The following is an 84,536-nucleotide window of genomic DNA, read 5'->3' as shown; positions in this document are numbered from 1 at the left end:
AGATCGAACCGCACGGCCCCATCGAGACCGAAGCCGCCCGCCGCCTCGCCGACGACCTCAAGAACGAGTGATCACCCAGTTACCCAACACTTTCTCAGAGCCCTCAGAGGCCGATCCGCAGCGGGGTGAGGCGGGTGGCGATCAGGTTGGTGGCGCCGCGGTCGCGTTCGATGTGGCCGTGCACCAGCAGGCCGGCCCGGTCCAGGGCGGTGCGGCGTTGGGACTCCCAGACCGGGCGGTTGCAGATCACGTTGATCAGGCCGGTCTCGTCCTCCAGGCTGAGGAAGAGCACCCCGCCGGCCGTCGGCGGCCGTTGGCGGTGGGTGACCAGGCCGCCGACCACCACCGCCGTTCCCGGTGGTACGTCCGGGAGTTGGGCGGCGCTGAGCGCGCCGCCGCGGTCCAGGTGGGCGCGCAGGTGCTGGAGCGGGTGGCTGGTGGCGGAGGTGCCGGTGGCCCACAGGTCGGCGATGGTCTCCTCGACCGGGCTCATCCCGGGCAGCTCCGGCGCCTCGGTGCCGGGCGTGGTGCCGGGGAGCAGCTCGGCCGAGATCCCGGCGAACGCGCCTGCCGCCCACAGCGCCTGACGTCTCGTCAGTCCGAAGCAGTCGAAGGCGCCGGCCGTCGCCAGCGCCTCCAGGACCGGCGCGGGCAGGCCGGTGCGGCGGGCGAAGTCCTCCAGGTCGGCGTACGGCTGTCCGGCCGCGATCGCCTCGGCCTGCGGGGTGCCGATGCCGCGCACCGTCTCCAGGCCGAGCCGGATGGCCGGTTGGGGGCGGCCGGCGGTCAGCGGCGGCACGGGGGTGGGGCCCCGGTACGGCTCCAGGGTGGGGCGGGGCCCGCTGGCGTTGACGTCCACCCCGCGCACCCGCACGCCGTGCCGCCGGACGTCCGCGACCAGGCTGAGCGGCGAGTAGAAGCCCATCGGCTGGTTGGCCAGCAGGGCGCAGGTGAAGGCCGCCGGGAAGTGGTGCTTGAGCCAGGCGCTGGCGTACACCAGGTAGGCGAAGCTGATCGCATGGCTTTCCGGGAAGCCGTAGTTGGAGAAGGCCTCGATCTTGCCGTAGACGTCCTCGGCGACCTCGGCCGGGATGCCGCGCTCGGCCATCCCGGTGAGCAGCCGGTCGCGCAGCCCGGCGACCCGCTCGTGGGAGCGCTTGGCGCCCATCGCCTGGCGCAGCCGGTCGGCCTCGGCGGGGGTGAACCCGGCGCAGTCGATGGCGAGTTGCATCATCTGCTCCTGGAACAGCGGCACCCCGAGGGTCTTGCCGAGGGCGTTCTCCATCAGCGGGTGCGGGCAGCCGGGCGGCTCCGCCCCGGCGCGCCGGCGCAGGTACGGGTGGACGGAGCCGCCCTGGATCGGGCCGGGGCGGATCAGCGCGACCTCGACCACCAGGTCGTAGAAGTGGTCCGGCTTGAGCCTGGGCAGGGTGGCCATCTGCGCCCGGGACTCGACCTGGAAGACGCCGACGGTGTCGGCCCGGCGCAGCATCGCGTACACGCCCTTGTCGTCGTCCGGGATGCCGGCCAGGTCATAGCGCAGACCGTGGTGCCGCGCGATCAGGTCGCAGGCGTCGTGCAGCGCGGCGAGCATGCCGAGGCCGAGCAGGTCGATCTTCACCAGCCCGGCGCCGGCGGTGGACTCCTTGTCCCACTGCAGGACGGAGCGCCCGGGCATCCGGGCCCACTCGGTCGGACAGATCTCCCCGATCGGCTCCTTGGTGAGCACCATGCCGCCCGAGTGGATGCCCAGGTGGCGTGGCAGGCCGTGGAGTTGGGCGGCGAGCGAGAGCACGTCGGCGGGGATGACGGCGTCCGCGCCGGGGGCGGAGCGGAAGTCGGTCTGCCGACTGAAGGCGTCCACCTGGCCCTGCGGGTAGCCGAGCACCCTGGCCGCGTCGCGGATCGCCAGCCGGGGGCGGTAGGTGATCACGTTGGCGACCTGGGCGGCGTGCTCGCGCCCGTAGCGGCGGTAGACGTACTGGATGACCTCCTCGCGGCGGCGGTTCTCGATGTCCAGGTCGATGTCGGGCGGGCCGTCCCGGGCGGTGGAGAGGAAGCGCTCGAACAGCAGCTTGTAGTGGATCGGGTCGACGGCGGTGATCCCGAGGGCGTAGCAGACCGCCGAGTTGGCGGCCGAGCCGCGGCCCTGGCACCAGATGTCCTGGCTGCGGCAGAAGTCCACGATGTCGTGCACGATCAGGAAGTAGCCGGCCAGCTCGAGGTCCTCGATCACGTCCAGCTCCTTGGCGAGCTGGCGGCGGGCGGCGGCGTTGCCGGGGCCGAATCGGGCCGGGCCGCCGGCCGCGACCAGGGCGCGCAGGTGGCCGATCTCGGTCTCCCCGTCGGGGACGGGGTAGCCGGGCAGTTCCGGGTCCAGCTTGGCGAAGTCGAAGGCACAGGCCCGGCCGAGTTCGGCGGTGGCCCGCCGCACGCCGGGGAAGCGGGCCAGTCGGGCGGCCATCTCCCGGCCCGAGCGCAGGTGCGCGGTGCCGGACGCCCGGGTCCAGCCGGCCGCCTCCTGGAGGGTGCGGCGCTCGTGGAGGGCGGCCAGGCTCTGCGCGAGGCGGCCCTGGGCGGGGCCGGCGTGGTGGGCGTTGGTGGAGGCGACGACGGGCAGCCGCAGTTCTCCGGCGAGCGCGGCGAGGGCGTCGTTGCGCCGGTCGTCGCCGGGCTGCCACTGGTCGATCAGCTCGACGTACACGTTCTCGCGGCCGAACGCCTCGGTGAGGGTGCGGAGTCGGCGCTCCGCCTCGCCGGTGGCGAGGCCGGCCGGGACCCGGCCGAGGCGGCAGCCGGTGAGCACCGCCCAGTGGCCGTCGTGCGCCTCGGCGAGCGCCGCGAAGTCGTACGCCGGGCGCCCCTTGGCGCCGCCGGCCAGTTGGGCGGCGGCGATCGCGGCGGACAGTCGGCGGTAGCCGGCCGGGTCGCGGGCGAGGACCAGCAAGTGCTCGACCTCTTCGGCTTGGTGACGGATTGTCAGTTCGGCGCCGAACGCGGTGGCCACGCCCGTCCCCCGGGCCGCCTCGGCGAGCCGGACGGCGCCGTACAGGCCGTCGTGGTCGGTGATCGCCAGGGTCTCCACGCCCAGCCGGGCCGCCTCGGCGACCAGGTCCTCGGGGTCGCTGGCGCCGTCCAGGAAGCTGAAGGCGGAGTGGACGTGCAGTTCGGCCCAGGGTTCGCCGGGGGTGCCCTTCTCGGTGGGGGCTTCCCCGGCGGGGGCTTTCCCGGTGGGGGCTCTCTCGGTGGGGGCTTCCTCGGTGGAGGCTTCCGAGGCAGGGCGGCGCAGCGGGACGACCGTGCGGTCCGGCGCGGAGCCGGTCAGCCGGCGGTGCAGTTCGCTCCAGGGGAGGGTGGGGTGGCTGGTGAAGCCCATCGGGGGTTGCCTTCGTCGTTCTCGTTCCGGTCCTGCTCCCCCCTTTCCTCCGGGTCCCGGACGGCCGCTAGTCGTAGCCGGCCTCCAGGTACCACGCACCCCCCTCCACGGTGAGCAGCAGCGCCCGACCGCCGTCCACCACCATCTGGAACCGCGCCCGGCGGCGGGCGAGCGACTGGTCCCACCAGTACTCGACCGCCGGCCAGGGCCCGGTCCAGCCCGCCACCCGCTCCTCGCGGCCCCGGACCACGACCAGGGCCGGCCGGCCCGACACCCCCGCCCGGCCGTCCACCGTGACCGGTCGCCCGGCCTCGTCCAGCACCCGCACCGGCGCCGGCTCGCGCAGCACCACGGCCGGCCAGAGGTCCGCCGCCCGCTCCGCCAGCCGCCCCGGCCAGGGCGCGTCCGCCGCGGCCGCCGCCTCGTACGGTTCGCCCCACGGCACCCGGACCTGCTGCTCACCCGGGCCGCGACCGCCCGCCGACTCGATCCGGCGCAGCCCGGCGTGCCCGAGCACCGCCTGCACCCGGGCCACCGCGCGCTCCACCCGGTCGTCCGCGACGGCCTGGCCCCACAGGGCGAGCTGGCGGCCCTGGTCCGGGGAGAGGCCGTCGGGGGCGAGGCGGAGCAGGGCGAAGCCCTCCCGATCGCCTTGAGCGGTGGCGAAGGTGCCCATGCCCTGCCAGGCCTGGAGCTGCCAGCGGACCCGCTCGGCCAGCGCCGTCGCGGACAGCCGGCCCTCGTGCCGCCACAGCCGCGAGACCGTCCGGCCGTCCGCGCAGGCCACCTCGACCGCCACCCGGCGGCAGGTCAGCCCGGCCCCGGACAGCTGCCGGTGCAGCTGCTCGGCCAGCGTGCGGGCGACGAACACCAGTGGCTCGGCCAGCGGCTCCGGCGGGTCGAAGCGCTGCTCGACGGCGAGGTCCGGCTCCTCGTCGCGTGGCACCAGCGGGCGCGGCTGCAGGCCGCGGGCCAGCCGGTGCGCGACCGTGCCGGTCGGGCCGAAGCGGTCCGCGACCGCCTCGGGCGGCAGCGCGGCGAAGGCCCCGACGGTGGGCAGGCCGAGCCGCCCCAGCAGCTCGGCCAGCGCCTCGTCGCCCAGTGCGGTCACCGGGTACGGGGCGAGGAACTCCGCCGTACGACCGGCGGGCACCAGCACCCCGGCTCGGGCGGCGAGCACGGCGGCGAACAGGCCGTCGGCGACGCCGATCCGGGCGTGGGGGGTGGTGGGGGTGGTGGGGGTGGTGGGGGTGGTGGGGGTGGTCGGTTCGGCGGTGGGCTCGGTGGGCGTGGTCGGTGCGGTCGGTGCGGTCGGTGCGACGGTGGGCTCGACGGGCACCGCCACCGCGCCGGGGACGGCGTCCGGGACGGGCGGCCGCCCGAGGGCGTCCGCCACCGCCGCGCCGACCAGGGCCGCGAGCGCCTCCTCGCCGCCGAAGTAGCGGCCCGGGCCCTTCACCGGAATGGCGCACAGGCCCGGGCGGATCACCTCCACCCGGGGCGTGAACGCCTCGACCGCCGCGACCACCGGTTCGAAGCGGCGGGTCTCCGCCTCCGGGTCGCGGTCGCGCAGTTCCAGTTCCGGGCAGAGCCGCTGGGCCAGCTTGAGCCGCTGCCCCTGCCGCACCCCGGCGGCCCGGGCGCCCGCCGAGCAGGCGAGGATCCGGCCCCCCTCGGTCACGGCCACCGGGTCGTCGCCGGTGACGGCCACCACCGGCCAGTCCGGGCACCAGACCACCAGCACCCTGGGGGTCCGGCCGCCGTCGGGCGTCGTCGCCACGTCCACGTCCACGTCACACCACCGCCGCCACGAGCTCCGGGAGCGCCGCGGGGGCCGGCTGTCCCGTCGGCTCCGCCAGGGGCTGCGGCTGCTCCCGGTGCTCCCGCTGTTCCCGGTGCTCCCGGAGCGGGCGCACCGCGCCGTGCTCGTCCGGCAGCCAGAGCCGGGCCGTCCGGCCGCGCACCGCCGAGCCCCGCCCCTCGGCCACCACCTCCACCTGGCGCCCGGCGAGCTGCCCGTAGCCGTCCCCCAGCCCGAACCAGCGCCCGGACCGCACCTCCAGCCGCAGCACCGCCCCCGGCCACGGCCCGGCCACCAGCAGCACGCAGCCGCTGCGCCGCAGCACGGCGGCCAGTCGGGTGGCCAGCTTCGGCGGCACCGGCCCGTCCGGGCGCAGCATGATCAGTTCGACCGCGCCGGCCAGCACCGACACCACCTCGGGCCAGTGCGGCCCCGGGTCGTCGGCGACCAGCAGGCGGCGCAGGTCCAGCCCGTACCCCTCGGCGGCGGCGAGGCCCAGGTCCGGCAGCCCGACCGCGGCCGCCCAGCCGCCCCCGGTCTCCCGGACCCCGGCGGCCAGGGCCAGCAGCAGTCCGGCGTCCCCGCCCGCCACCGACACCGCCGTCCCGCGCCGCAGCCCGCCGTCCGGCAGCACCTCGCGCAGGGCGGGCGCCACCGGTACCAGCCCGCGCCCCGCGGCCGCCCGCCCGCCCTCGGGCGCGGGCACGGCAGCCGGGAGCGCCACCGGCCGCAGCGCGGGGCGGCCGGGCTGCTCGGCGGTGGATTCGAAAGCAGGTTCGAAAACGGGCACAGCCCCAGGATCGAACATCCGTTCGCAAAGATTCAAGTCCACTTCATCGCCCCCACCCGTCACGCTCCGTGGTCCTGCCCCATCCAGCGGGCCCTCATTGATTTATTGATCCCGCGTTTACCGGGCGCCGACAGCATTCGGGCCCATGAACAGACGATCACGCGTCGGCACCTGGCTGGGCCTGCTGGCCCTGGCCGTGTGCGCCACGCTCGCAGCTCCGTCGACCCCCGCGCAGGCCGTCACCACGGTCACCGACCAGGAATCCACGATCACCTTCAGCAACAACAAGTGCCTTGAGGTGGCCGGGAGTTCCACGGCGGATGGCGCGCAGGTCCAGATCTACGACTGCAACGGCTCCGGCGCCCAGAAGTGGATCTCCCGCGAATACCCCGACGGGCGTCCCGGCGTCGCGTTCTACAACGCCGCCTCCGGCAAGTGCCTGGACCTGCAGAACAACAACCACACCGACGGCGCCAGGATCCAGCTGTGGCCGTGCAACAACGGCGACGGACAGCGCTGGATCTTCACGAACGAGACCGTGGGCAGCCCCCTGGAGCTGTCCAGCTACGGCTCCCCCGGCTGCGTGGACGTGCCGAACAGGAACTTCGTCAACGGGCAGGCGGTCCAGTACTACCGCTGCAACAGCAGCCCCGCCCAGAACGTCAGCTTCCAGCAGGCCTCCGTGTCCTCCCGTCCCGTCTACGCCATCGCCCACAACCTCAACGACCCGGGCCAGGTCTACCCGGCACTGGCCGCCGGCTACAACGCGATCGAGGCCGACGCCTGGTGGGGCATGCCCTCGAACAGCGGCGTCGCCTGGTGGGCCCACGACGGCGACGTTCCGGCCTCCGGCTCCGCGCCCCGGTTCCAGGACCTCGCCAGCAGGATCATCGCCGCGAAGAACGACCACAAGAACATCACCTTCGTCTGGATCGACGTCAAGAACGCCTGGAGCGGTGGCAGCTTCGCGGCCAACCAACTGCTCGATCTGGCACACCAGTTCACGAACAACGGCATCGCCGTCGTCTTCGAGATGAGCGGCGACGAGGGCAACGCCCAGTGGACCCAGGTCGCCAACGACGTCGCGGGCAACGGCATGGAGGGCCTGTTCGCCGCCAACGACTCCCTGAGCAGGACCCAGAGCCTGTTCGACGCGACGAACATCCCGCAGCTGCGCCGCTTCACCGACCGGGGTGCGGCGAACCTCGCGCTCGGCTGTGCGACCGGGCCGTTCAGCACCGACACCTCCTACCGCGACCGCGGCGACGGCAGCCACGGCGGCCGGCAACTCGGCGGCGTCATGGCGTTCACCCTCAACGACAGCGGCAACTCCACCAACTGCATGGCGTCCCTGCTGTCGCAGACCGGCGTCGACGGCATCATCCTCGGGCACGACGTGGACGACTACCAGGACGACGGCACGACCCGGGGCGCGCTGGCGCACTACGCCGACTGGATCACCTGGCACCCGGATCAGGTGCGCATGGCCACCGACCGGGACAACATCTTCGGCTGATCGTTTCGGCTGACCGTGAAGCACGGCCGGACGATCCGGTGAGCCGAGCGGCTGAGGGGGCTGCCTCCCCCTCAGCCGCTCATCGCTGTGGCGGCGCCCCGGGTCGGATGCGCCGACCGGGTGACCCCCGGGGCTGACCGGGCGATCCCCGGGGGCCGACCAGGTGACCGACAACCCTTTTTTCCTTGACAAATTTTTTTGTCGGTCGGATGCTGGAACGGTGCTGGACGTCGCTGTGATCGAAGAACCCGCCGCGGCCGAGGCCTCCCTGGACCCGATCCGGTCCCGGATCCTCGCCGCCCTCGCCGAACCCGGCTCGGCCGCCATGCTGGCCACCCGGCTGGACCTGCCCCGACAGAAGGTCAACTACCACCTGAAGGAACTGGAACGGCACGGACTCGTCGAACTCGCCGAGGAACGGCGCAAGGGCAACGTCACCGAGCGGGTGTACCGCGCCACCGCCGCCTCCTACGTGATCTCCCCCAGCGTCCTGGCCGCCGTGAGCCCGGACCCCTCCCGCTCCCCCGACCAGCTCTCCGCCCGCTGGCTGCTCGCCCTGGGCTCCCGGCTGGTGCAGGAGGTCGGGGCCCTGCTCACCGGCGCCTCCCGGGCCAAGCGGCGGGTCGCCACCTTCGGCATCGACGCCCAGGTCCGGTTCGCCTCCGCCGCCGACCGGACGGCCTTCGCCGAGGAGCTGTCCCTGGCCGTGGCCACCCTGGTCAGCCGCTACCACGACGAGTCCGCCCCCGGGGGCCGCAGCCACCGGGTGGTCGTCGGGCTGCACCAGATCCCCTCGGCGCCGCAGCCCGGAGCTCCCGGAGCCACCGGAGCCGGACCGGAACCCACCGCCGGGCCCGAGCCCGATCAGGAGAACGAGAAATGACCCACCCCTTCGAGATCGAACTGGAGACGACCCTCCCGGCGAGCCCGGAACAGGTCTGGGAGGCCATCGCCACCGGCCCGGGCATCGACTCCTGGTTCATGGGCCGCAACGAACTCGACCCGCGCGAGGGCGGGACCGCCACCATGGAGACCGGCGGCCACCGCGCCGAGGCGGTCGTCACCGCCTACGAGCCCGGCAAGCGCCTGGCCACCCGCACGGCCACCGCCGAGGACGGCCGGTTCATGGCCTTCGAGTACCTGATCGAAGGACGGGACGGCGGCAGCACCGTGCTCCGCGTCGTCCACAGCGGCCTGCTCGGCGACGACTGGCAGGACGAGTACGACGCGCTGCGCCGCGGCTGGCCGTTCCACCTGCACACCCTCGGCCAGTACCTCGCCCACTTCCCCGGCCGCACCGGCGCCCCCGTCTTCGCCGCGGCCCCGGCAGCCGGGCGCCCGGACCCGGAGGTCCGCAGCCTCCTCGCCCACGCGCTGTCACTGCCGCTGCCGGTCACCGTAGGTGCCCGGGCCCACGCCGAACCGGCCGGACTGCCGACGCTGGACGGGGAGGTGGTCTGGGCGGACGACGAACGGTTCGAACTCCGCACCGCCGACGGGCTCTACACCTTCCACCACGGCGCGGGAACGGTGCTGATGTTCCACCACCTCTTCGGGCCCGCGACGGACGGGGCCGAGGCCGCCTGGCAGCAGTGGCTGGCCGGGCTCCTCGCCTGACGCGCACGCATCGTCCGTCCCGGCATCCCGGCATCCCGGCCTTCCGATTTCCACAGGCCCACGAGAACCGCAGACCCACAAGAACCGAGGAACCACTCATGCGCACCCTGATCAGCACCGCCTTCGTCTCGCTCGACGGCGTCGTCGAGGCCCCCGGCGGCGAACCCGGCTACCGCAACTCCGGATGGACCTTCAAGGACGTCGAGTTCGTCCCCGAGGCCTACGAGATCAAGGGGCGGGAGCAGGAGGAGGCCACCGCGATGCTGATGGGCCGGGTCAGCTACCAGGCCTTCAGCCCGGTGTGGCCGGACATGCCGGAGTTCGCCCGCTACAAGACGCTGCCGAAGTACGTCGTCTCCACCACCCTCACCGAGGACGACCTGGTCCCGAACTGGGGCGAGACCACCATCCTGCGCACGGTCGACCAGGTCGCCGCCCTGAAGGAGACCGAGGGCGGCCCGATCCTCCTCCACGGCAGCACCGCCCTGAACCACAGCCTCTCGGACGCCGGCCTGATCGACCGCTACCACCTGCTCGTCTACCCGCTGCTGCTCGGCGCGGGCAAGCGCCTGTTCAGCGCCACGGACAAGGACGCCCAGAAGCTGCGGCTGGTCGAGCACGAGGTCTACAGCAACGGCCTGCAGAAGCAGGTCTTCGACGTCGTGCGCTGACCGGCGGCAACACCCGGTGGACCGCCGGGAACCGGGACTCGAACCAGGACGGGAACCAAGGCGGGAGCCAGGACGGGGCCCAAAACCGGTGGACAGGTTCCCGGCGGTCAACAGACTGATCCCATGACGGTGAACGACGACAAGCACGACCTGCGGATCTACGTCCAGGACGCCCGCGACGCCCTGCTGTGGAAGCTGGACGGCCTCTCCGAGTACGACCTCCGGCGCCCGCTCACGCCCACCGGAACCAACCTGCTGGGCCTGGTCAAGCACGTCACCGGGGCCGAGGCGCTGTACCTCGGCGAGACCTTCGGGCGCCCCTTCCCCGAACCGACCCCGCTGTGGATCGTCGGCACCGACGAGCCGAACGGCGACCTGTGGGCCCGGGCCGAGGAGAGCACCGAGGAGGTCCTCGGGCGCTACCGCCGGGTCTGGGCGCACTCGGACGCCACCATCGAGGCGCTGCCGCTGGACGCCGTCGGCCGGCTCCCGTTCGGCGACCGCCCGCAGCAGACCCTGCACCGGGTGCTCGTCCACCTGATCGCCGAGACCCACCGGCACGCCGGCCACGCCGACCTGGTCCGCGAACTCATCGACGGCGCCGTCGGCCAGCGCTCCGACGGCGCCAACACGGCTCCGGGCGACGCGACTTGGTGGCAGGACCACCACGACCGGGTGGAGCGGGCGGCCCGCGAGGCGGGTGGGCTCGCTTGAGTTCGGAGGCGGAACCGGCCCGCCGCCCGGAGATCCGTACGGTGACGGGCACGGATCAAGGGGTCAGGACGGCCGCACGGTGCGTGCCGTGCGGAGGTCCCGCCGTCCGGAACGCCGGCCAGTTCCTGTACCGCGGGCGGGAGTTGTGGTGGGACTCCGACCTCCACTGCCCGTCCTGCGACCTGCACATGTGCGAGCACTCGGGCTCCGAGGATTCGGACGCGATGCCGAGGGACCTCCGGGCGGCGCTGCTGGCCGTGCACGGCCCGGCCCGGCTGCGGCTCGCCGGGCCGCTCGACGATCCGGTGGCGGTGCTGCGGCTGCTGCGTGACGGGGGCCGGACACCGCTCGGATCGGCGCGTGAACTGCTGGACGAGCTGCGGGAGTTCGGACTGAGCGGGACGGCCGTCGAGATGGCGTGGTGGCGGGTTCGGCTGGGCGAACTGGGTGTCGCGGTGGAGGTCGAGGAAGGCTTCGGGCGGGCGTACCGGTACGTGGGGCCGCCGGAGCTGCGGGAGCGAGCGACGGCCTCCGGCGATCCGGGTCCGGACGGCCGGGCGGTACGGACAGCGGTCGGCCGGCCAGTGCGGACGGTGGTCGGGTTCGCCTCCTGGGCGGACGGGCGGGCGGCGGAGGAGTTCGTGGAGCCGTTCACCTTCGTGGTCGACCTCGGCGGCGCGCTGCGACTCGCCCCGCGCCGCAGCGAGCACGTGGCCTGCGCGGGCGGGGAACCGGTGCTGAGCGCCGGGGAGATCGGGTTCCGGCGGTCGGGCGGCGGGGGCTGGGAGGTCGGGACGGTCAGCAACCTCTCCACCGGCTACTGCCCGGACGTCGTCTCCTGGCCCGCCGTCGCCGCCGCCCTCGACCGGCTGGGACTGCCGCATCCGGGCGGCTTCACCCAGGCGGTGGTGTTCCGGCGCTGCACCGGGTGCGGGCAGTGCGGCATCGTCCGGGAGGGGCACTACGTCTGCGTCTTCTGCGACGCGGACCTGCCGGAGCGGTGGAACGTGGACGAGGTGGCGGTGGACGAGGTGGCGGTGTCGTAGGCACCGGTCCGGAGGGGCGACTGCCGTCGGCGGGGGAAACCCCCGTGGCACTGTCGGGTCGGCCCGCTAGGGTCGGGTGGGTCAGGGGGCGGAACGGGGAAGGGCGGGGCAGGTGGGAAGTGTGCGGGAGGCCGGGGTTCCGGGCGGCGTGGTGCACCAGGGGAGCCGGGAGTTCCTGGTGCGGGAGGGGCTGCCGTCGGCCGGGGCGTTCCTGGACTTCCGGGTGCTCGACGAAGGCTCGCTGAAGGCTTTCCCGGCCGCCGGGGCGGAACGGCTCTTCGTCCTCGGGGAGACGGACTACTGCACCCCCTTCGCCGCCCTCGGCGACCTGGTGCTGCTGGACGGCACCACCGGCGAGGTGTTCCTGGGCAACGGCGGCCCCCGGCGGGATCCGCTGGCCTCCGGCCTGCCCGCGCTGGCCGCGCTGGTGCGGGAGGTGGAGGCGGTGGGCGAGGCCGCCCGACGCCCGGAGGCGCTGGACGGACGGCGCGGGCCCACGGTGGTGGCCGAGGTGACGGCCCGGGCCGAGCAGCGGATGCGGGAGATCGACCCCGGGCTGTTCGAGGGCGGCCCCACGCCCGCGCACTGGGGGACGGCCCTGCTGGTCCGGGCCCTGGGCTGGGGCGCGCTGCCCGGCGGCCCGGGCGGCCCCGCGTACCGGGTCGGCACCGAGCTGGTGGCCGAGCTGGCGTCGCTGACCGACGAGGACGGCGGCGCGGGCCGGATCCACCGGTTCCGGCCGGAGGCGCTGCCCGCCGCCCTGACCCACGAGCCGACCCGGCGGCTGCTGACCGAGATCGGACTGCCGCTCGGCGGGGCGATGTTCGGAGTGTGCGAGGAACCGCTGGTCACCATGGCGGAGGCGTACCCCGAGTACTTCGACGGCGAGGAGGAACGCCCGTACCAGCGGGACTACCTCGCGCTCGGCGACTGGCCGACCGACCTCACCATCGCCCTGGACGGCGCCACCGGCCGGCTCGAACTGCCCGACTGGTACGACGACGGCCAGCCCGAGGCCTACCTCAACCGCGACCTGACCGCCCTGCTCTACGCCCTGTGGACGTACGAGCGGCTGCGCGCCGAGTGGGAGCGCTGGGAGCACGGCCGGGGCCGGGACACCTGGGCGGTGTTCGACCCGCAGTCGCTGCTGAGCACCGTGGTGGACCGGCTGGTCGAGGGCGTCGACCCGGAGGCCTTCGCGTCACCCGGCCGCTCCTGGCGGCTGCTCGCCGAGGACGGGCACCTGGGCGGCCTGCTCGGGTGACCGGCGGGGCGGGGCGGGTTGCAGGTGGGGCGGGGCTGACTGCCGGTGGGGCGGGGCCCGCACCCGTTCCGGGGTCGTGTCCGGGGTTCTGTCCGGGGGTCGGGATCCGCCCGCGACCGGGCCGTCGCGCCGGTACGCTGCCCCGGTGACGAACATCCGTACGGCGGCCGGGCGAAGACGGGCGATGCTCCTCGGCATCGGCGCCGGCCTCTCCCTCGCTTCGGCGGGCACGCTGTACGGCCTGCTGTACGTGCGGTCGCTGGACTACGGGGAGCGCTGCGAGCACGGCCTGGTGTCGGGCGGCGGGCGGCTGCTGGAGACGGGCGCGTCCTGGCTCCCGCCGGACGCCTGGTGCCGGTTCGAGGACCGGAGCCTGTCCACCACGCCGTTCTGGGCGCTGCTGCTGTTCTACGCGCTGCTGACCGTGGTGGTCTGGTCGGGCACCGCACTGCTGCACACCGTCCGCCCGCGCCCGAACCCGGGGCTGGACTGGCAGCCGGGCCACACTGCCGGTCGGAGCCGGTAGCGGGCCCGGTAGCGGTCCCAGTAACGAGGGTCGGTGGCCGAAGCGGGTGGCGAGGTCTTGGGCGGCTGGACGTCTGCCGGGCACTGCGCCGGCGCGGGGACGTCCCGATCATCGTGAGCGGTGGCCGGACCTGACCGGTACGGGCCGCGGCTGACCATGGACCGGCGGGCCGCCCGGGTGCGGCTGGACGACGCCGAGCTGCCGCTCACGCCCGAGGAGTACGACCTGCTGGCCTTCCTCACCGAGGAGCCGGGCGCGCTGATGTCGCGCGAGCAGATCATGGAGGGCGGTCTGGGACGCCAACTGGTTCGGGCCGACCAAGACGCTGGACGTGCACGTGGCGGCGCTGCGGCGCAAGCTCGCGGGCGCGGTGGCGATCGAGGCGGTGCGCGGGGTGGGGCTCCGGCTGGTGGTGGCAGCGGACGCGGTCCCGCCGGGCGTGGACGGCGACATCTCGTGAACGGATCATGGACCGCGCCACGGGGAACGCCGACCCGGCAGTTGCGGAACGGGAGGCACGCGGCGGCTCGGCGAGCTACCAGGACCAGGCCGAACGGACGGCCGGGGACGCGGAGTTGCTCGGACCGCTGGACGGGCTACCGGAGAGCTCGGCTCAAGGCGTGGCAGGACGTAAAGTCCGGGCTTGCGGTTGCCGCAGCGGCAGCTTCTACGGTCGTGACCAGGGCCGGAGGAACCGGCCCCGGTCGAGTGAACGTGCACGTCGAGGACGTGGGGCGGGAGCCCCCGAGAGAGGAGCCGACCAGTGGCCTGGCCGATCGCGGACGTCGCCCGGATGTCGGGCGTGACCGCCCGAACCCTGCGGCACTACGACGAGATCGGGCTGCTGCCTCCGGCCTGGATCGGATCCAACGGCCACCGCTACTACGAGGAACGGCAGTTGCTGCAGTTGCAGCAGATCCTCGTGCTGCGGGCGCTGGGCGTGGGGCTGGCCGAGATCTCCCGGATCGTCGATGCCCAAGTCGACGAACTGGAGTCCCTCCGAAGCCACCACCGCCGACTGGTCGCCGAGCGCGACCGGCTCGACGCGCTGGCCACCACCGTCTCGCGCACGATCACCGATCTGGAACGCTCCCGGAAGGACGGCACACCCATGACCAGCATCAACCGACCCGAGAACCTGTTCGAGGGGATCCAGCCCGCCGACATCGACGTCAGCCTCCGTGACTTCCCCGAGCACACCGAGGCGGCCCGGCAGGCCACCGCCGTGATGACCCCGGCCCAGATCGAGGCCGGACAGCGCGAGCGGACCGCGCGGATGGTCCGCCTGGCGGAGCTGATGGCCTCCGGCCACCCGGCCGACGCCGAGCCCACTCAGCACATGATCGACGAGGAGTACCAGCTGCTCAACGGGCTCCGGACCGTTGCCCTGGAGGAGTACCTCGCCATCGCGCGCTCGTGCACGGAGAACGAGCAGTGGAGCGCCGCGTACGAGGCCATCGCATCGGGGCTGGCCGCCTACCAGCGCGCCGCCATGGAGGCGTACGCGGCGGCTCGGCTCTCCTGAGCCGGGCTCTGCGCTCCTGAGCCGGGCTCGGGCCGGAGGCTCCGGACCCGGGGGGGCGGAGCCGCGGGGGCGTCGGGGGTGGAGGTGCGGGAAGGAGCTGAGCCCGTCCCGGGGGCACGGGGGGACTCCGGGGCGCAGCTCCTTCTCCCTCCCCCGTCACTCCGTCCGCAGCGCCGTGACCGTCCGGGTGCGGGCGGCCCAGGTGGCCGGCAGGAGGGCACCGAGCAGTGCCAGCGCCACGCCGCCGAGTATCAGCGGCCCCACCACCGACGGGGCGAACACCGTGAGGTCCTCGTCCGGCACCCCGACCCCGGCGGCGCGGGCCATCGCCGGCATCACCAGGTGGTGCACCCCGATCCCGATCGGGACCCCGATCAGCCCGGCCACCAACCCGCTTCCGCAGACGGAGGTGAGCACCATGCCGACGGTCTGCCGGGGCGACATCCCGAGGGCCTTGAACACCCCCAGGTCGTGCACCCGTTCCCGGGTGTCCAGCAGTACGGTGTTGAGCACCCCGAGCCCCGCGACCACCGAGAGCAGCAGGGTGAGCGTGCCCGCCAGGGTGTTCATCGCCAGCACCACGATGTTGAGGTGGTCCTCACCGGGATCGGCGCTCAGGCCCATCGGCTTCACCACCGCGTCGAGTCCGTCGGCGTAGGACGACACCTCGGTGCCCGAGGTGAGGTCGATGTGGAAGGCGACTGCTTCGGCGTGGATCGCTCCCCCGAGCGGCTCCAGCGAGGCGCGGTCCACGAAGACCACGTCCTGGGTGGTCATGACCTCCCCGGTGATCTTCGCCGGGGTGGTGCGCCCTTGGTCGGTGAGGGTGACGGTGTCTCCGACCTTCTTCTGGTTGGCCTGGAGGAAGGCCGCGCTGACCACCGTCTCGCCGGGGCCGTGGAACCAGTGGCCCGTGACCAGTTGGAAGCCGCTCCAGGAGGCGTCGCCGGCGAAGGCGACCAGTTCGTAGCGATCGGTGGTCCCGGCCACGGTGGCCGTGGCGGGCACGCTGCTGTACCAGGCCCTCGTCCCGGGACGGGACTCGATCGCCTTCACCACGGCCGCCTCGTCCACGTGGTCGACCGGGGCGGAGCCGTCGATCGGGACCTGGACCAGGACCTTGCCCGCGCGGTCGGCCGTCAGGCCGTCCTGGATCGACCCCAGGGAGAGCGTCAGCCCGACGCAGAGAGTGACTCCGGCCGTGCCGAGCACCACCGCGGCGGCGGTGGTGGCCGAGCGGCCCGGCCGGTTCAACGGGGAGGCCAGCCCGAGGCTGAGGGCACGCGGCACCGGCAGCCGGCCGATCAGGTTCTGCGCCGCGGACAGCAGGCCCGCCAGGCCGGGCCGGCCCGCAGTGCCCTCAGCGGCGGCCCGCTTGGCGGTCGGTGCCGTCCGGCCGACCGCGAGCGCCTCGACCGTGCGCAGCCGTCCGGCCTTCAGCGCCGGCACCAGCGCGGTGCCGACCACCGCGCCCAGGGCCGCCGCGGCGACCACCACGTCCACCCAGACGGGGATGCCGAGCAGACCGCCGCGCAGGGCCTTGCGGGCCACTCCCAGCACCGGTACGGACAGCAGGTTGCCACCGAGCACACCGAGCGCGGTGCCAACCCCGGCGGGGATCAGCGCCTGGCCCACGTAGGCGCGCGCCACCTGGGCCGGGGTGAAGCCCAGGGCCTTGAGGATGCCGATCCGCCGGGTGGCGGCGCTCACGGCGCCGCTGACCACGACGCCGATGATCAGCACCGACATGGCCAGGCCGAGCACCCCGAAGGCCGTGACGAACGGGACGAAGGTCGACGCCGTCCGGTTGGCCTCCGCCCGGGCGGGCCGGTAGGTGGTCGCCTTGGTGAGCGCACCGCCCGGTACCGCGGCGGCGATCGCCGCGTGGTCGGCGTCCACCTCGGCGTCACTGCCCGCGTGGGCGAAGCGGTAGAGGTACTGGGCGGCGGGCGTGGTGCCGGGCGCCGTCAGCCCCGCCACCTGCTCGGGGGCGACCCAGCCGTCCGCGCTCCAGGAGACCGAGTCGGCCAGGCCGACCACCTTGAGCGTCGGGTGCCCGGGCAGGTCGGGGAACTGCGCGGTGTCGCCCACCGACAGCGGGGAGTGCCCGTTCAGGAACACCACCTCGCCGGGGCCGGCGATCCAGCGGCCCATGGTGATCCGCAGGTCGTCCATCGGGCCGTCCTGGGCCCGGCCGACCAGCGTCATCGGCGGCAGCAGGCTGCCGGCCGGAGGGATCTTGGTGTCCTGGCCGACCCGCGGCTGGAGGGTGACCGCCGAGTAGGGCCCGGCCGAGGCCGTCACCCCTGGTGCCTGCGCGGCCGCGGCGAGTTGGGCGGGGCTCGCCTTCGTCCGGTCGTACAGCACGTTGAGGTGGGCGCCGTGCTGGTCGGTGAAGGCGCGCTCGTACGGGCCCTGGGCGGCGACCACCAGCCCGAGGGCGAGGATGCACGCCGTCACGGACATCATCGTGGTGAGCACCATCACCAGGGTCTGCACCCGCTTGCGGCCCACCCCCGCCCGGACCACCTTGCCCATCGCACTCATGCGCCCACCTCGCTCCGCTCGGCAGGGGCATTCGCCCACGCGCACCTCTTGACGACGAGCTCGCTGCGCTCACTCATGCACCCACCCCGCTCCGCTCGGCAGGGGCACTCGCCCACGCGCACCTCTTGACGACGAGCTCGCTGCGCTCACTCATGCACCCACCCCGCTCCGCTCGGCAGGGGCATTCGCCCACGCGCACCTCTTGACGATGAGCTCGCTGCGCTCACTCATGCGCCCACCCCGCTCCGGCGACCGGGCAGCGACGCGGCGGCCGTGTCCCGGACCAGGCGGCCGTCGAGCAGCTCGATCGTCCGGTCGGCGCAGGCCTCTGCGAGCGCGGTGTCATGGGTGACCAGCAGGATCGTCTGACCCTCGGCGTTGAGCCCGCGGAGCAGCTCGCGGACGTCGGCGGCGGAGGCGGTGTCCAGCGCCCCGGTCGGTTCGTCGGCCAGCAGCAGCGGCGGACGGTTCATCAGCGCCCTGGCCACCGCGACGCGCTGGCGCTCGCCGCCGGAGAGCCTGCCCGGGAAGGCCTTGGCGTGCCGGGCCACCCCGAGCCGCTCCAGCAGCTCCCCGGCCCGGGCCCGGGCCTCCTCCCGGCGCATCCCGGCGAGCTGGGCCGGGAGCAGCACGTTGTCCTCGACGTTCAGGTCGTCCAGCAGGTTGAAGAACTGGAACACCATGCCGATCCGCGCCCGCCGGTACTCGGCCAGCGCGGCCTCGCCGAGCTCGTGGACGGCCACGCCGTCCACCTCGACGCCGCCCTCGCTCGGGCGGTCGAGGCCGGCGATCAGGTTCAGCAGGGTGGACTTGCCGCTGCCCGAGCGGCCGAGCACGGCCACCGCCTCGCCGGCCCGTACCTCGAGGTCGAGCCCGGCCAGCGCGGGGCGGGCGGCGTCGGATCGGTCGTACGTCTTGCTGACGCCGCGGATCCTGATGATCGGCGCGTTCACGGGCCCTCCACGGTTCGGGGTCCGGCTCCGGAGAGTCCCGGACCGGCTGACGGGACATCACGCTACGAATCCGCGACGGGGCCCGGACAGCCGTCTAGGCGGCGTCCAGGGGGTGTATCCAGATACACCCCGAACTGGGTGTTCAGGCCTAGAGCGTCGGACGATCACCCGGGGCAGACTGACTCCGCGAAAGATCGGGACGGACGCCCTGGGGGGCTCCGAGGCCGAGGCTTAGGGCCCCTTGACGGGGGCTCAGGACGGAGAGGGGGAGCGACATGAGGGCAGAGGAGATCACCGGGGTGGCCCGGAGGATCGGCCGGGCCTGCGCGGACGGCGTGCGCGCGTGGTACGTGGCGACGATGGCCGTGACGGGGCTGATCTCGCTGCTGGCGGGGCCGGTCCTGCTGGGTGCCGCGCTGTTCGGCCCCGAGGAGTCGGGGCACTTCGGGCCGGGCGGGCCGCTGATCCTGACGGTGCCGTTGGGGCCGGTCGCCCTCTGGGCGCTCTGCTGGGCCACCGGCGGCTCCGGCCGGGCGGTGGGGGCCGTGCTGTTCGCCCCGGGCGCGCTCGCGGTGACGGCGACCCACCTGTACGGCGGCGCCGCGCCCGGCGGCCGGTCCGTCTCGCTCTGGCTGGCGCCGTCGCTGGTGGTGCTCGGGCTGTTCGGGGCGCGCTGGATCGCCACCGAGAGCCGGCGGGTCGTCGAGCGGTGGAGCGGGCGGCCGATCCCGGCGCCGTACCGCCGCCCGGCCGAGGGGGCCGGCGTCTGGCAGCGGCTGTCGGCCGGCGGCTGGCTGACCGACCCGGCGACCTGGCGGGACTTCGCCTGGGTGTTCCTCACCGGCTTCGCCGTGCTGTTCACGGCCGCGATCGTGGTGCTGACGCCGATCGCCCTGGAGGTCTTCGGCCGGAACGGGCTGCTGTTCCCGCTGGTGTTCGCCTACGGCATGGGCGTCTGGGTGGCCCCGTTCGCGCTCCTGTGGGCGGCGCCGCCCGTCCTGCGGGTACACGAGCGGGCGGCCAGGTCCCTGCTCGGGCCCTCCCGGCAGACCGAGCTCGCCCGCCAGGTCAGCCATCTGGCGCGCACCAGGGCGGACACCATCGACGCCGGGGCGGCCGAGCTGCGCCGGATCGAGCGGGACCTCCACGACGGGGCACAGGCCCGGCTGGTGGCACTGGGCATGCTGCTGACCGTCGCCGAGCAGGTGAAGCACGACCCGGACGCCCTCGGGCCGCTGCTGGCCGAGGCCCGGACGTCCTCGGTCAAGGCGCTCAGCGAACTGCGGGACTTGGTCCGGGGCATCCACCCGCCGGTGCTGGCCGACCGCGGTCTGGCCGACGCGGTGGAGGCGACCGCACTGGACCTGCCGCTGCCGGTCACCTTCACCGGGGGCCTGCCCGGCCGGGCCCCGGCACCGGTGGAGTCGGCCGCCTACTTCGCGGTCACCGAGCTGCTGGCCAACGTGGTGAAACACGCCGGGGCCTCGCACGTGTGGATCGAGATAGGGCACAGTGACGGGCTGCTGCGGATATCGGTCACCGACGACGGGCGCGGAGGCGCGGACCCGTCCCGGGGCACCGGCCTCAGCGGAACCGAACGCCGACTGGCCGCCTTCGACGGGGTGCTCGCGATCAGCAGTCCGTCCGGTGGGCCGACCATCGTGAACCTGGAGATCCCGTGCGCGTTGTCATCGCCGAAGACCTCTTCCTCCTCCGGGACGGGCTGACCCGGCTGCTGGAGGCCAACGGCATGAAGGTCACCGCAGCGGTCGAGGACGGTGAGCAACTGCTCGCCGCGATCGCCGCGGACCGGCCCGACATCGCCGTGGTCGACGTGCGGCTGCCGCCGAGCTTCACGGACGAGGGGCTGCGCGCGGCGCTCGCGGCCCGGCAGGCCCACCCGGGCCTGCCGGTGCTGGTGCTCTCGCAGTTCGTGGAGCAGCTCTACGCCCGCGAGCTGCTGGCCGGCAGCTCGGGCGGGATCGGCTACCTGCTCAAGGACCGCGTGCTTGACGGCTCCCAGTTCCTCGACGCCGTCCAGCGGGTCGCCCAGGGCGGTACGGCCATGGACCCGGAGGTGATCACCCGGCTGCTCACCCACAACTCCTCGGCCGGCCCGGTCTCCACTCTCTCCCCGCGCGAACGGCAGGTGCTGGCGCTGATGGCCGAGGGCCGCTCGAACGCGGCGATCGCCCAGCAACTGGTGATCACCGAGCGGGCGGTCGCCAAGCACACCGCGTCGATCTTCGTCCGGCTCGACCTCCAGCCCTCCGACGACGACAACCGCCGGGTCCTGGCCGTACTGGCCTACCTCAACAACGACTGAGCACCTCGACAGCCCGGGAGGCGCACAGCTTTGACAGAGGTCGGACAAGTGAGGGGCGGCCCTCCGCGGTAGGGGGCTCGCCCACCGGCGAACGGGTCCTCTACCCTGGTGAGGTGCTCATCCTTGTTCGCCGCCGCCACGTGGACCTGCTCCGCGTGACGAGCATGTCCTGTCGACGCTCCGGCTGAACCTCGCGCTACCCACCCTCACGGCAGCCCCCGAACGGCCGCCACCACCTCCCGGCTACCGGAGCACCCGCCGCACCAGGCGCGGCTCCGGCCACCCCTGGTCGACCACCGGGACCAGCCGGGACGAGACCAGCGGATGTCACACATGCCCCAGCAGCACACCCCCATATCCGGAACCGGCTCCACCTCCGAGGCGCACCCCGAGGCGCTCCCCGAGGCCCTCCCGGTGATCGACCTCTCGCTCGCCGACGGCAGCCCCGAGGACCGCCGTCGGCTGCACGACGAGCTCCGTACCGCCGCCACCGGCGTCGGCTTCTTCCAGCTCGTCGGCCACGGCATCACCCCGGAGGAGACGGCCGCGCTCACCGGAGCCATGCGCGCCTTCTTCTCCCTCCCCGAGGCCGACCGGCTCTCCGTGAGCAACCTCAACTCCCCCCACTACCGCGGCTACACCCGCACCGGCGACGAGCGCACCGGCGGCAGCCAGGACTGGCGCGACCAGCTGGACATCGGCGCCGAGCTGCCCCCGCACACCCCCGGCAGCGGCGAGCCCCCGTACTGGTGGCTGGAGGGCCCCAACCAGTGGCCGACCGCGCTGCCCGAGCTGCGCACCGCCGCGCTCGGCTGGATCGACCACCTCGGCGCGGTCGCCCGCCGCCTGCTGCACGAGCTGCTCGCCGCGATCGGCGCCCGCCCCGACTTCTACGACGAGGCCTTCGCGGGCCACCCCCACCTGCGGCTGAAGCTGGTCCGCTACCCCGGCACCGCACCGGACGGCTCCGGCCAGGGCGTCGGCGCCCACAAGGACTACGGGTTCATCACCCTGCTCCTCCAGGACACCGTCGGCGGTCTCCAGGTCGAGCGCCCGGACGGCACGTTCCTGGACGTCCCGCCGATGGACGGCGCCTTCGTGGTCAACCTCGGCGAGCTGCTGGAGGTGGCCACCGACGGTTACCTCAAGGCGACCAGCCACCGCGTGGTCAGCCCGCCCGGAGCCCGCGAGCGCTACTCCGTCCCGTTCTTCTACAACCCCCGCCTCGACGCCCACGTCGAGCCGCTCGACTTCCCGCTGGCCCACCACGCCCCCGGCGCCACCGAGGACCCGGCCAACCCGCTCTTCGCCGACTTCGGCTTCAACGAGTGGAAGGGCTACACCCGAGCCCACCCCGAAGTCACCCGCCGCCACCACGCCGCCCTCGCCGAGCCCGCCTCCCGCTGACGGCTCACGGCTCACGGCTCACGGCTCACGGCTCACGGCTCACGGCAGACGGCAGACGGCAGACAGCAGACAGCAGACAGCAGACAGCAGACAGCAGACAGCAGACGATCGGAACACGGCCGGCCGAACCGGCACGACCCCGGGCACCGGGGCACGTGCCGGTTCGCGCATTCCCGGGCCCTGCCCTGCGCCGCCCGGCCCGGATCCGATGGACCTGATCGCACCGCACTGTCACACTGCTGCTGTCACAGCAGGAGTGCGCCAGCGCGGGAGGCAGCAGATGGGGGAGCACGGCGCCGGGGTGGGTGAGGTGCGGCTGACGGTGGACGAGTTGGCGGCGCGGGCCGGGGTTACGGTGCGGACGGTGCGGTTCTACGGTACGAAGGGGCTGCTGCCGCCGCCGGAGCTGGGTCCGCGGCGGGTGGGCCTGTACGGGGCGGCGCACCTGGACCGGCTGGGGCTGATCGAGGAGTTGCAGCGGCAGGGGCTGACCCTGGCCGCGATCGAGCGGTACCTGGCCCGGCTGCCGGAGGACAGCACCCCGCTGGGCCTGGCGATCCACCGGGCGCTGGTGGCGTCCTGGACGCCGGAGACGCCCGAGGAGGTGGGCCGGGCGCAGTTGGAGCGGCGGGCCGGCCGGGGGCTGTCGGAGGAGCAGGTGGAACGCCTGGTCGCGATGGGGGCGTTGGAGCGCACCGCCGACCCCGAGGTGTTCCGGGCGGATCCGGGTCTGCTGCCGCTGGGCGTGCGGATCCTGGACGTACCGATCCCGCTGGAGACGCTGCTGGCCGCCCGCGCGGTGGTGGTGGAGCACAGCCGGGCGACGGCACGGGAGTTGCAGCGGTTGTTCCGGGAGACGGTGTGGAAGCCGTACCGGGAGAGCGAGCCGGATCCGGCGGAGCTGGCCCGGATGAAGGAGCTGACCGACCACATCCAGCCGATGGTGGCGCAGGCGCTGGTCACCGCGTTCCAACGGTCCTTGCGCGAGGAGTTGGGCGACGAGCTGGGCGAGGAGTCGGGCGACTAGCAGGTGCCGGGTGGGGCCGTGCCTCGCACGCGCGGCCCCACCCGCCACTTCGCGGGTCAGTCGGTGAAGGTCCGCCCCTCCGCCGCGATCCGCTCCAGCAGGGCCGGCGGCGCGAACCGCTCGCCGTACGCGGCGGCGAGTTCGCGGGCGCGGGCCGCGAAGCCGGCCGGGCCGCCCTCGTAGCCGTTGATGTACTGGAAGACGCCGCCCGTCCAGGCCGGGAAGCCGATGCCCAGGATCGAGCCCACGTTGGCGTCGGCGACCGAGGTCAGCACGCCCTCCTCCAGGCAGCGCACCGAGTCGATGGCCTCGCTGAACAGCATCCGCTCCTGGAGGTCCTCGAACGGAACCTCAGAGGGGTCGTCCGCACCGGAGAAGTGCTCCAGCAGCCCCGGCCAGAGCCGGCCGCGCTTGCCGTCCTCGCCGTACTCGTAGAAGCCCGCGCCGCCGCTGCGCCCGGGGCGGCCGAACTCGTCGACCATCCGGTCCACCACCGCGTCCGCCGGGTGCGGGGTCCAGGTGCCGCCGGCGGCCTCGACCGCGAGCCGGTACTCGTCGCGGATCTTGCGGGGCAGGGTGAGGGTGAGCTCGTCCATCAGGGAGAGCACCTTGGCGGGGTAGCCCGCCTGGGCGGCGGCCTGCTCGACGGAGGCCGGGTGGATGCCCTCGCCGACCATGGCGACGCCCTCGTTGAGGAACTGGCCGATCACCCGCGAGGTGAAGAAGCCGCGGGAGTCGTTGACCACGATCGGGGTCTTGTCGATCTGCCGGACCAGGTCGAAGGCGCGGGCGAGCGCCTCGTCGCCGGTCTGCGGGCCGCGGATGATCTCGACCAGGCGCATCTTGTCGACCGGCGAGAAGAAGTGCAGGCCGATGAAGTCGCCAGTGCGCTGGACGCCTTCGGCGAGCACGCCGATCGGCAGGGTGGAGGTGTTGGAGCAGAGCAGCGCGTCGGGGGCGACCACGCCCTCGATCTCCTGGAACACCTTGTGCTTGAGCTCGGTGTTCTCGAAGACCGCCTCGATCACCGTGTCGCAGCCGGCCAGGTCCGCGGCGTCGGAGGTGGCGGTGATCCGGGCGAGCAGGGCGTCGCGCTTGGCCTCGGTGGAGCGGCCGCGGGCGATGGCCTTGTTCAGCAGGCCTTCGGAGTAGGCCTTTCCGCGCTCGGCGGCCTCGGCGCTGACGTCCTTGAGCACGACCTCGATGCCGGCCTTGGCGCAGGCGTAGGCGATGCCCGCGCCCATCATCCCGGCGCCGAGCACCGCGACCTTGCGGACCGGCCGCTTCTCGATCCCCTTGGGCCGCCCGGCACCGGAGTTGACCGCCTGCATGTCGAAGAACAGCGCCTGGATCATGTTCTTGCTGGTCTGTCCGCAGGCCAGCTCGGTGAAGTAGCGGGCCTCGATCACCATCGCGGTGTCGATGTCGACCTGGCTGCTCTCCACCGCGGTGGCCAGCACGTTGCGCGGGGCCGGGTAGGGCGCGCCGTTGAGCTGCTTGCGCAGGTTGGCCGGGAAGGCGGGCAGGTTGGCGGCGAAGGCGGGGGTGGCCGGGGTGCCGCCGGGGATCTTGTAGCCCTTGACGTCCCAGGGCTGGACGGCGGTCGGGTTGGCCTCGATCCAGGCCTTCGCGCGGGCGGTCAACTCCTCGGGGGTGTCGACCAGTTCGTGCACCAGGCCGTGCTCCAGCGCCTGCCCGGGACGGTACTGGCGGCCCTGCAGCAGGAACTTCAGCAGGGCGTCGGTGATGCCGAACAGCCGCACCGTGCGGACCACGCCGCCGCCGCCCGGGAGCAGGCCGAGGGTGACCTCGGGCAGGCCGATCCGGCTGGCGGGGGTGTCCAGCGCGATCCGGTGGTGGCAGGCGAGGGCGATCTCCAGGCCGCCGCCGAGCGCGCTGCCGTTGACGGCGGCGACGACCGGCTTGCCGAGGGTCTCCAGCTTGCGCAGCGAGCGCTTGATCCGCATGGACTTCTCGAAGACGGCCTCGGCGTCCTCGGGGCGGGCGGCGGAGAGCATGCGCAGGTCTCCCCCGGCGAAGAAGGTCTTCTTGCCGGAGGTGACCACCACGCCGCGCAACGCGTCGCCGAGGCCGGCCAGCCGGTCGACCACGGCCTCGAAGTCGGCCGTGAAGGCCTCGTTCATGGTGTTGACGGACTGGGTGGGGTCGTCGAGGACGAGGGTGACCACGCCGTCCTGGTCCTGCTCCCAGCGGATGGTGGTGGTGTCGCTCATGAGTTCAGGGTCTCCAGGTCTACCGGGGAGAGAGGGAGGGAGTCAGGGAGGGGGTCAGACGCGCTCGACGATGGTGGCGACGCCCATGCCGCCGCCCACGCACAGGGTGATCAGGCCGTAGCGCAGGTCGCGCCGCTCCAGCTCGTCGACGACGGTGCCGAGCAGCATCGCGCCGGTGGCGCCGAGCGGGTGGCCGAGGGCGATCGCACCGCCGTTGACGTTCACCTGGTCGTGCCGGAAGCCGAGTTCGCCGATGAAGCGCAGGGCGACCGCCGCGAAGGCCTCGTTGATCTCGACCAGGTCGATGTCGGCGGCGGCGAGCCCGGCCTTGGCGAGCGCCTTGCGGGTGGCCGGGGCGGGGCCGGTGAGCATGATGGTCGGCTCGGAGCCGGAGACCGCGGCGGAGACGATCCGGGCGCGCGGGCGCAGCCCGTACCGCTCGCCGACCTCGCGGTTGCCGATCGCGACGAGCGCGGCGCCGTCCACGATGCCGGAGGAGTTGCCCGCGTGGTGGACGTGGTCGATGGCCTCCACCCAGTGGTACTTCTGCAGGGCGACGGCGTCGAAGCCGCCGGCCTCGCCGATCGCGGCGAAGGACGGCTTGAGGCCGGCCAGGGTCTCGACGGTGGTGCCGGGGCGGATGAACTCGTCACGCTCCAGCACGACCAGGCCGTTGCGGTCGCGCACCGGGACCACCGAGCGGTCGAACAGGCCGTCCGCCTGGGCCTTGGCGGCGCGCGCCTGGGACTCGGCGGCGAAGGCGTCCACGTCGGTGCGGGAGAAGCCCCCGATGGTGGCGATGAGGTCGGCGCCGATGCCCTGCGGGGCGAAGTTGGTCTCGTACGAGGTCATCGGGTCGGCGAACCAGGCGCCGCCGTCGGAGGCCATCTTGACCCGGGACATCGACTCCACGCCGCCGGCCAGGATCAGGTCCTCCCAGCCCGAACGGACCTTGGCGGCGGCCAGGTTGACGGCCTCCAGGCCCGAGGCGCAGAAGCGGTTCTCCTGGACGCCGGCCACCGTGTCGGGCAGGCCGGCCGCGATGGCGGCGATCCGGGCGATGTCGGAGCCCTGATCGCCGATCGGGCTGACCACGCCGAGCACGATGTCGTCGATCGCGGCCGGGTCCAACTCGGGATAGCGGTTGCGGATCTCGTGGATCAGGCCGACGACCAGGTCGATCGGCTTGGTGCCGTGCAGCGAGCCGGTGGCCTTGCCGCGGCCGCGCGGGGTGCGGATCGCGTCGTAGACGTACGCTTCGGTGGTCACGATGGGGATGCCTTTCGGGGCAGGGGGTTCCTGAGGGTCCTGCGGAGGTCGGAGGGGCTGGGGCCGGAGGGGCCGGGGCCCGGCCGGGAGGAGGGCTCAGCCGAGGATGGAGCGGCCGACGATCTCCTTCATGATCTCGGTGGTGCCGCCGTATATCGTCTGGATGCGTCCGTCGGTGAACGCCCGGGCGACCGGGAACTCGCTCATGTAGCCGTATCCGCCGTGGAGTTGGAGGCAGCGGTCGGCGGTGCGCTTCTGCAGCTCGGTGGCCCACCACTTGGCCATCGAGGCGTCGGCCGGGGTGAGCGCGTAGCGGTTGTGCTCGGTGATGCAGCGGTCGACGAAGGTCCGGGTGATCGCGCACTCGGTGGCCAGTTCGGCGATCTCGAAGCGGACGTGCTGGAGCTTGGCCAGCGGACGGCCGAAGGCCTCGCGCTGCTTGACGTAGTCGGTGGTGATCTCGACCAGGTACTCGGCGCCGGCGATCGCCGCGGCGGCGATGGTGAGCCGCTCCTGGGCCAGGTTCTGCATCAGGTGGACGAAGCCGCCGTTGAGCTCGCCGAGCAGGTTCTCCTTCGGCACCCGGACGTCCTCGAAGAACAACTCCGCGGTGTCCTGGGCCTTCTGGCCGATCTTGTCGAGGTTGCGGCCACGCTCGAAGCCCGGCGTGCCGCGCTCGACGGCGAGCAGGCTCAGCCCGTGCGAGCCGCCCTCGGGCATAGTCCGGGCGACCACGATGACCAGGTCGGCCAGGATGCCGTTGGAGATGAAGGTCTTGGCGCCGTTGAGCAGGAAGTGGTCGCCCCGGTCCACCGCCTGGGTGCGGATGCCCTGGAGGTCGGAGCCGGTCCCGGGCTCGGTCATCGCGATCGCGGTGATCAGTTCGCCGCTGCAGAAGCCCGGCAGCCAGCGCCGCTTCTGCTCCTCGGTGGCGAGCGAGGTGAGGTACGGGCCGATGATGTCGTTGTGCAGCCCGATCGCCAGCCCGGACGCACCGGCCCGGGCGAACTCCTCGGCCAGCACGGCGGCGTAGCGGAAGTCGGGGGCGCCGCCACCGCCGAACTCCTCGGGCACCGCGATGCCCAGCAGGCCCTGTCGGCCCGCCGCCAGCCAGACCGAGCGGTCGACGATGCCCGCCTTCTCCCAGCGGTCGTAGTGCGGCAGCACCTCTTTGGCGAGGAAGGCCTTCACGGTGGCCCGGAAGTCCTCGTGCTGCTCGGTGAAGATCTCGCGCTGCAACGCTACTCCCCTTGTTCGGTCGCGGAGTTGAGAGGTTCGGTGGCACCGGCCGACAGGCCGAGCGCCGGCACGCCCCAGTCCCGGGCCACCTCCGCCGTGTCCGCACCCGGGCGGGCCGGCGGGCGGCGCAGCGCCCCGGGGGTGGCGGAGAAGCGCGGGGCGGGGGCGGGCTGGGTCACGCCGTCCACCTCGACGTACGTGCCGCGCGTCAACAGGTGCTCCTCGCCAGCGGCTTGACGCATCGTCAACACCGGTTCCACGCAGGCGTCGGAGCCCGCGAAGACGGCCTCCCACTCGGCCCTGGCCCGGGTCGCGAACCGGGCGGCGATCAGGGCGCGCAGTTCGGGCCAGCGGGCGAGGTCGTACTGGCCCGGCGCGTCCGGGCCGAGCTCCAGCAGCCGGGCGAACTCGGCGTAGAACCGGGGCTCCAGGGCGCCCACCGCGAGGTGCCCGCCGTCGGCGGCCCGGTAGACCGCGTAGAACGGGGCGCCGCCGTCCAGCAGGTTGACGCCCCGGCGGTCCTGCCAGTGGCCGGCCGCGAGCAGGCCCCACAGCATGCTGCCGAGGTGTGCCGCACCGTCCACGATCGCGGCGTCGACCACCTGGCCGGCGCCGGTGGCGCGGGCGTGGTGCAGCCCGGCGAGCAGGCCGACCACCAGGTAGAGCGAGCCGCCCGCGTAGTCGCCGAGCAGGTTGGCCGGGATCCCGGGCGGCGCGTCGGCCCCGCCCGGCCCGGCGACCAGGCCGAGCACCCCGGCCACCGCCGCGTACCCGAGGTCGTGTCCGGCGGTGGCGGCCCGCGGCCCCTGCTGGCCCCACCCGGTCATCCGCCCGTACACCAGGGCCGGATTGCGCGCGAGGCACGCCTCGGGGCCGACCCCGAGCCGCTCGGCCACGCCCGGCCGGTAGCCCTCGATCAGCAGGTCGGCCCGCTCGACCAGGTCCAGCACCAGGCCGGGCCCCGTGGGCGACTTGAGGTCGACCAGCACCGACCGCTTGTTCCGGTTGGTGAGGTCGTACGCCGGATCCGTCCCGAGCGGCGAGGGTTCCGGGCGGTCCACCCGCACCACGTCGGCCCCGAGGTCGCCCAGGAGCATGGCCGCGAACGGCCCCGGACCGATCCCGGCGAGCTCGACCACCCGCACACCCGCCAACGGGCCAGGACTGCGTCCACCGGCCGTCGGACTGCTCGTGTCACGCACTGGCTGCAGAACCCTTCGGGGTTTGACAGTAAAGCTGTAACACTCGCGATGATAGGGAAGCGACCCGTCGGTAACAAGCCCTCGCCCCTGCGACCGTGTCACCGATCCCCCGCCAACTCCCCCCTGACGAAACCCTGATGGAGCCGATCACTGATCGTGCAACCGGCGGCACGGAGGGTGCGTCGGTGTACTGACGGAGCCGACCTGTACGGTCGTCATGCCGAAGGGGGTGTGCGAACCCCCGCCGACCAGGGGAGGAACACGCAGACATGGGCAGCCCGTACTTCACCACCGGACCGGTCGCCCCGGCCACGGACCCGATGCCGAGCACGACGGCCAAGAAGTCGCCGTACGCCCCGCCGGCGGCACCGGCCGACGGCGGGAACGGCAACAGCGTGCCGCCCCTCCCCTTCATCCCGCCCGGCAAGGCCACAAGCCAGCTGGACACCCCCTACGAGCTCACCGCCTCCGCCGGGGTGGCCCGCCAGATCGCCACCGACCTCGACGGCGCCAACAGCAAGGCCGGGCCCGGCGCGCACAGCCTCACCGAGTACGCGAGCACGGCGTCGACCAAGATCCGCGGCTTCTCCTTCGGCGGCGCCCTCATCGGCGCCACGGAGCGCTGGCTGAACCAGTGCAAGACCCTGCACGACAAGGTCGACAACGCGGCCACCAGCCTCGACCGGACCCGCGAGTACTACCACGGCAACGAGATCACCACCGTCGCCGACCTCCGCGCGGCCCGCTAGAAAGGACAGGGGACCAGAGATGGTGTCCTTCAAGGAACTGCACGAGGCCGACTTCTCCGGGGTCTCAGACGCCGCCGAGGCGTGGGCCGGGGTCGCCAAGGCCCTCACCGCCCTCGACGGCCGGGTCACCAAGGACCTCACCAGCACCCCGCAGCGGGCCGGCTGGAAGGGCGAGGCCGCCGACGAGGCGACCAAGGTGATGCAGGGCATCGACGGCGACTTCAAGCAGGCCTCGGCCGTCGCCACCGCCCTCGCCGCGGTCATGAAGACCGCCGCCGAGGACTTCACCGCCGCCCGCCGCGACCTCGACACGGCCCTCCACGACGCGCAGACGCAGGACCTGAGCGTCTCGGCGGACGGCACGGTCAGCTGGAGTCTGCCGAAGGAGGCGAGGAACGATCCCGACAGTGACGTTCTCGCACGGGACATGGCCGCCAAGTCCAAGGCCATCTCGGAGCGCCTGGCCAAGGCCGTCGAGAAGGCCACCGCCGCCGACCAGCGGGCCACGCTCCACCTCCAGAGCGACATCGGCACCAGCAACACCGCCTTCAACCCCGCCCCCGGCGGCACCGGCCCGATCGCCGACGCCAAGCGCGCCACCGACCTGATGTCGAAGGCCGGCGGCCTGACCGGTGACCAGCTCAAGGAGCTGCAGACCCTGCTGGCCGCCAACGCGGAGAACAAGGACTTCGCCACGGCACTGCTCGGCGGCCTCAACTACGGCGGCAAGAAGGGCCCGGAGGCCTTCCTGGAGTACACCAAGATCTACGGCGACTTCGCCCACGGCAAGCACAACGCCCCGGGCTACCAGGACGTCTACGGCAACCTGTCGGTGCTGCTCGCCACCGCGACCCGCGACGGCGGCATGGGCAAGGACTGGGAGGCCGGCCTCTTCGCAGCCGCCCGCCGCCCCAGCGCCGGGGCCGTCGGGATGAACGACAACTACCCGGCGCTCACCGCCCTCATGGCGGCGAAGGGGACGTTCGACAAGGGCTTCGTCCGCAGGGTCGGAACCGATCTGCTCGACTACGAGGCCTCCACCAAGCTCAAGGGCGACGACCTCTGGGGTCCGCAGTTCTCCTACGACCCCCGCAACGCCGACCCGCTGGCTCCACTCCTGAGGATGATGAAGGGCGACCGGGAGGCCGTCCAGGCGTTCCTCGACCCCAGCGAGAACAAGAACCTCGTCCACCTGCTCAAGGACCGTGACTGGCTCGACCAGGACCAGGAGCGCAAGCTCCCCGCGGACGTCCTGGGCGACACCGCCCACAAGCTGTTCGCCGACATGCTGGAAGACGCCGCCACCAGCCACGGCCCCGACCGGAACCAGCACCCGGCCCCGCACGACCCGGTCAGCCAGCGGATCATGGACGAGACGGTCAAGACCCTCGGCGGCACCACCCCCGACGACCGGACCTCGGTGGCGGCGATCCTCCGCAAGCCGGTGGCCCGGATGTTCGCCGACTACGCCCCGGACATGTACCAGATCCTCGGCAACAACCTGCAGAGCCCGTCCGAGCCGAACGGGCTGACGGCCAAGCCGGAGCAGCTCCTGCGCATGGTCCGCGGCACCCTGGAGGACCCGGACACGTTCCAGATCATGCACAGGGCGCAGACCGAGGAGATCGCCCGCCGCCTCGACGCGTTCCGGCCCGAGGACTTCAAGCCCGATGCCACCGGACGTCCGGACCACGTCCTGTCCGCCTTCTCCGAGCAGTCCGCCAAGGTTCTCGGCGGGCTCGACGCGGCGTTCGTCAACGCGGCCACCGATCACGGGGACGCCGAGAAGGCCGGCATCGACTGGCAACAGCGGATGCTCTACCACGCGATCGGAACACCCGTGAACCTGGCCCCGGACTTCCTGATGCCGGGGGTCTCGAAGGTGATCCCGCTGGGAGACGCGGCACAACGCCTCGTCGACGTCGGGACCGCCGCGTGGGCCGAGCAGGCCAAGGCCCCGATCGACAGCGCCACCTCCGCCAGCGTGAGCGACCGCTACTCGGCGGGGCGCTCCGAGCTGGACGCGATGCTCGTGGGCAAGGCGAGCCAGTACGGCCTCGACCCCAAGGATGCGGCCCGCGCCGGCACGGTGACGAACCATCTGCTGCTCGACGCCGGGCCCTTCTACGACAACGGGATCAACACCGCCTACCACGCTGCCTTCGGCAAGGGGTGACCGTGGCGATCGACGACGACCGGAACACCGACGTCCCCACCACGCCGCGCCCCCGGCGACTGCGGGCCGCCGCCATCGCGACGGTCGCGCTGGCGGCCTTGGCCGGCGGGACGGCATTCCTGACGGACAACCTGACCAACGCCTTCGGCCCGGACAGCGTGTGCGGTGGTGCGGTGAGCGCGGACGCCGTGAACGACGCCCTCGGGTGGGGCAAGGTCAGCGACACCATGTACGGCGACGGAAAGACCTTGAAGGCCGACGGCTCGTCCTGTGTGGCGAAGGTGAGCAGGGGGATCTTCGGAGACGACCGGTTCGTCGCCGTCGACCTCCGCAAGAGCTCGAGCCTCGCCCCGTTCGCGGTCGACGCGGGGTCGCAGTTGTTCGCCGCTTCGGCGAACGGCGGCTCGGCCGGCGCCGTACGCGATTCGTCCTTCGCCTTCGCGCTGTTCCCGGCGGACTGCGACAGCGGGCAGCAGGCGACGGCCAAATCCCGTTCCTCCGACGCCCCGGGGCTCGCCAGGCTCGCCGTCTCGGTGGCCAACCGCGCCGCGGAACAACAGGGTTGTGGCAAGGAGCGGCTCCCCGCGCCGCACGAACTGACCGCGGCGGGCACGGACCGCGCGCTCGACCGCAACGCCGTCTGCGGCCTGCCGGGACTCACCATGCCCGACACGCCCGGTGGCCCCGCCTACCGAGCGACCGTGACTCCCGGAACCGACCCGCTGTGGACCTGCCGCATCCACTCGGACACGGACCCCAGGTCCTCGATCACCTTCACGATCGGCACCGATCCCAGACTCGTGGCGACACCGACCGGCAACCCCGGGCCCACCCTCGGCCGAGCTCAGGAAGTGGGAACGTTCGAGGCGGTGGCAACCTGCCAGGGGCGCCCCACCCGCTTCCGGTTCACACCGGATGGTCTCTGGGACCTCGTCCCGGACGGCACGACGACCTGGAAGCAGTTCCTCGCCGCCGGGGGCAAGGCGATCGGGTGTGAGCCGATCCTGTAGGAAATTGACCGGACGAACGTCGGCGTAATGGTCTATCGTGCCAGCAGACCATTACGCACGACACGGGGGTACCGCCATGACCACCACTGACCTGCCCGCCGCCGCCCGCACGGTCGTCGCCGTGTCGGAGCGGCTGATGCTGAGCCGGCCGCAGGAGGGGGACGCGGAGGCGATGTTCGCGATCCACGGGGATCCGGAGACCAACCGGTACAACCCGGACGGGCCCCAGCGGGACATCGCGGCGGCGCGGGAGCAGTTGGCCGGGTTCGTGGCGGACTGGCCGCGGGACGGGGTGGGGTACTGCATGGTGTCGACCCGGGCGGAGCCGGAGGCGATCATCGGGGTGGCCGGGCTGTTCCTGCACACGCTGGATGGGGAACAGGTGTTCAACCTGTACTACCGGTTCCGGCCGTCCGCCTGGGGCAAGGGGTACGCGGCGGAGGCGTGCCGGGCGGCGATGGCGGAGGCGCTGCCGCGCTTCCCCGGGATTCCGGTGACGGCGCTGATCAGGGCGGACAACCTGCCGTCCCGTCGGCTGGCCGGGCGGCTCGGGCTGGTGGCGGACCCGGACGGGCGGGTGGACCACGAGGACCGGCTGATCCACCGGATGGCCTGAGGCGGGTCCCCCCGCCGCCGGGCGGGACCCGAAGATCCCCCGCCGGGGGGAGCGGGATCGCACCCCGGGCGGAGGCCGGGGGCCGGGCCGCGGCGGCAGCGTAGGGGGCATGAGGCACAAAGAGGACGTGGTGCGGGGGGTGGCGGCCGGAATCGCGATGGCCGCCACGGTGCCCTATCTGACGCTGAAACTGCTGTGGCTGGCCGGCTCCCCCGTGGGCGCGCGCGACGCGAAGGCGCTGGACGGCCTGTGGACGCTCAACCTCCTCACCTTCGGCATGGACGTGATCGCGCTGCTGCTCGCGCTCGCCTTCGTCCGGCCGTGGGGGCGGCGGGCGCCGGCCGGGCTGGTGGCGTTCCCGATGTGGGTGGCGAGCGGGCTGCTCGGGACGATCCTGGTGGTGGTCCCGCTGGACCTACTCGGCTCGCTGGTGCTCGGCGCGGAGCACCGGACAGCGGCGCAGCAGGCCGACGACGGCCTGGCGGGGTGGGTGTACGCCGTGGTCTACGGCGGCTTCGGGGTGCAGGGCACCGCCCTGTTCACCGCGTTCGCGCTGTACGCCCGCCGACGCTGGGCGGGCCTGCTGCGCGGCCGGATCGGCGACCTGCCCGACTCCCCCACCCGCAATGTGCAGCGGGCCTTCGCCGTGGTGGCCGCGCTGGTCGCGCTGGGGGTCGCGGCGGCCCGGGCGTACTGGGCGGCGGGCGGGCGGACGGGGCTGCCGTTGCGGATGGCCGAGGAGTACGACCGGTCGCTGGCCACGATGGACGCGGCGACCGCGGTGACGGCGGTCGCCGCGGCACTGGCCCTGCTGGTGCTGGTCTTCCGGATCGGGCCGCGGCGGCGGCTGCGGGTGCCGCTGCTGGTGGCCTGGACCGGCGCGGGCTCGCTGTTCGGCTGGGGCGGCTTCCTGCTGGTGGCGTTCGGGACCTCGACGACGGTGCCGGACCTGCCGCGGGCCGTGCCGGGGTTCCTGGCCCTGGTGGAGGCCGGGCAGTTCACCGCCGGGGCCCTGATGCTGACCGCGGGCGCGGTGGCCCTGACCGAACGGGGGGCCGGGCCCGGCGGCGCTGACGTAAAGTCACCCGGGTGAGCACGGGGGGCGGGCGGATCCGGCGGGCGGGAGAGGCGTTGTTCGGGCGGCGGGCCCGACTGCGCTGGGTGCATCTGGTGCTGGGCGGCGCGCTGCTCATGCCCTACTACTTGCTGTCGGTGGTCGCGCTCGGGGCGCTCAATCCGAACCAGGGGCATGCGCGCCAAGTCCTGCTGCAACTCCTGGGGTTGTTCACCTCGCTGCCGATGGCCGCGGTCACCGCCCTGGTGCCGACCGTACGGGGGCTGGAGGGCGCGGCCGCCCGGGCGCTGTGCGCGGTGGCCCGGCCGGAGGAGCTGGCGACCGGGCCGTCCCGGTCCTGGGCGGCCCGGTGGCGCACCTCGCTCTTCTTCGTGCTGCACCTGTTCGCCGGCGGGGTGGTCGCCGGGATGACGCTGGCCGGGGCGCCGTTCTCGGTGGTGCTGATGTTCGGCCTCATCGGGTCCGAGGACCTCACCGGCTACTGGACGGATCGTTTCCCCGACTGGGTGTTCACCGGCCCCGCGCTGGGCCTGGCCGTCCTGCTGCTGATCGTCGGCAGCAACGCCGGCTGCGGCGCGCTGCTGGCCCGCTGGGCACCGAAGCTGCTGGGCCCGACCCCGGAGGAGCGGCTGGCCGCCGCCGAACGGCGGGCCACCGTGCTCGCCCAGCGCAACCGGCTGGCCCGCGAGCTGCACGACTCGGTCGGGCACGCGCTCAGCGCGGTCGGCATCCAGGCCTCGGCGGCCGCCCGGGTGCTGCGCACCGACCCGGACTTCGCCGAGGAGGCGCTGCGCGCGATCGAGGAGACCGCGCGCGGGGCCGTCGCCGAACTGGACACCGTGCTGGGGCTGTTGCGCGAGGAGGAGGACGGCGCCGCCGGTCCGGCCGGGCCCACGCTGGCCGGGCTGGACGACCTGCTGCGCCAACTCGCCCGCACCGGCGTGACGGTGGACGCCGAGCTGGCGCCCGGCCTGGGCGCGCTGCCCGCCGAGGTCTCCCGTGAGGCGTACCGGATCGTGCAGGAGGGCCTGACCAATGTGCTGCGGCACGCCGGGCCGGCCCCGGCCGGGCTGCGGGTCGGGCTGGACGCGGGCCGGCTGGAGATCGAACTGACCAACCCGCTGGGCCCGGCCCGCCCGAGCCGCCCCGGCGGCGGGCGCGGGCTGCGCGGGATCGGGGAACGGGCGACGGCCCTGCGTGGCGGGAGCACCGTGGGGCCGGACGAGGACGGAACGACGTGGCGGCTGGCCGTGTGGCTGCCGCTGGGAGGGACCGGGGGATGAACGACGGCAATGACGGCAACGGCGGCAACGGCGGCAACGGCGGCAACGGCTCGGGGAACGAGCCCATCCGCGTGGTGATCGCGGACGACGAGCGGCTGGTCCGGATGGGCCTGCGGGTGGTGATCGACGCCGAACCGGACCTCTCCGTGATCGGCGAGGCCGCCGACGGCGCCGAGGTCGTCCCGCTGGTGCGCGAACTGCGCCCGGACGTGGTGCTGATGGACGTCCGGATGCCCGGCATCGACGGGATCCGGGCCACCGAGCAGCTGGTCGGCGGGATGGCCGAGCCGCCGCGGATCCTGGTGGTCACCACCTTCGAGCACGACGACCACGTGTACGACGCACTGCGCGCGGGCGCGGCCGGATTCCTGCTGAAGCGGGCGCGGGCGGAGGAGATGGTGCAGGCGGTACGGCTGGTCGCGCGCGGGGACTCGCTGCTGTTCCCGGCGGCGGTGCGCGAACTCGCGCTGCGGCACGGCGCGGACGGCCGGCGGGAGGCCGCCGCGGGCCGGGGACCGATCGGGCGGCTCACCGAACGGGAGGGCCAGGTGCTGCGGTTGATGGCCACCGGGCTCAACAACGGGGAGATCGCGCGGCAGTTGGTGGTGAGCCAGGAGACGGTGAAGACCCACGTCGGCAGCGTGCTGGCCAAGCTGGGCGCCCGGGACCGCACCCAGGCGGTGATCGCGGCGTACGAGTCGGGGTTCGTCCTGCCGGGGTGACCGGAGGGGGTTCGCGACGGGTCCGCAGCGGTTCCGGGGCGGTTCCGAGGCGGTTCCGCAGCGGTTCCGAGGCGGAAGTTCGTACACGAGTTCCATCGGTGGGTACCACGGAGTAGAGTGCGACATTCCGCTCATCTGCCCGATACCTCCCGTATCGCCTGGAACGAACTGGTGGCCGTATGACCGTCCGGACCCGTCCCGCACTGTGGTGGCGCGCGGGCATCGTGCTCTCCGCGGGTCTCGGACTGACCCTCGGGGACGCGTCGCTCGTGTACTTCACCGTGCAGAGCAACGTCATCGTGCTCGGCTACTTCATCGGCGCGGTGTACTGGATGCTCCAGCGCGACACCGTGGACGCGCCCGCGCCCCGGCTGCGCGGGGCCGCCACGCTGTACATCCTGATCACCGGACTGGTCTCGCACATCCTGCTCCAGCACGGCGCCAGCCCGCTGCCCGGACTGGTCAGCGGGCCGGACCGGCTGGCGCACTGGTCCTCCTTCTTCCTGCACTACGTCACGCCGGTGATGGTGCTGGCCGACTGGCTGGTGCTCAAGCCGCGCAACGCGTCGGCCTGGAAGGACCTCCCGCTGTGGCTGGCCTTCCCGCTCGGCTACGCGGCGATCGTGCTCGGCCGCAACGCGCTGTTCGCCGACTTCCCGAGGCCCTACCCGTACTTCTTCTTCGACCCGACCACCAAGGGCTACGGCTACGTCTGGGGCCAGATCGCCCAGCTGACGGTCGAGTTCGTCGTGCTCGGCGCCGCCGTCGTCGGGCTGGACCGGCTGGGCACGCTGGTCGCGAACAGGTCGAGGCCGGCCCGGGACGGGGCGGAGACGCAGGAGAAGGCGCAGGAGAAGGCGCAGGAGGAGGCGTAGGCGCAGGCGGTCGGCCTCAGATCCGCCAGGAGCGGATCCGGTCGGCCGCCGCGTACACGTCCGCCCGGCCCTCGGCGACGTCCCGGGCCAGCTCGACCAGCGCACCGTACGGCGGGTCGATGCCCTCCCCGGCCGCGTGCATGTACGCGGCCGTCGTCATGCAGGCGTACAGGTTGTTGCGCACCGGGAGCGGACGCAGCAGCACGATGGTGTGCATGAGGGTGGCCGCGCACCAGGCCGGGTCCGCGTCGTGGCCGAGCTGGGCGGTGTTCACCCGGTGCCGGGCCACGGCGGCCTGCAGCGCCGAGTAGTCCCGCACGCTGAGGTCCTCCGGGGAGGCCCGTTCCTGCACGTCGAGCAGCCAGCGCAGGTCGACGTGCAGCAGCGTCACGTCCTCGCCGCCCGCCGGGCCGTGCCCCTGCGGCCCGGACACCGCACGGGGTTCACGCGCCTCACGTGCCTCACGCCGCGGGGGCGTCCTCCGGGAACGCGGTGTCGAACTCGGCCCGGTGGTCCTTCCAGAACGCCACCGCGTGGTCCACGAACACCCGCCGCTGCTGCTCCCGCACGCTGAGGTCGTGGACGTACGCCTTCACGCTCTTGCCGTCCGCGGCGGCGGCCTCGCGGATCGCGGCGAGTTCGTGTTCCGTGTACTCGATGTTGAGCGCAGGCATGTCGCCGATGGTACTGCAGTGCACGGTAGTTGGCAGGGGCGTGACGGATTTCCACCCGCCGTCAAAGGGTTTGCCGTCCATCCCTCCCGAGGCGGTTCGGCCGGGCGTGCGAGTGGGCCCGGAGGAGGGTACGGGGGCGGCGCGTCGGATGACGCCCGGGCGACCCGGGCCGCCGTAGCGTCGGGGGCACGGCGGCGGAGGGGTTCCGCGGGGGAGGCCGGATTCTCGACGGAGGCCGAGGATGGAACACGGTCGGCGGAGGCCTGACATGAGGCACCGGAGGATCGACAGGACTGCGGCCACCCCGAGGGGGCTGGCGACGACGGTGGCGATCGCGACGGCCCTCGGAACGGTCATCGGGACGGCGGCGGGCACGGCGGCCGCCGAGGGGCGGCCGGGGAGTGCGCTGACGGCCAGTGCCCTGACGGGCAGTCCGCTGACGGGCGTCTGGCGGATGGACGGCTACGGCACGGTGGTCGCCATCGACGGGGGCCGGCTGACCACCTACGACGTGACCGCGCACAGCTGCGTACCCGGCTGGATCACCGCGACGCAGGCCGGCCCGCCCGGGCCGGACGGCACCGTCCGCTACGTCATGGGCACCAACGCGGTGACCCTCACCCCGAGGGGCCGCGACCGGCTGGTCGACCGCGAAGAGGGCGGGGTCGGCACCAAGGACCTGAACCGGATCCCCGCGCTGCCGGCGCTGTGCACCACCCCGGCACCGAACGACCCGCTCGCGGTCTTCGACCGGTTCTGGGAGGACTTCGCGGAGAACTACCCCTTCTTCGCGGCCAAGGGGATCGACTGGCGCACCGTCCGGGACGAGCAGCGGCGACGGATCACCCCGGCGACGACCACCGAGCAGTTGCAGGAGGTCTTCGTCGACATGCTCCGGCCGCTCGGTGACGCCCACACCGGGCTGGCCCGGATCGTCGACGGGCAGCCGACCGGGGTGTTCGGCGGGCGGCGGCCCGGCTCGACGGTCCGCACCAAGGAGCTGACCACCCGGGCCGGAGAGGCCGTCGCCGCCCAGCTCACCGGCCCCGAGCAGCTCTTCGCGGGCGGGAAGCTCGGCGTGGGCCGGCTTCCCGACGACGTCGGCTACCTGCGGGTGGGCAGCTTCGACGGCTACACCGACGGCGACTACCGCAGCCAGGTCGCCGAGCTGGACAAGGCGTTGGACGCCCTGCTCGCCGCCCCGGACGGGCTCACCGGCCTGGTGCTCGACGTCCGGCTGAACGGCGGCGGCTCGGACGCGCTCGGGCTGCACATCGCCGCCCGGCTCACCGACCGCCCGTACCTCGCCTACCGGAAGGTGGCGCGGAACGACCCGGCCGACCCGACGAAGTTCACCCGACCCGTGCCCGTCCCCGTGGAGCCCTCGGACGGCGAGCACTTCACCGGGCCGGTGGCCCTGCTCACCTCCTCGATCTCGGCGAGCGCGGCGGAGACCTTCACCCAGGCGCTGATGGGCCGCTCCCCGCACGTGACCCGGATCGGCGAGAACACCCAGGGCGTCTTCTCGGACGTCCTGATCAAGCCGCTCTCGCCGGACTTCGCGGTGGTCCTGCCGAACGAGGAGTACCTCACCCGCAGCGGCGGCACCTTCGACGGCCCGGGCATCGCGCCGGACCTCCGGACCCCGGTCTACAGCCCCGAGGAGCTGGCCGCGCTCAAGGACTCCGCCCTGAGCACGGCCCGCCGGGTGCTCGCCGAGGACGCCGGGAGTGACCGGCGGCGGTAAGCCCTACATCGGATCCACCGCCCTCAGTTCGCCGTCCAGCTCCAGCCACCTGGTCAGCCCCAGGCCGCGCAGGAACGGCAGGTCGTGGCTGACCACGATCAGCGCGCCCTGGTAGGCGGCCAGCGCCTGGGTGAGCTGGCGGACGCTGGCGAGGTCCAGGTTGTTGGTCGGCTCGTCGAGCAGCAGCAGCTGCGGCGGTGGGTCGGCCAGCAGCAGGGCGGCCAGCGTCGCCCGGAACCGCTCGCCGCCGGACAGCGTGCCGACCGGCTGCTCGGCCCGGGCGCCCCGGAACAGGAAGCGGGCGAGCCGGGCGCGGATCGCGTTGTCCCCGGCGGCGGGGGCGAACCGCTTGACGTTCTCCACGATGGTGAGTCCGTCGTCCAGCAAGTCGAGCCGCTGGGGAAGGTGGCGCAGCCCCTCCGGCGTGGTGATCTGCCCCTCCAGCGGGGAGAGTTCGCCCGCGATGGTGCGCAGCAGCGTGGTCTTGCCGGAGCCGTTGCGCCCGACCAGGGCGATCCGCTCGGGGCCGCGCAGGTCGAGGTCGACGGTGGCGCCGAAGGGCAGCCGGACCTTCTGCAGGGTGAGCACGGTGCGCCCGGCCGGCACCGCGGTGCGCGGCAGGTCGATCCGGATCTCGGCGTCGTCGCGCACCGCCTCCTCGGCGGCGGTCAGCCGCGCCTTGGCCTCCTCCAGGCGCTCGGCGTGCATGCCGGTGAGCCGGCCCGCCGTCTCCTGGCCCTTGCGTTTGAGCATCCCGGCGAAGATGTGCGGGTCGTTGCGGGTGACCGAGCGCTTCTTGCCGTAGCTGGCGCTGCGGTCCAGCCTGGTGCGGGCGTCGACCAAGTCCCGCTTCTGGCGCTGGACGTCGGCCTCGGCGTTGCGCAACAGCCGCTCGGCCGTCTCCTGCTGGGCCGCGAGGGTGCGCTCGTAGGCGTCGAAGTTGCCGCCGTACCAGGTGACCCCGCCGTCCCGGAGGTCGGCGATCTGGTCGACGTGCCGGAGCAGTTCGCGGTCGTGGCTGACGATCACCATGACGCCCTGCCAGCCCGCCACCGTCTCGTAGAGCCGCTCGCGGGCGGCCCGGTCGAGGTTGTTGGTGGGCTCGTCGAGCAGCAGCACGTCGGGGCGGCGCAGCAGCAGGGCGGCCAGCCGCAGCAACACGGCCTCGCCGCCGGAGAGTTCGCCGGTGGTGCGGTCGAGGCCGAGGCGCTGCAGGCCGAGCCGGTCGAGGGTGGCGCGGGCGCGCTCCTCGACGTCCCAGTCGTCGCCGAGGGCGTCGAAGTGCCGCTGGTCGGTGTCGCCCGACTCGATGGCGTGCAGGGCCTCGCGGGCGGCCCGGATGCCGAGCGCCTCGTCGACCCGCAGGTCGGTGTCGAGGGTGAGGCCCTGCGGCAGGTAGCCGAGTTCGCCCGCGACCCGGACGGTGCCGCCGGTGGGGGTGAGTTCGCCGGCGATCAGCCGCAGCAGGGTGGACTTGCCGGCCCCGTTGAGGCCGATCAGTCCGGTGCGGCCGGGGCCGACCGCGAGGTGGAAGCCGTCCAGGACGGTTTTGCCGTCGGGCCACTCGAACGCGAGCTCGGTGCAGAGGACGGCGGTGGTGGGTTGTGCCATGCAAGGCCTCCCGGGTGGTTGCTGAAGGGGTGATGAGCAACACGGGGAGACACCGCGGGTGCGGAACCGGGACGGCCGGAGGACAGGACGGCGCGAGGACGCGCCAGGGGGCCGTGACTGAGGTCGCACACTCGCACGCCACACGGCAGGGACGGCAACTGCGGCAGCAGCCAGGGCTGCGGCAGCGGGGCCTGCGTGGCGGGGGCGGTGTCCCGGGACCTCAGTAGAGCAACGGCCTTCTCCTTGTCTGGCGGATGACGCGAACCACGCTAGGAGCCCCGCCGGACGCGCGCAACCGATTAACGCGGCCACTCGCTCCGCCTGCTCCGGCCGCGGCCGAGCCGGGGACGAGCCGCGGCCGAACCGGGGCCGAGCCGGGGCCGAGCCGGGGCGAATTCGGTTACGGCAAAGGCCCCGTGCCGATCCGGTGCCGATCCGGTGACAGCCTCGTACCGGCCGGGGGCGCGTGTAAGGAGTTCCTTATCCGCATGGCAGACTCCTCACCTGCCATACCTGCGGCCCCTGGTGGCCGTACCCGAGGACCGGGCCGTATGGCGGAAGTCAAACAGGGGGATTTGAACTCATGTCACCGATATCCCGGCCGAGCCGTGCCGTCCTCGGCGCCTCCGTCGCCGCGCTGACCATGGTGGTCGCCACCGGCTGCGGTCCGGACAACAGCGACCCGGCCGGTGCCCAGACCGCCGCGCCGTCGGTCGCGGCCAGCGCCTCCGGGAAGCCGGGCGCGGCCCCGATCAAGCTGCCGACGATCGAAGAGCTGAAGACCTGGAAGCTCGAGGACTGGGACAAGTGGGCCCAGGCCAACGTGATCACCCCGGCGACCAAGGGCTACTGGACCCTGCAGAAGCTGCTCAACGCCAAGCCGAAGCCGCTGCCGCAGGCGCCGTCCCAGCCCACCGCGCAGCCGACCGCCCAGCCGACGAGCGCCGCCCCGGCCCCGGCCCAGCCCACCGCCGCCCAGCCGCCGACCGGCCCGGACCAGCTGCCCTCGGTGGTCGCCGCGAAGCCCGTGGCGCACCCGTTCCCGAAGAACATGCACGTCAACGGCAAGATCTTCTTCAAGGACGGCAACGACGACTACGTGTGCTCCGGCACCGTCGTCTCCGACCCGGCCAACCCGGGCAAGAGCAACCTGGTGTGGACCGCGAGCCACTGCCTGCACGGCGGCAAGGGCAACAAGTACTACACCGACATCACCTTCGCCCCGGCCTTCAACAGCAACGGCGTGCTGAGCAACGGCAACAAGGTGAAGTCCAAGCTCGACGACGCCGAGCCGTACGGCGAGTGGGGCGCGACCGCCGGCATGGTCTCCCCGCAGTGGACCCAGGAGGCCGACCCGGAGAAGGGCGGCCCGTGGAGCCAGTACGACTTCGGCATCATCAAGGTCGCCAACCCCGACCCGAACGGCAAGTCGCTGGAGGAGACCGTCGGCGGCTCCGTGCCGCTGTGGTTCAACGCCCCGCGCGACCAGATCGCCTCCGTCGCCAACTACGGCTTCCCGGAGGCCAAGCCCTTCGACGGTGTCGAGCTGGAGCACTGCGACGGCGGCAAGCCGGCCGCGAAGCCCGGTGACCCGAGCCGCCCGGCGATGCTGATGATCGGCTGCAACATGACCGGCGGCAGCAGCGGCGGCGGCTGGTACACCACCAAGGACGGCAAGCCGGCCCTGGTCAGCGACACCTCCGTCGGCAACGGCGCCAACACCTACGAGGCGGGCCCCTACCTGGAGGACGTCGCGGCGCACATGTTCGACTACTTCTCCAAGAAGGCCAAGTGAGGCGCTGAGGAGTGATCCCGGGGGCCGCGGCTGCGACAGCCGCGGCCCCCGGGCGTTTCCGGCCTGCGGCTCCCGGCGTCTCCGGCTCGGGACGGTCGGGCCTTCCCGGTCCGCGGCCCGCGGGTTTTTCCGGCTCGGGGCCCCCTCCTCCTACAATCGGCTCCATCATGAGCGCCACACTCGTAGTCAAGGACCTCGCCGCCGGCCACGGCGAACGCACCCTCTTCACCGGCCTGGACCTGGTCATCGCCCCCGGTGACGTGATCGGCCTGGTCGGCGTGAACGGCGCCGGCAAGTCGACCCTGCTGCGGCTGCTGGCCGGCCTGGACACCCCCGAGGGCGGGTCGCTGCGGCTCAGCCCGGCGAGCGCCAACGTCGGCCACCTGCCGCAGGAGCCGGAGCGGCGCGAGGGCGAGTCGGTGCGCGACTTCCTGGCCCGGCGCACCGGCGTGGCGGCCGCCCAGGCCGAGCTGGACGAGGCCACCGAGGGCCTGGTCGAGGGCCGCCCGGGCGCCGACGACGCCTACGCGACGAGCCTGGACCGCTGGCTGGACCTCGGCGGCGCCGACCTGGAGGAGCGGGCCGAGGAGGTGGCCGACTCGCTCGGCCTGAAGGTCTCCCTCGACCTGCCGATGACGGCGCTCTCCGGCGGCCAGGCCGCCCGTGCGGGCCTGGCCTCGCTGCTGCTCTCCCGCTACGACGTGTTCCTGCTGGACGAGCCCACCAACGACCTCGACCTGGACGGCCTGGAGCGGCTGGAGGCCTTCGTCAAGGGCCTGCGCACCGGCACCGTGCTGATCAGCCACGACCGCGAGTTCCTGGCCCGCACCGTCACCAAGGTGCTGGAGCTGGACCTGCACCAGCAGCAGGTCAACCTGTACGGCGGCGGCTACGAGGCGTACCTGGAGGAACGGGCGGTGGCCCGTCGGCACGCCCGCGAGGACTACGAGGAGTACGCCGACACCAAGTCCTCGCTGGAAGCCCGGGCCCAGATGCAGCGCAACTGGATGGAGCACGGCGTCCGCAACGCCCGCCGCAAGAGCGGCGACAACGACAAGAACGCCAAGGCGAAGCGCACCGAGTCCACCGAGAAGCAGGCCTCCAAGGCCCGGCAGACCCAGCGGATGATCGAGCGGCTGGACGTGGTCGAGGAGCCGCGCAAGGAGTGGGAGCTGCGGATGGAGATCGCCGCCGCGCCGCGCTCCGGCTCGGTGGTGGCCACCCTGCGCGCGGCCGTCGCCAAGCGCGGCGAGTTCGCCTTCGGCCCGGTGGACCTGCAGATCGACTGGGCGGACCGGGTCGCGATCACGGGAGCCAACGGCGCGGGCAAGTCCACCCTGCTGGCGGCCCTGCTCGGCCGGCTCGCACTCGACTCCGGCAACGCCGTGCTGGGCTCCGGCGTGGTGGTCGGCGAGGTGGACCAGGCGCGCGGGCTCTTCCTCGGCGGAGAGCCGCTGGCGGACGCCTTCGCGGCCGCCGTGCCGGAGCTCACCGAGGAGGAGGTGCGCACCCTGCTGGCCAAGTTCGGCCTCAAGGCGGTGCACGTGCTGCGCCCGGCGGGCACCCTCTCCCCCGGCGAGCGGACCCGGGCCGCGCTGGCGCTGCTGCAGGCGCGCGGGGTCAACCTGCTGGTGCTGGACGAGCCCACCAACCACCTGGACCTGCCGGCGATCGAGCAGCTGGAGGCCGCGCTCGGCTCGTACACCGGCACCCTGCTGCTGGTCACCCACGACCGGCGGATGCTGGACACGGTCTCGGTGAACCGGCGGATCGAGGTCCGGGACGGCCGGGTGCACGAGCTGTAGGCCCCGGCCGCCGGAACACCCACCGGCCCCGCGCGCGATCGGCCCCGCGCGCAATCCGCACCGAGCACGACCGGCACCGCGCACCACCGGCCGCTCCGGGAATTGGTCTCTACCTCTTCCCGGAGCGGCCGTCATGTGCTGTGCTGTCGCCCATGGTTGACAGCGCAGTGGCAGGGACGCCGTACCCGACCGTCCCGCTCACCCCGATGACGGTGCCGGCCCACCAGGCCGAGGCCCGCAGCAAGGCCTTCCACGACGTGATGGCGCAGCGCCGGACCGTCCGCGACTACTCCACCCGGCCGATCCCCGACGGGGTGGTCGAATGGGCCGTCCGCACCGCGAGCACCGCGCCCAGCGGGGCCCACGTCCAGCCCTGGCGCTTCGTGGTGGTCACCGACCCGGAGCGCAAGCGGCTGCTGCGCGAGGCCGCCGAGGCGGAGGAGCGGGAGTTCTACGGCCACCGGGCGTCCGAGGAGTGGCTGGCCGCACTGGCGCCGATCGGCACCGACTGGCACAAGCCGTTCCTGGAGGACGCGCCGGCCGTGATCGTGGTCTTCGAGGTGCACAAGGGCCCCGACTCGCCGCGCCCGTACTACACCAAGGAGTCGGTGGGGATCGCGGTCGGGCTGCTGCTGGCCTCGCTGCACCAGGCCGGGCTGGCCACGCTGACCCACACGCCGAGCCCGATGCGGTTCCTCAACGAGGTGTGCGGGCGCCCGGCGGAGGAGCGCGCCGCCTACGTGATCCCGGTCGGCTACCCGGCCGAGGGCGCGCGCGTGCCGGACCTGCGGCGCAAGGAGCTCGACGAGGTGATGGTCCGGCTCTGACGCGCCGGGGCGCGCCGCTCGCTCCCCCCGCCGACCGGCGGGCCCGGATGCGCCCCCGTCCGGATGTGGCAGGTCCTGGCCAAGGACATAATCGCCGCCATGAGCCCCGCACTGCCGCAGTCCTGCGAGCCCGTCCGGGCCGCACCCGAGGTGACCACCGGGCGGCCGCCCGAGCTGCTGCGGCTGCCCGGCGGCCTCTCGCTGCACCGCCGCCGCAGCGCCCACGCACCGGCGCTGAACCGGGCCGTCCGCGCCAACCTGGAGCACCTGCGGCCCTGGCTGGACTGGGCCGGCGAGGCCCCCACCAGGGCCCGGACCGCCGAGCTGACCCGGGCCGGCACCGCCGCCTGGGAGGCCGGGACGGACTTCATGTACCTCGCCGAGCTGGCCGAGGCCCCCGGCCGGGTGGTCGCCGCCCTCGGGCTGCACGGGCGGATCGGCCCGGGCGCGCTGGAGATCGGCTACTGGGTCGCGGCCCGGCACGTCGGCCGCGGCATCGCCACCGCCGCGGCCGGGGCGCTGACCGAGGCCGCGCTGGCGCTGCCCGGGATCGCCCGGGTGGAGATCCGCTGCGACCAGGCGAACGGCGCCAGCGCGGCCGTCCCGCGCAAGCTCGGCTACCGGCTGGACCGGGTCGCCGAGGCCGCCGTCCGGGCCCCGGGCGAGACCGGGCGGCAGCTGGTCTGGGTCATGGAGCGCTAGGAGCCTCCGGGACCGCTCAGTACCGCCCGCCCGCCGCGGCCGGCAGGGCGTCCAGCTCGGCCAGGTCGGCCGCCGAGAGCTCGAGCGCGGCCGCGCCCACGTTGTCCTCCAGGTAGCGCGGCGTCTTGGTGCCCGGGATCGGGAAGACGTACCGGCCCTGCGCCAGCGTCCAGGCCAGCGCGACCCGCGCGGGGGTGGTGCCGAGCCGCTCGGCGATCTCCCGGACCTTGGCGACCAGCGCCAGGTTCGCCTTCAGCGCGTCCTGCTGGAAGCGCGGCAGGTTGCGGCGGAAGTCGTCCTCGGGCAGCTCGTCGAAGGAGGAGATGCTGCCGGTCAGGAAGCCCCGGCCGAGCGGCGAGAAGGGGAGGAAGGCGATGCCCTGCTCCTCGGTGTACGGCAGCACCTCGGCCAGCACGTCCCGGGTCCACAGCGAGAGCTCGGACTGCACGGAGGCCACCGGGTGCACCGCCTGGGCCCGCCGGATCTCCTCGACGCCGACCTCGGAGAGCCCGATCCGACGGGCCTTGCCGGCCCGGACGACCTCGGCGAGCGCGCCCCAGGTCTCCTCGATCGGGACGGCCGGGTCGACCCGGTGCAGCTGGTAGAGGTCGACGTGGTCGGTGCCGAGCCGGCGCAGGCTGTCGTCGATCGAGCGGCGCACGTGCTCGGGGCTGCCGTCGCGGTCGTGCTGGCCCCCGCCGCCCGGGACGATGCCGACCTTGGTGGCGAGGAAGGCGCGCCCGCGGTGCGGGCCGGCCAGCGCGGCGCCGACCACCTCCTCGTTGCTGAACGGGCCGTAGACGTCGGCGGTGTCGATCAGGGTGACGCCGAGGTCCAGCGCCTGGTGGATCACCCGGACGGACTTCTCGTCGTCCCGGCTCCGAACGTCGTAGGCGTGGGTCATCCCCATGCAGCCGAGGCCGATGACGCCGACCTCGGGGCCGTCGGTGCCGAACGAGGCGCTGCGCATGACGGTGCTCCGATCTCTGGTGGCGGCCTGCCACGTTCCGGCCGGCCGCGTTCCGGCCTGCCGTGGTGCCGTGGTGCCGCAGTGGATCAACGCGTCCAGCTTCCCCCTTGGAGTGCACTCGAGGTCAAGTCTCCGACCCGGTACGGTCATCGGACCGCGGTGCGGCGCGAACGGGGCGCGCGGCTCCGGATTCACCACCGCGCTCCCGCACCCGGCCGTCGGCCCCGTGGTTCGTCCCCGGAGCGGTCCGCCCGGGCCCGGTGGACGTCCCCGCCGCCAAACCGGCGCGCGGGGGCCCGGCGGCGGGCGCACCGCACCACCGGGCGCCGCCGGTCCGGTCTTGGCACGGCTCGCCGCGACGGTCGACGCTCTGTCCGCGGCCGATCAACCCGGCCCGCCACCACGGAGGCGACCGAGGACGTCGCCCACCGTCGCCCACCTCGGGGAGGAACCCATGTCGCTCTCGCGCACCCGCGCCGCCGCGCTCGCCCTGGCCGTCACCGCCGCCACCGCCCTGGCCACCACCAGTCTCGCCGCCCCGGCCCAGGCGGCCGGCGGGAAGCGCACGTTCAGCCACTTCGACGACGGCAGCTTCGAGTCCCCCAAGGTCCCGGCGAACAGCTTCACCGAGCCGGTCGCCGGCCAGAGCATCGGCCCGTGGCAGGTCACCAGCGGCAGCGTCGACCTGATCGGCGCGGGCTTCTGGCAGGCCGCCGAGGGCGACCAGTCGGTGGACCTCAACGGTGCCGACAGCGGCACCATCGCCCAGACCTTCACCACGACCCCCGGCGCCACCTACTCGGTGAGCTACGCGCTGGCCGGCAACCCCGGCGGCGGGCCCGCCCTGCGGACCGGCCGGGTGCTGATCGACGGACAGGACTTCCAGGACTTCTCCTTCGACGTCACCGGCAAGACCCGCGCCGCCATGGGCTACGTCGGACGGCAGTTCAGCTTCGTCGCGTACAACTCCTCGACCACGCTGACCTTCGAGAGCACCGTGCGCGGCCCCTTCGGGCCGGTGCTCGACGACGTCCGGGTGAAGGAGTGCAAGTCCTGCTGCGGCGGCTGACCGACCGACCGCCGGGCCGTCCTTAAACCCTCCCTAAAACTGCCCTCGGAAGGCTTCCGGAAGCCGGGAAGTGCTTGACGTGCACAGCTGGTCTAGTCCAGTTTGATCCTCAGCACCGCGCTCCTCCCGCACCGGACCAGCCCCCATGCTGCCGCCCGCCCGCGTCTCCCCCCTTCGCGGCGCGGGCGGCCCCACGTCCCGAGAGGCACCCCCATGCCCAGCGCGCCCCAGCACGCCCCCACCCACCGCCGTCCCGCCGGCCGGACCAAACTGCTCAGCCTCGCCGCCGCCACCGTGCTCGCGGCCGGCGGCCTCGCCACCCTCGCCGGGAACGCCGGCGCGGCCGACGCCGACCTGCTCGCCAACGGCGGCTTCGAGAGCGGCACGCTCGACCCGTGGAGCTGTTCCGCCGGCACCGGCAGCATCGTCAACTCGGGCGCGCACAGCGGCAGCTACGCGCTCAAGGGCGCGGCGAGCGCGAGCGACACCGCCCAGTGCGGCCAGACCGTGAGCGTCCAGCCCAACACCACCTACACCCTCAGCGCCTGGGTGCAGGGCCAGTACGTCTACCTCGGCGCCACCGGCAGCGGCGTCACCGACCCCGCCGTGTGGACCCCCGGCGGCGCCAACTGGCAGCAGCTGTCGGCCAGTTTCACCACCGGGCCGAGCACCACCAGCGTCAACGTCTACCTGCACGGCTGGTACGGGCAGGGCGCCTACCTCGCCGACGACGTCACGCTCACCGGCCCCGGCGGCGGCGGCCCGACCACCCCGCCGACCGGCAGCCCGACCTCCACCCCCACCGGCGGCCCGACCACCCCGCCGCCGAACGTCGCCCTCCCCGTCGCCCCGTACATCGACATGGGCGCCTGGCCCACCCCGTCCATGCCCGACATGGCCAAGGCCGACGCCGTCAAGGGCTACACCATGGGCTTCGTCACCGGCGTCGGCTGCAAGGCCAGCTGGTTCAACGCCTATGACCCGCGCAGCGGTTGGGCCAAGGACCAGGTCGACGCGCTGCGCGCGGCCGGCGGCGACGTCAAGCTCTCCTTCGGCGGCGCCAGCGGCACCGAACTCGCCGCCGCCTGCACCTCGGTGGACTCGCTGTTCAACGAGTACGACGCGGTGGTCAACGCCTACAACCTGCGCTACGTCGACTACGACGTCGAGGGCGCGGCGATCGCCGACACCGCCTCCAACGACCGCCGCTCCGCCGCGCTCGCCAAGCTCCAGCAGGCCCACCCCGGCCTCAAGGTCTCGCTCACCCTGCCCGTCCTGCCCGAGGGCCTGACCAGCGAGGGCGTCGCCATCGTCAAGTCCGCCCGGGACGCCGGGGTCAACCTCGACCTGGTCAACATCATGGCGATGGACTACTACCGCTCCGGCAGCGACTACGGCAACGCCGCCGTCCAGGCCGCACAGGCGACCTTCGGCCAGCTCAAGTCGCTCTACCCGGCGAAGACCGACGCCCAGCTGTGGGCCATGGTCGGGGTCACCCCGATGATCGGCGAGAACGACGACCACCAGATCTACAACCAGGCCGCCGCCCAGCAGTTGGTGACCTTCGCCCAGCAGAACCACCTCGGCCTGCTCGCCTTCTGGGACGCCACCCGGGACGCCAACGCCTGCACCGGCGGCTCGCTGGCCAAGTGCACCAACATCCCGCAGCAGCCGTACGAGTTCGCGAAGATCTTCGGCCGGTACGCGGGCTGACGGTACGACGGTTCGGGGTGCCGGTGGGCCGGGGGGCCGCCGGCACCCCGAACCGTTCCCCGGTGTCCGAAACCCGCGCGTGGCGCCGACCGTTCGCCCGGGAACCTTCTAACATGCGGTGACGCCGACGACACCGTCGGTCACCGCCTCGTGTTTGGGAGCCCCCGTGCGCCACCGCCTGTTCCGCGTCGCCCTCGCCTCCGCCGCCGCCCTCGGCCTCGCCACCGCGACCGCCCCCGCCGTCCACGCGGACCCGGCCGCCCCCGCGGCCGCCCACTGCGCCAAGGGCCACCTCTGCCTCTTCGAGGGCCCGCACCAGACCGGCCGCATCCTGCTCGACGAGGACGCCCACATCACCAAGAGCGGCTTCCAGCTGCGCGAGCTGGACGACATCGAGCCGCCGATCCACCCGCTCTCCGCCGTCAACCCGCTCCCGGACGACTTCGGTTGCATCATCCGCCTCAACGACGAGCCCCACTTCGGCGGGGACGAGCAGGAGCTCGTCGGCATCGGCAGGCACGAGCTCGACGGCCGCCGGGTCGGCTCGCTCACCTCCGACTGCGGCTGAGGCCCCACGGAATAATTGGCATCTCATCCTCCCGGACCGTCAACTACAGTCCCTCCCACCTGTACGGAACGAGGGGGCGGACATGACGGTCCGGGACGACCACAAACAGCTGACCACCAACACCGCGACCAGCGAAGCCGCGTGCGCGGCAGGCCTCACCCCCGAGGAACTCAGCGCCTTCAGCCGCACCCTGGGCCGGCTGCGCGGCCTCCCCTCTCACGACCGCACCCGGCTGGTCGCCGAGCGCCAGCTCAGCTCCTTCGTGATGGAGAGCCGCAAGCGCCGCCGCCAGGAGACCAAGGACGCCGTCCGGCAGGCCGACGCCGAACTGCTCGCCGCCACCGCGACCGGCGCCCGGCAGCGCCGCGAGGACGCGCCGCTCGCCCCGGCGGGAGGGCCGGTCGGCGAACTGCTCGTCCCGCGCAAGTGCTACGTCTGCAAGCAGGCGTACCGCCGGGTCGACGGCTTCTACCACATGCTGTGCCCGGACTGCGCGGCCGACAACACCGCCCGCCGCGACCTCTCCACCGACCTGCGCGGGCGCCGGGCGCTGCTCACCGGCGGACGGGTGAAGATCGGCTTCCAGCTCGCACTGATGCTGCTCCGGGACGGCGCCGAGTTGATCGTCACCAGCCGCTTCCCGCAGGACACCGTCCGCCGCTTCCGCGCCGCCGAGGGCAGCGGGCAGTGGCTGGAGCGGCTGACCGTGGTCGGCATCGACCTCCGCGACCCGCGCCAAGTCCTCGGCCTGACCGAGCAGTTGCGCGCCGACGGCCGACCGCTGGACATCCTGGTCAACAACGCGGCCCAGACCCTGCGCCGACCGCCGGAGTCCTACGCCCTGCTGGCGGCGGGCGAGTCCACGCCCCTGCCGGGCGCCGACCGCCGGGCGATCACCCACGCCCCCGGGTTCCGGCCGACCGCCATCGCGGGCCAACTCCCGTCCGGGGCCGGGCCCCTGCTGGACCTCACCGACGAGGCCGGGCTGCTGCCCGACCTCGCGCCCGCCAACTCCTGGTCCGCCACGCTCGGTTCGCTCGACCCGGCGGAGCTGCTGGAGACCCAGCTGGTCAACTCCCTGACCCCGGCCCTGCTCTGCGACCGGCTGCTGCCACTGCTGCTCGCCTCGCCGCACCCCGCCCGCTACATCGTCAACGTCACGGCGGTGGAGGGCCGGTTCGCCGTCCGCAACAAGACCGCGCGCCACCCCCACACCAACATGGCCAAGGCCGCGCTCAACATGCTCACCCGCACCAGCGCCGCCGAACTCGCCCCGCAGGGCGTGCACATGTGCGCTGTCGACACCGGCTGGATCACCGACGAGAACCCGGCGCCCAAGAAGACCCGGATCGCCGCCCGGGGCTTCCGCACCCCGCTGGACATCGTGGACGGCGCGGCCCGGGTCTACGACCCGATCGTGCGGGGCGAGGCCGGGCACCCGGTGTCGGGGGTGTTCCTCAAGGACTACCGGGTCGCCGAGTGGTGACGTGGTGAGGTGGTGACGGCTCAGGTGTCGTAACAGCCGTCCCAGGGGGCGTGGAAGCCGAGGCCGTCAGGGCGGAGCTCCACCCAGGGGCCCTCGTCCTCCTCGTCGGCCTCGTCCTCGTCGGCCTCCTCGTCGTCGAGGACGAGGCCGAAGAGCACACCGTCGACCTCCACGGAGAACTGCGCGATCGCGATGTCCCCGTACGCGCGCCCGGGCAGGGCATCCAGCCACTCGTCCAGCAGCCGACGGGCCTCCGCCGCCGTGCCGACGGCCCGGATGCTCGACTCCAGGTGCCGGCCGTCCGGGTCGAAGCGGTGCAGCACGGCGTACGGCCGACCCTCGGCCCACACGGCCGAGGCGAGGAACTGGCCGCCCTGCCAGCGGCCGATGGTGTCCGTGCGCCAGTCCGGCTCGTGCCGGATCGGGATCAGTGCGGGTACGTTCATGTTCGAACCCTAGGCCCGACCTGCGGAGTCGGCCCGGCCGGGGTACTCCCCCGGCCGGGCCGGGCCGTCATGCGGTGATCAGCGGCCGGTCGGCAGGTTGGCCCCGCCGGTGCAGTCGAACACCACGCCGGTGACGAAGGTGTTGGCGGCGAGCATGTGGATCGCCCGGGCGACGTCCTCGGGGCGGCCGACCCGGCCGACCGGGGTGGTGGCGGCCAGTCCGTCGAAGAGGGCGGTGCGCTGCTCGGCGGGGACGCGGTCCCACCACGGGGTGTCGATGACGCCGGGCGAGACGGCGTTGACCCGCAGCGGGGCGAGCTCGACGGCCAGCGGCGGGACCATCGCCTCCAGGGCGCCGTTGATAGCGGCCAGTCCGGCGGTGCCGGGGATGGCGGCGCGGGCCGAGGCGGCGGTGATCAGGGTGATCGAGCCGTCCTCGCGCAGGTGGGGCAGGGCCGCCTGCACGACCTGGACCTGGGGCCAGAACTTGGCGTTGAAACCGGTGGCGAGGTCGGCCAGGTCGAGCTGGGCGAACGGGCCGCTGCCGGCCGCGCCGCTGACCGCGACCACCAGGTGGTCGACGGTGCCGAGTCCGGCGAAGAAGTCCGCGACGGCGGCCGGGTCGGTCGCGTCCACCGGGTGGCCGGTGGTCTTGCCGCCGATCTGGGCGACGGCGGCGTCCAGCCGCTCGCGGTCGCGGCCGGTGACCACGACCTCGGCGCCGTCGGCCGCGAAGGCGGTGGCGCTCGCCTCGCCGATGCCCGAGCTGCCGCCCATCACGACGACGCGCTGTCCGGCGAAGAGGTTCGTTGCAGTGCTCATGGTTCTGGCCCTTCCGGCTCGTTCAGGAACTTATCGAGACCCATGGTTCCGGTAATGATGTTTGTCGAGACTGCTAGTCTTGTCAAGTGGGAGCAGAAAGACCGGGGGCAGGAAGAAAGGGACCTCACCCATGAACGAGACCGACCCCCGGGCCGCCCGGCCGCACACCGGCCGCCGCCGCAACGAGGAGGCCCACCGGGCGATCCTGGACGCGGCACTGCAGCTGCTCGCCGAATCCGACGGCACGCCCGTCACCATCGACGCCATCGCCCGCGCGGCCGGCGTCGGCAAGCAGACCGTCTACCGCTGGTGGCCCTCCAAGGGCGCCGTCCTACTGAACGCCCTCACCGACCGCGCCGACCAGGACGTCGCCGACCACCCGGACACCGGCGCCCTGCGCACCGACCTGCGCGCCTTCATCGGGACCACCTTCGACGCCGCCCAGCAGAGCACCACCGCTTCCGCGCTGCGCACCCTCGTCCGCGAGGCCGCCCGCGACCCGCACCTGGCCGAGCTGATGCAGACCTTCACCGCCACCCGGCGCGGCGCGCTGCACGAGCTCCTCGCCCGCGGCCGCGAGCGCGGCGAACTGGCCGGCGACGCCGACCTGGACCTGATCGTGGACCAGGTCTACGGGGTGTTCTGGTACCGCTTCCTGCTCGGCCACGGCCCACTGGACGCGGCCGCCGCCGACCGCCTCGCCGACACCCTGGTCACCGGCAACGACTGACCGGCAACGACAGTCCGACGGCGACGGACCGGCGACGACGGACCGGGCGCGCCCTACCCGGGTGCGCCCCGGCGCCGGACCAGCGGCAGGTACACCTCGTCGACGATCTCCACCAGCACGTCGTCGGGCGCGCTCGGCACGCCCCGGACGACGAACTCGTTGCGCAGCAGCACCACCGCCACCGTCGCCACCCGGGGGTGCAGCACCTCCGGCGCCGCCTCGCCGCGGGCGACGGCCCGGCCGAGCACGGTGAGCCAGGGCGCGGCCGCGGCGTCGCCGGACTGGTCCTGCAGCTGCGCCAGGACCTCGCCCGCACCGCCCGCGGCGGCCAGCAGGTCGCGCAGCACGCCGCCGAGCGGGGAGCTCCAGTGCCGGTTCGCCTGGCGCAGCAACTCCAGTGCGTCGCCCCGCAGTTCACCGGTGTCGGGGAGCGGCGCGGCCTTGGCGAGCTGCTTGTAGCCGGCGATGCCCAGGGCGAGGCGGTTCGGCCAGCGCCGGTAGATGGCGTTCTTGTTGGTGCCCGCGCGGGCGGCGACCCGGTCCATGGTCAGCCCGGCGTACCCGGACTCGGTGAGCTCCGCGACCGCGGCCGCCAGGATCGCCTCCTCCAGCGCCGCCCCGCGCCGCCGCGTCTGCCCGGCCATGCTCCCGCTCCGCCCTCGCTGCCGCCCGTACCGCCCCCATGCTTACTTGCCATCCCACCCCGAGGGCAACTACGGTACTTGCCGTACCGTAAGTTTCCGATCCTCCACGAAGGCAGGAGACCATGCGCGCCAAGGGAATAAGCTACGACACCGGGTTCATCAGGAACGGATCGTACTCTCGCAAGCTGTTCGACCCGGAGGTCGTCGAGCGCGAGCTGCGGATCATCCGCGACGAGCTGCACTGCACCGCCGTCCGGATCATGGGCGGCGACCCGGACCGGATCGAGCTCGCCGCCGGGTACGCCGCCGCGCTCGGGCTGGAGGTCTGGTTCTCCCCGTACCCGCTGGAGCTGACCACCGAGGAGATGCTGCGGCTGTTCGCCGACTGCGCCGAGCGCGCGGAGCGGCTGCGGCGGAGCGGGGCCGAGGTGGTGTTCGTGGCCGGCGCCGAACTGAGCCTGATGAACCCGGGCTTCCTGCCCGGCGACACCACGGACGAGCGGGTCGCGCTGCTCGCCCGGCCGGAGGAGGTGCGGAAGCACCTCGGGGCGGTCAGCGGCAAGGTCAACGCCTTCCTCGGCGAGGCGGTGGCCACCGTCCGCGCGCGCTTCGACGGGCCGCTCACCTACGCCGCCGTCCCGCTGGAGCGGGTCGACTGGACGCCCTTCGACCGGATCTCCCTGGACCTGTACCGCTCCGCCGAGATCGCCGACCGCTTCGCCGACGGCGTCCGCGACCTGACCACCCAGGGCAAGCCGGTCGCCATCACCGAGTTCGGCTCCGCCACCTACCGGGGCGCGGGCGACCGGGGCGCGCTCGGCCTGGAGATCGTCGAGTACGACGCCGACGGCCCGGTGCGCCTCGACGGCGGGTACGAGCGCGACGAGCCCGCCCAGGCCGGGTACGTCCGCGAGCTGCTGGCGGCCTTCGACGCGGGCGGGATCGACGCCGCCTTCGTGTTCACCTTCGCGCTGTACGACTTCGTCCACCGCCCGGACGGCGATCCGCGCGAGGACCTCGACCTGGCCAGTTACGGCATCGTCAAGGTGTACGAGGACCGCCCGGGCGACGCGTTCCCCGGCCTGCCCTGGGAGCCGAAGGAGGCCTTCAGCACGGTCGGCGAATACTACCGGACGCACTGACGTACCTGACTCATTGACGCGCTGACGCACGCGTGCCTGCGCGGGAAGTCGGCCGGTCCGACTTCCCGCGCGGGCGCTGATGCAGGCGCCGTCAGGGCGTTCAAGCGGTGCGACGGCGGTAGTAGGCGACGCCGAGGGCGATGGTGATCGGCCCCCAGAGCGCGGCCGGGCTGACGCAGACCCGGCACAGCGCCTCCCACCAGCCGTTGCTGAACCCGACCTCGTCGAACACCCCGGCCCAGGCCAGCGGTTGGAGGCCGAAGAGCCCGAACAGCACCAGCCCGCCCAGCACCGTCGCGATGAGCGGCCCGAGCGGCGGCACCCGGCGCCCCCGCAGGAACGGCACCCAGCGCGGGAACACCTCGCCCCAGCCGCTGACCAGGCCCAGGGTGAGCAGCGCCAGCGCCTCGGTGATCAGGCTCAGCCCGAACACGTACGGAGTGGCCCACCAGACGTAGGGGCCGGCGGCCGGATCCACGGTGCCCATCCGGAAGTCGAAGGCGAACGGCAGCCGCCACAGGCAGTGCGGCAGCAGGATCAACGGGAGGGCCCTGGCCAGGCGCAAGGCCCAACGGGGGACGGGGCGTTCGGTGTCACCGACGGGGATGTTCTTCAGCATGGGTCCACCCTCGCCCCGGCCGCCCCGCCGCCACCTCGACCGCGCGGCCGAACCCCCTCCCCCGGCAGGGCGATCTACGCATGCGCCAGAAGGCTGACGTACCCCCGCTCCGGGCGCTCCGGCCGGGCCTGTTCCAGCCGGGTGGTGACGGTGAACCCCGCCCCGCCCAGCAGCGCGACCAGGCGTCCGGCCGGGACGAGGTGGGAGGCCCAGGACACCGGGTGCCCGTACGCCGAACTCGGCCGGGACTCCTCGTCGCCGGTGTGCCCGCCCAGCAGCAGGTGCCCGCCGGGGGCGAGCACCCGGTGGAACTCCGCGAACAGCGCGGGCAGTTCGGACTCCGGGGTGTGGTGGACGGAGTACCAGGCGAGGATGCCGCCGAGGCTGCCGTCGGCGGCGTCCAGGGCGGCCATCGGGCCGACGGCGAAGCGCAGTCGGGGGTACGCCCGGCGGGCGAGGGCGATCATCCCGCCCGACACGTCGACGCCGTGGGCGGAGAGCCCCAGCCCGTTCAGGTACGCGGTCACCCGCCCCGGTCCGCAGCCGAGGTCGGCGACCTCGGCGCCGCCCGCTTCCCGGACCAGCTCGGCGAAGGCGGCGAGCATCGCGCGCGAGAGCGGGTCCATGCCCTCGGGCGGGACGACGCGGCGGAGGTAGTCGGCCGCGACGGTGTCGTAGGACTCGCGGACGGCGGTGAGGTGGGCGGGTTCGGTCATCGCGTCACACTAGCCATCGCGTCACACTATTCGGCCTTCGCGGCCTTGGCGGCCCTGGCGGCGCGCTCGGCGAAGACCTTCTCGCGGCGGTCGGCGGTCTGCTTCATCATCCGCTTGCGGTCGCGGGCGGAGAGCCGGTCGAGGTAGAGGCCCCCGTTCAGGTGGTCGGTCTCGTGCTGGAGGCAGCGGGCGAAGTAGCCGGTGCCCTCGATCGTCACGGGTTCGCCGTGCTGGTCGACGCCGTGCACCACGGCGCGGGCGGGGCGGGCGAGGCGGGTGTTGGCGCCGGGTACGGACAGGCAGCCCTCGACGTCCTCGATCAGCCGGCGGCCGGGCTCCTGGTCCTCGACCACCGGGTTGAGCACGTGTCCGACGTGCCGGACGCCGTCCTCGTCCGTGCAGTCGTAGACGAACAGCCGCAGGTCCACGTCCACCTGGTTGGCGGCGAGGCCGCAGCCGTCGGCGACGTACATGGTGGCGAACATGTCGTCGACGAGCCGGGCCAGTTCCGGGCTGCCGAAGTCCTCCTCGCCGGCCGTGCGGCAGGTGCGGCCGAGGATCGCCTCCCCCACCTCGGTGATCCGCAGGACGGTCGGACGCTCGCGCAGCTCGGACACGGGTGCTCCCCTTCGATGGACTCGTTCATGGACTCGTTCGATGGACTTGCTGTCAGCTTTGCAAAGTAGCAGACTTTGCAAAGTGACCGAAGACCTCGTCAGATCCGGTGCCCTCCCCCAGCACGCCGTGCGCACCGCCCTGCTGGAACTGCTCGCCGAGCTCGGCACCCTCACCTCCACCGAGGCGGCCGCCCGACTCGGCCTCAGCTCCGGTCTGTGCTCCTTCCACCTGCGGCAGCTCGCCCGCTACGGGCTGATCGAGGAGGCCCCGGCCGTCGACGGCCGGGCCCGCCCCTGGTGCCTCCCCCGGACCGGAACCCAGGCCGAACCGCCCGTCCAGGAGGACGAGTTCAGCGAACTGGCCCGGGGCCTGGAGGACGAGAGCCACCGGCGCTGGCTCGCCCACCGCACCCAGGCCCCCGCCGAGTGGCAGCAGGACGAGGCGTTCAGCGCCGTCGTCCACCTGACCCCGGCCGAACTGGCCGCCGTCGGCGCGGAGGTGCGCGGGATCCTCGCCCGCTACCGCGACCGCGAGGCCGACCCGGCCGCCCGGCCCGCCGGGGCCCGCCCGGTCGCCGCCGTCACCCGGCTCTTCCCCCTGCTGGAAGGGCACTGAGACCGCCGGGCCGACACCAGAACCGGACGGACGTTCGGTGCGTCCGTTTGAGGCGTGATCAGTGCGGTACTCGGCGGGATGCCGATGTTCTGGCCCGGACTGCTGCTCTCGCTGGTACCGGCGGCGCTGCTGAACCGGCAGGTGGGGCGGCTGCTCCGGGCCCATTGGGTGGTGGGCTTCCTGCTGCTGCTCGGCCTCGGCGGGGTCGTCGTGGCGACGCTGCTGCCGGAGGCGTTCCGGCTGTCTGCGGACGCCGTGCGGCACTGCACCGTCGAGGGGGCGCGGCCCCGTTCGCCGCACCAGCTCCTGCACGTGCGGCACATCGAGCTCAAGCTGGCGACCTACGCCCCGGTCGGCTTCGCGGCCGCCCTGGCCGGGACCAGGCGGCGGGCGGTGGTGGCGCTGCTGGGCGCGGCGGTGCTGCCGTTCGCGGTGTCGGCGGTGCAGTACGCGGTGCCGTCGATCGGGCGGGCCTGCGACGTGCAGGACGTCTGGGACGGCGTGCAGGGGGTCGTCCTGGGGGCGGCGGTGGGGCTGGCGCTGGGGCCGGTGGTCCGGCGGGTGGCCCGGGCGCGCACCGCGGGCTGAGCGCCGTCACTGGACGACCAGGTACCGCTGCTCGCTCCCCCCGCTGACGCAGCCCCCGCCGGTGGCCGGCCCGCCCGTGCAGTCGCCCGGCCCCGAGGTGAAGACGGTCCAGATGTACACGCCGGGCAGCTTCGGCGTGTACGTGATGCTCTGCGCGGTCTGCCAGGGCCGGTGGTCCCAGTCGGTGGCGCCCGGCGTCAGGATGTTCACCGTGGAGGTGGTGCCGGCGGTCGCCCAGTCGAACTCGACCGGCTTGCCCACCGGGACCACCTGCTGGTCCTTCGGGAAGACCGGGATGGGGGCCGAGGGGGCGGACTTGACCGGGTTGGTGGTCGCCTGGTCCTGCTCCGTCTGCACGTTGAGGTAGCGGGTGGCGCTCCAGCCGCTGCCGATGCTGCCGCTGGAGGCGTTGGCGCCGACCACGGCCCACTGGTACACGCCCGCCTCGGTCGGCTTGAAGGTGCAGTCGGCGGAGGTGAGCCAGCCGGAGGCCTGCCAGGGCTGGGTGCCGTGCCGGGTGAAGACCTTGGTCACCGCGCCGGCCTTGTCCCAGCTGAGCACCAGCGAGCGGCCCAGCGTCAGGGTGTCCCGGTCGGCCGGGGTGAGCAGTCCGGAGGCGTGCGGGGTGCCGTTCGGCACCGCGGCGGGCGGGCCCTGGTTGGCGCTCGCGTCGCCCCCGGGACCGCCCGAACCCCCCGAGCCTCCCGAGCCCCCGGAGGCGCCGCTGGATCCGCCGGTCACGCAGTCCGGCGGGCCGCCGTCGTCCTTGGCGACCACGAAGCCGCCGTTGTCCAGCCCGCTGCCGCCGCCCTTGTCGTGCTGCAGGTACACCGGCACCAGCACCGCGGCCGCGATCAGCGCCAGCGCGCTCGGCAGCACGATCCGCAGCCGCCGCGCCCGGCGCCGCCGGGCCGCCGCCTCCGAGGGCTCGGTGCGCGCCCAGCCGCCGGCGCCGTACGGGTCCGCGCCCAGCAGGGTCGGCACCCGGGTGGACGGCACCCGCCCGGGCGGCGCCGACCCGGGGCCCGGGCCGGGCGCGACCAGCGGCGCCTCCGGGACGGCGGGCCGCACCCGCAGCGCCTCCGGCAGCCAGGAGCCGGTCGGCCCGTCGTACCCGGGCGGCCCGAGCCGCTCCACCAACTGGGCGGGGGTGGGCCGGTCCTCGGGGCGGCGGGACAGACAGGCGGCGACCAGCGGGCGCAGCGCCTCGGGCACCTCGCTGAGGTCGGGCTCGGTGTGCAGGATCCGGTAGAGCAGCACCTGCGGGTCGCCGCCGTGCCCGTACGGGGCGCCGCCGGCGGCGTGGCAGAGCACCCGGCCGAGGCTGAACAGGTCGCAGGCGGGGCTGAGCGGCTCGCCCGCGATCTGTTCGGGGGCCATGTAGCCGGGGGTGCCGATGACGGTCTGGGTACGGGTGATCGAGGCGCCGTCGAGGGCGCGGGCGATGCCGAAGTCGATGACCCGCGGGCCGTCGTCGCTGAGCAGGACGTTGGAGGGCTTGAGGTCGCGGTGGACCAGCCCGACCGCGTGGATCGCCGCCAGGGCCTCGGCCAGCCCGGCGCCGAGCACCCGTAGGACGGGTTCGGGCAGCGGGCCGTGGGCGGCGACGGCCGCCTCCAGGGACGGGCCGGGGATGTAGGCGGTGACCAGCCAGGGCGGGTCGCCGTCCGGGTCGGCGTCGACCACCTGGGCGGTGTGGAAGCCGCCGACCCGCCGGGCGGCCTCCATCTCGTGGGTGAAGCGGAGCCGGAAGCGGGGGTCGGTGGCGAGGTCCCAGTGCACGCACTTGACCGCGACCAGCCGCCCGCCGGGCGAGCGCCCGAGGTACACGACCCCCATCCCACCGCTGCCGAGCCGGGCCAGCAGCCGGTAGCGGCCGCCGACCGTCGTCGGGTCGGTGGGTCTCAACGCCTCCACGTCCACCCCCGGCGTGCGCGTTCCACGTTCCACGGTCCGTGGGGCCGACGGCAGTTGAGTACACGTCAGTTGCTCGGCCCCGCACGGGGAATCATCTCAGCAGCACGCCTGCGGGGCCAGATCACGAAGGCAAAGAGATGGCCCCGCCCCCGCCGCAGGGCCCGCAGAACCCGCGGGACCCGCGGGACCCGCAGGACCTCAGTGCGGGATCGAGGAGATCAGCTCGTGCGCCCCCTGCCGCTTGAGCGCCAGGGCGACGGAGGTGCCGAGGTCCTCCGGGCTGAGCACGCCGGCCCACTCGTGGGCGTCCAGCACCCGCTTGCCGTCCGGGGTGAAGACCCGGCCGCGCAGCGAGAGCCGCCCGTCCGCCTCGGCCCGGGCGAAGCCGGAGATCGGGCTGTTGCAGTGGCCCTGCAGCACGTGCAGGAACATCCGCTCGGCCGCCGCCTCGCGCCAGGTGTCGTGGTGGCCGAGCCCGGTGACCGCCTCGATGGTCGCCGCGTCGTCCTCGCGGCACTGCAGCACGAGGATCCCGGCGCCGATCGGCGGGCACATCTCCTCGATCGGGAGGACCTCGGTGATCCGGGCCCGCTCGCCGATCCGCTCCAGCCCGGAGACGGCGAGCAGCAGCGCGTCGACGTCCCCGGCGGCCAGCTTGGCGAGCCGGCTGTTGGCGTTGCCGCGGATCGGCACGCACTCCAGGTGCGGGTGGGAGGCGGCGAGTTGGGCGATCCGGCGGACGGAGGAGGTGCCGATCCGGGTGCCGGGCGGGAGTTCGGCCAGGGTCAGGCCACCGGGGTGGACGAGCGCGTCGCGGATGTCGTCGCGGCGCAGGTAGGCGGCGAAGACGGTACCGGCGGGCAGCGGGCGGTCGGCGGGCACGTCCTTGAGGCAGTGCACGGCGACGTCGGCCTCCCCGGCGAGCAGCGCGGCGTCCACCTCCTTGGTGAACGCGCCCTTGCCGCCGAGGGCGGCGAGGTCCCCGGTCCAGCGGTCGCCCGAGGTGGTGACCGGCACCACCTCGGTGCGCAACCCCGGGTTCAGTGCGGCGAGTTCGGCGCGGACCCGGTCGACCTGGGCGAGCGCCATGGGCGAGGAGCGGGACACGATGCGGATCAGCTCAGCGGTGGCCATGGCGCGATGATAGGCGCTCGAACACCCTCGGCTGACCTCACGTCAGCTGCTCGGCGTAGCGGCGGAGCGCCACCGTCGGCTGGACGTCCGCCGCGTCCCACCCGGGACTTCACTCGTTGTGCAGCACCTCGGCGATCGGCAGCCGGGCCGCCGAGCGGGCCGGGACGAGCGCGCCGAGGACGGCGATCGCCACGCCCGCGAGGGCGAGGGCGGTGAGCAGCGGGACGCCCCAGACGTCGATCATGCCGTCCGTGAAGTGGATGATCCGGACGTGCTCCACGATCAGCCGGTGCACCAGGATCCCGAGCGGGATGCCGATGATCCCGCTGGCCACGCCCTGCCAGGCCACCGAGGTGACGGTCATCGCGACGACCTGCCGGGGCGTCATCCCGATCGACTTCAGCATCCCGAGGTCGCGGCGGCGCTCCCGGATGGTGAGCAGCAGGGTATTGAAGACGCCGAGCGCGGCGACCACCGACAACAGGACGGTGAAGACCGTGCTGAAGGTCTTGATCGCGACGATCGGTCCCACCGAGCCCGGCGTGACCACCGAGGTGGACAGGCTGGGGTCGGCGGCGTTGACCGCGTCCTGGTAGGCCTTGACGTCGGCGCCGGCGGCGAGCCGTACGTCGTACTCGACCACGTGCGGGTCGGGGGTGAGCAGCGCCCGGGTGGCGGCGTTGGAGGTGATCGCGTTGGCGTTGCCCTCGACCTCCAGGCCGACCAGGGTGACGGTGGCCTGCTTCCCGTCCAGCAGCAGGGTGACCTTGTCGCCGAGCTTGAGGCCGTGCTGGTCCAGGAAGGCCGGCCCGGCCTCGATCTCGCCCAACCCGCTGGCCGGGCGGCCCTCGACCACGTTCAGCCGCCGGTGGTCGACCATGGCGTCGCCGCCGTAGAAGTTGGCGAAGACCAGCTGGGGCTGGCCCACCAGGCCGACCCGGACCAGGCCGCGGACCGAGACCTGGTCGGCGCCGGGGGTGGCGTGCAGCATCGCCTCGGTCTGCTCCTGGGTCAGCCGGGGCGCGATCTTGTTCTCCGAGAAGGCGCTGGTCAGCACGTCGATGTGGGTCTTGCCGTCCGGCGCGGCCATGGACCTGGCCAGGGTGCTGCTCACCCCGGTGGTCACGGTCACGGTGACGACGCCGAGCACGATCGCCGCCATGGTCAACGCGGTGCGGGCCGGGCGGGCGAAGGGCTGGCCGAGGCCGAGGCTGACGGCGCGCGGCAGCCGGGTGCCGCCCAGCCAACGCTGGACCTTGAGGCCGCGCCCGGTGCGCGGCGCGCTGCCGGCCGAGATGGCCTGGGCGGCGGAGAGCCGGTGGGCCCGCGAGGCCGGGACGAGCGCGGCGAGGGCGACCAGCAGCGGGACGCTGACCAGGGTGGCGACGGGCAGCCAGCCGGCCGGCTCGATCACGGCGGTGCCGGTCGCGATGCCGTTGAACGCGGTCTGGAGGATCGGGTACGCGGCCACCCAGCCGGCCGCCGTGCCGAGGACGGTGCCGACGACGGCGGGCACCGAGACCATGGTCAGGTAGACCGTGACCACCTGGCGCGGGGTGAAGCCGATCGACTTGAGCACCCCGATGTGCCGGTAGCCAGCGACCACCGCGCCGCTCACCACGTTGCCGACGATCAGCGCGGCGACGATCAGGCCGAGCACGCCGAAGACCGTCATCAGCGGCAGGAAGGCGTCGGCGCCCGCCGAGAAGGCCTGCTTGAGCACCAGGTAGGACTGCCCGCTGGCGACGGCGTCCTTGGGCAGGCCCTCGGTGGCGCCGGCGAACGAGGCGGTGAGCTGCTGCTCGGTGCCCGCGTCGGTGAAGCGGTAGAGCATCTGCCGCCCGGTGGGGTGCAGGGCGGCCGCCTGCTCGGGGGTGACCCAGCCGCCGGAGGACTGGCTCATGTCGGTGGCGAAGCCGACGATGGTGAGCTTCAGCCCGGTGCTGGTGGTGATCGGCGTGCCGAGGAACTTCGCCGACCCGCCGCCCGGGGTGTCGATGACCACCTCGCCGGGTGCGGTGGCCCAGCGGCCGGTCAGCACCTCCACCCGGTCCACCGGCGCGGCCGCCGGGTCGGGCCGGCCGACCAGGGTCAGCGGGCCCGGCGCGTGGCCGACCCAGTCGGTGGGGATGGTCACCACGGCCTGGTCGAAGGGCCCGGCCGCCGCCTCGACACCCGGCCGGTGGGCGGTGGCGGCCAGTTGCTCCGCCGAGGCCTTGGCCGGGTCGAAGAGGGCGCTGACGTGCGCGCCGCGCTCGCCCTCGAAGGCGGCGTCGAACGGGGCCCGGGCGGCGCTGATCACGGCCAGCGCGAGCAGCACCGTCGCGGTGGAGCAGAAGACGACCAGGCCGATCACGATGGTCTGCACCCGGCGGCGCTTCACGGCCGCCCGGGAGGCCCGCCACACCGCACCACTCATGCGTCCACCTCGCTGCGCTCGGCGGCCGCTTCGCGGAACCCGCACCTCTTGATGATTCGCTCGCTCATGACGAGACTCATGACTGGCTCTCCAGCATCCGCTCGCGCGCCACCTTGCCGTCCGCGACCTCGACCAGCCGACTGGCGCAGCGGGTGGCCAGGTTGGGGTCGTGGGTGACGATCAGCAGGGTCTGCCCGATCTGGTTGAGGTCGATCAGCAGGTCCATCACCTGCTCGCCGGAGCGGCTGTCCAGGGCGCCGGTCGGCTCGTCGGCGAGCAGCAGCGCCGGACGGTTCATCAGGGCGCGGGCCACCGCGACGCGCTGGCGCTCGCCGCCGCTGAGGGTGGCCGGGTAGACGTCCTTGCGGTGCGCGACGCCGAGTTCGTCCAGCAGCTCGAGCGCCCGGCGGCGCGCCTGCTTGGCGCTGGTGCCGGTGAGTTGGGCGGCCAGGGCGACGTTGTCGAGGGCCGGCAGGTCGTCGATCAGGTTGAAGAACTGGAAGATCATGCCGATGTTGCGGCGGCGGAAGAGGGCCAGGCCGTTCTCGTTCAGTCCGCCGAGGTCCTGCCCCTGCACCCGGACGGTGCCGGAGCTGGGCCGGTCCAGCCCGGCCACCATGTTCAGCAGGGTGGACTTGCCGCACCCCGAGGGGCCCATCACGGCGACCGCCTCACCCGCGCGGATCCGCAGGTCGACACCGTCGAGCGCCTTGGCGTCGCCGAACTCCTTGTGCACCCCGGACAGCTCGACGACGAACGGCGCTTCGTCGTGGCGGGTGGTCCCGTCGTGGTCGTTGCTCATGGTCGATGACGGTAGGGGCGGCGGCCCGGGCCGGACGTCCCACCCCGGGTGTAACCGCAGGTGGCCGTAGTACCCGGGATGTACGGGAGCGGCACCCCCGGATGACGTGGATCATGAACCGACCTGGGAGGCTTGCCCTCGTGTGGGGAACGGGGACGGACTGGATAGCGGTCGCGACGGCGGCCACCGCCTGCGCGGTCGCCGGTTGGCTGGGCGTCGCGCTGGTACGGGCGCGCCGGCGCTACCGGGAGGCCATCGGCGAGCGCGGCTGGCTGCTGGAGCGCGAGCGGGAGAGCGCCGCGAGCGCCGCCGTGGACGCCGAACGGGTGCGGATCGCGGCCGAGTTGCACGACATCGTCAGCCACAACGTGAGCCTGATGGTGGTGCAGGCCGGGGCCGCCCGCGAGGTGCTGGCCACCATGCCGGAGGAGGCGGCGGCCGCGATGGGCGCGGTCGAGGCGGCCGGGCGGGACGCGATGACGGAGCTGCGGCACCTGCTGGGCCTGCTCGCCCCGGCCGCGGACGGCAGCGAGGAGCCGTCGCAGCCGGACGGCTTCGCGCCGCAGCCGAGCCTGAGCCGACTGAGCCCGCTGATCGACCGGTTCGCCTTCGCCGGACTGCCGGTGGAGGTGCGGGTCTCCGGCGAGCCGCGGCCGCTGCCCGGCGGCATCGACGTGACGGCCTACCGGATCGTCCAGGAGGCGCTGACCAACGCACTCAAGCACGGGGACGGGGTGACGGCGGAGGTGACGGTGCGGTACGCGGACCACTACCTGCGGGTGGAGGTGCTGAACAGCGGCCCGAGCGTGCTCTCCGGCGCGCCCGCGCCGGCCCCCCGGCAGGCCGACGGCGCCGGGCGCGGGCTGCTCGGCCTGCGCGAGCGGGTCGCGGTGTACGGCGGGGACCTCGACGCCCGGCGCCGGATCGGCGGCGGCTACCGGGTCCGCGCCCGCATCCCGCTGGACCGACCCGTGAACGCCCTGGACCGGCCGTGAACTCCCTGGAGGGGACCGTGGAACCCGATGAGCAGCGCCGCCCCCGGGTGGTGATCGCCGACGACCAGGAGCTGGTCCGCACCGGCTTCCGGATGATCCTCACCGCGCGCGGCATCGACGTGGTCGCCGAGGCCGGCGACGGCGCCGAGGCGGTGGCCGCCGCCACCCTGCACCGGCCCGACGTGGCCCTGCTGGACATCCGGATGCCCACCATGGACGGCCTGGAGGCGGCCCGCCGGATCCTGGCCTCGGTGCCCGGCTGCCGGGTCATCATGCTGACCACCTTCGACCTGGACCACTACGTCTACGCGGCACTGTCCGCGGGGGCCAGCGGCTTCCTGCTCAAGGACGTCACGTCCGCCCATCTCGCCGCCGCCGTACGGCTGGTGGACACCGGCGACGCGCTGCTCGCCCCGTCGATCACCCGTCGGCTGGTGGAGCGCTTCGCGACCGGCGCCCCGCACCCGGCCGCGCGCGGCGCCGGGGCGCCGCGGCTGCACCGCGACCTCGCGCCGCTCACCCCGCGCGAGGTGGAGGTGCTCGGCCTGCTCGGACGCGGGCTGTCCAACGGCGAGTTGGCGGTCGAACTGACCCTCAGCGAGTCGACGGTGAAGACCCATGTGGCCCGGATCTTCGCCAAGTTGAACCTGCGCGACCGGGCCCAGGCCGTGGTGCTCGCCTACGAGACCGGACTGGTCGCACCGGGCGCGAACGACTGACCGTCAATTCACGTCCACCGCACGATAATTCGCATGACAATCAGCTATCTCACTCATTAGGGGGAACGGCTCGAAGGATTCACATTTTTGCCAGTCCATGGGGGAACATCTGCGTATCCGCGCCCGAGCCGAGAGAGAACCGTCCGGGCGGCATCACCCGCAGGGACGAAGACCATTGGACAGGCCCGTGACCACCACCACCCCCGCGTGGGACTGCCCCTTCCACCACACCGACGGCCTGGAGTTCGACCCCCTCCTCAAGCGGCTGCTCACCGAGGCCCCGATCGCCAGGATCCGACTGCCGTACGGCGCGGGCGAGGCCTGGCTGGCCACCCGCTACGAGGACGTCAAGCTGGTCACCACCGACCGCCGGTTCAGCCGCGCCGCGGGCATCGGGCGCGACCTGCCGCGGATGACGCCCGCCACCATCGCCCAGGCCGAGTCGATCAACCTGATGGACCCGCCCGAGCACAACCGGCTGCGCCGCCTGGTCGCCCAGGGCTTCACCAACCGCCAGGTCGAGCGGATGCGCCCCCGGACGCAGGCCATCGTCGACGGCTTCCTCGACGAGATGGAGGAGCACGGCGCCCCCGCCGACCTGGCGCAGTTCCTCTCCGCCCGGCTCCCCCTCCACACCATCTGCGAACTGCTGGAGATCCCCGCGCCGGACCGCGACCGGCTGCGTGCCTGGGCGGTCGCGATGATGCGGATGGGCCCCGGCAGCCGCGAGGGCCAGGAGGAGGCCAAGGCCGGCCTGCGCGCCTACTTCACCGCGCTCACCGCCGAACGCCGGGCCCACCCCGGGGAGGACTTGGTCAGCGCGCTCGCCACCGCCCGCGACGGCGAGGACCTGCTCGACCCGGACGAACTGGCCGTCATGGCGATGGTCCTGCTGGTCACCGGCCACGACACCAGCACCTACCAGCTGAGCAACATCAGCTACACCCTGCTCAGCCACCCCGAACAGCTCGCGAAGCTGCGCGCCCAGCCCGAGGCGCTGCCCCGCGCCCTGGAGGAGCTGCTGCGCTTCATCCCGTTCCGCCAGGGCCCCGGCATCGCCCGGATCGCCACCGAGGACGTCGAGCTCGGCGGCGTGCTGATCCGGGCCGGCGAGCCCGTGCACGTCTCCTACCTCACCGCCAACCGGGACCCAGCGGCCTACGAGCACCCCGACGAGCTGCGCCTCGACCGCACCGACGGGCCCGTCAACATGGCCTTCGGCCACGGCCAGCACCGCTGCCTCGGCTCGCACCTCGCCCTGATGGAGCTGCAGGTCGCCATCGGCACCCTGCTGCGCCGCTTCCCCCGGCTGCGACTGGCCGTCGACCCGGCCGAACTCGACTGGAACTCCGGCTCGATCTGGCGCTTCCCGCAGACCCTGCCGGTCGCCTGGTAGCAACTCCCCCTCGACACACCGTTCCCGCACTGGGGAGACCCACACCACCATGGCCACACTCTGCCGCCCCGCCATCGCCGTGCCCGAGCACGTCATCACCCTCGACGAGACCCTCGACCTGGCCCGCACCCTGCACGCCGGCCACCCCCAACTCGGCCTGGCCCTACGGCTGATCGAGAACACCGGGGTACGGACCAGGCACCTCGTCCAGCCGATCGAGCAGACCCTCACCCACCCCGGCTTCACCCTGCGCAACCAGGTGTACGAGCGGGAGGCCAAGCTCCGCGTCCCCGAGGTGGTCGAACGCGCCCTCGGACACGCCGAGTTGGGCGCCCAGGACATCGACCTGATCATCTACGTGTCCTGCACCGGCTTCATGATGCCGTCGATGACCGCCTGGCTGATCAACAGCATGGGCTTCCGCTCCGACACCCGCCAGGTGCCGATCGCCCAGCTCGGCTGCGCGGCCGGCGGCGCCGCCGTCAACCGCGCCCACGACTTCTGCCGCGCCTACCCGGGCGCCAACGTGCTGATCGTCGCCTGCGAGTTCTGCTCGCTCTGCTACCAGCCCGGCGACCTCGGCGTCGGCTCGCTGCTCTCCAACGGCCTGTTCGGGGACGCCATCGCCGCCGTGGTGATGCGCGGCCAGGGCGGCCGCGGGGTGCACATCGAACGCAACGGCTCCCACCTCGTCCCGGACACCGAGGGCTGGATCTCCTACGGGGTCAAGGACACCGGCTTCCACTTCCAGCTGGACCGGCGGGTGCCCGGCACCATGGAGATGCTCGCCCCCGCGCTGCGCACCCTGGCCGGGCAGCACGGCTGGGACGTCTCCGGGCTCGGCTTCTACATCGTGCACGCCGGCGGCCCGCGCATCCTGGACGACCTCTGCCGCTTCCTCAACCTGGAGCCCGCGACCTTCCGTTACAGCCGGGCCACCCTCACCGAGCGCGGCAACATCGCCAGCGCCGTCGTCTTCGACGCCCTCGCCCGGCTGTTCGCCGACGGCGGGGTCACCGAGGGCACCACCGGCCTGATCGCCGGGTTCGGACCGGGCATCACCGCCGAGATCTCCCTGGGCAGTTGGGTCGACACCCCGATCGAAACGCGCCGCCGCCGGCCGCGCGCCATCTCCACCTCCGACATCGCCCTCGTCCACCAGGGCGTCCCCCGCCGTTTCCCGGCCGGCACTACGATCACCGAATGACCGACACCACGGACCGCACCGACACCGACACCTCTGCCAGAGCCGCCGAACTCGCCGCCCTGTTCCCGGCGTTGCACGCGCCGCAGTACTGGGCCTGGGGCCGCTACGACGCGCAGTTCTCCACCGTGCTGCCGCCGGACGAGCTGGTCACCAACATCCACCTGGTCGGGTTCGCGGACGGCGACGTGGTGCTCTGCCGGGACGACCGGAACCACTGGTTCCTGCCCGGCGGCACCCGGGAGAAGGACGAGTCCGTCGTCGACTGCCTGGCCCGTGAGCTGCGCGAGGAGGCCGGCGCCCGGCTGCTCGGCGAGCCGGCCTGGCTGGGCGCGCACCGCTGCCACACCGAGGACCTGGTGCCGTACCGGCCGTGGCAGCCGCACCCGGACAAGGCCTGGCTGTGGGGCTGGGGCGAGGTCGAGCTGGACTCCACGCCGACCAACCCGGCGGACGGCGAGCAGGTGGTCGAGGTCCGGGCCGTCCCGGTCGCCGAGGCGCAGCGGCTGCTGCTCACCGGGCACGACGCCTGGTGGGGCGAGCTGATCGCCCTGGCGGTGGAGCTGCGGCGACGGGCCGGACGGGGCTGAGGGGCCGGGAGGCGAGGATCACCCGAACAGTCGAACAGGGCGGAGCAGCGTCCGATTTGTAATGATATCTCTCGGCCATGGGCACCTTTCACCTGGCCGCGGACTACCCGCTGCTGAACGTCTTCTGGACGATGCTGGAGCTGTTCCTCTGGATCCTCTGGATCTTCCTGCTGTTCAAGATCATCACCGACATCTTCCGCAGCCACGACCTGAGCGGCTGGGGCAAGGCGGGCTGGCTGGTCCTGGTGATCCTCCTGCCGCTGATCGGCGTGCTCGCCTACCTGATCGCCCGCGGTGACTCGATGCACAAGCGGGACCTCTCCCAGGCCCAGCAGACCGAGGCTGCGGTCAAGGCGTACATCAGGGACGCCGCAGCGCCGGAGGGCGGCGGCGCTCGCAGTCATGTCGACGACCTGGCGGCGCTGGCGGACCTCAAGGGCAAGGGCCTCATCTCCGACGAGGAGTACCAGCGGGCCAAGGAGAAGCTGCTCGCCTGAGGTCGCGCGCGCGGCGGGGCCGGTGGACGCGTCGTCCACCGGCCCCGCCGCCGTCCGGACTCAGCGCCGTCCGGAGCGCCGGTCCTTTCCGCCGCCCTCGCCGCCGCCGCCGGTCAGGCCGGCCCGGCGCAGCGCGTCCGCCATGGCGCTGTTGGCCAGCGGGGCATTGCCGCCGGAGCCGGAGCCGCCACCACGCCGGTCCTGGCCGCCACGGCCGCCCTGAGCGCCCTGACCTGCGCCCCGGTCGCCGCTGCGGTCGCCGCCGCGGCGCTCCTGGCGCGGCGGACGGGCCTGCCGCTCGCCCCGGTCACCGCCCCGGTCGCCGCCCCGGTCACCGCGGTCGCCGCCCCGCTCCCGGCCGACCTCGTCGTCCAGCCGCAGGGTCAGCCCGATCCGCTTGCGCGGCACGTCCACCGTGAGCACCCGGACCTTGACGATGTCGCCCGGCTTGACCACCTCGCGCGGGTCCTTGACGAAGTTCCTGGACAGCGCCGAGACGTGCACCAGGCCGTCCTGGTGGACGCCCACGTCGACGAAGGCGCCGAAGGCGGCCACATTGGTGACCACGCCCTCCAGCACCATGCCGACCTCCAGGTCGCCGATCTTGTCGACGCCCTCCTTGAACACCGCGGTACGGAAGGCCGGGCGCGGGTCACGGCCCGGCTTGTCCAGCTCGCCGAGGATGTCGGTGACGGTCGGGACGCCGAAGGTCTCGTCGGCGAAGTCGGCCGGGCGCAGGGCCCGCAGCCGCTCCCCGTTGCCGATCAGCTCGCGCAGCTCCCCGCCGGTGGAGGCGAGGATGCGGCGGACCACCGGGTAGGCCTCGGGGTGCACGCTGGAGGCGTCCAGCGGGTCCTCGCCGCCGGGGATGCGCAGGAAGCCCGCGCACTGCTCGAAGGCCTTGGGGCCGAGCCGGGAGACGTCCTTGAGCTGCCGGCGGGTGCGGAACGGGCCGTTGGCGTCGCGGTGCGCCACGATGTTGTCGGCCAGCGTGGCGGTGATGCCGGAGACCCGGGTGAGCAGCGGCGCCGAGGCGGTGTTGACGTCCACGCCGACGGCGTTGACGCAGTCCTCGACCACGGCGTCCAGCGAGCGCGAGAGCTTCACCTCGCTCAGGTCGTGCTGGTACTGGCCGACGCCGATCGACTTGGGGTCGATCTTGACCAGCTCGGCCAGCGGGTCCTGGAGGCGGCGGGCGATCGACACCGCGCCGCGGATCGACACGTCCAGCTCCGGCAGCTCCTGCGAGGCGAAGGCGGAGGCCGAGTACACGGAGGCGCCGGCCTCGCTGACCATCGCCTTGGTGAGCCCCAGCTCGGGGTGGCGCTTGAGCAGGTCCTCGGCGAGCTTGTCGGTCTCCCGGGAGGCGGTGCCGTTGCCGATCGCCACCAGGTCGACGTCGTGCTTCTTCGCCAGCGCGGCCAGGGTGTTCAGCGCCGCGTCCCACTTGTTGGCGGGCTGGTGCGGGTAGATGGTCTCGTACGCGACCACCTTGCCGGTGGCGTCCACCACGGCGACCTTCACGCCGGTGCGGAAGCCCGGGTCCAGGCCCATGGTGGCGCGGGTGCCGGCCGGGGCGGCCAGCAGCAGGTCGCGCAGGTTGGCGGCGAAGACCCGGACCGCCTCGTCCTCGGCCTCGGCGCGCAGCCGGGACCGCAGGTCGATGCCGAGCCGCACCAGGACCCGGGTGCGCCAGGCCCAACGGACCGTGTCGCCGAGCCACTTGTCGGCCGGGCGGCCGCGGTCGGCGATGCCGAAGCGGGCGGCGATGCGCTGCTCGTAGTCGCTCTCGCCGGGCAGGTCGCCCGCGGACTCGCCGTCGTAGGGGGAGAGTTCGAGGTCCAGCACCTCCTCCTTCTCGCCGCGCAGCATCGCCAGGATGCGGTGCGAGGGGAGCTTGGTGTACGGCTCGGAGAAGTCGAAGTAGTCGGCGAACTTGGCGCCGTCGCCCTCCTTGCCGTCCCGGACCTTGGCGACCACCCGGCCGCGGGTCCACATCCGCTCGCGCAGCGAGCCGACCAGGTCGGCGTCCTCGCCGAAGCGCTCGACCAGGATCGCCCTGGCCCCCTCCAGCGCGGCGGCGCCGTCCGCCACCGAGTCGTTCAGGTACTGCGCGGCGAGCGCGGCCGGGTCCTGCGCCGGGTCGGCGAGCAGGGTGTCGGCCAGCGGCTCCAGCCCGGCCTCCCGGGCGATCTGCGCCTTGGTGCGCCGCTTGGGCTTGAACGGCAGGTAGATGTCCTCCAGCCGCGCCTTGGAGTCGGCGGCCAGCACCTGGGCGCGCAGCGCGTCGTCCAGCTTGCCCTGGGAGTCGATCGACTCCAGGACGGCCGCCCGGCGCTCCTCCAGTTCCCGCAGGTAGCGCAGCCGCTCCTCCAGGGTGCGCAGCTGGGCGTCGTCCAGCGAGCCGGTGACCTCCTTGCGGTAGCGGGCCACGAACGGCACGGTCGCGCCGCCGTCGAGCAACTCGACCGCGGACGTCACCTGCCCCTCGCGAACGCCCAGTTCCTCGGCGATCTTGCGCTCGATCGCCTGCTGGGCCTGCCGGGCCACCTGTTCGACTGGCGTGGTCACGAAGCCGGTCACCTTCTCCTTCAGTGCTTTCGCCGTACGCCCTGCATTCTGGCAGGTGCCGGTGACGGCGCACGGCCGCACCCGGGGCGGCGGGCGTGGCGTGCGCCCCGCCCCGGCCCCAAGCGGACTCCAGCGGGGCCCAGTTGCGGGTTCCTAGGCTGGCGGGCATGGACACCCTGGACTCCGCGGCCGGGCTGGAGCGGCTGGCCGCCGCCAAGTACCTGCTGGTCACCACCCACCGGAGGAACGGCACCCCGGTGGCCACCCCGGTCTGGGCCGCCCGGGACGGCGACGCGCTGGTCTTCACCACCGTGACGCGCACCGGCAAGGTCAAGCGGCTGCGCCACCGCCCGGACGTGCTGGTCGGGCCGAGCGACATCCGCGGCAACCCGCTGGGGCCGCAGGTGGCGGCCACCGCCGTGCTCGACCCGGAGCGGACCGCCCGCTACCGCAAGCTGCTGCGCCGCAAGTACGGGCTGCTGTGCGCGGTGGCGCTGGCCGGGAACGTGCTGCGGTACGGCCGGGGCGGCACCATCGGGGTGCGGGTCACCCCGCTCTGAGGCCGTCCCCGTCCCGCCGGTCCCGCCGGTCCCGCCGGTCCCGCCGGTCCCGCTGGTCCCGCGCATCCTGCGAGTCCCGCTCGTCCCGCCGGAACGGGCAGTTCGCCGATCCGGCTGAAGGGCGGCGATCTGCGCTGTACGCTGCCGGGCATGTGCGCTGCCGCCCGGATGCACCCCGCTGAACCGGTCGTCGACGCGGCCCTGGTACGGCGGTTGATCTCCGCCCAGTTCCCGCAGTGGGTGGGCCTTCCGGTCACGCCCGTCGGGTCCGCCGGGACGGACAACGCCATGTTCCGGCTCGGGCCCGAACTCGCCGTCCGGCTGCCCCGGGTGGAGTGGGCGGCCGGGGACGTCCGGCGCGAGCACCAGTGGCTGCCCCGGCTGGCACCGCAGTTGCCGCTGCCCGTCCCCGCCCCGCTGGCCGTGGGCCGCCCGGCCGCAGGCTACCCCTGGCAGTGGTCGGTGCTGCGCTGGCAGGACGGCGTCCATCCGCCGGTCGGCGTGCTCGCCGCCCCCGAGGTCCTCGCCCGCGACCTGGCCGGCTTCGTCAACGCCCTGCGGGCCCTCAACCCGGCCGGCGCCCCGGCGGGCCACCGCAGCGTGCCGCTCGCCTCCCGGGACGGCTCCACCCGCGCGGCCATCGCCCAACTGACCGGCGCGATCGACACCGCGGCCGCGACCGCCCTGTGGGACAAGGCGCTGCGCCTGCCCGAGTACGCCGGGCCGCCGCTCTGGATGCACGGCGACCTCACCCCCGGCAATCTGCTGCTCGACAGATCCGGCCGGCTCACCGCCGTCATCGACTTCGCCCTGATGGGCGTCGGCGACCCCACCGCCGACCTGCTGCCCGCCTGGACCCTGCTGCCCGCCTCCGCCCGCCCCGCCTTCCGCACCGCCCTGGGCGCCGACGACGCCATGTGGGCGCGCGGCCGCGCCTGGGCCTTCTCCATCGCCCTGGTGACGATCCCGTACTACCGCCACACCGACCCGGCCCGCACCGCCAACGCCCGCCACGTCCTCCGCGAGGTGCTCGCCGACCGCAGCGTCTAGGACCCGTCCGGCCCGACGATCGCCAGCAGGTGGTGCACCAGCGGGCTCCGGTCGTCGGCGCGCCAGGCGGCGGCGACCAGGGTGCGGGCGGTGCCGGGGTCGAGCCGGCGGAAGGCGACGCCGCGCAGCCGGATCCGCCGGATGCCCGCCGGGGCCAGTGAGACGCCCAGGCCCGCCCCGACCAGGGCGCACACCGTCTGCCACTCCACCGCGTGCTGCCCGATCCTCGGGGTGAAGCCCGCGTCGGTGCACAGGCCGGTGATCCGGTCGTACAGCTGCGGCCCCTCCTCCCGGGGCAGCAGCACGAACGGCTCCTGCGCCAACTGCCCCAGCCGGATGGCCCGTTCGGCGGCAAGCGGATGACCGGCCGGGAGCACGGCGACGAACGGCTCGCTGCACACCGTACGGAACCGCAGCCCCGGTTCGTCCGCGGGCGGCTCGCGCAGCAGGCCGACGTCGATGCCGCGGTCGCGCAGGGCGGCGAGCTGGGGTGCGCTGGTCATCTCCCGGACGTCCAGCCGCACGCCCGGGTGGCGCCCCCGGAAGGTGCGCAGCAGGCCCGGCAGGACGGTCAGGGCGAGCGAGGCGGAGAAGCCGATCCGCAGCCGGCCCGCCTCGCCACTGCCGACGGCGCGGGCGGCGGCCAGCCCGTCCGCCAGGTCGGCCAGCACCCGGCGGGCGGCGGGCAGCAGCTCCCGCCCGGCCGGGGTGAGGGTGACGCCGCCGGGCTCGCGCCGGAACAGCGGGTGGCCGACCTTCTCCTCCAGCCGGCGGATCTGCTGGCTCAGCGGCGGCTGGGCGATGCCGAGGCGGGCGGCGGCCCGGCCGAAGTGCAGCTCCTCGGCGAGCACGGCGAAGGCGTGCAGCTGCGGGAGGGGGAGTTCGGGGCGGGGCTCCATACCTCCAGGGATATCAGATCGGCACCGTACGGGTATTGGACGTATCCCCGCAGGCCACCTAGCGTTCGGCGGGTGACAGAGCGACGCGCGATCCTCAGCGGTTCCACCTTCGAGGAACAGATCGGCTACGCCCGCGCCGTGGTGGACGGCGACTGGGTGCACGTCTCCGGGACGACCGGCTTCGACTACACCACGATGACCATCTCCCCGGGCGTGGTGGAGCAGGCCGAGCAGTGCCTGCGCAACATCGCGGCCGCGCTGGCCGAGGCGGGCTCCGGCTTCGCCGACGTGGTGCGGGTGCGCTACCTGCTGCCGGAGCGCGCGGACTTCGAGCCCTGCTGGCCGGTGCTGCGCCGCCGCTTCGGCGAGGTCCGACCGGCCGCGACGATGCAGGTGTGCGGCCTGGCCGACCCGCGGATGCGGATCGAGATCGAGGTGACCGCCCGCCGTCCGGCCGGGTGACGGACACCTGATCCACCACCGGGGCCTCGACTGATCCACCACCAGGACCCCGGCCGTCCGCCACCGTTGCTATGGTTCTCCCCGCACGAGCGGCAGGGGGAGCGGACTTGGCACGGAACGTGATCGACGTCAGCGTGAGCCGGCGGGTGCTGTGGATCGGCGGGGACGCGTACCCGCTGCAGCACATCGCCCGGGCACGGCAGTTGGTGTGGTGGCCGCCCAAGCGTTCGCGGACGATCATCAGGTTCGTCCGGCAGGCGGTCGGGCTGCTGTTCGCGGTCAGCTTCCTCAGCGCGGTCACCCGCAACGGGGCCGACGCGACGCAGGCCGCCCTTCCGAGCGTGCTGCTGTTGGCCGGCCTGGCGTTCTTCGGCTACCGGCTCGTCGTCAAGCTGCGGCAGAAGCCGGTGTACAAGCTGGTCATCGAGACCTCGAACGCCGCGACCACCGCCGTGACGAGCCACAACTCCCGGCAGATCAGCGACCTGATCCAGATGATCATGGAGGCGATCGACAACCCCCAGGCGGAGTTCGCCTTCCAAGTCGAGAACCTCCACATCGGCGACAAGATCACCCAGTACGGCGACCACAACACCGGAAAGCGGGTCGGACTGTGAGCAACTCCTTCCACTTCGGCGACTCGGTCACCCAGCACGGTGACCACAACATCGGCATCGTCAAGAACCAGGGCCCGGTCGACCCGCAGGCCGCGCTGCGCGAACTCGTCACCGCCGTCCAGCGGCTGCGCGACCAGGTGCCCGCCGAGGACCGCGAGGTGCTGGACGAGTCGCTGGAGGCCATCGGCGACGGCTCCGAGGCCTCGCCGTCCGCCCTGCGGCGGGCGCTGCGCAACATCTCGGGGGTGGCCTCGCTGGTGCGGGCGGGCGCGCCGGTGGTGGAGTCGGTCCGCCGGATCCTGGACTCGCTCAGCAGCTGATATTCGTACCGGGTCAGAAAACTGCCCCGGTCAACCCGGACTGCTAGCCTGGCCTGCATGACAGGACTGCGGGAGCGCAAGAAGGAACGGACGCGGCGGGCCATCTCCGAGGCGGCCATCGCGCTCTTCCTGGAGCGCGGCTTCGACCAGGTCTCGGTGGCGGAGGTCGCCGCCGCCGCCGAGGTCTCCAAGCCCACCCTGTTCAGCTACTTCGCGAGCAAGGAGGACCTGGTCGTCCACCGCTTCGCGGACCACCAGGAGCAGGCGGCGGACGTGGTCCGGGGCCGATCCGGGGACGAGAGCGCGCTCGACGCCCTGCGCCGGGACTTCCTGGACGGCCTCGACCGGCGCGACCCGGTCACCGGCCTCAACGACCACCCCCAGGTGCTGGCCTTCACCGGCCTCGTCCAGGGCACCCCCAGCCTGGCCGCCCGGGTCGGCGCGTACGTGGCCCGGGCCGAGCGGTCCCTCGCCGAGGCGCTGCGCGAGGACCCCGACCTCGCCCCGCCGCACGAGCTCACCGCCCCGCTGCTCGCCGCCCAGGTCACCGCCACCCTGCGGGTCCTCGCCCTGCACAACTGGCGCCGCCTCCGGGAGGGCGCCCGCACCGCCGACGAGCTCCACCCCGAGGCCGTCGCCGACGCCGACCGCGCCTTCGACCTGCTCTCCCGGGGGTACGCAGGCGCCTGACGCCGTGCTTGGATTGCCGCCCATGACGACCCGCCACATCGCGTTCGACGCCCTGCGCAACTTCCGTGACCTGGGCGGCTATCCGGCCGCCGACGGACGGACCGTCCGGTGCGGCCTGCTCTACCGCTCCGACTCGCTCGGCAAGCTCTCCTCCGCCGCCGACCTGGAGCGGCTCGAGGCCCTCGGCGTCCGGACCGTGATCGACCTGCGCTACGACTGGGAGATCGCCGCCAAGGGCCGGGTGCCCGACTTCGCCGGCCTCGACTTCCGCAACCACTCGATCGAGCACCGCCCGTACGACCAGGCCGCGATCGACCCGGACCTCGACCCCTGGCGCTACCTGGCCGACCGCTTCGCCGAGGTCGCCGAGGACGGGGTGAAGGAGATCCGCCAGACCCTGGACGCGATCACCGACGCCGAGGCCCCGGTGGTCTTCCACTGCATGTCCGGCAAGGACCGCACCGGCCTGATCGCCGCCCTGGTGCTCACCCTGCTCGGCGTCTCCGTGGACGACATCGCCGCCGACTTCGCCCTCACCGAGCTCGCCACCCCGCACCTGGTCGCCGACTGGCACGCCGCCCACCCCGGCGAGACGCTCCGCTGGCCCGGCTACGGCCGCGCCCCGGAGACCGTCATCCGGCTCACCCTCGCCGACCTCGCCGCCCGCTACGGCTCCGTCGAGGCCTACCTCGCCGGCACCCTGGGCATCGAGCGCGCCCGGATCGACGCCCTGCGCGAGCGGCTGCTCACCGACTGACGCATCGTCAGATCGGATATCCCTGACGGTTCGTCAACGGACTGGAGCAGCGGGGAAGTTCACCCCATTTGAGATTGACGCAATCATGCCATGCGCGATTGCCCCGGCTATTCCGCGGTGCCAGGATCGGCCCACTGTCCATACGAACCAACAGGAGAATCCCATGCGGATGCGCAGCATTCTGCCCGTCGCCCTGCTGACCGCGGCCGGCCTGTTCGCCGGCGTCAACACCGCCTCGGCGGCCGGGGGTTACCCCGGCTTCCAGTGCTTCAAGACCGCCGACCGGGACGTGTACTGCAGCGACGCCAAGGTCAAGAACCACGACGCGGGCTCCGCCTGGATCAAGACCTGCCCGGCCGACGTCACCGCGCACATCTCGGGCAAGCCGTACATCGCGGCCAGCCGCCCCAACGGCGCGCACAGCTGTTAACACACGACACCGAGCCCGCCCGGCAGCCGACTGCCGGGCGGGCTTCGTCGTCGTGGTCGCTGGGGCGCCGGGGCGGGGGACGGCGGGACTACCGTCGCCGGGGCCGGCCCGAACCGCCACCACCGCGAGGCCGACCCGAACCGCCGCCGCCACCGCCACGCGGCTTGCGCGCGGCCGCCGCAGCCGCGACCGGGGCCGTCTCGGGCCAGTGGCCGGGGCGGCTGAGGGCGGCCGGGAGGCGGGTGGTGGCGTCACCGCGGGCGGCGTTGAGCTGGGCCTGGGTGAGGAACAGGGCGGTGCTGAGGTCGGCGCCGGCCAGGTTGGCGTCCCGCAGGTCCGCGCCGATGAGGTCGGCGAGGCGCAGGTCGGCGCCGGAGAGGTCGGCGGCGACCAGGAGGGCGCCGCGCAGGTTGGCGCCCTGGAGGTCGGCGCCGCGCAGCCGGGCGCCGAAGAGGTCGGCACCGCGGTGTTCGCGGCGGCGCGGGACGGCGGCGCGGACGAGCTCGCCGGCCCGCAGCAGGAGGTCGCTGATCCGTCGGCGGTGGGCGGCGACGTCGACGGCGAGGATCTCCTCGGGGGTGCCGCCGGCGAGCCGGTCGGTCTCCTCCAGGGCCTCCCGCAGTTCGGCGTGGACGGGGCGGGCGGGGGCGAAGGTGAGCGCCTCGGTGAGGTACCAGAGCAGTTCGTGGAGCTGCCGGACGATCGGGAAGACGTCGAACATCGGCTTGGCGCTCGCGGGCTCCTCCCGCCAGCCGACCCCGCCGAAGGTGACCTGGGAGACCCGCTGGCCGGCGCCGAAGCAGTCGTAGACGGTGCAGCCCTGGAAGCCGCTGTCGCGGAGCCGGGCGTGGATGCCGCAGGTGAAGTCCGTCTGCAGGTTGCGGCAGGGGGTGCCGGCGGGCTTGTCCACGGCGAAGTCGGCGCCGGCCGCGAAGGGCAGGGCGGCGCAGCAGAGCCCGAAGCAGCTGCCGCAGTCGGAGTGGAGCGGGGTCGGCGCGGCCGCCGTGGGGTCCTGCGGCGACTCGGTCTCGCTCACGTCCGGGGTCCTTCCAGCAGCTGGGCGCCGGTCGGGCGCATTGAACCCCGAAATCCTACTGGGCAGACCCACCCTCACGCTTGTAAGGTACCAATCGACCTAGGGACTATTACTCACGGGGGATCCGCGCATGTCAGAGCCGAACATCACCGAGCTGGTCCGGATGTGGATCAGCGGCTGGACCGTCTCCCGGGGCGCCGCCGATCCGGTGGAGCAGCCCTGGGGCTGGAGCATCGACGTCGGCTCGCCGACCGGGGAGGTGGGGCGGCACGTGCTGCCCGAGCCGACCGAGGCCGAGGTCCGCAAGGTCGCCGAGGCGACCAGCGCGCCGACCACCTGGCTGAAGCTGTTCGCCGAGGACGCCACCGTGCGGCCCTGGCTGGGCCCGCGGTGGCGGCTGGACCGGCCGGGCTACCTGATGACCGCCCCGCTCGCCCCCGAGCCGCCCGCCCTCCCGGCCGGCTACACCCTGACCACCTGGACCAGGGGCGGCGTGCTGCGCGCCCTGGTGCGCACCACCGACGGGCACCTCGCCGCCCGCGGCCAGGCGGGCCTGGCCGGTGCGGTGGCCGTGCCGGACCAGATCGCCACCGCCCCCGAGCACCGCCGCCGGGGCCTGGGCTCGGTGGTGATGCGGGCCCTGCAGTCCGGCGCGTACGAGAGCGGCGCCCGCACCGGCGTGCTGGTCGGCACGGCGGACGGCCAGGCGCTCTACCGGGCCCTCGGCTGGACCACCCACGCCCCGATGGCGAGCCTGGTCCTGGAGCCGGAGCAGCCCGGGCCGGACCGGGTCGGCTGACCGTGGTCGGGCTGCTCGGGCTCAGCGGTACGGCAGCAGTTCCGGCCGCTTCGGCGGCCGGCCGTCGCCGGAGGAGCGGCCGGTGAGGCGGCGGCCGATCCAGGGGCCGAGGTGGGTGCCCAGCCAGCGGGCGTCGGAGCGCAGCTTCTCGGCGCGGCCGGGCGGGGCGGCGGCGGGCAGCGGGGCGCGCCAGTCGAAGGCGGCGGGGCGGCCGAGCGCCTCCAGTACGCCTTCGGCGACCCGCCGGTGGCCCTCGGGCGAGAGGTGCAGCCGGTCCTCGGCCCAGAGCCGGCGGTCGTCGAAGCAGGGCGCGGAGAAGAGGTCGACGACGGCGAAGCCGTCCTGCTGCCCGAGTTCCTGGACGAAGCCCTTCATCCGCAGGATGGCGGGCAGCAGCCGGGCACTGCCGGCCATCCGCCGGGTGGGGTCGGTGCTGGTGAACAGGACGACGGTGGCGCCGGTGGCGCGCAGGTCGGCGGCGCAGCGGCCGAGCAGCCGCTCGACCCGGTCGATGTCGCAGCCGGGGCGCAGCACGTCGTTGAGGCCGCCGGCCAGGGTGACGAGGTCGGCGCCCATCGCGGCGGCGGCGGGGAGCTGCTCGTCGTGGATCTGGCCGATGAGCTTGCCCCTGATGGCGAGGTTCGCGTACCGGAAGTCCCCGTCCGGAGCGGCCTCGGCGGCCAGGGCGGAGGCGACCCGGTCGGCCCAGCCCCGGTAGTGGCCGTCGGGATGGAGCTCGTCGCACATGCCCTCGGTGAAGGAGTCCCCGACGGCGACGTAGCTGGTGTAGCTGCGGCTGGTGGTGGGCACGGACTGCCTCCGCTCTCCTGGCTCTCCTGAGATGACTCCGCTGAGATGGCTCCGCGATCCGACGATCGTACGTGTGTGCTTACCAACCAGTTCCGCGGGGGCCCGGCCGCTCATTCGGCGTCCAGTGTTCGTTTATCGCCCCGCGCCATCCTGGGTCCACGGGGCGGCGGCCGGCGACGGGGGCCTTGCCGCCGCCCCTTCCCCCTGCTGCACCCGGCCCGCGCGACGTTCAGCCCGCGAGGCGGTCAGCCCGCGGCGGTCGCGCTCGGAGCCGCCGACGCCACCGTTGCCGGCGTGAACCAGTGCTCGCGCACCGCGTCGGTGGGCCGCTGTTCGCCCAGGGCGCCCAGCCCCCACTCCCCCAGGGCCTCGATCACCGGCCGCAGTCCGCGGCCCCGCTCGGTCAGCTCGTAGACCGTCGCGTTGGCCGGCCGTTCCAGCCGGCGCCGTTCCGCGAGCCCTTCGCCCTCCAGCTGCTTGAGCCGGGCGGCCAGGATGTCGGTGGAGACGCCGGGCAGGTCGGCGTGGAGGTCGGTGTACCGGCGCGGGCCGCGCAGGAGTTCACGGACGATCAGGAGGCTCCAGCGCTCCCCCACCGCGTCCAGGGCGCGGGCGACGGCGCAGTACTGGTCGTAGCTTCGGCGTGACATGTGGATCAGCATAGCCAAAAGGTTGGACTTTCCAAGTGCCAGCTTGGTAGAACAAAGCGGTAGCAGCGGAGCGGTGGTGACGGTCGGGAGGCCACAGATGGAGTTTCGGCAGTCGAGCAAGCTGAACGACGTGTGCTACGAGATCCGGGGCCCGGTGGTCGACCAGGCCAACGCCCTGGAGGAGGCCGGGCACAGCGTGCTGCGGCTGAACACCGGCAACCCGGCGCCGTTCGGCTTCGAGGCGCCCGAGGAGATCATCCAGGACATCATCCGCAACCTGCCCTCGGCGCACGGCTACAGCGACTCGCGCGGCATCCTGCCGGCCCGCCGCGCCGTGGTGCAGTACTACCAGCAGCGCGGGGTCCAGGGCGTCGGCGTCAACGACGTCTACCTCGGCAACGGCGTCTCCGAGCTGATCCAGATGGCGATCACCGCGCTGGTCGACGACGGCGACGAGGTGCTCGTCCCGATGCCGGACTACCCGCTGTGGACGGCGTCCGTCCGGCTGGCCGGCGGCAAGGCCGTGCACTACCTGTGCGACGAACAGGCCGAGTGGTACCCGGACCTGGACGACATCGCCGCCAAGATCACCGCCCGCACCAAGGCGATCGTCGTGATCAACCCCAACAACCCCACCGGCGCGGTCTACCCGAAGGAGCTGCTGGAGGGCATCCTCGACCTGGCCCGCCGCCACCAGCTGATGGTCCTGGCCGACGAGATCTACGACAAGATCCTCTACGACGGCACCGAGCACCACTGCCTGGCCGCGCTCGCCGACGACGTGCTCACCCTCACCTTCAACGGCCTCTCCAAGGCCTACCGGGTGGCCGGCTTCCGCAGCGGCTGGCTGGTCGTCTCCGGCCCCAAGCAGCACGCCACCGACTACCTGGAGGGCCTGACCATGCTCTCCGGCATGCGGCTGTGCCCCAACGTGCCCGCGCAGTTCGCCGTCCAGGCCGCGCTCGGCGGCCACCAGTCCATCAACGACCTCGTCCTGCCCGGCGGCCGGCTCACCGAGCAGCGCGACATCGCGGTCAAGGCGCTCAACGAGATCCCCGGGGTCAGCTGCGTCAAGCCCAAGGGCGCGCTGTACGCCTTCGCCCGGCTCGACCCAGCCGTGCACCGGATCGTCGACGACGAGCGGTTCGTGCTGGACCTGCTGCTGCGCGAGAAGATCCACGTCGTCCAGGGCACCGGCTTCAACTGGCCCCGCCCGGACCACTTCCGCTTCGTCACCCTGCCGCGCGCCGACGACCTGGAGACGGCGATCAACCGGATCGGGCGCTTCCTGGCCACGTACAAGCAGGTCTGAGCGCCTACGATCCGGATCCATGACCGTCCTGCGCTCCATCGCCCTGTTCGCCCTCGCCGCGCTCGCCGAGATCGGCGGCTGCTGGCTGGTCTGGCAGAGCGTGCGGGAGCAACGGCCGTGGTGGCTGGCCGGGGTCGGCGTGGTGGTGCTCGGCGCGTACGGCTTCGTCGCGGCGCTGCAGCCGGACAGCAACTTCGGCCGGGTGCTGGCCGCCTACGGCGGGGTGTTCGTGGCCGGCTCGCTGCTGTGGGGCGTGGTCGTGGACGGCTTCCGGCCGACCCGCTACGACGTGCTGGGCGCGCTGATCTGCCTGGCCGGGGTCGGCGTGATCATGTACGGGCCCCGGCGCTGAGACCGCACGGGCCCCGGCGCCGAGGCCTTCGCTCCTCAACGCCGGGGCCCGACAAGGCGGTTCGGGGACTACCAGCTTCGGGGCC

General features: G+C 73.5%; 79 protein-coding genes and 2 pseudogenes (1 of these 81 running past the window's edge). 52 read left to right on the top strand and 29 right to left on the bottom strand.

Annotation, left to right across the window (positions count from 1 at the left end; all coding sequences use genetic code 11):
* Window positions 1-103 precede the first annotated feature (103 nt).
* The 3 genes from ACFVXG_RS29750 to ACFVXG_RS29740 all read right to left on the bottom strand — a co-directional run bounded on the left by ACFVXG_RS29750 (window position 104) and on the right by ACFVXG_RS29740 (window position 5,967).
* Window positions 104-3,376, bottom strand: a complete 3,273-nt coding sequence (locus tag ACFVXG_RS29750; protein WP_387931681.1) for an error-prone DNA polymerase — start codon at window positions 3,374-3,376, stop codon at window positions 104-106.
* 67 nt (window positions 3,377-3,443) lie between these two features.
* Window positions 3,444-5,168 (bottom strand): DNA polymerase Y family protein, encoded by a 1,725-nt coding sequence (locus ACFVXG_RS29745; RefSeq protein WP_387931679.1) that lies wholly within the window; start codon window positions 5,166-5,168, stop codon window positions 3,444-3,446.
* A 1-nt stretch (window position 5,169) separates the two neighbouring features.
* On the bottom strand, window positions 5,170-5,967 hold the full coding sequence (locus ACFVXG_RS29740; RefSeq protein WP_387931677.1) for a hypothetical protein: 798 nt from the start codon (window positions 5,965-5,967) through the stop codon (window positions 5,170-5,172).
* A gap of 145 nt (window positions 5,968-6,112) precedes the next feature.
* On the opposite strand from ACFVXG_RS29740, the gene ACFVXG_RS29735 reads away from it, so the two are divergent.
* The 10 genes and pseudogenes from ACFVXG_RS29735 (at window position 6,113) to ACFVXG_RS29690 (ending at window position 14,846) form a co-directional block, all read left to right on the top strand.
* Window positions 6,113-7,483, top strand: coding sequence for an RICIN domain-containing protein (locus ACFVXG_RS29735; protein WP_387931675.1), 1,371 nt, complete (start codon window positions 6,113-6,115; stop codon window positions 7,481-7,483).
* 220 nt (window positions 7,484-7,703) lie between these two features.
* The gene (locus ACFVXG_RS29730; protein WP_387931674.1) at window positions 7,704-8,366 is read left to right on the top strand and encodes an ArsR/SmtB family transcription factor; all 663 of its coding nucleotides are present in this window, start codon (window positions 7,704-7,706) and stop codon (window positions 8,364-8,366) included.
* The gene (locus ACFVXG_RS29725) at window positions 8,363-9,100 is read left to right on the top strand and encodes an SRPBCC domain-containing protein (RefSeq protein ID WP_387931672.1); all 738 of its coding nucleotides are present in this window, start codon (window positions 8,363-8,365) and stop codon (window positions 9,098-9,100) included. The genes ACFVXG_RS29730 and ACFVXG_RS29725 overlap by 4 nt, the downstream gene beginning before the upstream one ends.
* Before the next feature lie 98 nt (window positions 9,101-9,198).
* On the top strand, window positions 9,199-9,771 hold the full coding sequence (locus tag ACFVXG_RS29720) for a dihydrofolate reductase family protein (protein WP_387931671.1): 573 nt from the start codon (window positions 9,199-9,201) through the stop codon (window positions 9,769-9,771).
* A 123-nt stretch (window positions 9,772-9,894) separates the two neighbouring features.
* Window positions 9,895-10,485: a DinB family protein gene (locus ACFVXG_RS29715; protein WP_387931669.1), complete on the top strand. Its 591-nt coding sequence runs from the start codon at window positions 9,895-9,897 to the stop codon at window positions 10,483-10,485.
* 224 nt (window positions 10,486-10,709) lie between these two features.
* Window positions 10,710-11,531, top strand: a complete 822-nt coding sequence (locus tag ACFVXG_RS29710; RefSeq protein WP_387931668.1) for a hypothetical protein — start codon at window positions 10,710-10,712, stop codon at window positions 11,529-11,531.
* Window positions 11,532-11,643: 112 nt separating this feature from the next.
* Window positions 11,644-12,795: an SUKH-4 family immunity protein gene (locus ACFVXG_RS29705; protein WP_387931666.1), complete on the top strand. Its 1,152-nt coding sequence runs from the start codon at window positions 11,644-11,646 to the stop codon at window positions 12,793-12,795.
* Between the two features lie 145 nt (window positions 12,796-12,940).
* Window positions 12,941-13,321 carry a hypothetical protein gene (locus ACFVXG_RS29700; RefSeq protein WP_387931665.1) on the top strand — a complete coding sequence of 127 codons (381 nt, stop codon included), beginning with the start codon at window positions 12,941-12,943 and terminating at the stop codon, window positions 13,319-13,321.
* Between the two features lie 117 nt (window positions 13,322-13,438).
* A pseudogene (locus ACFVXG_RS29695) lies at window positions 13,439-13,781 on the top strand (winged helix-turn-helix domain-containing protein); the annotation flags it as partial.
* Between the two features lie 303 nt (window positions 13,782-14,084).
* A complete protein-coding gene (locus ACFVXG_RS29690) occupies window positions 14,085-14,846 on the top strand; it encodes a MerR family transcriptional regulator (RefSeq protein ID WP_387931663.1) in 762 nt (253 codons plus the stop codon).
* Window positions 14,847-15,002: 156 nt separating this feature from the next.
* On the opposite strand, the gene ACFVXG_RS29685 is transcribed toward ACFVXG_RS29690, so the two are convergent.
* Window positions 15,003-17,393, bottom strand: a complete 2,391-nt coding sequence (locus ACFVXG_RS29685) for an FtsX-like permease family protein (protein WP_387931661.1) — start codon at window positions 17,391-17,393, stop codon at window positions 15,003-15,005.
* Window positions 17,394-17,620: 227 nt separating this feature from the next.
* Window positions 17,621-18,346 carry an ABC transporter ATP-binding protein gene (locus ACFVXG_RS29680; RefSeq protein WP_387931659.1) on the bottom strand — a complete coding sequence of 242 codons (726 nt, stop codon included), beginning with the start codon at window positions 18,344-18,346 and terminating at the stop codon, window positions 17,621-17,623.
* Window positions 18,347-18,621: 275 nt separating this feature from the next.
* Here ACFVXG_RS29680 and ACFVXG_RS29675 point away from each other — a divergent pair, with 275 nt between their 5' ends.
* From ACFVXG_RS29675 to ACFVXG_RS29660, 4 genes are all read left to right on the top strand, one after another.
* Window positions 18,622-20,073: a histidine kinase gene (locus tag ACFVXG_RS29675; protein WP_387931657.1), complete on the top strand. Its 1,452-nt coding sequence runs from the start codon at window positions 18,622-18,624 to the stop codon at window positions 20,071-20,073.
* Window positions 20,025-20,672: a response regulator transcription factor gene (locus ACFVXG_RS29670; RefSeq protein ID WP_350508189.1), complete on the top strand. Its 648-nt coding sequence runs from the start codon at window positions 20,025-20,027 to the stop codon at window positions 20,670-20,672. Before ACFVXG_RS29675 ends, ACFVXG_RS29670 begins: the two co-directional genes overlap by 49 nt.
* Window positions 20,673-21,005: 333 nt before the next feature.
* Entirely contained in the window at window positions 21,006-22,079 is a 1,074-nt protein-coding gene (locus ACFVXG_RS29665) for an isopenicillin N synthase family dioxygenase (RefSeq protein WP_387931655.1), read from the top strand.
* A 280-nt stretch (window positions 22,080-22,359) separates the two neighbouring features.
* Window positions 22,360-23,106 (top strand): MerR family transcriptional regulator, encoded by a 747-nt coding sequence (locus tag ACFVXG_RS29660; RefSeq protein WP_387931653.1) that lies wholly within the window; start codon window positions 22,360-22,362, stop codon window positions 23,104-23,106.
* A 56-nt stretch (window positions 23,107-23,162) separates the two neighbouring features.
* Here the strand turns inward: ACFVXG_RS29660 and ACFVXG_RS29655 are convergent, their stop codons facing one another.
* The 4 genes from ACFVXG_RS29655 to ACFVXG_RS29640 all read right to left on the bottom strand — a co-directional run bounded on the left by ACFVXG_RS29655 (window position 23,163) and on the right by ACFVXG_RS29640 (window position 28,993).
* Entirely contained in the window at window positions 23,163-25,340 is a 2,178-nt protein-coding gene (locus ACFVXG_RS29655) for a 3-hydroxyacyl-CoA dehydrogenase NAD-binding domain-containing protein (protein ID WP_387931652.1), read from the bottom strand.
* Between the two features lie 54 nt (window positions 25,341-25,394).
* A complete protein-coding gene (locus ACFVXG_RS29650; protein ID WP_387931650.1) occupies window positions 25,395-26,609 on the bottom strand; it encodes an acetyl-CoA C-acetyltransferase in 1,215 nt (404 codons plus the stop codon).
* A gap of 96 nt (window positions 26,610-26,705) precedes the next feature.
* A complete protein-coding gene (locus tag ACFVXG_RS29645) occupies window positions 26,706-27,848 on the bottom strand; it encodes an acyl-CoA dehydrogenase family protein (protein WP_387931648.1) in 1,143 nt (380 codons plus the stop codon).
* Window positions 27,849-27,850: 2 nt separating this feature from the next.
* Window positions 27,851-28,993, bottom strand: coding sequence for a CaiB/BaiF CoA transferase family protein (locus ACFVXG_RS29640; protein ID WP_387931687.1), 1,143 nt, complete (start codon window positions 28,991-28,993; stop codon window positions 27,851-27,853).
* Window positions 28,994-29,319: 326 nt separating this feature from the next.
* On the opposite strand from ACFVXG_RS29640, the gene ACFVXG_RS29635 reads away from it, so the two are divergent.
* The 8 genes from ACFVXG_RS29635 to ACFVXG_RS29600 all read left to right on the top strand — a co-directional run bounded on the left by ACFVXG_RS29635 (window position 29,320) and on the right by ACFVXG_RS29600 (window position 37,556).
* Complete coding sequence (locus tag ACFVXG_RS29635; protein WP_387931646.1) at window positions 29,320-29,799, top strand: hypothetical protein; 480 nt, start codon at window positions 29,320-29,322, stop codon at window positions 29,797-29,799.
* A 19-nt stretch (window positions 29,800-29,818) separates the two neighbouring features.
* Window positions 29,819-31,975 carry a hypothetical protein gene (locus ACFVXG_RS29630; RefSeq protein WP_387931644.1) on the top strand — a complete coding sequence of 719 codons (2,157 nt, stop codon included), beginning with the start codon at window positions 29,819-29,821 and terminating at the stop codon, window positions 31,973-31,975.
* Between the two features lie 2 nt (window positions 31,976-31,977).
* Complete coding sequence (locus tag ACFVXG_RS29625; RefSeq protein ID WP_387931642.1) at window positions 31,978-32,985, top strand: hypothetical protein; 1,008 nt, start codon at window positions 31,978-31,980, stop codon at window positions 32,983-32,985.
* Between the two features lie 76 nt (window positions 32,986-33,061).
* A complete protein-coding gene (locus tag ACFVXG_RS29620) occupies window positions 33,062-33,601 on the top strand; it encodes a GNAT family N-acetyltransferase (protein ID WP_387931641.1) in 540 nt (179 codons plus the stop codon).
* Window positions 33,602-33,710: 109 nt separating this feature from the next.
* Entirely contained in the window at window positions 33,711-34,694 is a 984-nt protein-coding gene (locus tag ACFVXG_RS29615) for a hypothetical protein (RefSeq protein WP_387931639.1), read from the top strand.
* Window positions 34,691-35,959, top strand: a complete 1,269-nt coding sequence (locus tag ACFVXG_RS29610) for a sensor histidine kinase (protein WP_387931637.1) — start codon at window positions 34,691-34,693, stop codon at window positions 35,957-35,959. Before ACFVXG_RS29615 ends, ACFVXG_RS29610 begins: the two co-directional genes overlap by 4 nt.
* Window positions 35,956-36,681 (top strand): response regulator, encoded by a 726-nt coding sequence (locus tag ACFVXG_RS29605; RefSeq protein WP_387931635.1) that lies wholly within the window; start codon window positions 35,956-35,958, stop codon window positions 36,679-36,681. Before ACFVXG_RS29610 ends, ACFVXG_RS29605 begins: the two co-directional genes overlap by 4 nt.
* 179 nt (window positions 36,682-36,860) lie before the next feature.
* Entirely contained in the window at window positions 36,861-37,556 is a 696-nt protein-coding gene (locus ACFVXG_RS29600) for a Pr6Pr family membrane protein (protein WP_387931633.1), read from the top strand.
* 16 nt (window positions 37,557-37,572) lie between these two features.
* Here the strand turns inward: ACFVXG_RS29600 and ACFVXG_RS29595 are convergent, their stop codons facing one another.
* Both ACFVXG_RS29595 and ACFVXG_RS29590 read right to left on the bottom strand, forming a co-directional pair.
* Complete coding sequence (locus ACFVXG_RS29595; protein ID WP_350508201.1) at window positions 37,573-37,989, bottom strand: toxin Doc; 417 nt, start codon at window positions 37,987-37,989, stop codon at window positions 37,573-37,575.
* 28 nt (window positions 37,990-38,017) lie between these two features.
* On the bottom strand, window positions 38,018-38,230 hold the full coding sequence (locus ACFVXG_RS29590; RefSeq protein WP_350508202.1) for a hypothetical protein: 213 nt from the start codon (window positions 38,228-38,230) through the stop codon (window positions 38,018-38,020).
* Window positions 38,231-38,498: 268 nt separating this feature from the next.
* Here ACFVXG_RS29590 and ACFVXG_RS29585 point away from each other — a divergent pair, with 268 nt between their 5' ends.
* Window positions 38,499-39,977: a S41 family peptidase gene (locus tag ACFVXG_RS29585; protein WP_387931630.1), complete on the top strand. Its 1,479-nt coding sequence runs from the start codon at window positions 38,499-38,501 to the stop codon at window positions 39,975-39,977.
* 3 nt (window positions 39,978-39,980) lie between these two features.
* On the opposite strand, the gene ACFVXG_RS29580 is transcribed toward ACFVXG_RS29585, so the two are convergent.
* Window positions 39,981-41,588: an ABC-F family ATP-binding cassette domain-containing protein gene (locus ACFVXG_RS29580; RefSeq protein WP_387931628.1), complete on the bottom strand. Its 1,608-nt coding sequence runs from the start codon at window positions 41,586-41,588 to the stop codon at window positions 39,981-39,983.
* Between the two features lie 583 nt (window positions 41,589-42,171).
* Here ACFVXG_RS29580 and ACFVXG_RS29575 point away from each other — a divergent pair.
* From ACFVXG_RS29575 to ACFVXG_RS29560, 4 genes are all read left to right on the top strand, one after another.
* Window positions 42,172-43,383 (top strand): trypsin-like serine peptidase, encoded by a 1,212-nt coding sequence (locus ACFVXG_RS29575; RefSeq protein WP_387931627.1) that lies wholly within the window; start codon window positions 42,172-42,174, stop codon window positions 43,381-43,383.
* Between the two features lie 167 nt (window positions 43,384-43,550).
* Entirely contained in the window at window positions 43,551-45,188 is a 1,638-nt protein-coding gene (locus ACFVXG_RS29570) for an ABC-F family ATP-binding cassette domain-containing protein (RefSeq protein ID WP_387931625.1), read from the top strand.
* Window positions 45,189-45,340: 152 nt separating this feature from the next.
* Window positions 45,341-46,015, top strand: coding sequence for a nitroreductase family protein (locus tag ACFVXG_RS29565; RefSeq protein ID WP_387931623.1), 675 nt, complete (start codon window positions 45,341-45,343; stop codon window positions 46,013-46,015).
* A 99-nt stretch (window positions 46,016-46,114) separates the two neighbouring features.
* A complete protein-coding gene (locus tag ACFVXG_RS29560) occupies window positions 46,115-46,717 on the top strand; it encodes a GNAT family N-acetyltransferase (RefSeq protein ID WP_387931622.1) in 603 nt (200 codons plus the stop codon).
* A 16-nt stretch (window positions 46,718-46,733) separates the two neighbouring features.
* On the opposite strand, the gene ACFVXG_RS29555 is transcribed toward ACFVXG_RS29560, so the two are convergent.
* Window positions 46,734-47,687, bottom strand: coding sequence for an aldo/keto reductase (locus ACFVXG_RS29555; RefSeq protein ID WP_387931620.1), 954 nt, complete (start codon window positions 47,685-47,687; stop codon window positions 46,734-46,736).
* A gap of 454 nt (window positions 47,688-48,141) precedes the next feature.
* Between ACFVXG_RS29555 and ACFVXG_RS29550 the strand changes: the two genes are divergently transcribed.
* From ACFVXG_RS29550 to ACFVXG_RS29535, 4 genes are all read left to right on the top strand, one after another.
* Window positions 48,142-48,756, top strand: coding sequence for a choice-of-anchor C family protein (locus ACFVXG_RS29550; RefSeq protein WP_387931618.1), 615 nt, complete (start codon window positions 48,142-48,144; stop codon window positions 48,754-48,756).
* A gap of 213 nt (window positions 48,757-48,969) precedes the next feature.
* Window positions 48,970-50,469 (top strand): carbohydrate binding domain-containing protein, encoded by a 1,500-nt coding sequence (locus ACFVXG_RS29545; protein WP_387931616.1) that lies wholly within the window; start codon window positions 48,970-48,972, stop codon window positions 50,467-50,469.
* A gap of 166 nt (window positions 50,470-50,635) precedes the next feature.
* The gene (locus tag ACFVXG_RS29540; RefSeq protein WP_387931614.1) at window positions 50,636-51,037 is read left to right on the top strand and encodes a hypothetical protein; all 402 of its coding nucleotides are present in this window, start codon (window positions 50,636-50,638) and stop codon (window positions 51,035-51,037) included.
* Between the two features lie 82 nt (window positions 51,038-51,119).
* Entirely contained in the window at window positions 51,120-52,523 is a 1,404-nt protein-coding gene (locus ACFVXG_RS29535) for an SDR family oxidoreductase (RefSeq protein WP_387931612.1), read from the top strand.
* Between the two features lie 20 nt (window positions 52,524-52,543).
* On the opposite strand, the gene ACFVXG_RS29530 is transcribed toward ACFVXG_RS29535, so the two are convergent.
* Complete coding sequence (locus tag ACFVXG_RS29530) at window positions 52,544-52,969, bottom strand: hypothetical protein (protein ID WP_387931611.1); 426 nt, start codon at window positions 52,967-52,969, stop codon at window positions 52,544-52,546.
* A gap of 78 nt (window positions 52,970-53,047) precedes the next feature.
* Complete coding sequence (locus ACFVXG_RS29525) at window positions 53,048-53,791, bottom strand: SDR family oxidoreductase (protein WP_387931609.1); 744 nt, start codon at window positions 53,789-53,791, stop codon at window positions 53,048-53,050.
* 130 nt (window positions 53,792-53,921) lie between these two features.
* Here ACFVXG_RS29525 and ACFVXG_RS29520 point away from each other — a divergent pair, with 130 nt between their 5' ends.
* Complete coding sequence (locus tag ACFVXG_RS29520; protein ID WP_387931607.1) at window positions 53,922-54,521, top strand: TetR/AcrR family transcriptional regulator; 600 nt, start codon at window positions 53,922-53,924, stop codon at window positions 54,519-54,521.
* Window positions 54,522-54,574: 53 nt separating this feature from the next.
* On the opposite strand, the gene ACFVXG_RS29515 is transcribed toward ACFVXG_RS29520, so the two are convergent.
* Window positions 54,575-55,165 carry a TetR/AcrR family transcriptional regulator gene (locus ACFVXG_RS29515; protein WP_387931605.1) on the bottom strand — a complete coding sequence of 197 codons (591 nt, stop codon included), beginning with the start codon at window positions 55,163-55,165 and terminating at the stop codon, window positions 54,575-54,577.
* Between the two features lie 122 nt (window positions 55,166-55,287).
* Here ACFVXG_RS29515 and ACFVXG_RS29510 point away from each other — a divergent pair, with 122 nt between their 5' ends.
* Complete coding sequence (locus ACFVXG_RS29510) at window positions 55,288-56,307, top strand: hypothetical protein (protein WP_387931603.1); 1,020 nt, start codon at window positions 55,288-55,290, stop codon at window positions 56,305-56,307.
* A gap of 100 nt (window positions 56,308-56,407) precedes the next feature.
* On the opposite strand, the gene ACFVXG_RS29505 is transcribed toward ACFVXG_RS29510, so the two are convergent.
* From ACFVXG_RS29505 to def, 3 genes are all read right to left on the bottom strand, one after another.
* Window positions 56,408-56,926 (bottom strand): hypothetical protein, encoded by a 519-nt coding sequence (locus tag ACFVXG_RS29505; protein ID WP_387931601.1) that lies wholly within the window; start codon window positions 56,924-56,926, stop codon window positions 56,408-56,410.
* A gap of 74 nt (window positions 56,927-57,000) precedes the next feature.
* Window positions 57,001-57,642 carry a class I SAM-dependent methyltransferase gene (locus tag ACFVXG_RS29500; protein WP_387931600.1) on the bottom strand — a complete coding sequence of 214 codons (642 nt, stop codon included), beginning with the start codon at window positions 57,640-57,642 and terminating at the stop codon, window positions 57,001-57,003.
* 26 nt (window positions 57,643-57,668) lie between these two features.
* Window positions 57,669-58,259, bottom strand: coding sequence for a peptide deformylase (gene def, locus ACFVXG_RS29495; RefSeq protein WP_387931598.1), 591 nt, complete (start codon window positions 58,257-58,259; stop codon window positions 57,669-57,671).
* A gap of 82 nt (window positions 58,260-58,341) precedes the next feature.
* Between def and ACFVXG_RS29490 the strand changes: the two genes are divergently transcribed.
* Complete coding sequence (locus ACFVXG_RS29490; protein ID WP_387931596.1) at window positions 58,342-58,875, top strand: helix-turn-helix domain-containing protein; 534 nt, start codon at window positions 58,342-58,344, stop codon at window positions 58,873-58,875.
* A 54-nt stretch (window positions 58,876-58,929) separates the two neighbouring features.
* Window positions 58,930-59,463: a hypothetical protein gene (locus ACFVXG_RS29485; RefSeq protein WP_387931595.1), complete on the top strand. Its 534-nt coding sequence runs from the start codon at window positions 58,930-58,932 to the stop codon at window positions 59,461-59,463.
* A 6-nt stretch (window positions 59,464-59,469) separates the two neighbouring features.
* On the opposite strand, the gene ACFVXG_RS29480 is transcribed toward ACFVXG_RS29485, so the two are convergent.
* The 4 genes from ACFVXG_RS29480 to ACFVXG_RS29465 form a co-directional block, all read right to left on the bottom strand.
* Complete coding sequence (locus tag ACFVXG_RS29480; protein WP_387931594.1) at window positions 59,470-61,413, bottom strand: serine/threonine-protein kinase; 1,944 nt, start codon at window positions 61,411-61,413, stop codon at window positions 59,470-59,472.
* A 165-nt stretch (window positions 61,414-61,578) separates the two neighbouring features.
* Window positions 61,579-62,514 (bottom strand): hydroxymethylbilane synthase, encoded by a 936-nt coding sequence (gene hemC, locus ACFVXG_RS29475; protein WP_387931593.1) that lies wholly within the window; start codon window positions 62,512-62,514, stop codon window positions 61,579-61,581.
* A gap of 109 nt (window positions 62,515-62,623) precedes the next feature.
* On the bottom strand, window positions 62,624-64,933 hold the full coding sequence (locus tag ACFVXG_RS29470) for an ABC transporter permease (protein ID WP_387931590.1): 2,310 nt from the start codon (window positions 64,931-64,933) through the stop codon (window positions 62,624-62,626).
* Window positions 64,934-65,009: 76 nt separating this feature from the next.
* Window positions 65,010-65,735: an ABC transporter ATP-binding protein gene (locus ACFVXG_RS29465; protein ID WP_387931588.1), complete on the bottom strand. Its 726-nt coding sequence runs from the start codon at window positions 65,733-65,735 to the stop codon at window positions 65,010-65,012.
* Between the two features lie 140 nt (window positions 65,736-65,875).
* Here ACFVXG_RS29465 and ACFVXG_RS29460 point away from each other — a divergent pair, with 140 nt between their 5' ends.
* The 6 genes from ACFVXG_RS29460 (at window position 65,876) to ACFVXG_RS29435 (ending at window position 71,136) form a co-directional block, all read left to right on the top strand.
* Window positions 65,876-66,730 (top strand): sensor histidine kinase, encoded by an 855-nt coding sequence (locus ACFVXG_RS29460; RefSeq protein WP_387931586.1) that lies wholly within the window; start codon window positions 65,876-65,878, stop codon window positions 66,728-66,730.
* 17 nt (window positions 66,731-66,747) lie between these two features.
* Window positions 66,748-67,449: a response regulator gene (locus ACFVXG_RS29455; protein ID WP_387931585.1), complete on the top strand. Its 702-nt coding sequence runs from the start codon at window positions 66,748-66,750 to the stop codon at window positions 67,447-67,449.
* 187 nt (window positions 67,450-67,636) lie between these two features.
* On the top strand, window positions 67,637-68,845 hold the full coding sequence (locus tag ACFVXG_RS29450) for a cytochrome P450 (RefSeq protein WP_387931584.1): 1,209 nt from the start codon (window positions 67,637-67,639) through the stop codon (window positions 68,843-68,845).
* 49 nt (window positions 68,846-68,894) lie between these two features.
* Window positions 68,895-70,052: a type III polyketide synthase gene (locus ACFVXG_RS29445; protein WP_387931582.1), complete on the top strand. Its 1,158-nt coding sequence runs from the start codon at window positions 68,895-68,897 to the stop codon at window positions 70,050-70,052.
* On the top strand, window positions 70,049-70,639 hold the full coding sequence (locus ACFVXG_RS29440; RefSeq protein ID WP_387931580.1) for an NUDIX hydrolase: 591 nt from the start codon (window positions 70,049-70,051) through the stop codon (window positions 70,637-70,639). The genes ACFVXG_RS29445 and ACFVXG_RS29440 overlap by 4 nt, the downstream gene beginning before the upstream one ends.
* A gap of 77 nt (window positions 70,640-70,716) precedes the next feature.
* Window positions 70,717-71,136: an SHOCT domain-containing protein gene (locus tag ACFVXG_RS29435; RefSeq protein ID WP_387931578.1), complete on the top strand. Its 420-nt coding sequence runs from the start codon at window positions 70,717-70,719 to the stop codon at window positions 71,134-71,136.
* 60 nt (window positions 71,137-71,196) lie between these two features.
* On the opposite strand, the gene ACFVXG_RS29430 is transcribed toward ACFVXG_RS29435, so the two are convergent.
* The gene (locus ACFVXG_RS29430; RefSeq protein WP_387931576.1) at window positions 71,197-73,707 is read right to left on the bottom strand and encodes a Tex family protein; all 2,511 of its coding nucleotides are present in this window, start codon (window positions 73,705-73,707) and stop codon (window positions 71,197-71,199) included.
* Window positions 73,708-73,874: 167 nt separating this feature from the next.
* Between ACFVXG_RS29430 and ACFVXG_RS29425 the strand changes: the two genes are divergently transcribed.
* Together ACFVXG_RS29425 and ACFVXG_RS29420 are read left to right on the top strand one after the other, a co-directional pair.
* Window positions 73,875-74,267 carry a PPOX class F420-dependent oxidoreductase gene (locus tag ACFVXG_RS29425; RefSeq protein ID WP_387931574.1) on the top strand — a complete coding sequence of 131 codons (393 nt, stop codon included), beginning with the start codon at window positions 73,875-73,877 and terminating at the stop codon, window positions 74,265-74,267.
* A gap of 150 nt (window positions 74,268-74,417) precedes the next feature.
* The gene (locus ACFVXG_RS29420; protein WP_387931572.1) at window positions 74,418-75,317 is read left to right on the top strand and encodes an aminoglycoside phosphotransferase family protein; all 900 of its coding nucleotides are present in this window, start codon (window positions 74,418-74,420) and stop codon (window positions 75,315-75,317) included.
* Here the strand turns inward: ACFVXG_RS29420 and ACFVXG_RS29415 are convergent.
* On the bottom strand, window positions 75,314-76,216 hold the full coding sequence (locus ACFVXG_RS29415; protein WP_387931570.1) for a LysR family transcriptional regulator: 903 nt from the start codon (window positions 76,214-76,216) through the stop codon (window positions 75,314-75,316). The two genes, ACFVXG_RS29420 and ACFVXG_RS29415, sit on opposite strands and share 4 nt — an antisense overlap.
* 72 nt (window positions 76,217-76,288) lie before the next feature.
* Between ACFVXG_RS29415 and ACFVXG_RS29410 the strand changes: the two genes are divergently transcribed.
* The 6 genes from ACFVXG_RS29410 (at window position 76,289) to ACFVXG_RS29385 (ending at window position 79,492) form a co-directional block, all read left to right on the top strand.
* Entirely contained in the window at window positions 76,289-76,678 is a 390-nt protein-coding gene (locus ACFVXG_RS29410; protein ID WP_387931568.1) for a RidA family protein, read from the top strand.
* Window positions 76,679-76,785: 107 nt separating this feature from the next.
* Window positions 76,786-77,295 carry a DUF6232 family protein gene (locus ACFVXG_RS29405; RefSeq protein ID WP_387931566.1) on the top strand — a complete coding sequence of 170 codons (510 nt, stop codon included), beginning with the start codon at window positions 76,786-76,788 and terminating at the stop codon, window positions 77,293-77,295.
* Window positions 77,292-77,615, top strand: a complete 324-nt coding sequence (locus ACFVXG_RS29400) for a hypothetical protein (protein WP_350510181.1) — start codon at window positions 77,292-77,294, stop codon at window positions 77,613-77,615. Before ACFVXG_RS29405 ends, ACFVXG_RS29400 begins: the two co-directional genes overlap by 4 nt.
* A 57-nt stretch (window positions 77,616-77,672) precedes the next feature.
* Window positions 77,673-78,305, top strand: coding sequence for a TetR/AcrR family transcriptional regulator (locus tag ACFVXG_RS29395; RefSeq protein ID WP_387931564.1), 633 nt, complete (start codon window positions 77,673-77,675; stop codon window positions 78,303-78,305).
* Window positions 78,306-78,327: 22 nt separating this feature from the next.
* Window positions 78,328-79,062 (top strand): tyrosine-protein phosphatase, encoded by a 735-nt coding sequence (locus tag ACFVXG_RS29390; protein WP_387931562.1) that lies wholly within the window; start codon window positions 78,328-78,330, stop codon window positions 79,060-79,062.
* 169 nt (window positions 79,063-79,231) lie between these two features.
* Complete coding sequence (locus tag ACFVXG_RS29385; protein ID WP_387931560.1) at window positions 79,232-79,492, top strand: hypothetical protein; 261 nt, start codon at window positions 79,232-79,234, stop codon at window positions 79,490-79,492.
* 88 nt (window positions 79,493-79,580) lie between these two features.
* Here ACFVXG_RS29385 and ACFVXG_RS29380 read toward each other — a convergent pair whose 3' ends face one another.
* On the bottom strand, window positions 79,581-80,528 hold the full coding sequence (locus ACFVXG_RS29380; protein ID WP_387931558.1) for a pentapeptide repeat-containing protein: 948 nt from the start codon (window positions 80,526-80,528) through the stop codon (window positions 79,581-79,583).
* A 130-nt stretch (window positions 80,529-80,658) separates the two neighbouring features.
* Between ACFVXG_RS29380 and ACFVXG_RS29375 the strand changes: the two genes are divergently transcribed.
* On the top strand, window positions 80,659-81,327 hold the full coding sequence (locus ACFVXG_RS29375; protein WP_387931557.1) for a GNAT family N-acetyltransferase: 669 nt from the start codon (window positions 80,659-80,661) through the stop codon (window positions 81,325-81,327).
* Window positions 81,328-81,348: 21 nt separating this feature from the next.
* Here the strand turns inward: ACFVXG_RS29375 and ACFVXG_RS29370 are convergent, their stop codons facing one another.
* Window positions 81,349-82,137, bottom strand: a complete 789-nt coding sequence (locus ACFVXG_RS29370) for an SGNH/GDSL hydrolase family protein (RefSeq protein WP_387931555.1) — start codon at window positions 82,135-82,137, stop codon at window positions 81,349-81,351.
* A gap of 296 nt (window positions 82,138-82,433) precedes the next feature.
* A pseudogene (locus tag ACFVXG_RS29365) lies at window positions 82,434-82,787 on the bottom strand (winged helix-turn-helix transcriptional regulator); the annotation flags it as partial.
* 97 nt (window positions 82,788-82,884) lie between these two features.
* Between ACFVXG_RS29365 and ACFVXG_RS29360 the strand changes: the two are divergent.
* Both ACFVXG_RS29360 and ACFVXG_RS29355 read left to right on the top strand, forming a co-directional pair.
* Window positions 82,885-84,099 (top strand): pyridoxal phosphate-dependent aminotransferase, encoded by a 1,215-nt coding sequence (locus tag ACFVXG_RS29360; protein WP_387931553.1) that lies wholly within the window; start codon window positions 82,885-82,887, stop codon window positions 84,097-84,099.
* A gap of 19 nt (window positions 84,100-84,118) precedes the next feature.
* Window positions 84,119-84,451 (top strand): YnfA family protein, encoded by a 333-nt coding sequence (locus ACFVXG_RS29355; protein ID WP_387931551.1) that lies wholly within the window; start codon window positions 84,119-84,121, stop codon window positions 84,449-84,451.
* An 84-nt stretch (window positions 84,452-84,535) separates the two neighbouring features.
* Here the strand turns inward: ACFVXG_RS29355 and ACFVXG_RS29350 are convergent, their stop codons facing one another.
* Window position 84,536, bottom strand: partial view of a fibronectin type III domain-containing protein gene (locus tag ACFVXG_RS29350; RefSeq protein ID WP_387931549.1) — a 1-nt sliver only. 1,667 nt of this gene lie beyond the right edge of the window; just 1 of its 1,668 coding nucleotides falls inside the window; the start codon falls outside the window, past its right edge; its stop codon straddles the right edge of the window (only 1 of its three bases is visible, at window position 84,536).

This window comes from Kitasatospora sp. NPDC058162, from assembly GCF_042884005.1.
Classification (GTDB): Bacteria; Actinomycetota; Actinomycetes; order Streptomycetales; family Streptomycetaceae; genus Kitasatospora.
Note: the sequence above shows the minus strand (reverse complement) of the source record. Positions and strands in the feature narration are given on the sequence as shown.

Bases quoted from the DNA above. Each gene is read 5' to 3' on its own strand.
- ACFVXG_RS29750 (WP_387931681.1), bottom strand. From the start codon at position 3,376: ATGGGCTTCACCAGCCACCCCACCCTCCCCTGGAGCGAACTGCACCGC.
- ACFVXG_RS29525 (WP_387931609.1), bottom strand. From the start codon at position 53,791: ATGAGCACTGCAACGAACCTCTTCGCCGGACAGCGCGTCGTCGTGATG.
- ACFVXG_RS29470 (WP_387931590.1), bottom strand. From the start codon at position 64,933: ATGAGTGGTGCGGTGTGGCGGGCCTCCCGGGCGGCCGTGAAGCGCCGC.
- ACFVXG_RS29660 (WP_387931653.1), top strand. From the start codon at position 22,360: ATGGGGGAGCACGGCGCCGGGGTGGGTGAGGTGCGGCTGACGGTGGAC.
- ACFVXG_RS29535 (WP_387931612.1), top strand. From the start codon at position 51,120: ATGACGGTCCGGGACGACCACAAACAGCTGACCACCAACACCGCGACC.
- ACFVXG_RS29510 (WP_387931603.1), top strand. From the start codon at position 55,288: ATGCGCGCCAAGGGAATAAGCTACGACACCGGGTTCATCAGGAACGGA.
- ACFVXG_RS29655 (WP_387931652.1), bottom strand. From the start codon at position 25,340: ATGAGCGACACCACCACCATCCGCTGGGAGCAGGACCAGGACGGCGTG.
- ACFVXG_RS29385 (WP_387931560.1), top strand. From the start codon at position 79,232: ATGCGCAGCATTCTGCCCGTCGCCCTGCTGACCGCGGCCGGCCTGTTC.
- ACFVXG_RS29515 (WP_387931605.1), bottom strand. From the start codon at position 55,165: ATGGCCGGGCAGACGCGGCGGCGCGGGGCGGCGCTGGAGGAGGCGATC.
- ACFVXG_RS29685 (WP_387931661.1), bottom strand. From the start codon at position 17,393: ATGAGTGCGATGGGCAAGGTGGTCCGGGCGGGGGTGGGCCGCAAGCGG.
- ACFVXG_RS29355 (WP_387931551.1), top strand. From the start codon at position 84,119: ATGACCGTCCTGCGCTCCATCGCCCTGTTCGCCCTCGCCGCGCTCGCC.
- ACFVXG_RS29360 (WP_387931553.1), top strand. From the start codon at position 82,885: ATGGAGTTTCGGCAGTCGAGCAAGCTGAACGACGTGTGCTACGAGATC.
- ACFVXG_RS29420 (WP_387931572.1), top strand. From the start codon at position 74,418: ATGTGCGCTGCCGCCCGGATGCACCCCGCTGAACCGGTCGTCGACGCG.
- ACFVXG_RS29615 (WP_387931639.1), top strand. From the start codon at position 33,711: ATGAGGCACAAAGAGGACGTGGTGCGGGGGGTGGCGGCCGGAATCGCG.
- ACFVXG_RS29665 (WP_387931655.1), top strand. From the start codon at position 21,006: ATGCCCCAGCAGCACACCCCCATATCCGGAACCGGCTCCACCTCCGAG.
- ACFVXG_RS29465 (WP_387931588.1), bottom strand. From the start codon at position 65,735: ATGAGCAACGACCACGACGGGACCACCCGCCACGACGAAGCGCCGTTC.
- hemC (WP_387931593.1), bottom strand. From the start codon at position 62,514: ATGGCCACCGCTGAGCTGATCCGCATCGTGTCCCGCTCCTCGCCCATG.
- ACFVXG_RS29560 (WP_387931622.1), top strand. From the start codon at position 46,115: ATGAGCCCCGCACTGCCGCAGTCCTGCGAGCCCGTCCGGGCCGCACCC.
- ACFVXG_RS29545 (WP_387931616.1), top strand. From the start codon at position 48,970: ATGCCCAGCGCGCCCCAGCACGCCCCCACCCACCGCCGTCCCGCCGGC.
- ACFVXG_RS29715 (WP_387931669.1), top strand. From the start codon at position 9,895: ATGACGGTGAACGACGACAAGCACGACCTGCGGATCTACGTCCAGGAC.
- ACFVXG_RS29570 (WP_387931625.1), top strand. From the start codon at position 43,551: ATGAGCGCCACACTCGTAGTCAAGGACCTCGCCGCCGGCCACGGCGAA.
- ACFVXG_RS29720 (WP_387931671.1), top strand. From the start codon at position 9,199: ATGCGCACCCTGATCAGCACCGCCTTCGTCTCGCTCGACGGCGTCGTC.
- ACFVXG_RS29620 (WP_387931641.1), top strand. From the start codon at position 33,062: ATGACCACCACTGACCTGCCCGCCGCCGCCCGCACGGTCGTCGCCGTG.
- ACFVXG_RS29440 (WP_387931580.1), top strand. From the start codon at position 70,049: ATGACCGACACCACGGACCGCACCGACACCGACACCTCTGCCAGAGCC.
- ACFVXG_RS29585 (WP_387931630.1), top strand. From the start codon at position 38,499: ATGAGGCACCGGAGGATCGACAGGACTGCGGCCACCCCGAGGGGGCTG.
- ACFVXG_RS29415 (WP_387931570.1), bottom strand. From the start codon at position 76,216: ATGGAGCCCCGCCCCGAACTCCCCCTCCCGCAGCTGCACGCCTTCGCC.
- ACFVXG_RS29635 (WP_387931646.1), top strand. From the start codon at position 29,320: ATGGGCAGCCCGTACTTCACCACCGGACCGGTCGCCCCGGCCACGGAC.
- ACFVXG_RS29735 (WP_387931675.1), top strand. From the start codon at position 6,113: ATGAACAGACGATCACGCGTCGGCACCTGGCTGGGCCTGCTGGCCCTG.
- ACFVXG_RS29500 (WP_387931600.1), bottom strand. From the start codon at position 57,642: ATGACCGAACCCGCCCACCTCACCGCCGTCCGCGAGTCCTACGACACC.
- ACFVXG_RS29505 (WP_387931601.1), bottom strand. From the start codon at position 56,926: ATGCTGAAGAACATCCCCGTCGGTGACACCGAACGCCCCGTCCCCCGT.
- ACFVXG_RS29630 (WP_387931644.1), top strand. From the start codon at position 29,819: ATGGTGTCCTTCAAGGAACTGCACGAGGCCGACTTCTCCGGGGTCTCA.
- ACFVXG_RS29550 (WP_387931618.1), top strand. From the start codon at position 48,142: ATGTCGCTCTCGCGCACCCGCGCCGCCGCGCTCGCCCTGGCCGTCACC.
- ACFVXG_RS29675 (WP_387931657.1), top strand. From the start codon at position 18,622: ATGAGGGCAGAGGAGATCACCGGGGTGGCCCGGAGGATCGGCCGGGCC.
- ACFVXG_RS29395 (WP_387931564.1), top strand. From the start codon at position 77,673: ATGACAGGACTGCGGGAGCGCAAGAAGGAACGGACGCGGCGGGCCATC.
- ACFVXG_RS29555 (WP_387931620.1), bottom strand. From the start codon at position 47,687: ATGCGCAGCGCCTCGTTCGGCACCGACGGCCCCGAGGTCGGCGTCATC.
- ACFVXG_RS29390 (WP_387931562.1), top strand. From the start codon at position 78,328: ATGACGACCCGCCACATCGCGTTCGACGCCCTGCGCAACTTCCGTGAC.
- ACFVXG_RS29590 (WP_350508202.1), bottom strand. From the start codon at position 38,230: ATGCCTGCGCTCAACATCGAGTACACGGAACACGAACTCGCCGCGATC.
- ACFVXG_RS29565 (WP_387931623.1), top strand. From the start codon at position 45,341: ATGGTTGACAGCGCAGTGGCAGGGACGCCGTACCCGACCGTCCCGCTC.
- ACFVXG_RS29445 (WP_387931582.1), top strand. From the start codon at position 68,895: ATGGCCACACTCTGCCGCCCCGCCATCGCCGTGCCCGAGCACGTCATC.
- ACFVXG_RS29580 (WP_387931628.1), bottom strand. From the start codon at position 41,588: ATGGCACAACCCACCACCGCCGTCCTCTGCACCGAGCTCGCGTTCGAG.
- ACFVXG_RS29575 (WP_387931627.1), top strand. From the start codon at position 42,172: ATGTCACCGATATCCCGGCCGAGCCGTGCCGTCCTCGGCGCCTCCGTC.
- ACFVXG_RS29520 (WP_387931607.1), top strand. From the start codon at position 53,922: ATGAACGAGACCGACCCCCGGGCCGCCCGGCCGCACACCGGCCGCCGC.
- ACFVXG_RS29375 (WP_387931557.1), top strand. From the start codon at position 80,659: ATGTCAGAGCCGAACATCACCGAGCTGGTCCGGATGTGGATCAGCGGC.
- ACFVXG_RS29600 (WP_387931633.1), top strand. From the start codon at position 36,861: ATGACCGTCCGGACCCGTCCCGCACTGTGGTGGCGCGCGGGCATCGTG.
- ACFVXG_RS29530 (WP_387931611.1), bottom strand. From the start codon at position 52,969: ATGAACGTACCCGCACTGATCCCGATCCGGCACGAGCCGGACTGGCGC.
- ACFVXG_RS29725 (WP_387931672.1), top strand. From the start codon at position 8,363: ATGACCCACCCCTTCGAGATCGAACTGGAGACGACCCTCCCGGCGAGC.
- ACFVXG_RS29435 (WP_387931578.1), top strand. From the start codon at position 70,717: ATGGGCACCTTTCACCTGGCCGCGGACTACCCGCTGCTGAACGTCTTC.
- ACFVXG_RS29710 (WP_387931668.1), top strand. From the start codon at position 10,710: ATGCCGAGGGACCTCCGGGCGGCGCTGCTGGCCGTGCACGGCCCGGCC.
- ACFVXG_RS29605 (WP_387931635.1), top strand. From the start codon at position 35,956: ATGAACGACGGCAATGACGGCAACGGCGGCAACGGCGGCAACGGCGGC.
- ACFVXG_RS29425 (WP_387931574.1), top strand. From the start codon at position 73,875: ATGGACACCCTGGACTCCGCGGCCGGGCTGGAGCGGCTGGCCGCCGCC.